The organism is Desulfoluna sp. CYM3A (genome assembly GCF_056829965.1).
This window is the reverse complement of record NZ_CP186556.1, coordinates 4,157,585-4,272,927: the sequence shown is the minus strand read 5'-3', so window position 1 is coordinate 4,272,927 and position 115,343 is coordinate 4,157,585. Positions and strand designations below refer to the sequence as shown.

Genomic DNA, 115,343 nt, shown 5'->3' with positions numbered 1-115,343 from the left:
ATGGCTGAAGAAAACAGCACCGGCGCAGGCGAAGAGGAGACGGCCCCGGCCCTCAACCCTCCGGCCCCCATCGGGGGGGATGACGAAGAGGGGGGCGGCGCCCCTGAATGGATGTGCACCTTCTCCGACCTGGTCACCCTGCTCATGTGTTTTTTTGTGCTGCTGTTTGCCATGAGCACCATTCAGGAAGAGACCTTCAAGGAACTTGTCCAGTCCCTGAAATCCGCCCTTGGCGTGCAGCAGGTCCCCGAGACCGGCACCCGTGAAGGATTGAGGATGGATCCGGGTACCGACACCACCGATCCCCAGGCCCATGCCGTGGACGAGTTGGGCGGGATGGTCCAGAAGGAGATGGAGGAGATCGTCAGCGATGTGCGAGAGCTGATTATGTTCAACAAGCTCGGCGGCCAGGTGCGGGTGGAGGAGACCGAAGACGGCGCGGTGATAACCATCGCGGACATGGTCATCTTCGGGCCAGGTGAGGCCCGCCTCTCCGAGGACGGGCGCATCGTTATGGAGAAGGTGGCCATGGTGTTGGCCCAGTTCCATTACCCGGTCACTGTGTCGGGGCACACCGATGCCCTGCCCATGGCCAGGCGCAACGACGACTCCAACTGGGAGCTCTCCACCCGCCGCGCCACAAGCGTGGTGCGCTTTCTGATCTCCATGGGGATCGACCCTTCCCAGCTTAAGGCCCAGGGCTTTGCTCACTACCGACCGGTGGCCGACAACCGGACCCCTGAAGGCCGTGCCAAGAACCGCCGGGTGGAAATTACCTACGAGCGTACCTACATCGCCCGCGCCCTGAGCGGAGGCCTTTACAGGTAGCCCCTTTTTGCTGGTTTCTGAATGCGTTCACCCTGTCCCTGTCCATGATTGCGGTTGAACTCTCAATTTCTATCGGATAGAATACGAAGTTTTTAAAATATCGCCGGGACGACGGCGCGTCGGGGAAAACGTGTTCCCGGACCGTCGGTCGGCCCTGTTTTTGACGTTTTTTTGTGGTGACGGATATGAAATTGAGATTGGATGAGCTTGCCGAGGCCATGGACCTGCCGCGGGATACCCTGGAACGCTGGATTCGACAGGGGCGCATCCCTGTAAAGAAAAGCGGGGCAGAGTGCTCTTTCAGCTTTGCGACCCTTAAAAGTTGGGCCGGAAAGCACAACACCTCCTTTGTGCTCAAGGAGCCGTCCTCGCCCGCGGGCGATACCCGTGAGGCGGTGATTCTCTCCCAGGCCATAGAGCGGGGTGGGGTGGTTTTCGATCTTGATGGCGACGACGTTCCTTCGGTTCTCAAGAACATGACCGCCTCGGTGCGGGGTTTCGGTGAGGGGGAGCGGGACGCTCTTTTTCATCTCCTTGACGAGCGGGAGCGCCTGGCCTCCACCGGCGTGGGGCGCGGCGTGGCCCTGCCCCACCCGAGAACGCCCATGGACGCCTGCAGGGTTCCGTCCATCACCACCTTTTTTTTGAAGCATCCCGTTGATTTTGATGCCGTGGACGACCTGCCGGTGCGCGTGCTCTTCCTGATCCTGAGTCCCGATGTGGGGACCCATCTGCAGCTGCTGTCCAAAATCTCCTTTTGTGTGCGGGAACCCGCATTTTTGCGATTCCTGGAGAGCGTGCCTTCGGAGGCGGCCCTCCTGGAAAAAGTGGCGGAGTTCGAGACCAGGCTTTAAGAGGGCTTTGGAGGAGCCCGAGGTTCCGGCAAAAAAGGGGGATGGGGTCCCCTTTACAACGGGGGTGGAATCTGTTAGTCCGGCGGTGTCGGTTCGGTACCGACAGTGCTTTAGAATCCAGCCGGGAGAACCCCTGGCCCGGAGACCCTGCGGACGGGTTGGAACCCGATGCCGCAGTGTGTCCGAACCAGGCGTTTTTCAAGGCTTTTTTGCGTCGTGACACCGGGGCGCTTTTCTTGTTTATCGTCGGGAACCCGTTTCCGAACTTTTTTTGGGGATCTTTTAAATGCTGAAAAGGCTGTGTAGACTTCCGTCGAAATTGCCGCGTATTCAGTCGGATGATCGGTTGATTTTGATGGTGGCCGGCGTGATGGTGGGGATTGCAAGCGGGCTGGCGGCCCTGGCCCTGAACCGGAGCCTTGAGGCGATGATGGAGTTTGTGCATCACCTGAAGGACTACCCCTGGGCCTTTGTGCTGCCCGGGATCGGTGCGGCCGTCTCTGCCATTTACCTTGATTACGTGATGAAGGAGGGGGCCGGCCACGGTGTGCCGGAGGTGATTTATGCCGTCTCCCGCTACGGTGGGCTCCTGAGGCTGCGCTCCAGTATCTCCCGCCTGATCTCCAGTTGCCTGACCATCGGCAGCGGCGGCTCTGCAGGTCCTGAGGCCCCGGTGGTGATGAGCGGGGCAGCCATCGGCTCCAATATCGCCAAGCTGTTCAATCTGAACGACCGTCAGCGCGTCACCCTGGTGGGGTGCGGGGCGGCCGGTGCCATCTCTTCCATCTTCAACGCCCCCATCGCCGGCCTGGTGTTTGTGCTGGAGGTGGTGCTGGGCGAGTGGTCCACGGTAAACATCGTGCCCATCGCCATTGCCGCGGTGGCAGGCACCGAGGTGAGTCGCTTTTTTAACGGCAACCAGATTGCCTTCAGCCATACCGGTTTTGATATCGGTGTCGCCGATACGGTGGCGGCAGCCGGGCTGGGCCTGGCCACGGCCCTCTTTTCCATCCTTCTCACCCGGGCTCTGCGGTCCATGCACGGGGTTTCTTCCCACGTCAAGCTCCCCAAATGGGGGCGGGCGGCCGTGGGCGGTTGTCTGGTGGGGCTTCTGGGGCTGGTCTTCCCCGATGTGCAGGGGGAAGGGTACCACGCCATCCGTGAGATGATCGTGGGGGCCTACAACGGCGCCTTTCAGCTGGCGGCCATTGCCATTTTTGCCAAGATCCTGGCTACCTCCCTGACCCTGGGGTGGGGGGGCTCCGGCGGGATTTTTGCTCCCTCCCTTGTGGTGGGCAGTTTTACCGGTCTGGCCTTTTACCGGGGCGTGACCCTGCTCTGGCCCTCCATTCCCCTGGTGGGGGAGGGCTGTTTCGCCCTTTTGGGCATGGCCGGGCTCATCAGTGGGATCCTTCAGGCTCCCCTCACCGGCATTTTTCTTATTGTGCAGATCACCGGGGGGTACGAGGTGATTCTGCCCCTCATCGTGGTCTCTGCTGTTTCCACCACCATCACCCACTACTTTGAGCCCGCCTCCTTTTATATGAAGGATCTGGTGGACAGGGGTCAGCTTCTGCGTCCCGGCACCGATGCCCGGGTGCTCAACGATCTTTCCCTGGGCGAACTCATCGAAAAGGATTGCCTGGCCGTGACGCCTCATATGACCTTAAGGGAGTTTGTGGAGGTGGTCAAACGCTCCACCCGCAACCATTTTCCCGTGGAAGACCCGGGCAGCGGTGATTTCCTGGGCATGGTGGACCTCGACAGGGTGCGGCCCTACCTCTTTGACACCATCATGTACGATGCCGTGGTGGTGGAGCAGATCATGGACCGGAAGGTGGCCACCGTGGCCTACGGGGATGAGCTGACAGAGGTCCTGCACACCATGGACACCCAGGGGCTTTTTACCATTCCCCTGGTGGTAAACCGGCGGTTCGTGGGGATGATCTCCAAGGCCACCCTCCTTGACAAATACCGAAAAGAGCTGATGGTGCAAACCACCGATAACGCGTGATACGGGTAGGAGACCGACATGGACACTCAACTTTTTCACATTTTCCGGAACACGCCCACCGGGCGGGAGACCTTTCTTCAGTCACTCTACTTCTGTCGCCTCATGGGGGCGTCGCCTGTGGTGTATGTGCCCAAGCACACCAAGTTTCTGATGTATTTCGAGCGGGACGTGGTCCAGGTGGATCTGGACAGCTCCTACCTCACCGCCCCGGAGACGGCCGAAAAGCATGCCCGGGAGCTGGCCGAGCAGGAGGGGCTTGAGCCCGGGGTGTTCAAGGCCAAGAACTTTACGGCCTCCACTTTGCCGGACATCCCCGTGGATTTTGATTTCATGTGCTGTCCGCGCAGCATCAGCGACCTGACCAGCAAGATCGGGCTGGGGTTCATCGGCTCGCGGGTGAGGCGCATCATCCGGTCGGCTTTTTTTCCCGTGCTTATCACCAGCCCCTCCTTTCGTAAGTGGAACAGCATCACGGTTTTTTTCGGTGGTTCCAAAAACGCGGTCAATGCTCTTCGCTTGGGGGCCCGCATTGCCCGCAAGACCGGTATGAAGCTCAGGCTCTTTACCCAGGTGGAGGGCGGCAAGACCCGGGACGATTACGAGAAAGTGATAGTGGAGAGCGGTCTGGGGGATGATATGTCCGCCTATGTGGATGACTGGCTCCTGTTTTTTGGCGGCAAGTTCGAAGAAAACCTCTTTGAAGTGCCCCATGACAGTCTCCTGGTCCTGGGGGCCTACGGTCACGGACTGATCCGTGATTTGCTCTTTGGAAGCAAGATGGAGACCATTCAGTCGGTGATGCCCAACAACCTGATGGTGGCGGGTCCCAATTACGTGGACAGGGGCGCGTGATTGGATGATGCGTTATCCCGGGGCGTTGTGGAAGAGCCCCGGATGGGGGGCCGGCAGGCTTGGCAAAGCCTTTTTCGGGGACCCCTGAAAAGTGTGAGAAAACCCCTTGACAAAGGGAGGGGGATGACGTAAATCTTCTCTCGCTTTTGGGGCAGTGTTCAACAACACGCTGCTCGATGAGCGCGGCGCTTCCCACCGGCCTGGTCGGTAAGAGTGAGCGCCAGACATAAGGGTAATATGCGGAGAGGTGACCGAGTGGCTGAAGGTGCACGCCTGGAAAGCGTGTGTGCTGTAACAGGTACCGAGAGTTCGAATCTCTCCCTCTCCGCCACTACCCCTTGTGCCTGAATCAAAGGGCCGCCAACAGTGAACAGGTTTTCACCACTTCCTTGCCAGCAACGGACGTGGGGCGCCTGTTTTTTTCGTTTTGGCCCTTTGCCTTGCCCGCGGCGGCAACGGGATGCACGGGGCGCTTGCAGTGCCCATCGTTTTATGGTTTCATCCCTGGTAGTGACCCCATACGTGTTGTGGGGCTTTTAAGGCGGCACCAGGCCGCGGCTGATTTGATGACACGCCGGCACCTTGCCCGCGTTCCGGTCCGGAACCGGTCTTCGGCCGGCAGGGAGAACCGGTCACCATGTCCTATCTTGTCCTTGCCCGAAAATACAGACCCCAGCTTTTTGACGATGTGGTGGGGCAGTCCCACGTCACCACCACGCTGACCCATGCCATTTCCGCCGAGCGTGATGACGATTTCTCTTTTCCGGCCCCCGGCATGGAAACCTCGGTGGCGCGCATCCTGGCCAAGGCCATGAACTGCTCCGGCAGGCGGGAGACCGGTTCTCCTCACCCCTGCAACTCCTGCCGTTCCTGTCGGGAGATCACCCAGGGAAGCTCCGCCGATGTCTTCGAGATCGACGGTGCCTCCAACAACAGCGTGGAGCAGGTGCGGGAGCTGCGCAGCAACGTCAGCTACATGCCCGTCTACAGCCCCTTCAAGATCTACATCATCGACGAAGTGCACATGCTCAGCACGGCGGCCTTTAACGCCCTGCTCAAGACCCTGGAGGAGCCCCCTCCCCATGTCCTGTTCATGTTCGCCACCACCGAGGTGCACAAGATCCCGGTGACCATCCTGTCACGCTGTCAGCGCCACGACATGCGGCGCGTCTCACACCGTGACCTCAAGGCGCACCTTCAAAAGCTCAGCTCCCTGGAGAACGTTTCCGTTCCCGACGAGAGCCTAGATCTTATCACCGTGGAGGCGGGGGGCTCTGTGAGGGACTCCCTCAGCATCCTCGACCAGGTCATTGGCAGCGCCGTGGACGGCCGCTACCGATGAACTCGTTCCTGACCACCCAGGCCGTGGAAACCAGCGACGTCATGGCCCTGACCGAGGCCCTGATCCGGCGGGACGGCGGGGCCGTTCTCTCGGCCGTGAACCGGTTTTATATCCAGGGCAACGACCTGCGACGCCTCTTTTCCAGCCTCACCCAGACCTTACGGAACCTGTTGGTGCTTGAGGTGGCCGGCCCCGAGGTGCTGGACCTTCCCGACGGAGAGATGGCTGCCATGGGGGCCATGGCCCAGTCTTCAACCCGTGGGTTTCTCACCAAGGCCCTGGAGGTGCTCCTGGCCGAAGAGTCGGCCGTGCGCTATGCCGCCGCCCCCAAGATGGCCCTGGAGCTGGCCCTGATCAAAATTCTTCAGGTGCCCGATGCCCTTTCCATCGATGCCCTGATCCGAAAGATCGACACCCTGCAGAAAAACGGCGGCGGTCCCCCTGCGCCTTCGGGTCCTTCCGGGCCTTCCGGGGGCGGGGTTTCCGAAACACGGGCAGCCTATGCCCCGGCGCCCCCTGCAGCCCCTTCGGCCAAGTCGGCACCCGTCACCCCCGAACCGGTCGCCCCGGTCCGAAATCAGCCGCCTTTGAGTGGCTCGGCTCCGGCAGTGTCCGAGCAGGCGCCCCGGCAAATATCGCCACAGGCATCGCAGCAACAGCCGCAGCAGGCACCACCGCAGGCGCCGCAGCAAGTATCGCCACAGCCCTCGCAGCAAGCGCAGCAGCAGATACCACCGCAGGCATCGCAGCAAGCGCAGCAGCAGGTACCACCGCAGGCATCGCAGCAAGCGCCACAGCAGGCACCTCAACACGCGCCACAGCAGCCGCCCTCGCCGGTGCCTGACCGTGGGGCAGCGCCCGCGTCGTCCGGGGCCCCGGGGCCATCGCCGGCCTGGAACCCCTCGGATTCCCCGGAAAAGGCCTGGGGGGCATTTCTTGATGACTTGCGGAAAAATCGGCCTTCGCTGGCCCCGCTCCTGGCCAAAAGCGCCTTGAAAAAAGTGGCGGGAAAGAGTATTGAGATCGAAATCACCGCCAACCGTTTTGCCGTGGGGCGACTCAAGAACGGCAAGAAAAAAGAGTTGGAAGATGAGATCCGGGCCTGGTTCGGCTCGGAGATGGACGTGACTTTACACACCATCATTGCCGGAGAAGAGACCCATTCCGGGGGGCGCCACGGGAACGACCGTATCGTGACCGAGGCAAAGGAGCACCCCGTGATTCACGAAGCCATTCGGGTCTTCGGGGGCAAGGTGGATGTCAACATCATTAAGGAGGAAGACCATGAAAGGCATGGGTAACATGATGAAGCAGGCCCAGAAGATGCAGGCCAAGATGATGAAGCTTCAAAACGAGATGGATCAGTTCACCGCAGAAGGCACCGCCGGGGGCGGCGTGGTCATGTCGCCAACGGCAAACAGAAAGTGCTCTCCGTCACCATCGACCCCGAAGTGGTGGATCCCGAAGATGTGGAGATCCTTCAGGACATGGTGGCCGCAGCCGTCAACGATGCCCTGACCAAGGTGGGGGCCATCGTCAACGAAAAGATGAGCAAGGTAACTGGCGGGATGAATATTCCCGGCCTGATGTAGTTATTTACCCTGCTTTGTTGTCCCGGGCTGCCGGAGGGATTCCTCCGGCACGCTGATTTCGGGCCGTGCGTTTTGCTTTGCACCCATTCCCAGGTCCAGCATGAATCATTATCCAGCCTCGTTGAAGCAGCTTATCGACAATCTCGCCCGTTTGCCGGGGATCGGCCGTAAAAGTGCCGAACGACTGGCCCTTCATATCCTGAAGGCACCGCACCGCGAAGCAGACCTCCTGGCAGGCAGCATCGCCGAGGTCAAGCGCCGGGTGAGGCTCTGTCGCCGCTGTTTTGCCCTTGCAGAGTCCGATCACTGTCCTGTCTGCGCCAATACGGGTCGGGACCAGTCCCGTATCTGTGTGGTGGAGAAGCCGGCCGACATGGCGGCCATCGAGACCTCCGGCGGGTACGCGGGGACCTATCACATCCTCCAGGGGGCTTTGTCTCCCATGGATGATATCGGTCCGGACGATCTGCGTATCGCAGAGCTCCTCAACCGGGTCAAGGCCGAGGGCACCGTGGAGGTGATCCTGGCCACGGGGACCAATGTGGAAGGGGAGGCCACCGCCGCCTACATTGCGGAGCAGCTGCATCACCTGTCGGTGCGGGTGACGCGCATTGCCTCCGGGGTGCCCATGGGCGGGGATTTGAAATATGTGGATCAGGTGACCCTGAAACGGGCCATGGAGACGCGACATGACACATAGTAGCACCACAAGCGAAGATATTTTCGAGTGCACCCAGTGCGGCGAATGCTGCACAGGCTTCGGGGGCACTTACATGACGGAGGAGGACGTGCAGCGCATCGCCGCCTTCATCGGCGTGTCCCCCGAGGAGTTCGTGGCCACCCGCTGCCAGATCGTGGACGGCATGCCGGTTATCGCCTCAGGCAAAGACGGCAAGTGTGTTTTTTTTAAAGACAACTGCACGATTCATTCAGTCAAGCCCCGCATGTGCAGGGCCTGGCCCTTTATCGACGCCGTGGCCCGGGTTCCCTCCAACTGGGACCTCATGGCCGATGCCTGCCCGGGGATCCGCAAAGGGTTTCCCCACGAGGTGATTCGCCGCATTGTCTGCGGGGAGCAGGAAAAGCTCAACGAGGCCAGGCACGAGGTGGGGTCAATCTCGCCACATCTCAGGGGGCAGAAGGCGTAAAGGGTCTTCGGTCGTTTTGGAAACGGCTATGATGCCGCGGCGTTCAAGCTCTTCAAGGGCCGCATCAAGCCCCGGGCCATCCCCGGCCCAGAGACGCGTCACCTCAGGGCGGGTCAGGGGAAGCTCCTGGTCGGCCAGGCCGGTGAGGAGCAGGTAGCACGAGACGGTCTCCGTGGGGAGGCCGAGGGTAAATATTTTCTGGTCCATGTGCATGGGACCTCCTTGTGGAAAAATGTGTGCATGACCGGAAGCGGGGACTCCTTCGGGGGGCCTCACTTCGCTGACACTGCGGAGTATACCAAACGGTGTCCAATTCACAACCTTTGCAGGGCCATGGCCGACACCGGTGGACCCTTCAGCATGAAACACAGGCGTTTTAACTATTATGATTGGTATTTTTGACTCGGGCATCGGTGGGCTAACCACCTGTCGTGCCCTGAAAGAACTTCTGCCCGGTCACGAGATGATCTACTTTGGCGATACCGCCCGCACCCCTTACGGCAGCAAGAGCCGGGAGACCGTTGTGCGGTACAGCCTTGAAAACACCCGCTTTCTTATTGAAATGGGTGCGGAGATGATCGTGGTGGGCTGCAACACCGCCTCCAGCGTGGCCCCTGCGGCCATCCGGGAAGCCTATGACGTGCCTGTGTTTGAAGTGGTAACTCCGGCTGTGGAGCAGGCCCTTGCCGCCTCGAAAAAGGGGCAGATCGGGGTCATCGGGACCCGCGGAACCATCACCAGCAAGGTGTATGAAACCCGTATCAAGGAGATGCGGCCCGACGCGTCGGTGCACTCCAACCCCTGTCCCCTTCTTGTTCCCCTTGTGGAGGAGGGGTGGTTCGACCGCCCTGAAACCCGAAGGATCGTCAAGAGCTACATCCACCCCTTGCGGGTCCGTCAGATCGACACCCTGATCCTGGGGTGCACCCACTACCCCATGCTGGAGCCCATTATCAAGCAGAAGGCGGGGAAACGGGTCACCATCATCAACTCCGGCGCGGCCGTGGCCCGCCAGGTGAAGGCCTTTGTGGACGCTCACCCGGAGTGGCGGGACAAGGGTGGCAGTCGTCGTGGGTGTGATCGGTTTTATGTCTCCGATTATACCCCCCAGTTCCGCTCCATCGCCGAATCCATCCTCAACCAGAAGGTGGAGCTCCAGCTGGTGCAGCAGTAACCTCCCTTCCCGGTTCCGATTAAAGATTGATCAAAAATCCGATTGATATTATAAATAAATACGGCGTCTTCTTCGGGCGCCGTCTTTGTCCGGGCCGTTGACTTAGGGGGCATGCCCCCTTAAGCCGCCCGAGCCCTTGTCCGGCTGATTCGCCTCTTTTCCCGTACGCTTTTTTCCCCGCCGCGCCTGTCCCCATGCCGGATGTGTTGCCCTTTCTTCTTCCGTGACATCCACGCCAGTGCATCATGCATTTCCCACCCGCAATACCGTGTGAGGAGGACTCCATGACCGTACGCAAGATTTTTATCGCCGGGGCAGGCAATGTCGGCTCCGCCGCCGCAGCTTTTATGGCCACAAAACAACTGGGGAATATCTACCTGTACGATATTTTGGAAGATTTTGCCGTGGGGCAGGCCATGGATATCAACCAGTCCCTTCCCTATTGGAGATCTGACTCCAAGGTGACGGGGTGCCGATCCTTAGGAGAGATGGAAGGGGCGGACGTGGTGGTGATCACCGCCGGTGGCAAGCGGGCCGAAGGCATGACGCGCCTGGACCTTCTGTACCAGAACCTTGATATCATGTACGAGATCGGGGAGGTGGTGATGACCCTGGCGCCGGATGCCTTTGTCCACGTCACCAGCAACCCCGTGGATGTTCTGACCTGGGCCCTGAAAGAGCGGTGGCCCAAGATGAAGGTGACGGGCCTCGGGTGTGCCCTGGATGCCATGCGGTTTCGGTTTTTCCTTGCCGAGCACCTCAACGTCTCCCGTGAGGCCGTGAACTGCACGGTTATCGGGACCCATGACGACAACATGATCCCCCTTGTAAACCGGGCCGATGTGGGAGGCACCCCGGTGAGGGAGCATCTCTCCGCCGACGATGAGGCGCGTCTCATCACCCTGGTGAAACATGGGGGCGGGGACATCGTGAAACGTTTAAAGACCCGCAGCGGGTTTTTTGCCGCAGCCACCAAGGTGACCCAGATCGTGGAGTCCCACCTTCACAACAAGCAGCACATCTTTCCCTTGAGCGTGATTATCGACGGAGAGTACGGCTATTCGGACATGGCCCTCTCCCTTCCTGTCTCCATCGGGGAGCGGGGGGCCCACAAGGTGTTTGAGTTTGACCTGAACGATGAGGAGCGTGCCCAGCTGGATGTCTGCGCCGACTCCATGCGCACGGTGATCGCTGAGATCCGTGCCCGGGCTTAAAATGTGGGTGGCGTGCCGTATACAGAAGCAGGGCGGAACGCCAGATCCATGGCCCGGATGCCCGACAAACCGATCCCTTTACAGGAGGTGACGGTGGTTGATTCAGGCCCTGAGGTTCCCGTCGAACGACGGATGACAGTGGACAGACGAGTGTATTCCTACGACAGGTACTACCCGGAGCGTCGAAAAGGAGGCGACCGGAGGGCTGAAAGCGAGTCCCTGCCCGAAGAGGCGAACTGTTCTTCGGCAGGGGCGGTCCCCCGCCCCTCGATTCCCTGAGCCGAGTCATGCTGCCCGCACGGGTGGCTGGCTTCCTGCCATTTGATGGTGTGTACCGGTTACCCTTTGGTGTCCCGGCAACTACCATTGCGTTTTTTTGTGCACACCCTTTCCCGCCTTTTTGATCCCCCTTTGATTTTTCTTACCCTTGCGCATCCTGCGGCCTGGTGATGTTGAGCTGCCCGATTTTTGTCAGCAGGGTTTTGTAGCTGATTTTAAGGATTTTTGATGCGCGGGTCCTGTTCCAGTTCGTCATGTTTAAAATCTGCGAAATGGCCTCTCTTTCAACGATGTCAACAGCGCTTTGCTTTACTACCTTGAGTGAGAAATCAGCCAAATCATCAGGCGATTTCTCCGTGAGGTCACTGATCTGGCCCAGGAGGTTGCTCACCATGGGCGGCGGCGAGGACCCGTTGATGTGGGGAGACTCCTCGTCAAGAATTTCACTAATAAGTTTCGTCACAGCCGATGAGCAGGACCCGCTTCAGGGTGCTCAAAAGTTGCCTGACATTGCCGGGCCAGGAGAACCGGCAGAATCGGTCGAAGATGTCTCCGCTGAGGGGAGGGATGTGCCGATCCGCGTATGCTTCATCGTAGACCCTGGTGTAGTGGCGGATCAGTTCCGGAATATCCTCGGGGCGTTCACGCAAAGGGGGGATGTGGATACGGACCATGTTCAGGCGGTAGTAGAGGTCGTCTCTGAACTCTTTGGTCTTGATTTTCTGTCGAAGGTCATGGTTGGTGGCGGAAATAACCCAGGTGTCGGATTTCATGCTGCTTTCCGAGCCAAGGCGGCTATACTCCCCGCTCTGGAGGACATGGAGGAGCTTTGCCTGGAGGTGGAAGGTCATGTCTCCGATCTCGTCCAGGAAGAGGACCCCGTCGTCGGCCAGTTCAAACTTGCCTTTCCGTGTTTTGAGGGCGCCGGTGTAGGCGCCCTGCTCGGTACCGAAGAGTTCGCTTTCAAGGAGTGTGTCCGGAATGGCGGCACAGTTGACCTTGACGAACTCGTTTTTATTTCGCGGAGACGCTTCGTGGAGGCATCGTGCGACGACCTCTTTGCCTACGCCGGTTTCGCCTGTGATGACGACGTTGAGGTCGGCGTTGGACGCGATGCGGTTCAGTATCACGAATTTTCCTGATGGCGGGGCTAACCCCGACGAGGATGGTGCTCATGGTGTCACCCCGGGGAATGTAAAGGTTCGGCATCACGTTTTGTGATATGCCAGATTGTAACTGCTTGCTTTGAAAAGATTAAGGTGCGTTGGGGGCGTGACGTGATTACCGACATGTCTCTTCGTCTGTGCGGTCGTTTTGTGACCGCTCCGCACCCGGCTCGAGCCCTGAGACTCAAGGCACCGATGGGGGGGCGATACGAATCGGTGTCTCTGGTCTGTCTAAAGACGTTATTCCCAAGTTTTTGCTGTGTCGTAATAGAACCAGAAATGTAAAATTAAGGAGTTATTAATAGATGAAAAAACACTCTGTGGCAAGAGTAAAAAAGGCTTTTCGTCAAGATCGTGTTGCTGTGATCCTTGACAGGTAATAACATATTGTATTTTTTAAATCTGTTGACGCATGCTGTTCGCATGGGTATATAAGTTAATCTTCATGTACTCGATATTGTCTTCTACTATGACTATGTGTGGGGTTTGATGGGGGAATCGAGTAGTAATATCAATATTGATTTTGAGTTTATCGCAGGAATGGTAGTCAAGTGGTACTGGATCCTGCTGATCCCTCTTACGATGGCCGCCCTGGCGGGGATTTATCTTATTTACAGCTCCCAGAGGTATTATGTGGCCAGTACGGTGATTCTGGTTCAGCCGCAGAGATTGCCATCGGATGTCGTGCGAAATATCATCGCTGAAGACATCAATACACGTGTCAGTACACTGTCTCAACGCATTAAAAGCCGAACAAATCTTGAAAAAGTTATCGACGAATTCAATCTGTTTTCCAGTGATGAGTCAAAAGACATGTATATGGAAGACAAGATCGATACCCTTCGTCGTCGCATCTCATTTAAGGTAACCAACGGGCGAAATCGCAATGCGGATTCCTTTGCCGTTACTTACAAGGGCACCGATCCCGTGCGTGTGACCAAGATTACCCAGTCCCTTGCGTCCTACATCATCGATGAGAACCTGAAGCTCAGGGAAACCCAGGTGCTGGGAACCAACTCCTTTCTGGAGGATGAGCTGGAGGCCATGCGCAAGAAGCTTGTCAAGACCGAGACGGAACTCAAGGAGTACCGTGAACGGTACATGGGGGGATTGCCGGAGCAGCTCAACAGCAACCTGCGCATCCTGGCCTCCTTGAGTGAGCGCCTTCCCCATGCACGTGATGAGGTCAGGGCAACGAAACTCCGGCTGGATGCCGTTCGCCAGAAGATCAGCAATGGCCCCGTGTCGGCCGGGGACCCCGGCGCAGGCCCTCCGGCCAGTGAGCTGGATCGACTCAAAGAGGAATTGCGTGTGGGGCTGGAACGCTACACGGCGCGGCATCCGGATGTCCGTCGGCTCAAAGCGGCCATTGCCGCCTTGGAGCAGCAGCCCACAGAGCCCGAGGAAGCCTCGAAAGGAGACATCCCGCCGGAGGCGGCGGCAAGGCCCCGGGGCCTCTCCATGATTGAGCGCCAGAAACAGGAGATCCTGGCCGAGCTGGCCGCCGAGGAAAAAGAGGTCAAACAGCTAAAGGCCCAGATCGGGGTGTACAAAAAGAGGGTGGAGGACACCCCTCGACGGGAGCAGGAGCTTCTCTCCCTACAGCGGGATTACGAGAACATCCGCAGCGCCTACCACTCTCTTCTGGGGCGTCAGTTGGAGGCCCAGATTGCCGTCAACATGGAGAAGAAGCAGAAGGGCGAGCAGTTTCGCATCATCGACCCGGCGCGGGTGCCGCAAAAACCCGTGGAGCCCGACATGAAGAAAATCGTGCTCTTTGTCCTGGCGGCAGGGTTGGGGCTTGGCTGCGGGGTGGTGGGGCTCCTGGAGTTTCTCTTCCAGACCTTTCGAGGGGTCCGTGCCGTGGAGTCTGCGACGTCGGTGCCGGTGATTGCCACCATCCCGGAAGTAGCCGGCCCGGTGCGGGGTCGAACCCTCTTCTGGAAGCGCATCGTTCCCCTGTCCGGAGGTGCCATGGCGGTTTCTCTTCTGGGGGTGTTTCTCTGTCTGGCATACATCAAGGGGTGAGCCCATGGGCATATTTCGGAAAGCAGTTCCCCGCAAGGGGGCGGGGCAGGGCGGCGGGGGGCCCGGAACGCTGGTGGCCCGGTTCGACCCCTGGGGGTTCGGGGCGGAGCAGTTTCGGGCAGTCAAGACCTCCATCATGTTCCCGGCCGACGGCCGCGAGATACGGACGCTCCTTGTGACAAGCGCGGTTCCGGGGGAGGGCAAGACCTTTGTGGCCGCCAACATCGCGGCCTCCATTGCCGGCAGCATGGACAATCATGTGCTCGTGGTGGACAGCGACATGAGGCACCCCTCCATGGCCGCCTATTTTTCCCTGTCCCCCCAGGCTCCGGGGCTGGATTACTACCTGAATCACCGATGCACCCTGGAAGAGGTGATCTATCATACCGACATTGACAAACTATCCGTCCTTCCGGCGGGGGGAGGTGTGCCTAACCCGTCGGAGCTGATTACCTCCTCCACCATGACCCGCATGATTGGTGAGGTCCGGGGACGTTATGAGGACCGGTACGTGATCATCGATTCTCCGCCGCCCTTGTTTGCGCCGGAAACCATTGCCCTGGCCAAGCATGTGGATGGAATCATCGTGGTGGTGCGAAACGACAAGACGCCCAAAAAGTCCGTGGCGGATTTGTTGGAGCGGTTGGACCGCTCCCGGGTGGTGGGCATTGTCCTGCCCAACTGAGGATCCCCTTTGGCGTGGGGTACGGCTACAGGACCCATTACCCTTATGGAAAAAGCGGCAGCGGAGAAGGGTAAGCCCTTTGCACCGGGAAGTACAAATTCTCTCCTTATGGTTTTGGCCGGGTCGTGTTCCCATGAACTCTCCCGGCAAGGGGCCTGCGGGTTCCCAAGTGACATTCCCCATCCTTAATACCATCGGGGCTGTCTTACGAATCAACGGATCATAGATGGTGGATGTGGATTGACATGATTGAAGTGTTCAGAAGGTATTATACCATTCGCAACCTGTTTTTGATTGCCCTTGAAAGCGTGCTCCTTTACCTGTGTATCCTGCTGGCCTCGTCCCTGTTTGTTGAGGGGCAGGGGGCAGGGGACCTTTCGGGTCTCTCCCTCAAGGCGGGCCTTGTGGTTTCCACCTGTATTTTTTGTCTTTACTGCAACAACATTTACAGCCTGAAAGACACAAAAGGGTACACGGACCTTGCCTTTAAGTTGTTTCAATCCTTTGGCGCGGCCATGATCCTGCTGGCGCTGTTCTATGCGGCGTTCAGCCAGGCCATCATCGGCACGCGCTTCTTTTTTATCTACATTCCGGTGGTGGTGACCATCCTGTCCATCTGGCGGTTTTTCTATGTTTACCTGCTCAAGTCCGGTGTGCTGAGCCAGAGTATCTACATCATCGGGGACGGCGACCTGGCCATCGATATCTGCCGGGAGACAGAGACCGAGATCGACTGCGGGTATTGTGTGAAGGGAATCATTTCGCCGCGTCCTTTGGATGGGATTTCGTCGGTGAAGGCCCCCCAGATCGACACCTGTCGGGGCCTGGCGGTCCGTGCCAGGGAGAACGGTGTTAAGCGCATCGTGGTGGCCCTGAAAGAGAAACGGGGCAACTTTCCCATTGACGAGCTCCTGCTGTGCCGGGTCAGCGGCATCGACGTGGTGGAAGGAAACACCTTTTATGAGATGCTCACGGGAAAATTCCTCGTCTCCTCCATCAATCCCACCTGGCTGATTTTTTCCAACGGCTTCAGAAAAAGCAGGGTCCGAAACATGGTCAAGCGCCTGGAAGACCTGGTGGCCTCTGTGGCGCTCCTGCTCTTTTTTTCTCCCCTGATTTTGGTGACTGCCCTTTTATCAAATGGGATTCCCCGGGCCCGATCTTTTTTTCTCAGGATCGCCTGGGGATTCGGCACAAACCCTACAGACTCTACAAGTTCAGGTCCATGGTGGAGAACGCCGAGGCCCTGAGCGGACCGGTGTGGGCCAGCCGGGAAGACCCCCGGGTGACCCGGGTGGGCAGATTTATCCGAAAATGGCGGATCGATGAGCTTCCCCAGCTCTTCAATGTGCTGAAAGGCGACATGAGCCTTGTGGGCCCCCGTCCCGAGAGGGCGCACTTCGTGGAGCAGCTGGAAGCCCAGGTACCTTATTACGCGGAGCGGTTCATAGTCCGTCCCGGGGTCACCGGGTGGGCCCAGGTGCGCTACGAGTACGGGGATTCCGTGGAAGATGCCATGGAAAAACTCAACTACGATCTCTTTTACATCAAGAACATGAGCATTTTCATGGACGTGGTCATTGTGTTTCGCACCATCCGAACGGTCCTTTTTGGGGTGGGCGCCCGGTAGCGGGCAGCCACGGGGCCGTATCGGAAGAGGAGCAGTCAGGCGGTTGGTTTGAAGATGATGGTGACGCGACAAAACGGGGAAAAAAAGCGGGGCATGTAACCCGAGGGGCGAAGCTATGTCTTGTGGTCGGCTTGTGGCGGTGATGATGATGGTGCTGATGATGGCGTCAACGGCCGGAAAAACGGTTTTTGCGGCCCCGAAAGGCAAGGACGAGGAGAAAAACTATACCCTGGGCTATGGGGATGTTATTGATGTCCTGGTCTGGAAGGAACCGGATTTTACGGTGGAAAACATCGTGGTCCGCCTGGACGGGAAGATCACCCTGCCCCTGGTCAACGACATCCGGGCCCAGGGCCAGACCCCACGCCAGCTCAAGGCCCACCTGGAGATTGTCCTGCGCAAGTACATCGAGTCTCCTGTGGTGACGGTGCTTCTCAAGGAGGCACGGAGCCGTCGGTTCTATATCCTGGGAGAGATTGCCCAGACCGGGGAATACGCTTTGACCAAGGAACTCACCGTGCTCCAGGCCTTTGCCCTGGCCGGAGGCTTCACCGAGTGGGCCAGGAAAAAAGAGATCTTCGTGCTCAGGCGGGGGGAGGGAAAGGATACGGTGATTCCCGTTAATTACCTCGACATCATCTCGGGAAAAGACCTCAAGGGCAACCTCGTCATCCAGGCGGACGACACCATTGTGGTCCCGTGAGATGGTCGGTACTTACCCGTGCTCTCCTGGCTGCCGTGCTCTGGACGGCCGGGGCGTGGATTGGGCCAGTGGCTTGGGCCGAGATTCAGGTGGGGGTCACCTCCCAGGTGGAGTACAACGACAACCTCTTTCTTGAACCCTCCGGCGGGAGCTCTGATGTGTTGTTCAGGCTGCTGCCCTGGATGGATGTAGCCCATGGCGGACACCGGCACTCCGCCACCCTTTCCTACCGGCCGAGTTATACCTGGTACCGGAAAAACCCGGAACTCGATCAGGCGGGCCATGAAGCGGACCTGGAGGTGGCTGCGGACCTCTCCAGGCGTGTGGACCTTTTGTTTAACACCCGTCTGGAGCGCAGCGAAGAGGGGACCTCGGACCAGCAGCCCGTGGAGGGGACCTCACGCCTGCCCGTTACAAACCTCTCGTCAAGCCTTACGGTGCACCGGAAAACAGGGCGGGATGAATTTTTTGATGTGACGTGTACCGGCCGCTCCCTGGACTACGACAGCAGGAGCGTTTCCGAGGACAGCCGTGAGGCCGAAGGAGAGGTCGCCCTTCGGACAATGGCGGGGGACCATCGGGCAGCCATCCTTGAGCGCTATGCTAAAGGGTGGTACGATACGAGCGCATCGTACAGGCAGGGATGGGCCAGCCTGGAGGTAGAGCAGACGGTGAGCGCCACCAAGCGCCTCTTCGGCAAGGTGGATATCTCCACGTATACCAGCGACGGGCGAACGGATTACCTGACCGTCAATCCCTATGCCGGGCTGGCCGGGGAGTGGCCCCATGGGCGCTACGACCTTGGTGCAGGGGTCCTGATCCGGGATGAAGAAGGCGGGGATACCACCTGCGAGTTCTCATTGGTGGGCACCGCCGAGATAGAGAAAACCTGGCCGCGGGGGAGCCTGACGGTCTCCCTTGAAACTGGCCACGATGAGGATTATATAGACTTTGATACACCGGGGTTTACCACCTATGCCACCGGCCTTGTTACCGGGAGCTACCTCCCGGTCAGGGGATGGAGCCTGGACGGGCAGTGCGAGGTGCGGGGGGATGATTACCAGGAGAATCGCCCGGCAAAAGATGACCGACGCGACGTGACCGTCACCCTGACGGGAGGGATCCAGCGTCAGATCAGGAAGTGGGGCGTGGCCCGGCTTGAGGGCAGCCACCGCTTCAGGCGATCGACCCTGAATGACCAGGAGTACGACGAAAACAGCATTACCCTGACCTTTAATGTCTATACACGCTGAGGGCAAGGAACCTTATTCTTGCCTTTCACAATGCCAACAACATAACCGAACTGGGTGAACCGTGATTCCTGAAGAAGAGATGAAGATTGCCGTGATTGGTCTGGGGTATGTGGGCCTTCCCCTGGCCGTGGCCTTTGGCAGCCTGTTTGAGACGGTGGGCTACGACATCAACGACGCGCGTGTCCGAGAGCTGCAAGGTGGAGAGGACTCCACCCTGGAGGTTTCCCCGGAAGAGCTGGCCGGTGCCACATGCCTCTCCTATGCGTCGGACCCGGAGGCCCTGAAGTCCTGCAACGTGTATATCGTCACCGTGCCCACCCCCATCGATGGGAACAAGCGCCCGGACCTGACCCCCCTTGAGGCGGCCAGTGAGCTTGCGGGACGCGTGATTAGCAAAGGGGACGTGGTGGTCTATGAGTCCACGGTGTATCCCGGGGCCACGGAAGAGGTGTGCGTGCCCATCATCGAAAAGGTCTCGGGCCTGCGCCTGAATACCGATTTTTATGCAGGGTACAGCCCTGAGCGCATCAACCCCGGGGACAAGGAGCACCGGGTGACCTCCATCCTCAAGGTCACCTCCGGCTCCACCCCCGAGGCCGCCGAGTTCGTGGACGGCCTCTACGCCAGGGTGATCACCGCAGGGACCCACAAGGCGGGCTCCATCCGCGTGGCCGAAGCGGCCAAGGTCATCGAGAACACCCAGCGGGACCTCAACATCGCCCTCATCAACGAGCTTGCCATCAACGTCTGGACATCGACACCGAAGAGGTGCTCAAGGCCGCAGGCACCAAGTGGAATTTTCTCCCCTTTCGTCCCGGCCTGGTGGGGGGGCACTGCATCGGGGATCTGACCATTTGACCCACAAGGCCCAGGAGATCGGCTACCACCCGGAGATTATCCTGGCGGGCAGGCGCATCAACGACGGCATGGGCGCCTACGTGGTCTCCGAGGTGGTCAAGCAGATGATCAAGCGGCGGATCCAGGTCGAGGGCGCCTCGGTGCTTATCATGGGCCTCACCTTCAAGGAAAACTGCCCGGACCTTCGCAACACCCGGGTGGTGGACATGGTCCAGGAGCTTTCCGAGTACCATGCCGAGGTGTCGGTGTATGATCCGTGGATCGACGCAAAAGAGGCCGAAGAGGAGTACGGGATCACTCCGGTGAAGGAGCCGGTGAAAGGCGGCTACGACGCGGTGATTTTGGCCGTTGCCCACGACGCCTTCCGGGATATGGGCATCGACGCCATCCGGGCCCTGGGCAAAGAGCAGCACCTTCTCTTTGACATCAAGTACCTGTTTCCCACAGACCAGGTGGACGCGAGGCTGTGATCATGACGCCCTTTGAACGCCTTGAACAGGAGCTTGCTGGGACGCCGCGGACCTGGCTGTACTTTCGCCCGGTTCCATTGGATCCAACCTCCTGGAGGCCCTGTTGAAACTGGACCAGCACGTGGTGGGGCTGGACAACTTTTCCACGGGCCATGAAGCAAACCTCCGGGAGGTGCAGTCCCTGGTAACAAAGGCCCAGTGGGCCCGCTTCGACCTGATCCGGGGGGACATCATTGACCCGGAGACCTGTCTTGCCGCCTGCCGGGGTGCGGATTATGTCCTGCACCAGGCCGCCCTGGGTTCGGTGCCCCGTTCCATCGAAGACCCCGTGGCCACCCATGCCAGCAACAACACCGGGTTTCTCAACATGCTGGTGGCGGCCCGGGACAGCCGGGTGAAACGGTTTGTCTACGCCGCCTCCAGCTCCACCTACGGGGACCATCCGGGCCTGCCCAAGGTGGAGGAGACCATCGGCAGACCCCTGTCGCCCTACGCGGTCACCAAGTATGTCAACGAGCTTTACGCCGATGTCTTTGCCCGAACCTACGGTACGGCTTCGGTGGGGCTTCGTTGTCACTTTGAACAGTTCGGCCCCCGCCAGGACCCCGAGGGCGCCTATGCCGCGGTGATTCCCAAATGGATTGCCGCGTGCCTCAACCGGGAGCCCGTCTACATCAACGGGGACGGGGAGACCAGTCGGGATTTCTGCTACGTGAAAAACGCGGTGCAGGCCAACCTTCTGGCCGCCACGGCGAAGTTGGAAGGGGAACTCAGCCAGGTGGTCAACGTGGCCGTGGGGGATCGCACCTCTTTGAACAGCCTTTTCGGATCCATCCGGGAGAGCCTGTCTGTCCGGGTAAAGGGTCTGGTGTTGCCCGAGCCTGTGTATCGGGATTTCCGTGCCGGGGATGTGCGGCACTCCCAGGCCGATATCTCCAAGGCAGAGCGCCTTCTGGGATACCTGCCCACCCATCGCATCGGGCAAGGCCTTGAAGAGGCCATGGACTGGTATGTGGCTGCCTTAAGGCCCGGGAAGGCTCTATGACACAGCCTGCCCGAAGAAAAATCCCCCACGGACGCCTGTGCCTGGCGGCCCTGCTGATGCTTGGCTCGGCCCTTATTGACAGGCCCTGGATGTCACCGAGGCCGTGCCCTTAAAGCAGTCCTTTGAGTCCTTCCCCATGGAGATCGGGACGTGGTCCGGCGAGAAGGGGCGCTTTGACGAGGCCGTCTACAGGACCCTGGGCGTGGACGACTCCATCCTGAGCAACTACAGGACCCCCCGGGGCGATCTGGTCCAGCTCTACATCGGGTACTACCACAGCCAGAAAAAGGGGGACCTCATCCATTCTCCCAAGAACTGCATGCCCGGATCGGGCTGGGCCATCATCGAGTCCTCCCTGGAAGAGGTTCCCGGCCCTGATGAGGCCGACCCTTTTCAGGTGATCCGCCTGGTGGTGGAAAACAGCGGGAAGCGCAACGTGGTGCTTTACTGGTTCCAGTCCCGGGGGCGGATCATCTCCTCGGAGTACATGCAGAAAGTCTATCTTGTGGTGGACTCCATTTTGAAACGGCGCACCGACGGCTCCTTTGTCCGGCTCATTTCCCCGGTGCGGGACGGGGATGTCGAGGCCAGCACCCAAACACTGAAATCCTTTGCCCATGACCTGGCGCCACTTCTTCATGCATACCTTCCTTCATAGACTGACACAAACCAATCCCAAGGCGGTGGGCTTCGCTTACGGGGCGCTTCTCGTGGCCTCCTTGGTTTCTCTGGACTCAAGGACCCTCACCGAACTCACCACGGACTGGAGTACGAACCCCAACTTTTCCCACGGGTACCTCGTGCCCTTGATCTCCGGGTTTCTGGTCTGGCGGGACAAAGAGCGGCTCAGGGCCCTTCCCGTCACCCCATGGAACCTGGGGCTGGCCGTGTTGGGGGGCGGGTTGCTGCTCTTCTGGGTGGGGACCGTGGGGGCAGAGCTCTTTGTGATGCGATGCTCCATGCTCATTACCCTGGCCGGTGTGATCCTCGTGGAGGCAGTGGGCCAAGGCGTTGGCCGTGCCCCTGTGCTACCTGGTGTTCATGATTCCCCTGCCGACCATCATCTGGAACAAGATCGCCTTTCCCCTTCAGCTCATGGCCGCTTCCGGAGCGGCTCAGGCACTGTCCCTGCTGGGTGTGCCCGTGTTTCGGGAAGGCAACGTCCTTCAGCTGGCCACCACCACCCTGGAGGTTGTGGACGCCTGCTCCGGGCTCCGGTCCCTCATGAGCCTTTTGGCCCTGGGCGCTGCTTTTGCCTTTCTTTCCTCCCTGTCTCCCTGGAAAAAATGGGTGTTCGGTTCCCATTGCCGTTCTGGTGAATGTGGTCAGGCTGACGACAACCGGGCTGCTGGCCGTGTACGTCAGCCCTGAGACGGCCAAAGGGACCATGCATGATCTTTCCGGCCTGGTGGCCTTTGGGGGAGCGCTTTTTTTTCTCTATTTTGTAAATCAATGTTTAGACAGGTGAATGGATACGTATCATGGACTGTCCGGTTGCCATAACCCATTTAACCTCCGGCCGGAGGCCCTTACGGCCTCGGGCGTTCCTCTTCACCGTGGATGTTGAAGACTGGTTTCAGGTGGAGAACTTCAAGCCGTGGATAACCTTTGACTCGTGGCCGCACCGGGAACTGCGCGTGGAGAAAAACATCCACCGGCTCCTCGATCTTCTGGACGGGGGGAACAAAGGCGGGAGGCCACTTTTTTTGTGCTGGGCTGGCTTGCCGAGCGGTATCCCCACCTGGTTCGGGAGATTCACGCCGGCGGCCATGAGATCGCCTCCCACGGGTTCAATCATCACCTGCCCGCCATGCAGACCCAAAAGGCCTTGCGGGAAGACCTGGTGCGGAGCCGAAAGCTTCTGGAGGACACCATCGGCGAGACGGTGCAGGGGTACCGGGCCCCGAGTTTTGCCGTGAACAAAGAGGTGCTGGCCCTTATTCAGGAGTGCGGGTACCGCTACGACTCCAGTTATAACTCCTTTGACCGGCACGGCCGGTACGGCAAGCTGGATGTCTCGGGTTATCCCCAAAGGGGCATTGCCATTGAACTTGACGACTCGTTTTATGAGATGCCTGTCAGCAACCTGACGGCAGGGGGCCAGGTTATCCCCTGGGGAGGCGGGGGGTACTTCAGGATGATCCCGGCGCCGGTTTATATGGCGGGGGTGCGCCGCCAGATGGACCGGGACGGGGCTTTTGTCTTTTACACCCACCCCTGGGAGCTGGATCCCGGTCAGCCCAGGGTGAAGGGGGCATCGGCCCAGTATGCCTTCAGGCATTACGTCAATCTGGGGGTAACGGCCCGAAAGCTGACTCATTGTTTCCGAGGGCTGGAAGGGAGCCGGTTCACAGGATGCCGGAGCTATCTGAATGAGGTGACCGGTGAAGGACGCGCTGATGTGCAACGGTGCGCGTGATGGCAGGGGGTGATGTTTGCAGACGGGAAAGGGGAGAACGCGCATGGTAACGGTGAGGGTTTTTCAACCCGAGGATGAAGAGCGGTGGGATCGGTATGTCAACGGTCACGCCGACGGCACCTTTTTTCATCTGGTGTCGTGGAAACATGTGGTGGAGACCACCTTCGGGCATCGGTCCTGGTACCTGATAGCCCAAGACGAAGAGGCCAGGATCGTGGGTGTTTTGCCCCTGTTTGAGATCAAGAGCCTTTTGTTCGGGCACTTTGTGGTTTCCACACCCTTTGCCGAGACCGGGGGGCCCATTGCCGACTCGGAGGAGGTGACGGCAAAACTCCTGGATGAATCGGCCAGGATTGCCAAAAAGACAAAGTGTCACTACGTGGAGTTTCGAAACCGCCACGGCATGCCGGACCTGCCCACCAAGGATCTCTATTACAATTTTAAAAAAGAGATCTCCTCCAGCGACGATGACAACCTGAAGGCCATCCCCAGAAAATCACGGGCCATGGTGCGCAAGGGCATCAAGATGGGGCTCACCTCGGAGTTCGGGGATCATCTCCTCGACGAGTTTTACGATATCCTCTCCAAGAACTACCACAGGCTGGGCACCCCGGTGTTCCAGAAGCGGTTCTTCGCCAATTTTCTCTCCTGCTGCGGGGAAAATGCCCGCATCATGGTGGTGCGGACCCCCGAGGGCAGGGTGGCCTCTGCGGTGCTCACCTTTTACTACAAAAACAATGTGATCCCCTACTATGCGGGCTCGGACTTCCGGCTCAGGCACCTGGCCCCCAATGATTTTATGTACTGGGAGCTCATGCGGGACGCCAGCTGGAAAGGGTGCCACTGCTTTGACTTCGGCCGCAGCAAAAAGGGGACAGGTTCGTTTCATTTCAAAAAGAACTGGGGCTTTGAGCCGGAACCCCTGGCGTACCAGTACCACCTCCTGGACGTGGGCGAGATGCCAGACCTGAGCCCGGCCAACCCCAAGTACCAGAGGCGCATCGAGATGTGGCGGCGCATGCCCCTGCAGGCTACCCGGGTGGCCGGGCCCATGCTGTCCAAGTATCTTGTCTGAGATTCTATTGCCTCCGGCGGGTCGCTTTTTTGAAAAAAAGCTCCGCAAAAAACGTTTCGGTTGTCTTCCCTTCTGGTGCTCAGCCTTTGGGGCTGAGCACCAGAAGGGAAGACTTAAACGTTGCGTTTTGAATTGTCGAGTTATCAAGAGCTAACAAATGAGCCGGAGTTATACGCAAGACCTGTTTGTCAAACCCGCTTTTAATAAATCAGGCAAAAGTTTGGCCCCCGGCAGGGCCGCCGGAGGCAACATGACCCATTCTTTTTTGACCAGGTGGAGCCCATGAGTCGCGTCCTGTACCTTGCCCACAGAATTCCCTACCCCCCCAACAAGGGGGATAAAATAAGGTCCTACAACACCATCCGGCACCTTGCTTTAAACCACGAGGTGGACCTGATCTGCCTTGCCGACGACCGGCGGGACCTCAAGCACCGGAAAGAACTTTCCGTTTTGTGCCGGAAGGTGGTGGTGCTTCCCTTGAACACTCTCAAAACCAAATGCAACGGGGTGTGCAGTTTTTTGAAGGGGGCGACCATCTCCGAACGCTATTTTTACCGTCGCAGGTTTCAGCGGATTTTCAACGCCTGGACCCGGGAGACGCCCTACGATGCGGTGATCTGTTTCTCTTCCCCCATGGCCCAGTATCTGCTGGAGGATGATTTTATGGCCACAAAGGGCGGCTCCATGCGCTTGATCATGGATTTTTGTGATGTGGATTCGGACAAGTGGGTCCAGTATGCCGGAAAGACAAAATTCCCATTGAATGCATTGTATAAAAACGAAGGGTTGCGCCTGTTGCGTTATGAGCAAAGGGTACACCGAATGTTCGATCGCTCCATTTTTGTCTCAGATCACGAGGCGTCTTTGTTTAAGGCCTTGTCAAAGGATGAGGAGCGGATATTCGTGGTTCCCAACGGGGTGGACAGCGACTATTTTTCTGAGCATGAGCGCGATGTTTCCCAACGGAGCGGAAAGCCCACGCTGATGTTTGCCGGGGCCATGGATTACTATGCCAATGTCGACGGGGTCCGGTGGTTTTGCAAGGATATCCTGCCGGAGGTTCGACGGGGGCACCCGGACGTCGTGTTCAATATCGTCGGCAGCAACCCCCCTCCCACCGTCACAGAGCTTTCAGCCATGGACGATGTCCATGTGACAGGCTTTGTCAAAGACATTCGCCCCTATTACCAGGAAGCCGATGTCTGCGTTATTCCCCTTCGCATCGCAAGGGGGGTTCAAAACAAAGTCCTGGAAGCCATGGCCATGGGAAAGACCGTGGTGACGACACCTGCAGCGATTCAGGGGATCCAGGTGACACACGGGAAGCACGTTCTGGTGGCCGACAGCCCCAAAGGGTTTTCAGAGACCATCTTGTCCCTTATGGATGACCCCGAGCGAAGGGTCGCGTTAGGACAGGCCGCAAGGGCCTGTGTCCAGCGCGATTATTCGTGGAACCGGAATGTGTCCAAACTGATGGATATCGCCCTTCATTAAAAACTTTCTGGCCAACGAGTAAAGGCATCACATGAAAATTCTCCATATTCTCGATCACAGCCTGCCCCTGCACAGCGGGTATACCTTTCGAAGCCAGAGTATTTTTGAAGCCCAGAGAAACATGGGCTATGAGCCTGTGGTGTTGACGACTCCCAAGCAGGAGGAAAACTGGAAAGGTGATTCCACGGACAGGGACGTTATCAACGGATTTCATTATTACAGATCGGGCAAGGTGGAAGGCAGGACGTGGCCGGTGCTGTATGAAGCAAAGCACATGGTGAAAACCTATCGCAGGATCATGGATATTCTTAAGCGTGAGGAGATAGGGTTGATTCACGCTCACTCCCCGTCCTTGAACGGTATTCCCGCATTGATCGCCGGAAAAAAGACGAGGACGCCTGTTGTGTATGAAATTCGCGGCCGTGGATCACGGGGCTTACAAAGAGGGCGCCTTCAAATACAGGCTGACAAAGTACATCGAAACAAAGGTGTGCCAGAAAGCGGGCCATGTCGCCATATTGTGCAATGGGCTGAAAAAGGACCTTGAGGAACGGGGCATTGCCGGTGACAAAATCACGCCGGTGTTCAACGGGGTGAACCCCGATGATTTTGCACCATGCACACCCGATGAGGAATACGGGAAAAAATGGGGCGTGGAGGGGAAAAAAGTCATCGGCTTTATCGGCTCGTTCTATCGATACGAAGGGCTGGATCTGCTGGTGAAGGCCTTCGGTAAACTTAGCCGGCACGATGACGGGTGCGTGCTCCTCCTCGTGGGTGGCGGAGAGATGGAGGCTGAGCTGCGCGCCCTGGCCGGGCAGATGGGGATTGAGGACCGGGTTATTATGCCGGGGCGGGTGCCCCACGAGCGGGTCGCGGGGGTCTATGCCATGGTCGATGTTCTTGTCTACCCGCGATACCCCATGCGCTTGACGGAGCTGGTGACCCCGCTCAAGCCCCTTGAGGCCATGGCCATGGGAAAGGCCCTCATTGCAAGCAATGTCGGGGGACACCGTGAGCTCATCAGCGATGGGGAAACAGGGGTGATGTTTCCCGCAGGAGACCTGGATGGCCTGGTGGCCGCACTGGGCAGGGTGCTTTCGGACGAACACCTCGCAGCAACCCTGCAGCAGCAGGGAAAGGCATGGGTGTCCCGGGTCCACACCTGGGCGAAAACCACCTCTGTGTACCGCGATATTTATGACGCCCAGGTTCACGTTGGGTAGTGTCCTTTTTTATGGGCTTGGAGACATAGTGCAATGTGCGGAATAGCAGGGATCATCAACACGGATCGTGCGCCGGTATCGCCCGATATCCTGAAGCAAATGGCCGATGTTCTGAAACACCGCGGGCCGGATGATGAAGGTTTTTTCATGAACCGCCCCGAGGCTGAACCTCGCCCAAAGTGGAAGCACGTCCCGGGGCAGGGGCATGTGGGCCTGGCCCACAGGCGGCTCAGCATCATTGCCCTGGACAGCGGGCATCAGCCCATTCCCAATGAAGACCGGTCTGTGTGGGTGACGTACAACGGGGAAATATACAACTATGCGTCTATCAAAGCCGAGTTGACGGGAAAAGGGCACCATTTTGCCACAGACTCGGATACCGAGGTGATTGTCCATGCCTATGAAGAGTGGGGCGATGCGTGCGTACAAAAGTTCAGGGGGATGTTTGCCTTTGTCCTGTGGGACCAGCGCAGGGACAGGATCTTTGCAGCCCGGGACAGGGTGGGAATCAAGCCCTTATACTACTTTTTTGAGGCTAACCGGTTTGTCTTTGGCTCAGAGATCAAAGCGATTTTAGAGCACCCCGATGTGCCCAGAAAGGTGCGTTTCTACTGGTATCCGATTATTTTCACCTGATGTATGTCCCGGGTCCGGAGAGTATTTTTAAGGGCATACACAAGCTCTTACCCGGGCATACCCTGAGCATCGAAAATGGGGTCATGCGCATTGAAGAGTATTGGGATATCTCCTTTGCCCGGACCCTTGACCTCACGGAGGATGAGTGGTGCCGCAGGGTTCTTCATAAACTTGAAGAAGCCATTGACTTACGCATGCTCAGCGACGTCCCTTTGGGGGCGTTTTTAAGTGGCGGGGTGGACTCCGGTGCTGTTGTTGCCCTTATGGCAGGCTTAAGCGAGGCACCGGTCAAAACAGCCTCCATCGGGTTTGCAGACGAAACATTCAACGAGCTTCCCTATGCCCGAAGGGTCGCCGAGCAATACAACACACACCACCATGAAAAGACCGTGGATGCCGACTCCCTGGCAATCCTGGATAAGCTCGTGTGGCATTTTGACGAGCCTTTTGCCGACTCATCGGCCATCCCGACCTACTATGTGTCCCGGATCGCCAGGGAAAAAGTGACCGTTTCACTTTCCGGCGACGGAGGGGATGAAAACTTTGCAGGCTACAGGCGACACCTCTTTGATTTTGCTGAAAATCGCCTGCGGGGCGTGTTTCCCGAATGGTTCAGGAAAACCGTTATTTCGGGGTTGGCGGATATTTACCCCAAGGCGGATCGCCTGCCCCGATTTTTACGGGCCAAAACCCTGTTGACCAATCTGTCCAGGGAGCCCGTGCAAGGGTATTACAACTCCATGGCGTGGTTCCAGGGGGCGCCTGACCTGTTCACTCCTGAGATGAAAAACGAACTCAACGGGTATTCGCCCGTATGTCACTATGAAAGGTATTTCAGGAAAAGCGATGCCTCATGCCCCCTGTCCCGGATTCAATACACGGACATGAAGACCTATCTGGTGGATGACATCCTCACCAAGGTGGACCGCGCAAGCATGGCGAACTCACTGGAAGTGAGGGTCCCGGTCCTGGACCATGAGTTCATGGAGCTGGTGCGCGCATGCCCTCGAACCCTAGCTGAAACGGGAAGGCAAATACATCTTCAAGAAATCCCTGGCCGGGCACCTGCCCCACGACTGCATGTACCGGGAGAAAAAGGGGTTCTCCATTCCCCTGTCCTCCTGGGTGAAAAACGATCTGAAGTCCGTCTTTGAAGATACCGTCCTGAGCAAGAACAGTTTTTGCGGCGACTACCTCAACGAAAAGGCCGTTGAAAGGCTTTGGGGTCAGCACCAGAAAGGGCAACGGGACTTTGCCTTCGAGATCTGGGCGATTCTCATCTTTGAGCTCTGGGGACGGCGATGGCTTTGGTGATGGCGTCCTTTATGGGCAAAATAAGTTCAAAAAACGTGCCTCCGGCGGCAAGGGGCTGAGCCCCTTGGCCCCAGGTTCGCGAATGCTTTCGGCCTTCGTTCCTCAGGCCGATCACATTCGCTGACGGGTTTCGTCCGTTGTGATGTTGTAACATCGCTCTGTGGCCCTGTTATCATCCATGTTGACCATAGAAGGCATGGTGTTCTGTCAGGGCACATTTGCCGAAAAAGAGAGAATCATGCACCTGCATGGTCTATCCCATCTTTTATCTTCTTGTTGTGGCCGTCGGGTGGGTGGCCGGTCTGTGCCGTGGGCCTTTTTGGGCGGTGTTGACCTATGTCTTTGTCTACTTCAATATCCCTTCCCATCAGTGGTGGGCCGCCAGCGTGCCGAGCCTTCGGTGGAGTTTTCTCTCCGCAGGCATAGTCCTGGTAAGCTGCGTGATCCATAAGGATCAACTCAAGGACGGCATGAACGCTCCCTTGAAGGCGCTCATTTTTCTCCTCGTCCTCATGATCTGCATCATTCCCCTGGCCTACAATGCCGATCGATCCCTGGTGAGGATCTACGATTTTTTTCGGTATGTCCTCTTCTTTTACCTGGTGTGCAGGATTATCAAAACCTTTTCCCAGTATCGCTGGTTTGTCCTGGCCATTTTGTTCCACTGTTTTTTTCTCTCCCTTCTGGCAAGGCACTACTTCAGCGGAATGCGCCTGGACGGCCTGGGCCTGCCGGACGCCGCGGATGCCAACATGCTGGCGGCCCTTGTGGTGCTGGTACTGCCTTTTCTCGTGGTGTTTCTTTTTTTCGGCAGCAGGTTTGAAAAGGTGGCCGCACTTCTGTTTACCCCCTTCATTCTCAATATGTTTGCCATGACACGGAGCCGGGGCGGGTTCATGGGCCTGCTGGTGGCAGCCGGGGTCTTTGCCTGGGGCGCTCGCAGGGACGTGGACATCAAAAAAATGGTCCTGGGATTTGTGGCGGCCGCTGTGGTGGTGCTGGGGGTCATGGACAAAGGGTATGTGACGCGGGTGACCCGTCTGTTCGGCGGGGAAGAGAACATCGAGGACCAAAGCGCCGGGCGCACCGATATCTGGAAGTACGGGCTGCGCATGATCAAGGATTACCCCCTGGGGTGCGGAGGCGGAGGGTTCTCTTTGCTGAGCACCTCTTATCTCCCGGATCATTTGATTGAAAAAAGGGTGGGGAGGCGCGCCTCGCACAACACCTATGTCCTTGTGGTGACCGAGCAGGGGGTACTGGGGCTGGGCATTTATCTGGTGTTTATCCTGCTTCTTTTCAAAGGGACTCGACGGGCTCGCAGCAGCCTTCACGGGATCACGGGCATGGACAAGGGCCTTCGGAATCACATGCTGGCCCATACCTACGCCTTGGAAACGGGGCTTGCCGGTTTTTTTACGGCGTCGATTTTTATCGATCGCCTCTATTTTGAATGCATCTATCTGATTGCGGCGCTTGTGCCAGTGTTGTCCGCTGTTGCGGACGCAGCCCAAGGCCCTGAAGGCGCGGAAGGAGTCCAGCCATGACGGCGGAAAATGTGAATTCCATAGATCCCGCCCTGGTCAATGGATTTGTGGGGGTGGTGGGCAGCCCGTCTTCGCTGCGCGACACCTGTTTGCCCCCGAGGCCCCTGTCGGCCTACGGCCAGCTTAGAGGACAACCCGAATGTTCAGGTGAAACCCAGGGAAGGTCTGTAAATATCCTTTTTTCATGCGTCGCCCTGTTTCGGAACCATCCGGTAACGGGAGGACGTGGACCCAGGTGGCGGGGGTGTGCTTTCCGGAAGCCCCTCTCCAGGTGACAGCGGTCCTGAAGAAGTTGTGGGTCCCTGCAGGGGCAGTTTTTCGGTGTGGCGGTGGACGAGGAGCACTGCAGAGTCACCCTTTTTTCCGACCACGCAGGGGTTCTGAAGGTCTATCATGCTCACCGGGACAGTCTCTCTTTCCACCTCGTCACTGGCACTGGCCGCGGTGCTGGGCCCCCTTCACCAGATCTTCGGGTGCGCCAGTTCTCTTCCATGGGGTACATGCAGGGCGACAGGACCTTTTACAAAGGGATCCATGTCTTCCCCCCGGCCTCTGCCTGGGTGTTTGACGGGAAAAACCAGGCAGCGCTCCGTAAACTTCGGTACTGGCAACCGTTATCGGGCTATGGGGCGGACCAGCCCCACCTCACGACCCAGGTCTGCGTGGAAAAAGCCCTCATGTCCCTGGACAGACACGCAAAGGCGCTGGCCGCAACTTACGATCGTCCGGTGTGTGATCTGACGGCCGGGTTTGACTCCCGGGGGGTTGTCTCCACCCTGCTCAAGGCAGACCTACCTGCCACGGTCTGCAACGGGTTTTGGGGAGCGACGATCTCAGGGTTTCGAATGGCATCGCCCGCAGGCTCGGCTGGCATCGTGGGTGAACGGTCTGGGGAATATCGTGGACCATTATGCCATCGCTGATCGACATGGCGCTTACTACGTTACCGACGGGGAGATTTCCGTATCGGATTACGTGATCACCATGGCCGTCCATCAACACCACAGTGTAACGAGTACGAATTTGGCTTTTAACGGCAGCGGAGGAGAGCTGTTCAGGGGGCGCTGGTGGGAAGGGGCGGCTCTGTTGAAAGGCGGGAAAAGGATCGTCAACAAGGAGCGGCTGGTGAACGGCTCCTGGCCCCCGGCCACGACTGGTCGATCCTGAATCCTGCCGCTGAAAGAGGGGTTTTATAAGGCCGGAACGCATGAGTCTATTCCGAGACCTGTCAAAGAAGAACGCCGCCTTTCCCAACACTTCCAAGATCGATCTGTTGTACTTAAGCAGCCGCATGGGACGCTGGCATGGCAGGTACTATGCGTCGACCTTTCAGCTCATGCCGTGCAGCACCCTGTTTTTGACCGGTGAGCTGCTGGAGCTCATGTTTCGTCTGCCGTGGTACGCCAAATACAAAAATTACATGTACCGGCAGCTGCTCCAGGCGTCCCATCCTGCCCTGGCCCGGGAACCCATGGGCGACAACCTGCCTGCAACTCCGGTCTCCTTTGCCCATGGCGGGGCCCATCTTGCATGCTGGCTGCGGGGCGCAGCAGGGAAGGTCCGGTCCAGGCTCGCCGGAGGGCAGCTTCAACAGGGTGCCCAGGGGATGGATATACACGGACGTGTTCTGGCAATGATCCATGATGCCGCGCCGTTGACGGACGTTTTTTTATCACAGGGGCTGAAGACAGGGGCGCTCTACGACGAAGGCGCCATGGCCGAAGTAGTCCGGCAGTCCTGTGCTTCGGGATTCTGTCTTGCTTCAGCCCAGGTTGATGCGGATGGTCACCCTTGAGCGTGCCTGAAAAGGCGTGCTCCATGGTGTGTCCGTGTCGAACTGAATTCTTCGGGAGTTGTCATGACCAGAAAACGCGTGCTGTGCATCAGCTACCAGTTCCCTCCCTTTGCCGGGACGGGGGTTTTTCGTGTGCTGAATTTCGTGGAGCACCTCCCGGAACGGGGGTGGGACCCGGTGGTGCTCTCCGTGCTCCCCGGCCAGTACGAAAAGGGAACGGCCCTTGATGACGGGCTCTGTGCCAGGGTAAACGGGTCGGCGCGAGTTCACAGGACAAAGTGCTTCCAGGGGATTGACGCCATGCTCAGTCTCAGGGGAAAGTTCAGGCGCCGCGTCGCCCAGGCAGGACGGACGGGAGAAGCAGCAGGGCCCGCCCGGCCGGAAAGGGGCTCTGGCAGGAGGTTAAGGACGCCGTCACCCTGGCATACCGCATTCCGGACAAGCAGGTGGGGTGGCTTCCCTTTGCCTGGCTGAGGGGTTCGGTCTATGCCGCCATGAAAAACCCAAGCTGATCTATAGTAGGGGGGGCCCTGGACCTCGTTTCTCATCGGGCTGGCTTTAAAGGCTCATTTTAGTCCGTCTGAGGTCATCGATTTCAGGGACCCGTGGATGGGCAACCCTTATGACGAGCTGAACGTGGGGTTTCGCAGGCGGGTGAACCGTTTTCTGGAGAGATGGTGCCTTCGCCGTGCCGATGCGGTCATTGCCAACACGGAGCCGCTGGCGCACCTGTGGCCGACACCGGCGGGCTCTCAAAACAAGTGCCATACGATTACCAACGGATACAACGAGACCGAGTACGTCGGGCTGGAGACCAGGGCTTCCGGCACGGCCCCCCTGGTGGTGACCCATGTGGGGACCCTTTACGGAAAACGCATCCCCGACAGCTTTCTTGGCACTGGCCCGACTGATGGACGCCGGGAAGCTGAGTACCCAAGATGTAGAAGTTGAGTTTCATCGGCGATGTGGACGAAGCCCATGATCAACAATCTTATCGGCCCTCATCCATTGCGTTCTGCCGTTACCTGTGTGGGGCTGGTCCCCAAGCAGGAAGCGTTAAGGATGCTGTTTCAATCAGACGTGCAGCATCATCCAGCCGGACACCCATCTGCAGATACCCGCCAAGCTTTTAAAATATATTAGTTCCCAAAAGCCTATTCTTGCGGTGTGCGGGAAAGGGGCCACCCAGGAGCTGATTGAAGCCCACAGTCTCGGGGTGGTAGCGAATGCCGACGACCCAGAGGAAATGGAAGGGGCCATTCTGGATGTGCTTGGCAGGCACAGTCCAGGAATGCGCGCAGTGAAGAAGGATTACCTGACATTTGAAGCCGGGGCCTTGACGACGCAGCTGGCAGGGGTTTTTGACAGAGATTTTCCAGTCATCTCCGAGCGACGCGGTGAAGCATTGCGTTGAATTAGCGAACGAAGGCTGAAGGCAGGGTGCTGCACGTGGTGCTCTCTTTGGGGATAGGCGGGGCCGAGCGCATTGTTGCCTCTGATGGGAGGAGCCCAGGATGTCATGGGGTGTGCTGTCTGGATGAGAAAGGGCGCCTTGCAGAGGCCCTTGAAGACGCAGGCCATGATATTCATCTGGTCAAGAGGAAACCGGGCATTGACCTGTCCCTGCCTTCAAGGTGGCAAGGCTGGCGGTTCGCTACAGGTTATTCACCCTTCACGCCCACGGGGAGACCCCGTGGTTTTATGCTGTGCTTGCGGTGATTCTGACCCAGGGGCTGAGGTTCCGATGTCTGACCACCATCCATGGCTACAGCAGCAGGGACAACTAGGATTGGCCCATCCTAGTCTCTGGCGTTTCCTGATGGTTTTTACCCGTCGTGTCATCGTGGTTTCAGGTGCCCTTGAGCGCGAGATGAAGGCGGTCTATCCGGTGCTGGGGGAAAAACTGAGGCCCGTTGGAACGGGATTTCGTCGAACGAGATGGTGCCAGCCCAGTCGCGGGACGCCTGGGGGCTGCCGAAGGCCGTCACAAGGGTAGTCTACTCGCTTGTCCCGTAAAGAATCATCTGCTGCTGCTCCAAGCCACGGAGCGGCTTGTCTGTCAAGGTCGAGATGACCTTGTGGTGATGATGGTGGGACGGTCCCGAGCGAGAGACCCTTGAATCCTATGCCCAAAGGCCGGGGCTCAATGGGCACGTGATCTTTACCGGTGAGCGTTGTTTCGATGCCATCGGCTTGCCCCTTCTTGACATGTTTGTGCTGCCCTCCTATTCTGAGGGGATTTCCGTGGCCCTGCTGGAAGCCTCGGCCTTTGCATTGCCTCATCGCCTCCGGTGCAGGGGGCAACACGAGTATTCTCCCGTATGGGCACGGGGCTGGTCTTTGAGTCGGAGAACCTGGATGGTGGCTGCTCTACCAGATTGAGGTAGCCTTGAATACCCCGTCACTTGCCGATCGGCTCTCCGCCGGAGCCCGGGCCTGGGTCCGGGAGACCTTTTCGGTGCGCGCCATGGTGGACAGGTACAACCGCCTTTATCTGGGGATGGCCGACTGATGAAGATTCTGGTTTTCTCGACCCTGTTTCCCAACAACACGGCCCCTGCCCACGGGGTGTTCATCAAAAACAGGATGAAGGCGGTCTCGGAGATGGATGGTCATGAGGTCCGTGTGGTGGCCCCTGTCCCCTATTTTCCGCCGATCAAGCGATTCAAGGCGTGGTATCGCTTCTCTCAGGTGGCCGCCCGCGAGATAGTGGACGGCCTGACGGTTTATCACCCCAGGTACCTTGTGACCCCCAAGGTGGGGATGACGACCTACGGGGTGTGCCTTTTCCTTGGGGCTCTGAAAACCGTCAAGACCTTGGAGAAGAGCTTTCCCTTTGACGTTATTGATGCCCACTACATGTACCCGGATGCCTTTGCAGCCGTCCTCCTGGGCAAGGCCCTGAACAAGCCCGTGACGGTTTCGGCACGGGGCAGCGATATCCATCAGTTTTCAAATCTTGCCATGATCCGGCCCCTGCTTCGCTACACCCTGACACAGGCCGATGCCGTCATTTCGGTGTGCACTTCCCTCAAGGCCATGATGGTGACGCTGGGCGTCCCCCCACACAAAGTGAGTGTCATCCCCAACGGCATCGACGGCACCGCCTTTTACCCCGCGGACCGGCAGAGTGCGGCAGCGCCGGGGGATCTCCCCTGATGCCAGGATAATCCTCTCCTGTGGATCCCTGATCCGGCTCAAGGGACACCACCTCCTGGTGGAGGCCTTTGGTCGGATCGTGGCCGAAGAGACGGGCCATACCTGTTTGTACATTGTGGGCGACGGGGTGGAACGAGGCTCCTTGCACCGCCAGATAGAGAATCTGGGACTGGGAAATCGGGCCGTTCTCTGCGGGCAGGTTCCCCACGGAACCCTTGTGGACTATTACAACGCCGCCGATCTCTTTTTTTTGGGGAGCGAGCGGGAAGGCTGGCCCAACGTCATCTCCGAGTCCCTGGCCTGCGGGACCCCGGTGGTGGCCACCCGGGTCAACGGTATTCCCGAGATTGTCCGGTCCGATGATTTAGGGGTTCTGGTGGCGCAGGATGTGTCCTCCTTTGTGGCGGGAATCCGCCGGGCTTTGGACACCCGTTGGGACCGAAGTGCCATCGGTGCCTATGGGCAGTCCCGGTCCTGGGCCATGGTGGCACAAAACGTTGTTTCTGTTTTAAAGAGGGTGTCTATACGCTAATATAACAAATAATCAAACCCTTACATATTATGTAACGCCTTTTACGGCTGGTCCTGGCCCCTTTGCGAATGCCCTGCAAAGTTCATGTTCTATGGGGAATCCATAGCATCACGGTCGACGTTTTTCGCGTGGCGGGAAACGTTGGAACGGTAGTCGGTCTGTTCTTTCCACTTCGTTTGACCATGATAGGTGAACATGATGAAAGAATCCTTGCAGGGTGTCCTGAAGAGGCGCGTATGGTGCGCTGTTGTCGTGATGTTTTGCGTTGGCGGCGTTATGTCGACCCATGGCGAGTGTGCGGTGGATCCTGCCGTGAGGATCGAGGTTCGCGAGTTGCTCCCGGAGGGCGTATCTGGGCTGGACAGGACCCATGAAGCGGCCACCTTCGGGGTACCCTTAAGGGACTGTGACGGGATTCAAACCATCAATCAGTTGGGACTTTCCGGACTATGGGATTATCAGTTCCGGGTGCTGCACAGGTACCCGAGCGGCAACATTCACTGGGTGCTCATCGACACACTGGCCTCGGTTCCGGCGGGGCAGAGCACGGTTATCTGGCTCACCAATGGCTCTGGCAACAGCTCGGGAAACAGTCTGCCCATAGACCTGGCTGCGGATAACGGCAACACCATCACGGTAGACACCGGTGCCGCCCGGTTTGTCATCAGAAAAGCCCGTTACAACGTTTTTGATTCGGTGGTGGCCGGGGGCACCTCTTTTCTTTCGAACACAGGCGGCATCACGGCTGTCAGCGGAACAACCCAGTACTCTTCGGCAAACGACGAGCAGTCCACGGCGGTCATCGAAGAAAATGGCCCCATCAAGGCCGTGATCCGATGCGAAGGTCACCTTAAACCCGCAAGTGGTCCGTGGCTTTTTGGCTACACCATGCGCATGTACTTTTACAAGGGCTCAGGACGTACCCGTCTGGACCTGATCCTCAAAAATGCAGAGATCAGTTCCTACTCCGTGAAAACCTTTGAATCGGTCCGTATTGAGCTTCCCACCACCATGGTCGCCCCTTCCTATCTGTTTTCAACCGGTCCGGGAGTACAGGCCGCAGGGTTCATCGACGGCAGCGCTCACCTGTACCAGGGCTACAGCAGCTACAAATATGTGCAGTACCTGGGTGGTGCGGATTTGCTCAAGGCACGCCTGGTCCCGGATGTAGGGCTTGAGGTTGTCAACGGGGCCTCGGTGATCCACGCCTTAGGCGATGAGAAGAGTTACAGCGAAGGGTTTGCCGCCATGTCCACACAGGGCATGCAGATCAACTGCGGCATCCGGAACCTTTACGGCATGTGGCCCACGGGGTTTACCATGACCGAAGACGGGCATCTTTATATTGATGTGTTCAGTCCCCGAAACACCAAAGATGACATCCGATTCGCCTTTTTTGCCCACGACAAACGGCAGGTGGTTCTGGAGTTCACACCGGAGGCAAAGGATCCCAAACAGACGTTTTATACCCTGCAATACCCCCTGGCCGGGCTGGCTGATTTTGAGCATTACGCGGAGGCAAAAGCCGTTTATGGGGAAGATAGGCTGGCAACCCATGGAGAGACACGGGACTTTCTTGCCGATATCGGATTGGAGAGTTATGAGATCTCCAATGTGGATACCTTGCGCAGGTATTATGTGTGGGGGCAGGGCGGAGGATCCAATCAGTATGACCTGCAGCTGTGCAAGTACCTCCACTACCTTCAAACAGGAAACGGCGGGGCCTTTCTGGCCGCGCAGAACGACGACCACCACAAGATGTTCGGATCGGTCAAGCATTCGGATGATTTTGATGTCTATGTTCAAGGACCGACTCTTTTTAAAAACGTGAACACCACCTCCCCACCCGACCAAAACCTGACATACAACAGCAAATTTTTCGACCGGGAGCACTCCCACGATGTGTCCGTACCCGTGGGATACTTTCTCACCGGGGACGAATCGTTGATGGACGCATGGCGTGATTACGGAGAGTATACCCTCTACGATCAGGGGTCCGGAAAAGGCCCCATCAACAGTTACTACGACGGGACAATCCACGTGGGGTTCCCTCGCATTTTTTCAAGGGCGTTAAGGCGTGCCGGAGCCTATGGGCAGTATGCAAGCACGAGTGTCTGGCGGGAAAAAATCGGTCGAATGGTAGGAAATTTTATGGGGATGCGGGCAACTCCCGCAGATGACGATCAAGACGGCTGGGATTCGGATCGTGGCTTTTTCTATATGAGCAGAGATGGAGAGCAGGCCCGACGGCGTGCGCTCCAATAAAGTGTTTATGGCCTACGATATATTCCCCAACGCCTTTTGGTATTATGTCCCCGGGAACTTTGATGACCCCTTGATGTATGAAGATTATCAAGACTATATTCTCGGGCTTGCCTACCATTCATTGCGTGAGATCATTCCCCTGGAGCACCAGCCTTATGGCTTTAAACTTGATGAAGCCAATGCGACGGACCTTACCGGAGAGTATCCGTTTTCCTTTTTGATGGCTGCCGGGTATGAAATGACGGGGGATGGCTCTTTTTTGGATCAATACACATCCCATTATCGTCAGATGCTGATTATCCAGAGTAAAGAACGGGTTTATTCTCCCTATTCGTCAAAATTCATACACAACCATGAAAATCGCGATATTTTAACGGGCTATGTAGCTCCTTTAGGGGCCGGACGTGTTGACTTGGGAAAAATCTCTGACGACCGGGGTTTGTGTTCCGGTTCTGTGTACACATTGACCTGGCAAGCGCCCATGGACGAGATTATCCGTTATCAGATAAAGTTCTCTGCGGCACCAATGGTCGAGAACCTCAATTTCGATCAGGTGACAAGGGCGTATGAATACGCTCCTTCGGCATATGAAAATTTCTGGGCGGCGTTGAACATCGCCAATGAGCCCACTCCCAAGCAGTCTGAAGGGGATGTGGAGACGGTATCCATAGACGTTGCGCAGGCAATCAACGCTTACAATACCCGGTATGGCCTGACCGCCGGCCAGCCCGCCTATCAAGTCTATGATGACCAGACAGATTACTTTTTTTCTGTAAAGTTTTTTGCTGTGATGCCACCCGATTGTCAGATGAATACACCCCATTATTGCCTTGCCCCCCCTAACATGGGAAGTCATTCGTTTCCCCCCCTTATTTTTGAATGGCCTGGTGACTGCATAAACAAACCGAGACAAAGAATGCGCTTTATCGACGACAGGTATATTGGTTGTGTTGTTGAGACGGTTCGCGATTTCCATTGTGCTGCATGACCGGGAGTTGAGAGCTATAAGGGGGACAGATGTACATGACGATTCGTGGCGTGGGTAGTGGCCTGCGGAAGAGTTCGCTATGGCTGTTTTTGTTAACGTTCTGCTTCTGCTGTGGGGTCACGGTACATGGATACCCTGCCATAGGTCATCCTGTGGAGATCAGGATACACGAACTTCTTCCCGATGGCGTAAAGGGGCTGCACAGGAACCATGAAGTCGCATCCTTCGGGATACCGTTGAGTGAGGCGGCCGGGGTTCAATCCATCGACGAATTGGGTCTTGTGGGGGGAGAGGCATATCAGTTCAGGGTGCTGCACAGGTATCCCGGCGGCCATGTTCAGTGGGTCCTTGTGGATACCCTGGCATCGGTTTCGGCAGGGGAAGAGAGCATTGTCTGGCTGACCAACGGGGCCGGCAACAGCTCGGGGCCTCAGTTGGCCACGGATCTGGGGGAAAAAATATCGGTGGACACCGGTGCTGCCCGGTTCGTGATCACGAAAAAGAACTACAACGTGTTTGATTCCGTTTTAATAAAAGGTGAGCCTTTTGTTACCCCAACTGGGTGTATTGCAGCCGTCGGTGGATCAACCCGGTACTCGTCGGCCAATGACGATGACTCCACGGCAGTGATTGAAGAAAACGGCCCGGTAAAGGCTGTCATCCGATGCGATGGGCATCTGAAGTCATCTCTTGGTGACTGGCTTTTCGGGTATACCATGCGCATGTATTTTTACAAAGATACAGGCCGCATCCGCCTTGACCTCATCATCAAAAATGCGGAAATAAGCTCCTTTAGCATCAAAGAGTTTGAGTCCGTTCGTATCGAACTCCCAACTACCATTGAAAACCCTACCTTCCTTTTTTCAACCGGGCCGGATTCGATATCCTCAGGGCCTGTTGACGGAACAGCGTATCTGTACCAGGCCTATAGCTGCCACAAGTATGATCAGTACATGGGTGATTCCGATCGGCTGAGAAATCGATTGGTACCCGACGTGGGGCTCAAGGTTGTCAATGGTGCATCCGTGATTCATGAACTCGGAAATGAGACAGATCATACTGAAGGATTTGCTTCGTATTTCTCACGTACCAAGCGCATTAATTGCGGAATTCGTAATCTTTACGGCATGTGGCCCGCAGGGTTTACTATGGCGTTATGAGGGGCATTTGCATATTGATATATACAGTACCTACAATTCAAAAGATGATATCTACTTTGCCTTTTTTGCCCATGACAAAAGGCAGGTCGTCCTTGAGTTTACCAAGTCGGTAAGGAACCCGAACGAACGTTTTACGCCGTGCAATATCCTTTGACTGGGCCGGCTGAATTTCAACATTACAAAGATACCCGGGCCATCTATTACCACAACAGACTGGCAACACACGAGGAAACACGCAATTTTTTAAAAGAGATCGGATTGGAGAGCTATGATATTTTGAATATGGACACCATGCGCAGGTTTTATGTCTGGGGACAGACCGGAGGTTCCAACCAGTATGATGTGAATTTATGCCAGTATCTTCACGACCCGCAGACCGGCAATGGAGGGGCGTTTCTGGCAGCACAGAACATGGACCACCACAAAATGTTCGGTTCAACCCATCATTCCGATGACTTTAATGTGTATACCGAAGGGCCTAAATTTTTCCCAAATGTGAATACTGCATGCCCGCCGAATCAAGATAAAGTGTCCTTTAACTATAAATTCTTCGACCGAGAGCATTCCCATGATGTCTCCGTCCCCATCGGGTATCTCTTAACCGGTGATGAGTCGATCATAAACGCCTGGAAAGATCACGGAGAGTATACACTGTATGATCAGGGCTCAGGAAAACATGGGGTGGCAAGTTATTACGACGGAACAACATACTTGGGGTATGTACGAGTTTTTTCAAGGGCATTCCGTCGGGCAGGTGCTTTTGGCCTGTACACCGAAGATCCGGTGTGGGTGGAGAAGGCCGGACGTATGGTAAGGACGCTGCTCAGTTTGAAAGGGGGACGACCCTGAGGATGTGAGCCGGGACGGATGGCAGTTGGACCGGGGCTATGTGTATATGCACGGTCACGGGAACGAAACTTTCGGTGGAAAACGGACCAATACCTTGTTTATGACATGCGGGATTTTTGCTGACTCCCTTTGTTATTATGACTTTTTTGGCTTTGGGGCTCCAATGTACTACGAAGACTATCGCGATTACATGCTCGGTTTGTCGTACTACGTATTTAGTTTAGTTGGTTTCTCTGGAGCGTCAACCCTATGTATACACGTTAGATCAGCCAGCTATTATGGAGGGCCTTGGGTCATACCCTTTATCCGGCCTGATGGCCCATGGATATGAGTATGACGGGAAATGATCTCTTTCTGAGCCTGTATAAGCATCATTATAATTGGATGTTGACATCCCAAAGCAAAAGAGCGTGTTTACTCTCTGTATTCATCGCGTTTTATCCATGACTATTACAACAGAAACGTGTGCACCGGCTATGTGTCACCCATGGGTGCCGGGCGTGTGGATATGGGTAATTCTGAGAGTGTGGGAACATCTCACGGACAGGTTCAATGTATACCTTGACGTGGGGCGTCCCCGAAAAAGGAATCAAGCGTTATCAGATCAAATGCTCATCGCAGCCCATGGTGGAGAATCTCGAGTTTGATCAGAGAAAAAGGACCTATACTTATAACCCGGACCTTTACGACAATTTCTGGGCTGCATTGAACGTGGACATGAATCTGCAACCCAAACAGGTTGAGGGAGCAACAGAATCCGTGGCAGTAAGATATCGACGTTCGACAGGTTATCCGTGAGTACAATCCGCAGGCAAATCCTGAGTGAAGCAGATCCCGCTCATCGGGTCTACAATCCGGAGACAGATTATTGTTTTGCCGTAAAGTACTCTACCGTGCTTCCCCACTCTTTTAGTGGCACGTTTCCTGCCGTGCCATGCCCGAACTGATGGGATCAGAGGGCTAACCTAAAGAGGTTCGTAACTACTCAGCTCAAACAAGCCTCCGGCGGCCCTGCCGGGGGCCCAACGTTTAGCCTGATTTATAAAACCGGGTTTGACAAACAGGTCTTAAGCAAGCCTTTCCAGGCTCCGCCGAAATAATTTCCACTTTTTCACATTAGAAACGTTTTTTGCGGAGCTTTTTTCAAAAAAGCGACCCGCCGGAGGCAAGGTGAATAGTTACAGAGGTTCCTGGGATTTGAGAAGGATTTTTGAATTCCGTGCCTTCAATTTCTTCGTTTTATGAGGAAACTCAGGGGAGCTATCAAACAGAGCGATGAAAAGGTGCATCTAGGTGAATAATATTGTAAAAACGGTTGTACGCGTTTTCGTTATGGCTTTTTTTGCGGTTTTCGTTGGTGGGGCTTCCGGGGTCTGTGCCGTGACTCCACCTGTGAAGATCATGGTTCATGAGCTCCTCCCGAAGGTGTCACAGGGTTGGACAGAGTTGAGGAGGTTTTCTCGTTCGGAGTCCCATTGAAAGATGCAGATGCGGTTCAATCAGCAGGTGAACTGGCGCTTAGGGGGCCTTCGGCATATCAGTTCAGGGTGCTGCACAGGTATCCCGGCGGCCATGTTCAGTGGGTCCTTGTGGATACCCTGGCATCGGTTTCGGCAGGGGAAGAGAGCATTGTCTGGCTGACCAACGGGGCCGGCAACAGCTTCGGGGCCTCAGTTGGCAACGGACCTGGGGGAATGATCAGGTAGAACAGGTCCCGCCCGGTTCGTGATCACGAAAAAGAACTACAACGTGTTTGATTCCGTTTTCGTAGGCGAAACGTCCTTCCTTGAGCCCACCGGAGGGGTTACGGCGGTCAGCGGATCAACCCGGTACTCGTCGGCCAATGACGATGACTCCACGGCAGTGATTGAAGAAAACGGCCCGGTAAAGGCTGTCATCCGATGCGATGGGCATCTGAAGTCATCTCTTGGTGACTGGCTTTTCGGGTATACCATGCGCATGTATTTTTACAAAGATACAGGCCGCATCCGCCTTGACCTCATCATCAAAAATGCGGAAATAAGCTCCTTCACCGTCAAAGAGTTTGAATCCCTTCGCATCGACCTTCCCACCACCATCGCAAATCCCTCCTATCTCTTTTCCACCGGTCCGGGGACCATATCCACAGGGCCTGTTGACGGAACAGCGTATCTGTACCAGGGCTACAGCAGCCACAAGTATGTTCAGTACATGGGGGAGTCCGGTCTGCTAAGGGAGCGCCTGGTGCCCGACGTGGGGCTCAAAGTGGTCAATGGTGCCACTGTGATTCATGAACTGGGAAACGAGGCGGACCATAGCGAAGGGTTTGCATCGTATTTTTCTGGAGCTAAGCGCATCAACTGCGGGATTCGTAACCTTTACGGTATGTGGCCGGCGGGGTTTACCATGGATGACGAGGGCCACCTGTATATTGATATCTACAGCACCCACAACACAAAAGACGATATTCATTTTGCCTTTTACGCCCATGACAAACGGCAGGTCGTGCTGGAGTTTACCACGGAGGCAAAGGCATCCGAACGGACATTTTATGCCGTGCAATACCCTTTGACCGGCCGGGCCAAATTTCAACATTACAAGGATACCCGGGCCATCTATTCTCACGACAGACTGGCAACTCACGGAGAAACACGACAATTCCTGAAAGAGATCGGCCTGGAAAGCTTTGAAATATCAAATGTAGACACCATGCGTAGGTACTATGTCTGGGGGATGGGGGGAGGGCCAAACCAGTACGACATGAATTTGTGCCAGTACCTTCACTATTTGCAAACCGGCAACGGGGGAGCGTTTCTGGCAGCCCAGAACATGGACCATCACAAAATGTTCGGATCCACCCGTCACTCGGATGATTTTGATTTTTATCGTTACGGACCTGAACGGTTTAAAAATATTAATAATATTGATCCGGATAAGCAACCCCTTGCCTTCAACAATCGCTTTTTAGACCGGGAGCATTCCCATGATGTCTCTGTTCCCATAGGCTACCTGCTGGCTGGCGATGAATCCATCATGAATGCCTGGAAGGATCACGGTGAGTACACACTGTATGACCAGGGCTCCGGAAATCACGGTGAGGTTAGCTATTACGATGGTACAACATACCTTGGGTATGTTCGTATTTTTTCAAGGGCATTCCGTCGGGCAGGTGCCTTTGGCCGACCAAAGATCCTGTTGGCACGAGAAGGCCGGGCGTATGGCAAGGACGCTGCTTAGCTTGAGGGACGACCCTGAGGACGTGAACAAGGATGGGTGGCAGTTGGATCGGGGGTATGTATATATGCACCGCCACGGAAACGAAACCTACGGTGGAAAACGAACCAATACCGTGTTTATGACATACGGGATTTTTGCTGATTCCCTTTGCTATTATGATTCAGTTGGTTTTGGAAACCCATTGTACCACGAAGACTACTACGATTACATGCTCGGTCTTTCCTATCATGCATTAAATGAGTTGGTCCCCTTGGGGCGTCAACCCTATACATACACTTTAGACCAATCAGCCATTTTGGATGATGCCGGAGCATACCCCTTGTCCGGGCTGATGGCCCATGGGTATGAGATGACGGGAAATGATCAGTTTTTGAGCAGGTACAAGCCCCATTATAACGGAATGCTGACAGCTCAGAGCAAAGAGCGTGTTTACTCGTTGTATTCATCACGTTTTATCCATGATTATTACAACAGGAACGTGTGCACCGGATATGTGTCACCCATGGGGAACGGGCGTGTGGACATGGGCAATTCCGTAGGCATGAACATTTCGCGAAGCGGATCAGTCTATGCCTTGACGTGGGAGGTCCCCAGAAAAGGTATCAAGCGCTACCAGATAAAGTTCTCACCACAGCCTATGGTGGAGAATCTCGGGTTTGACCAGAGAAAAAGGACTTATACCTATGATCCGGCCTTTTACGACAATTTTTGGGCTGCATTGAACGTGGGCAATGAACCCACACCCAAACAGGTTGAAGGAGAGACGGAATCCGTGACCATCGACGTACGACACAATACAATGCCAGGTACGGCCTTGAACCCGGTGAAGCTGCCTATCTATCCTATGATTAAACGGGGCACTTTCTTTGCTGTGAAATATTATACTGTGATTCCTTTTTTCCATGGAATAACGATACCCGTCGCTTTTTTGTCCTCCTTGATCATGTCATTGAATGATGAGAAATGGCGGTTCGTACTGCATGCCCCCCCCGTGTTATCACTTCCTGTTATGTTATTCCTGTTACTCATAAAATCTTGTTTGTCGAAATAATAGTGCTTGATTTTGTTGGAAAATATAAAAAGGATCTAAGGTCGTGCGTTACTCATATGAAAACCATTGTCTTGCATATGTTAAAGATCGTCGGATTTTTTAAAATAGCGAAGCATTTTTCAAAACGTAACCTGTTGATTCTCGCATACCACGGTGTTGAGATAGAAGATGAATCCGAATTCAGCCCGAAGCTTTCATCAAGCGTACGACACTCAAGGAAAGGATGGCTTGCCTTAAGGAGCACGGTTTTCATGTAGTGCCGCTGAATGAGGCAACGGACATATCGAACTGGGACAGACTCCCGATAACAGTATCGTGATTACCGTTGACGACGGATGGTTCTCAACCCTGTCCGAGGCCCATGATGTTTTTCTCATTATTCATTTCCCTATACATTGTATGTAATAGCTATTACGTCGACAAAGAGTCCCCGGTGTTGAATGTGGTATTGCGCTACATGATCTGGAAAACCAACATCAATTCGGTCGGGTTCGATCAATTGGAAGAAGAGGGCCTGAAGGGGACATATATTCTCTCGCGAGTTTGCATGAAAAAAAGAGGGCGGAGATTGGTCTGGTGAAATACCTGAATGCGTTGCCCACCCATGAAGAAAAGGTGAACTTCATATCGAAACTGGCAAATGTGTTATCTGTTGATTATGGAGCCATAAGAAAGAGTCGTCGTTTAAGCCTTCTGTCTCCAGATGAGATCACTGATATGGCTGAACAGGGTGTAAATATTCAATTGCACACGCATCGCCATACGATGCATCATAATGATGTCGATGGTTTTAAAGATGAAATCATTCAAAATCGGCTGGTCTTGGAACGCGCTGTGAAGAGTAACATGACACATTTTTGCTACCCCTCAGGCGATTATGCTCCTGGTAGCGAAGTCTGGTTGAGGGAGCTCGGCGTTTACTCTGCAACAACGTGTCATGCCGGATTTGTTTCGAAACAAACGAACCCGTATTATTTACCGAGGTTTTTAGATGGTGAAAATATACCTCACATAGTCTTTGAAGCTGAAATTTATGGTGTATTGGAGTTTTTTAGAAAAGTGAAACGCATGATGAAACCATTAAATCATGTCCTACTATAAGCATAATCAGTGAAGAGGACTTTCTTAGCAGCTAAAAAGTTTAAGTGTGAAGGAATAGGCTGTGGACACGATGTGTCGAAAGGGCTTCCAATGGTATGGAATGTATAGATGCATATACGGATACATTGAGTGCTTTAAAAGAAGAATGTGAACCACATCTCATTAAGTATACCGTCTCAAAAAAACCGGAAGAGCAGCTTTATGCAGTCAGGTCGTTTAAACCAGAGTCTCTTGTGGCTTTATTTGAAAGAAAGAAGCATTGGCGTGGAAGCGTTGGAACCGATCGAAAAGTGATGATTCTCCAATCATTGTTGGCAATTGGGACTATTTATTGTCTGAGAAATACCCGAACAGCATCCAGCAACAGTTTATGAAAAGTGCTCGACGTTTTTTAGGTATGTGTCAGAGTCGGAAGAGGGCTGGATGTGCCATAGTGACGACGTGTACTGGAAAGATCTCGCCATCGCGAGGCAGAAGGTGTTTCCCGCCGGTGCTCAAATAGTCGAGGCATATTCGGGGTTCGGTTTGATGCAGGGACTTTCATTGAATCCTTTTCAGGTGCTTAAGCTCTTCCTTAAACTAATTACTCATTGTGGTGGCCGTACGGGATATTATCAAATTCATACACACGTTCCGGATTTGGACCAGTTTAATAATCAAGGTTGGATTGATTGTTTTTTACGTATCGCGGCGATGCTCAGGGCAAAGCATATCAAGGGGCTCTTTGGCGGTAGCTGGTTTTATGATCCTCAGCTGGTTGGAGTCAGCCCCCATCTGACAGACTACAGTCCATACCGATGGATAATGGTGCTTTTCGGTTTTATTTAGGCAACGGGGATCGAACTGGGAAATGCCTTTTCTACGTCTAGAAAAGGGTCGATTTGTACAATGAGGGAAAGTACACACCGAAATCTTATCTGATGGTATGGCCACGAGATGCTTTGATTAAGATGGGCTGCGAATCAGTAAAATACTTGTCGGGTTTGTATGGAATTGATTTGTGATTCTTTTTTGATTAGGTAAACCAGGTACATGTTTGGAGTGGTTGCATGCAAGTCGATTTTTTCCTCTTTCGAAATGTTTATCAAATTTTTTAGGTGTGCATGGTGGTAAATACGTTGGCAGGCTCTTAAATCAGTTAAATGCGCCTTGTGTTACTTTTTCATGGTGTCTCGCATCGGTGGCGTGATCCCTATGCATGGGATGTGCGGTATCGACTGGCAGTTAAGATCTTTGTTCATGAACTCCTTCCCGAGGGAGTGACAGGGGAAGAGGGCCGGTGAGGTCATCTTTGGCATCCCCCTGAAAGCATCTGATGGGATTGGATCCGTCAGTGAACTGGGCCTGGTCGGTTCGTCGGACTATCAGTTCCGAGAACTTCACAGGTATCCCGACGGCACCATTCAGTGGGTGCTTGTGGACACGTTGGTGTCGGTTGATGCAGACGGAAGCAAGACGATCTGGCTCACCAGCGGTTCCGGTAACAGCCCGGGGTCTCACCTCGCAGTGAATGGACCTGAACATATTACGGTGAATACAGGCGCTGCCCGGTTTGTGATCAGGAAGAAGAACTACAATGTGTTTGACTCTGTCGTTGGCGGGCGATACCCCGTTTTTACGTGGTACGGAGGGATCACAGCCGTCAGCGGAACAACCCGCTACTTGTCGGCCCTGGATAACAATTCCTCGGCAGCAATCGAAGAGACGGTCTGGTGAAGGCGGTTGTCCGGCGTGACGGGCATCTCAAGCCCGAAAGCGGACCGTGGCTTTTCGGCTACACCATGCGCATGTATTTTTACAAGAACACCGGCCGAGTCCGGCTTGACCTGATCATCAAAAACGCCGAATGGCATCCAAGTCGGTCAAAATCTTCGAACCCCTTCGCATTGAAGTCGCCATGATGGTCTTGGCCTCTAGTATTTTTCTCACCGGGCCGGGGGCCGAGTCCCACGGTTCCATAGACGGGACCGCCTACCTGTACCAGGGCTACAGCAATCACAAGTATGCGCAAGTTCGGGCGGCACCGCCACGCTCAGGCAGCGTCTGGTCCCCGATGTTGGCCTAAGGTTGCGAACTGGGATTCGGTGATTCTCCCTCCGGGATGAGACCCACTACAGCGAAGGCTTCGGGGCCATGCATTCGGCAGTAAAACAGATCAACTGCGGGATCCGCAATCTTTACTGGCATGTGGCCCGCAGGGTTTACCATGGAGGACGACGGTGACCTGTTCATTGATATTTTCAGCCCGTGGAATTCAAAAGACGATATCGGGTTTGCTTTTTTTGCCCATGACAAACGGCAGGTGGTGCTGGAGTCTTTAAGCTACGCCCGGCGACCGTGGGCAGACCTTTTACACCATACAATACCCCCTCACCGGGAGGGCGGCATTTCAGCATTACAAGGACACCGGGGCCGTCTATTACGAAAAGAGGCTGGCGACCCATGAAGAGACGCGGAGGTTCCTGGCCGAGATCGGACTGGAAAGCTATGAGATCGCTAATGTAGACAACATGCGCAGGTATTATGGGTGGGGGCAGGGCGGAGGCCCCAATCAGTATGATGTGAATTTGTGCCAGTACCTTCACTACCTGCAGACAGGCAACGGCGGTGCATTTTTGGCTGCCCAGAACATGGACCACCACAAGATGTTCGGAGTCAACACGGCATTCGGATGATTTTGATTGACGCTGACGGACCCGGACTTTTTCCCAACGTGAATACAATCAACCTCCGGATCAGGAGAAATTGTCCTTCAATTTTAAATTTTTCGACAGGGAGCACACCCACGATGTGTCTGTTCCCATCGGGTATTTCCTGACCGGTGACGAGTCCTTTTACGAAGCATGGAAAGACCACGGGGAGTATACTCTTTACGATCAGGGTTCCGGCAAAGGCGCCGTCGGGAGTTACTACGACGGGACCACCTATGTGGGGTATCCCCGCATATTTTCTAGAGCCCTCAGGCGTGCCGGGGCCTTTGGTCTCTATGCCAGTACGGATATCTGGCGTGAGAAGATGCGCCTCATGGTCGGGAATTTCATGGGCATGAGGGCGACGCCTCTGGATGACCATCAGGACGGGTGGGATCTGGATCGCGGTTTTTTTTATATGCGGCAATCCGCGAGCTGCCCGGAAGGTGTCAGGTGCAACAAGGTGTTCATGGCATACGATATTTTCCCCAACTCGTTCTGGTGTTATGCTCCCGAGGCTTTTGACGACCCCCTGATGTACGACGATTTTCGGGATTATCTCCTTGGGATGGCCTACCATTGCCTGGCGGAGATCGTACCCTTGGAGTTCCCGACGTATGAAATTTTTTTGGATACAGCCAATGCGTCGGCTAAAAAGGGGGAGTACCCCCTTTCGTTCCTGATGGCCCTGGGGTACGAAATGACGGGCGATGACGCCTTTTTGATCCAATACAAGTCTCATTACAAGGCGATGCTGTCTGACCAAAGCGAAGAGCGGATCTACTCTCCCTATTCGTCAAAATTTATCCATGATTACTACAATCGAGACGTGGTCGCAGGCTATGTGACCCCTGTAGGCAATGGGCGTGTGGATATGGGAAACTCCAGTGCGGCATCTGTTTCGCGCCACGGCTCCGTGTACAGCCTTACATGGAACGCCCCACTGGACGGGATCCATGGGTACCAGCTCAAGGTTGCTCCGGTGCCCATGGTGGAAAATCTTAACTTCGATCAGGTAGCCCGATCCTACCAATATCACCCGGACTTGTATGATAACTACTGGGCAGCACTGAACGTGGACAATGAACCGGTGCCGAAGCAGAAGAGGGGGGATGCCGAGTCTGTCTCTGTGGATGTTGCGCAGGTCATCAGCGCTTACAATACCAGATATGGCCTGTCTGAGGGCGACCCTGCCTACCGGTCGTATGACCCGTCCATCGATTACTATTTTGCCGTAAAGTACAGCAAAGTGGCTCCCGTTGCCCACGAAGTATGGTTTCTGTACCCTGTCCATAAAGGCCAAAACTTAAAAAAAAGGATTATGGGCTTGGAAGGCCCGGTTTCATCGCAAATCACTCCTTTTTGTCTCTCATACCGGAGCATGCTTGCGGCGTTTTGAATCGCATCGCCCGAGGTGACTTGCCTCATTACCTACCCCAAGGATACTTTTCGAAACATGAGTTTGAAAAACAAGGTCCTCCACTCACTGAAATGGCTCACCATCGGCAAATTCATGGGCCAGGTGTTTACCTGGGCCGTCACCATTCTGGTGATCAGGCTCCTGTCGCCCTCGGATTACGGGTTGATGGCATCTGCCGGGATTTTTGTGGGGTTTTTGCAGCTCATCAGTGAGCTTGGGTTCGGGGCCTCCATTGTTCAGGCCAGGGAAATTGAGGATTCAGCCATTCAACAGATTTTCGGGTTTGTTATCTGTGTGGGGGCGGTGCTTTTTGCCATGTTGTTCCTTTCGGCACCGTGTATCGGGCTGTTTTTCGACAGCGACGCCCTGGTGCATGTGGTGCGCGCTCTCTCCTTTCAGTTTCTGGTGATCCCTTTTTTGACCATTCCAAAGGCCCTCATCGAAAAAGAGCTCCTCTTCAAACAGAAGTCCATCATCGATTTTTTGGCAAGTGTGGCCAGCGGGGCCACGACGTTGGTTGCTGCGCTTCTTGGCCATGGGGTCTGGGCTCTGGTGTCGGGAAGTTACGTACTGATCTGTGTTCAGATGGTAGGCTATCTTTTTGTGTCCCCCATCCGGAAACGGCCGGTGTTTCGGTTTCGTGCCATTGGGGCCTATGCCTCGTTCAGCGGGTATGTCACCTTTGAAAAAATCGTGTGGTATACCTACACCCAGTTCGACGTGATCTTGATCGGAAAGCTCTTGGGGCAGGAGTTCCTCGGGTATTACTCCGTTGCCATGCACCTCTCTTCAATTCTCCTCAACAAGATCTCCCCGATCCTTTCCCAAGTCGCCTTTCCCGCCATGGAGACCAGGTCCAGAAGGTGTCCTTCTATTTTTTAAGGACGGTGAAATTTTCAAGCCTGGTTGTGTTTCCTGTTTTCTGGGGCTTGTCGAGCATTGCCCCGGAGGTGATCTCCATTTGTGTGGGGCCCAGGTGGGACGCGGTTGTGGAGCCCTTTAAGCTGCTGTGCCTTGTCATGCCATTCAGGATGCTCTCGGTGCTGCTGCCGCCTTTGTTGAAGGGCATCGGTAATCCCGGGTACTCCCTGAGAAATATCATGATCACCTTTGCGGTGATGATGGTGTCCCTTTATGTGGGGGCCACCCGGGGAGGCGTCCTGGGCGTCTGCTACGCCTGGGTCGTGATGTATCCCACGTGTTGGCTGGGCTGGTCCTCATGCTGTCCCTGCCTCTGATCCAGATCCGGGTTGCTGCGTATCTTCGAGCAATCAGCGTGCCGTTGAGCGGCAGTGTCCTGATGTACGGGGCCGTTGCCTTCTCCGGTTTTGCCCGGGGCGTGCATCCGTATCTGTCGGTTGCCCTGCTCATCGGCATCGGCGCCTTTGTGTACGGGGTGTGGTTGTACCTATTTGATCGAACCTGGTTTTCAGACGTTTTTGCCATGCTGAAAGGTCACGTGATGATATCCCTTCCATAAACGCTCGTTTTATTGAGCCCTCGCATGCTTTTCCATTAATCATTCTTTCCATCGAGACAACCGACGGCAGACACGGCCGCACCGGTTGCTCATCACAGGATCCCTATGTCTTTATTGTTCGGTATGTATCGTTTTGGCCACGGTGACGTTTCTTTTGAGCCGTTCAAAAAAACTGTGTTGTCGGTGCTGTCTGCGAAAAATCGTAACACCACCACGTACGAAATTAAGCGGTTTTGTTTGCTGAAAGTCGATTACGGGCTGTTTTCAGACAGCGGGTACCATGCAGATGTCTCCGGTGACGTGTGTGCAGTGGCAGGCGAGCCCTTTTTCAACCACGGGACATCTTCGGATCGATACGCCCAATTGCGCGCACTGCACCATCGGTTGCAACAGGGGAGCATCCATGACCTTCCTCAACGGGTGCACGGGGACCTATTCATTGTGCGCTTATAACCGTGAGAACCACTCACTGACCCTGGCCACGGACAAAGTTGGTGTGAGGCCTCTCTATTATGTCGCTCACAATGGCACGCTCTACTTTTCAAGCTCCCTTAAGGTGATGGAGGCGCTGGAAGAGATCCCCAAGGTCCGTACTCAGGCAGTGCATTGAAAAGTGTTCGCTGGGGTACACCCTTGGGGCCAACACCATCTATGAAGACATTCGCGTGTTGAGAGACGGTGAGCACCTCAAAGCCGAGGGCGATACATGGTCCACGAACCACTACTTTAAGTGGGGCTGCTCTTTTTTCATCACCCAAAAGGACGCCGGCCAGCTTCGAAAGGAGGTGTACGATGCTTTTTTTGAGGCAGTGAAAAAACGAGCAGTTCACAGGGATGAGGCCCTTGCCTTCTTGAGCGGCGGCCTGGACTCCAGATGCATTGTCGCTGTGCTGAGTGAGCTGAATAAAAAGGTCTATGCCATCAACAGCTATGCCGCACGCGATCAGGACAACGTGTTTGCCGAGATGTACGGAACCGCTGCCCGGGTGCATCGGTATGTCTCTACAAAACGGGGAAGGACGGGTCGACAGCACGGAAAGCTCGGCATCCACCATTGGCGAGGCAGAGGCGAGGGAGCACTGGGTTCAGAGACTTCCGGCAATTTTTTCCGGTGACGGGGGAAGCGTGGGCTAGGGCAATGTGGATATCGACTCCGCGTTGAATGCGCTGATGGAACGCGATGAGTCCGCAGGTATTGAGGCATATCTCCAAGGCAAGCAATTCCCCCTGGCATATTGCGTAAAAAGCATAAAAAAGCCTTTGAGAACTCCTTGTACGAAAGTGTCTCCAGGGAGTTTGGCGAACTCAAACAGGTGGATCCGTCCAGGCGACTCTATGTTTTTCTCATGAGAAATGACCAGCGGTGTCACCTGCACGGCTACTTCGATAATATCGATGTGTACCAGAAAGAGATGCTGCTTCCCTTCTTTGACAGCGACTTTTTGGCCCTCATTGCCCGGGCACCAGTGGATGACTTTCTTTACCACACATTTTCATGAATGGCTCCGGCTGTTTCCGGCCCACTTTACCGCCGTCCCGTGGCAGACATATCCAGGGCATGTGCCCTGCGATGTCCGGTTCGAAAAAGAGCTTTCGGACCAGTGGGAGCAGAAAGCATGGGGCCGTGCCCTGGGGCACTCCCTGTCACTGCTCTCCCACCGCAAGGCCTCCTCCAGGCTGGATGCCTTTGTGCCGAAATACAAGCGATTCAGTGTGCCTCTCCTGCAGGCTGTTGCGTCTCATCGTTACGGGTATTTATCAGATATATTTCGGGATCTGTCGCTCATGTGTGCCAGGGCCACGGAAATCGATTTGTCGTAATATTTATCTTAATACACTAAGAAAGGAACCCATGATGAGTTACGATTTTGTTGTTCGGAATTGTGTTGGAACCGACAAGTATGAAAGCTGTATCGAAATTTCTGGGCCTCAAGGTGTGGAGAGGTTTTGTTTCGGGTATGTTGTAGATAAGTTTTCATGGCCAATGTTTTTCAATAACGACGGCGTGCTTTTTGGTGCAGCGGAAGCAACGTCGGATCCGTTTTTCTTCGCTCTCGTTTATGGCCTGGGAGGGTGGCAGGGGCCGTTTACTGGTGGCAATGGTACGCACTGGGTCAGCAGCAACAAGGCCATGATGAGTTTGGGGTGGACAGAGTATCCGTTTCCTGAGGAGTCAAACGGGTGCGGGCAGTGTAAGCTGACTGCATTGGACCTCGACTCTTCGGGTGTTGCAAGTGCCCTCATTGAATACGAATGGGAGGGGGGCACCAGTCATTCAGTCCATAAGAAGTGGGCCACCAGGGTGTAACGAGATCATGATGATACAGGAATTTTGATTTTCGAGTGGGACGGCCGGGTGGCCAAGTTTTTCCGACCGTCCCATAAGTGGGAATTTATTCCCCTTGTACTTGAGTCTTTTTGGGAGCATCGCTTTGATGTCAAGCCAGCGACTATTTTGGATTGTACCTCTTTTTTTGGCTGTATGCCTCATGCCCCTTACGGGGTATGGCTTATTAGAAAAGCCGATTCCCGTCATGGTCCATGAGTTGCTTCCGGAAGGTGTGTCGGGCCTTGACCGGGCAAACGACGTTGTCTCCTTTGGCATACCGGTTATGGATTCGGATGGGATCAAAGACATCGGGGCCCTTGGCCTGACCGGGGCCTCCCACTATCAGTTTCGTCCCCTGCACAGATACGGAAACGGGAACATCCAATGGGTGTTAAGTGTACAGCCGCCGGAGGATCTGGGGCCAATCACCCAGGCACTGCACAGGGGACGGGAAACAGCAAGGGGCCGAACCTGGCTCGGGATACAGGGGCAACGATCACGGTGGATACGGGAGCCGCTGTCTTTACAGTAAAAAAAGCCCATTTCAATGTCTTTGACTCGGTGCGAAACGGGGACTTTGATTATGTAAAGGGGACTGGGTCCATCACAGCCCGGAGCGGCACCAGGACCTATGCCTCCCATCGCGACCCCATGTCCACGGCCGTAATCGAAGAAAACGGTCCCGTGAAAGCCGTGGTAAGGTGCGATGGCCACCTGAAAGATGAAAGCGGCGACTGGCTGTTCGGGTATACGATGCGAATCTATTTTTATCGGGGGGCCGGGCGTACACGCCTCGATCTGATCCTCAAAAATGCCTCCTATGCATCGTACTCCATGAAAGTTTTTGAGTCGGTGCAGGTAGAGATTCCCACGACGCTCACCTCACCGGACTTTATTTTTTCAACAGGGGCCGATGAAGAGATGGGTGGTTCCGTAGCGGCGCTCCGTGACCTTGTATCAGGGGTTCAGTAATTACAAGTACGTTGAGTATATGGGCGGTGTGGATAAGCTCAAAGGAGCCGGCCGGTCCCCGATAACGGCTTGTCGGTCGTCAATGGGGCTCAGGTCATCAAGACCCTTGGTAATGAAGCGGCAAATGACACCGAAGGTTGGGGAGCGGTATCCAAGGGCAACAGACGCATCAATTTCTGGAATCCGAACCTCTACGGGATGTGGCCTGCCGGGTTTACCTGATCTGCTGATGGGGCCCTTTCTCTCGATGTCTATAGCCCTTATAATTCAAAAAAAGATATTAAATTCGCCTTTTTTGCACACGAAACCACAAATGGTTCTGGATTTTACCACTCCGGAAACCGCTCCAAGGCATTCGTTTTATTCTCTGCAATACCCCCTGTTCGGCAGAGCTGATTTTTCTCAATACGTGAGGACAAAAGCGATTTACGGTGAGGATCGCATGGCCACCGACAAGGAAGTCCGTGATTTTTTTGCCCTGGTCGGTCATGGGGACTACGAAATCTCTCAAATGTCGATACCCTTCGGCGTTATTACACCTGGGGGATGGGGGCGGACCGAACCAGTATGACCACCAGCTCTGCAAGTACATCCACTATTTGAGGTCAGGGAAGGGGGGGGCGTTTCTGGCTGCCTTGACGATTACCATCACAAAATGTTCGGCTCCACCCTCCACTCCGATGATTTTAATTTTTACATTGACGGCCCCACTTACTGGACCAACAACAACGCAACTTATCCTGAAAGTCAGGGGAAAGAGGCCTTCAACTCCAAGTTCTTCGACGATGAGCACAGCCACGACATCTCTGTACCCATCGTGTATTTCCTGACGGGTGACGAAGCCATGATGACGGCCTGGGGTACACCATGTCGAACACACAGCCTACAGGCAGGGCACCAGTATTCCAAACTGGAGCTATTATGAAGGGGTGTTTACAAGGCCCCTGACAAGGGTCATGTCCCGTGCCCTCAGGCGGCTCGGTGCCTTGTCTCAATATCTGGAAGATCCGTCCTATTACAGGTCAAGGGCCAGGCTGATGGTCCGGCAGGTTCACAGGCTACGATCCGACAGGCAGGATGATATGAAAGATGGGTGGGATTTGGACAGAGGGTTTTTCTACCTGTCGAGGGATGCAAGCAGACCAAAGCTTGAAAGATGGAACAAGCTGTTTATGACCAACGACATTTTCCCCAACAGCCTGTGGTGTTATCAGCCTGAGGTCTTTGATGACCCCTTGTACTACGAGGATTATGAAGATTTTATGCTGGGCATCGCATGTCATTCCCTGGATGAGGTGTTGGACCTGGTCCATCAGCCGTATCTCTTTGCCCTTGATAAGGCAAATTTCTATGATGAAGATTACGGCCAATACCCCCTTACCTTTCTGATGTCCCTGGGGTATGAAAAGACAGGGGATGAGACCTTTTTAAATGCGTATCAGCCCCATATCGGGCGTCTTATTACCCATCAGTCCAGGGACAGGGGATACACCCCGTATATGTCCCGCTTTATCGATTTTTACTACCATCGCGACGTGGCGGTTGGCTATGTTGAACCTGCAGGAAACGGGTGCGTGGACATGGGTAATTCAAGATCGCCCCACATTACGCGACAGGGCTCCAGCTATACCTTGAACTGGGTCACCCCAAAAGACGGCATCGCCTCGTACCAGGTGAAGTGCGCTCCGGTCCCCATGGTGGAACGTCTCCACTTTGATCAGATGACCAGAACGTTTGAGTATGATCCGGCAGAGTACGATAACTTCTGGGCCTCACTCAATGTGGCGGGGGAACCGTCGCCGTCGTCCAGGGCCGGGTCGTCCGAGACCTTTACGGTGGATGTGGCGGAGGTCATGGCGCACTACAACCAGCGCTACGAACTGGAAGAAGGGGACGCGTGTTATCAATCCTATGACCCGGACACGGATTACTACTTTGCCGTCAAGTACGCTCTCAAACCCCATTATGTGCAAACGCTGCCGTGCCCGGCCCCGTAGGAACAGCCCATACCCGTTCTGCTGCTCACGGCATGCACTTGGTATGGAACAAGCGAGGCCGGAAATTTGGTCACCAGAGGGCCCAGTGGTCCCAATGGCGGACATACAAGGCCAGGGAGACGTTGGTGACGGCGTGGGCCGATACCAGAGAGATCATGTCTTTTCTCCTGATCCAGACAGCAGACAGGAGGACCCCGTAGACCGAGCTCCGACCACTCAAAGGGGCGGTGGCCCAGGGCAAAGAAAAGGCAAGACAAAAGAACCGCCGAAAGGCTCCAGTCTCCCGGGGCGATGTCGGCCACGTTACAATCATCAAGGGCTTCACTCAAGGGCGAGTGAGAGCCCTTTTTTTTTGCTCTTTGCCACTGCAGGACCAGGCGAAAGAAGTAGCCCCGTACAAGGAACTCTTCAAAGACGGGAACCAGAAGGGTGGCGGCTGCAAGGCGGAGAAAAAAAGTCCGGGGAGTCCAGGGTGCATGGATATCCTGGGGGGCAAAGGGGATGGAGAGGCCCACCCAGAGGGCACATCCAAAAAGGCCTGCCATGGCTCCCCAGAGCATCGAGATACTGACGGACTTGGGGCCTGTTAAGGGAATGTATCGTCTCCAGCATACCGCCAGGGCCAGAGGGACAAGGAACAGCCTCAAAGCATAGATGGCCTCTTGGGATTCTGTCGTAAAGGGGATGAGGACATACAGGGCGTAAGGTGCAAGGTAGTACAGGAGGAGGGTTCGGTTGCTTGTGTGTGGTGCGCAAGGATGGACCGTTGTCTCTTTTTCCATGGGTTCCTCTGTGTTCTGAATCGATAATGCGTTGACCTGTCCTTGTTTGAGGCAATGGGGTTGCGTCGATAACGGATGGCGCTGTAGGTGAATTCTACCATGGCAGTCCGGTAAAAGAACAGCAAAGAGAAAAGGAGAATGGGGGACCCATTCTCCTTATTCTCTTGCTATTTCTCAGGCCGAACGCCCCAGCCTATTTTTTTGTGTACTTGCGCCGTCCAAGCCCGGCAAGGCCGATGAGACCCAGGCCGAGGAGAGCCAGGGATGCAGGCTCAGGCACGGGGTGAATGTCGATGGCCATGATGGCCATGTCGTCCCAGCCTCCGCCGGGACCTGCCCCGATCTGGTCGTCCAGGTAAATGCGGGCCAGGTTGGGGTCTTTGAACTCAATAGCGATGTGATCTACGCCTTTTTCACTGTCGGGGGAGTTGAGCTCCGACTTGGTATAGAATTCGTAGTCCGCAACGGGGTCGGCGTCATCGGTATAGACGCTGAAATAGAACCCGAAGGTCTGGTCGAACTTCACGGCACCGCCCGGCTCGCCAAGGGCATCGAAATCGTTTTCCGTGTTGATGTACCAGTCCATGCCCACTTTTTTGAAGAAGGCCTGGGCTTCGGATCCCACGGCGTCGGATTTGCTGAAGAGCTGGAATTTTTCCGTGATGGTCGGGGTCTCGGCTGAGATGTTATCCACGGCAAAGAGCCCGAAGTCGGCGTGGTATCCAGAGTTCTTGACCGTCATGATAAAGGTGCTCTCGCCGTCTTGGCCTGTGGTGTAATCGGTCAGGGACCAGTAGGGTGCGTCGGTCCATGAGTACCCAGGCGTGTTTTCCATGGGGACGGCGTAAACGCTCCCGGCCACTAAAAACGTGGCCAGGAAGGTGTAGACCCAGGTTTTGAGCTGGTTTTTCATGCTGCTTCTCCTTTTTTTTGTCGTAAGGTTTTGAAGGTGAGTCGTGCATCGTGCGTTGCGTTATCCAAATTCTAAGGCTCAGGGTCGTCCATCAGGTCATTCGGTAAGGGCGCAGGGTTATCGCGCCATCATTGTCGAGGTGAACGTGGCTGTCATAAAATTCGGATGAACGTTGATCGTTCGCGGAGTGCGTCGATCTTTTCGCCGAATAGGTAAGCACTATTGGTGCCAGTGTGCTTCATGACCTTCAGAATTATCTTCAACGGACGGCAAAAGCAGGTTTTTTTGACGGAAATAGCATGAGTCATAAAGATGTCTCTTTTTGTCTTCTTGTGAACCGGACCACATAGATTTCTGTGTAGTTATGTAATGGCTTTCATATTTTGCTTTTTTAAATAAAAAGATTGACACAAAGGGCGCGGGGATCATATCAATTTGGTTTGGTATTACTTGTCGTCACACAGTGAACAATCCCTGATATATAACGTGACCCGGCACCTGTATGACACCGGAGCTGTTAGCAATTCTGAAACCATAAAGTGAAAAGCCGGTATGCATAAGGGCAAGCGGTCTTCATTCCCGGTGAGCTATTTTTCCCGGCGATTTTTGCCAAAGGCATTTCCATCCAGCGGATAGAACCTCTACCGAATGATTATCAACCGACATAATCAACCGATGCCGATGAAGCATTTTCCATACTTATTACGGGGGAAGAATGATGGTATTTAAGCGTGTTGTGATGATGTTGTGTGTGGTCGGACTTTTCGCGACCGCCTGTGCCTCCGACAGCGAAAAGCGGGATGCGTATTATGAAAAGGGGCTTTCATACGTTGAAGAAGGAAAGGCGAGGGAAGCGCTTCTGGCCTTTAAGAACTGTGTCAAAATCGATCCTGGCTATTCCAAGGGATGGTACGAAATCGCGACCATCGCCATTGAGCAGGGGGACCCGAAAAGGGCGTTTCGGGCCTACCTGAAGGTGGTGGAGAAAGAGCCGGGTCACGCCGGTGCACATTTTAACCTGTCCAAGCTCTACCTGCTGGCACGAAAGACGGAGGAGGCTCGCAGGCATATTGACCGAGCCCTTGCCGCAGAACCGCAGCATATCGAGTACCTCATGGTTTCCGCCGCGATTTTTTCGGTGGATGGCCTCGTTGACGAGGCCTTGGAACTGTATGAGCAGGTCCTGACGCTGAACAAAAAGGATCCCCGCCCCCTTCTGGGCATGGCGCGCTTGAAGGCCGGGATCGGGGATTTCTCCTCCGCTGAGGCGTTCCTTCGGCAGGCCATGGCCACCGAGCCGGAGGCCATTCGCCCGCGTCTTGATCTGGTCAGCCTTCTGACACGCAGCGAGCAGTATGACAAGGCTGAAATCGAGATGAAGGCCATTGTGTCTGATCACAGCGACGATCCAGAGCTGCTGATTGCCCTGGGTGATTTTTACGTGGCACGGGAAAAATATCCGGAAGCGGAGCTTGCCTACCGGGATGCCGTTGCCAGGGATCCCAAAGCCTTTCGACCGGTGATGAAACTGGCCAGGTACTATCAGGTGAGGGACGATGCGGAGAAAGCCGAGGCTATGTATCTCAAGGCCCTTGAACTCAAACCCCAGGATGCCGGGGTCAAGGTGACGGTGGCCAGGTTTTACGCAAGTCGCGGAGACTTGGTTAAGGCTGGGGATATGGCTGCAAAGGTTCTGGAAGCCTCGCCGGGGTTTGTCCCCGCCTTGAGCCTGAAGGGGGAGCTTGCGTTGCGCGGCAGGCGCTTTCAGGATGCCTTGGATGCCTTTTCGGCTGTCATAAAAGAGGACGCGACCAACGCCGAGCCTTACTATCTGCGTGGGGTGGCCGGCATGGGGCTGGGAAAAGACGACCTGGCCAGAACAGATGTGCTCAAGGCCCTGGAGCTGAACCCGAACCACCTCAGGGCCCAGGTGGCTTTGGGCGAACTCTATTTTAAAGGGCGTGAGTTCAAGCTTGCAAAGGAGAGCCTGGAAAAGGCCCTTGCCAGGGCCCCGGGCCTGTTCAAGGCACATTTTCTCATGGGACAGGTCCTGGCCTCCATGGGCGAGCATGACAAGGCGCAGCAGGTGTACGCCCGTCTCAAGGAGGAGGCGCCGGACAATCCCGCATTGTTTTATCGGTCCGGGATGCTTTTCATGGCCCGGGGCGAGATGGATCGAGCCCTGAAGGATCTTGCAACGGCCCGTGCCGTGAATCCGGCACTCATGGATGTGTTTGGATCCATGGTGCGCTGCATGATGGCCATGGACCAGGAGGCAGAGGCCATTGCCTTGTGTCGCGAGCAATTGACGGTTGTGGAAGGGACCCCGGCTGCCACGGGCATGGTGCATTGCATGATGGGTGATATCTACGCCGAGAAAGGGGACCTGGCTCGGGCCGAGGAGGCCTACCTGGCCGCCGTCGGTGCCAGTTCAAAGATCATTCGTCCCTATTACGGGCTGGCAGCGGTCTACCACAGGCAGGGGGATACCACCAAGGTGATGGCTCAGCTCAAGGGGCTGAGCGAGAAAAAGCCGAAGGATCCCATGCCCCATGTGCTCATGGGCATTGTCAGCGAGGGCGTAGGGGATGTGGAGACCGCCAAGGCGAGCTACCGTAAGGCCCTTGCCCTGCGCGACGATATTGTGGTGGCCACAAACAACCTGGCTTACATTCTTGCCGATGCCGGTGAAGAGATCGATGAGGCCCTGGAGCTTGCCAGGACAGCCAGGAGCAAAGCCACCGACGACCCCAGCGTCATGGATACCCTGGGTCTGGTCTACTACCGCAAGGGGCTTTACGACAGCGCGATTTCCGAGTTCAGGGACAGCCTTTCCAAATTACCTGAAAATGCCCTGGTGGCCTATCACCTCGGGCTGGCCCTTCATGCCAGCGGAAGAACAGAGAAGGCACGGGTCTCCCTTGAGCGGGCCCTGGCTCTTAACGCCGACTTCAAGGGGGCGGATAAGGCCCGGGAGATCTTGGCCATGGATTGATAATCCGTGTGGTCGAGTCGTGGTCCCCGCCTGTGGCGGGGACCATTTTTTTTAAAGGCCTGCTGGCCGAATCGTTTGTCGGTTTAGCGTGGACTCGTTAACTCTTCCCCGTGGCCTGACGTGGCCTTGAGCTGAGTGAACCCATGAAATACCTTCCGTTTAAGCAAATTGTGTTTTCACTGATGTTGCCCGCCCTGATGTATGTGTGGTTTGTTCCCCTGTGTGAGAAAGGCGCTACAGCGTATCATCGGCCACGCATGACGGAGGTGCTCCTTCACAGCGACCGGTCGCTTCTGGAAGGGGAGGTTGGGGTCAAGGAGGTGGTTCGGGACAACCTCGGGCGGTATGTGGAGACGCATCTGTCCCTGGCGCTTTTTTCAAGCCGCACCATTACGGTGAGGACCGGCGGTGGTGAGCTGGTTTTTCCCGTGTCTGAGATTCAATCCTCACCCCTGGATGATCGGCAGGTTGTTGCCGCTGAGAACTACCGCCTTCTTGAAAGGGGATTGAAACTGGAGATAACCCTGTTTACAGGGCCGGATGCCCCGCTGTCTGTCATGGCCCTTGCGCTGTTCAGCATCTTGGCACTTTTGGCACTGTATCGGGTGTATCGCAAGCAGGTTCGTTACAGCTTCCTGGAGCGGATTGATCGGGAGCAGGCCATAGCCTCTTTGGAGGATGGTCAGAGGGCGGCCCAGGAGGAACTCGACACGTTGAGTGCTCGCCAGGAGTCTCTTCAGGGAGCCCTGGAGCAGGCGCGGACGGCTCTGGTGGAGTCTGCCGAGAGCCAGACGGGCATGGAGGAAGAGATCGAGGTTCTTGAATCCCTCATTGAGGAGAATGAGGAACAGCTCATTGCTCAAAAAGGTGAAATCGATCGCCTGACAAGACACATGGCCGAGCAAAAACAGCCCGTAAAAGAGAAAAAAAACGGGAAACGTGCCCACCGGGAGAAGGAGCGCATCGCAAGGCGCCTTTCAACGCTATATAAGCACCTTAGTGTTCATGATCGGGCGATTCAGGGGTTTCTGGCCCTGGATGAGTCCATGCGCCTGAAGTGTGAAGAGTTGATTCACCAGCTCAACGAAGACCCCGCCGGGGTGCCGGTGAAGCGCAAAGTCTTCGGAGGCAAAGGGCTGGACACCTTTCTGGAGGCGGAGTTTGCGTACAAAGGCAGGCTCTACTTCATGCGTCTTCCCGGGGGAAAGGCGGAGGTGGTGGCCATCGGGACCAAGAACACCCAGGCAACGGAGCTCGGCTACCTGCACCGCATCAGTTCCGGGATGAAATCGGCGTGAGGTGACCCGCACCAAGGGCATCAGGTTACCCAAAAAACAAAATAGCCGTCATTATCCGGCTTGCCTTCCATGGTTATAAAGTGGCCGGCAAAAGAGTGCCTCCGGCGGATCGTTTTTTGGAAAAAGCTACCGCCTTCGCCAGGGGCTACGACGCGACAAGCCGCAAAAAAAACAATGCAGATCATGTCGAAATGATTTCGGCGGCCCCTGGAAAGACTCACTTAAGACCTGTTTTGTCAGATCCAGCGCACAAACCCAGGAAAGGTCTGCCTCCGGCAGGGATGCCGGAGGCATAAACGGAACAGCTGTTTATGGGGGCGCCTTTACTTGCAGCTTTTCACAAAGCATCCCCCTCCGGATGACCCGGCTGCTGCAGGGTCATCATCGTCTTCTCCGGGCTCCTCGAAATCGGCTGTGTAGTTGCCCATGCCCACGGCGATGAGGGGTTCTCCTTCGGAGGCAAAGGCAGCAGGTCGGCTTTCGCCGTTGGCCTTGTTGTAGGGCTCGGAATCCATCTTTCCCCATTGAAGGAGCTCACCGTCTGCCCTTAGCGCCGGGAGCCGTCCCGCCGGAAGGGTGGCGTCACCTTCCACGGGTCCCAGGCCGACTATCAACTCATGGGTTCCGTCATTGTTCATGTCCAGGCATGTGGGGCGGGTTTCACCCGTTATGGTGTTGTACCCTTCCCAGTCAACCTTCAGCCATTTTAGGTGGGTGAGGGTGTCGTCTTCCCATTGGACAACCGCCATGTTCCCATCGCCTCCTTTTCCGAGTCCGAGAATGATTTCGTCTTTTTCGGGCTCACCTACTTCTTCTTCCTCTATCTCACCGCATGTGGGCCACGTCTCACCGTTTTGCGCGTTGTACTCCTCCCAGTCGATTTGGCCCCAGGTGATGGTGTCAAAGGGGGCTGTCAGATCGGCACAGGAGGTCCTTGACAGGACGACATAGCGGCCGTCAGGGGAGACAGGGCTCTGGTCGCTGCTTCCCAGTCCCACGATGATCTCCATGCAGTTGTCGCCGTCCATGTCACCGCATGCAGGGCGGGTTTCTCCCACGGCCTCGTTGTACTCCTCCCAGGGGAGGGTTTGTGTGGTTTCAAAGGTGACATGCTCCCCGTCAAAGGAGAAGATGGCGAGGCGGCCCCTTCCTCCTTTGCCAAGGCCCACCACGATCTCATCTCTGCCGTCGTTGTTGAGGTCGCCACAGGCGGGCCAGGTCTCCCCGTTGAAATCGTTGTACAGGGTGTATTCCCCTTCGGGGAGGCGTCCCCAGGCCAGGTGCTGGTACGTGGGGGAGACAACCTGGAAGAATCCCCCGGGAATGGCTGCGTCGTCTTCCACAGGGCCCAGGCCGATGATGAGCTCGGTGTTGCCGTCTCCGTCCAGGTCTCCTGACGCCACGCGGGCTTCTTTGGTCGCCTTGCGATAATTCTCCCAACCCACGGTGAGCCACATCCGGTGCTCCATATCGCAATCAATGATCTCGACGGACGCATGTGCCGGTGTGGTCTGGGGCTCGATGGGGGTGAGGGTGTCCCGGACAGTGCAAGTAGCTACGCTGGTGTTTCCGTCTGTGTCCGAAACGGTCAGGGTAAAGGTCAGCTCGATATCCTGTGGCAGGGATCGGGGGGCGATAAAATGGGCCATGGCCTGATCCGGGGTGTCCAGGATGACATCGGGGCCTCCGGTCTGGCTCCAGTGCCAGCTCGGGGGGCAACCCTCGGGAAACCGGGAGGCACTTCCGTCCAGAAGCCACCTTTTCCTCACGGACAACCTGATCGCCCCCTGCGTCGGCATGCAGGGGTTTGGTGACGGTGATTACAACGGTATCGCTGTCTGCGAGGCCTTCCGTATCGGTGACCAGGACCTGGAAGACCAGCTGGACGCTGTCGTCTTCACCAAGGGCAGGGGCCGTAAAGGTAGGCTTGATGATTGACGTATCTGACAAGGTCACCGGTGGCCCCTGGATCTGGGTCCACTGGTAAGAGGCAATACCGTCATCCGGGTCGCTGGAGGCCTGGGCCGTGAGGGTGACCGTTTGCTCTTCCAGGACAAACTGGTCGGGCCCTGCATGGGCGCTGGGGGGGCGGTTGTCCAGGGCAAACTGCACCTCGGCGATGGCTGAATCCGTGGCCCCGTCATCGTCCGTGACCGTCAGCTGGAATGTGAGGATGACGGGTGTTTCCGGTTTGTCCGGGTTTTCAGGGTCTTCCGGCTCTACCGGTTTTTCCGGCATGATAAAGGTTGCTGTCTTTGTCTCTTCCCCTTGGAGGGTGACCCCCGGGTCTTCATAGCCGAATACCTGGCGCCAGTGCCAGGCGACGATGCTGCCGTCCGGATCGCTGGAACCTTCTCCGGACAGGGTTATGGTTTGTCCCTCTACGGCAATTTGGGGTGGACTTGTGATGACATCCGGGACCGTGTTTATCGAGCCGAAGGTGGCGGAGATCTCCTGGGAGTAGGCGGCCGCTACGTTTCCTTCGTTGTAGGCCCTTACGGCAAAATAGTAGGTGGTTTCCTCTGCAAGGCCTTCCACTGTATGGCTCATGACAGGCGGGGAACCGGCTGGCTGGGTAATGATGGCGTGGCCGGAATATTCTTCTTCGGTGCTCGTGCGCCATGAGAGGCGATAGTGCCCGGCAGAATCGCATGGGGTCCAGTGGACGGTGACTTCCCCTGCAAGGGCTGCGCTTGGGGCGCAGAAAGTGAACATGCACCACAGCAAAAGGGCGCCGAAAGCACCCCATAGCCCGGGGTGAACCCGGAGCGGACGGGATGTACAATGGTTCAGCCATGCCGAAGCATGGCCCCGGGGATTTTTGGTTAAAAACAGGGGGGGGTGATGCGGGGGGGGCGGTGGGTGCTATCGGGTCGGTTCATCATGGTCTCGCATGTCGGGTCGGAGTGTTTTGGTTGGGGTGAGTTCATCGGGCATGGATCCCAGGACAGGGACGCCCAAGTGCTCGACGATCTGTTTATCTGATTTGTATGAGGGGTCCAGTGCTTCGATGGTTACCTGGATCAGCACAAAAACAAGGAGGCCCCCGGCAAAGCAGATGAGGGCCGGAATGAGCCGTGAGGGCTCCCAGATACGTCGGATGGTTCGGGATGTGTAGGTCATCTCCGGGGCGCTTTCCATGGGGGAAGGCGCGGGAATGCCCAGGCGTTTATATCCTTCCTGGATACGCCGGAACAGGGTGTTTCCGTAGTAGGTCACCAGGCGTTCCCCGGTTTCACGGTTTTTTCCGATGTAGGTGACGGTGGCCTGGCCTTCTTTACTGAGTTCTATGGTCAGGTTATTCCTGGCTTCTGTGTAGAGTGCAGTCCGTTTGGCCTGGGTCACGATGGCCTTGTATCCCAGGGGGTAGTCGAGGATCAGGTGGGGGAAGAAGTTTCCCTTGATGAACCGGGCAGCCTGTTCGGGGGAGGCGGTGATCTCGGAAAGGGTCATGGCCTCCGTGGGGGATTCGGGGGCTGTGACCGGTGCATCGGCCGGAGATGGAAACGAAAGGGAGACGGCAAAGGTATGGGGCTTGTATGCCATGGCCACAAGGTAGAGGAGGGGTAGGGCAATGGCCAGGCTCAGGTACCTGCGGTTTCTATTGATTCGATACAACATCCGTTTGATGTAAAACAGCATGATGTTCCTTTCTGTTGTGTATCGCGGTCTGGGCTACGCGTGATGATACATGGTGTGGCTTTAGCCCGGATGTTTCACGGGTCGAGTGCACTCATTTGCTGATGCTTTTGCTTGTTTTAAAACTCGGCTAACGCAGAATATGGATGCACTACACTCTTCCTAAAGATGAGAAAATCGATCAGTGAACCGTGTGGTGTATTTTGTCTTTGTAACATTACTGAATGTCGTTGCGTTGTTAACCATCATGACTGGCTTATTATTTTTAATATGGTCGTTTGCTCATGAAATACCCGGGTTAACGTTGCCTGATAGTAAAAATACATGGATTGCGTATGCAGGTGAAGCCTGCAAAATCGACTCAAGGGGTCCGGGGGGATACGTCAGTTTCCATATACTTTTTTTGTTTTTGTTCGGACTCTTTTCCTATGGTGCGTTCAGATAACGCATGTCGCGTGTCTATATCGCTGAAACGGCAAGGGGAAACGCGTTCACGTGCATGATAAATACACGGGATGGCGCGCGTGTTGTGCTGTCTGGATGTACTAGCGGAAGGATATGGGAATGTCCATACATTTTCAATGCTTTTTTGTGGCGGGTGAGTATTTTTTTTGCTTTGGTGTCTCTTGCGGGTGGTGTGAGGAATCAACGGTTCTCGTGGCCGTGGCTGGGAAAGAAATAAAGGGCGGACGCGGCGACGCGTGATATTCCTTGCGATGCGGCGAATCGGTGGTGCTCAATAACACGTCGCTGTCGAGGAAAGGAGTCGGAAATCGTTTTTCTTTTTCGGCATTCTCGAACGGGGTTTTGCTTTTTAGGCGGTGTGTGGCGGTTTCCTGAACAGTTTTATGTGATCCCTTGCGGCACTTTTCTGTGGCGGTCCCCAATCAGGGGCTGATATAGGAAGCGTATGAACCCATCACCCCAAAGGGAGACGTTTGCCCCATGAACCCCGGCCTCTATATCCATGTTCCGTTTTGCCTTCGCAAATGCCCGTATTGTGATTTTTATTCCGAGTCCTCCCTGTCACAAAAGAAGGGGTACCTTGAAGGGGTTGTTCGTGAGATGGACCTTGTGGCCAAAGACCTTTGCGTGGAGGCTCCCTTCGATACGGTCTACTTCGGCGGGGGGACCCCCTCCCTTCTCAAACCGTCTGAGGTGGCCCGGCTCCTTGAGGCAGCCCGCACACGGTTCTTTTTTGGTGAGGACGTGGAGGTGACCCTGGAGGTAAACCCCGGGACAGTTACCCCGACAACACTGGCCGGGTTCAAGGAAGCCGGGGTGAACAGGCTTAACATCGGGGTGCAGTCCCTTGATGACGGCACGCTCTCGTTTTTGGGGCGTCTCCACAGCGTCGGGGACGCAACGGCTGCTCTGGAAGCGGCGCGTGAATGCGGGTTTTCCAATATCGGGGCTGATCTCATTTACGGGGTACCGGGTCAGGATTTGGCTGCGGTGCGTGCGGATGTGGCGGCCCTTCTCTCCCACGCCCCGGAGCACCTCTCTTGCTACATGCTGACCCTGGAATCCGGAACCCCCCTTTATGTGCGCCACGGCAACCGTGATTTTTCAATGCCTGGGGACACCGAGCAGGGGGCTTTTTTTGGTGCGGTCTCGGATGCCCTGACGGAAAATGGGTACCTCCACTACGAGGTCTCCAATTTTGCCAGAGGGGCCGGTTTTGTCTCCCGTCACAACACCAAGTACTGGGAGATGGCCACCACTGTTGGGATGGGGCCATCTGCCCACGGATTTTATACCGGAGGGGATGCCCGTGAGCACCCCGTGCGGAGGTGGAACGTTGCCGATCTCGGTACCTGGCTGGAACACCTGGCCAGGGGAGAGCGGCCCGTGGAAGGGGAGGAGGCCCTGGATCGGGGGGCCATGATGACCGAGGCGCTTTATTTGGGTCTGCGGCGCATGGAAGGGGTGGACTTGGGGGCGCTTTCCCGGCGCTTTTCACAGGATCTGGTCCAGGTGCTTGCGCCGGTGGTGAGGGGGTTTGTGGACGAGGGGCTCATGCTGTCCAGCGAAGGGGTAGTCCGCCTGACACGAAGAGGTTTTGCCGTGGCCGACGGCATTGTGCTGCGTCTCCTGCAGGCCCTGTAAGAAGACGTTCTATACTGTTTTCCGGAATCAAAAAAGCCCGTTGCCTCAATAATGAGACAGCGGGCTTTTTGTTTGACAGCAGTATCGAGTCAGCGCAGGCTACCTATCACCTATCACCTATCACCTATCACCTATCACCTATCACCTGTATTAGGTGCTCATGGTCTTGATGACAAACTGGATGTAGGCCCGGGCGTGGCTGATGAAGGCGGCCATGTTGGCTCTGTGGTTGGCAAAGAAGCCGCTGTAGTCGCTCTCCTGAACCACAAGGGGATCAAGTTCGGTGGCGTGCTGGAGCATCAGCACGGCGTGGTGCAGGTCATTGGCTGCACCGCGGGAGTCCAGGACCGGTGCAAAGTCCACCATGACGGCTTCCAGGATGGTGGCCATGGCCCTGGAGACGCCTTGGGCATAGTAGAAGTAGTCGTCGGCCTTGAAGGTGCTCACCGGGGCGCCGCTCTCTTCATGGGTCTTGACCAGGTCGTCGTCACAGTCCCCCAGAAGGTTTTCGTAACTGCTGAGCAGGGGGATGAGGTTGTCGGCCCGGGAGTGGAAGGTGGCCTTGTTTCTGTTCAGGCGCTCCCTGTAAGTTTTCAGCTCGTCGATGGCCTGGGCGTAAGACTTTTCAGGTGCGGGGAGCCAGTATTTTTTCGGGTCGTTGTTGAACTTGGCCCGGGCCAGATTGAGGTTTTTATCGAACTTGATGGTGCTGCCGGTTCGGGCGATGCGTTCCACGAGTTTTTCCGTGGTACGCCGGGTGACCTCCAGAACGCCGAGCTGGTAGTTCTCCACATTGTCGGTGAAGAGGGTGAGGAAATCGTTGGGTCGCCAGCCCAGGGAGCGCTGGGTGAGTTCGTAGTCCAGGGGTTCGATGAGGGCTGTGACAAAGGCGGTGCCCCGCACGGCGTTGGGGAAGAGGTCAGCCACATCCTGCTCCAGGGAGCTGTGGCCGTCTTCGGAGGCTGATCCGTGGGCCTGGGTGTCCACATGAAGGGTGGCTTCGTGGTCCTGGGTCGCAGCGCCTTCGTGGGGGGCTGCCGGGGTTCCGTGGGTGTCGGCGACGGCGTGTGCCCCAGGTTCCGAAGCCGTGTCATGGGATTGCTCGTCAGCAGCGCCCTCTTCCGGATGGCTCGTGTCCAGCATTTTTTTAAGGGCGTGGTCGGCGGATTTCAGGGTTGGGTTGTTGTCCACCACCTGGTGGTAGGGGGACGGGTGCTCGTCGCTGCCGGTGAAGAAGTAAAACAGTTTGGCGCCGCCCCAAAGCACCACGAGGGTTGCTATGACGGCAAGGCCGACCCGTGAAAGGATGTATATCTTGAACTCTTTGCTTAGCTTGTTTTTTCCGGGATCACTCATGGTTTCTCCTTCTCTGCGGGGACATTCGATGACTGCTTGTTGATGACTCGGTTAGCGACAGGCAACAGTATGCACATTTTTGGGGTAGAAGTCAAAAATCTAAGGCGTGGTGAAAGTGAGCTGCGGAGTAAGTAAAACCCCGGTGATCACCGGGGTTTTGTCGGGATGGGCTTTACGGGCTGCCGCGGCAAAAAAAGGCGTCGCCCCGGTCCCTTCCGGGCCGGGGCGTAAAGGTTAGTGGGGCTTTTAACTGCGACCCCTGAGCTGTCTGGCATCTCCCACCCGGATGGTGAGGTTCATGCCATCGTAGTGCTCCAGAAGGGGAATGAGGTACTTGCGGGAGACCCCGCCGGTCATCTCCTTGAAGTCCGCGGTGGACATTTCGGTGTTGGACTCAAAAAAGGCCAGGACCCGGGACTTGAGTCCTTCAAGGGCCGGCTGGTGAAAGTAGAGGTCCTCTTTGACCTTCATCAGGACCCCCTCTTTAATAAGGAGGAGGAGAACGTCTTTGGCCTTGTTCACGGGAACCCCCAGCGACTCGCACAGGGCCTTGAAGTAGGGGGGCGTCAGGGCGGTCTCGGTGTAGGCGCTGACAATGTCTTTTTTCAACTGCTCCTGGTCCACCTGGAGTTCAACGGTGTGGGAAGCGAGCTTGACGGTGTCGGCGGTGAGGACCACGGCGTTTTCACCCACCAGGTGGTTGAGGGTGAGGGTGAAGACCCGGCTTCCCAGCACATCGGGGAACTTGGACTTGAGCTCCTCTTTAGGCATCCCCTCCTTTAGGGGGTTGGCCTTGTGGTACTCGGCCAGGTACTCCTGGGCGATGTCGGTGAGGCGGGTGAAGGTCTCGCCGTGGATCAGCGTCCGGGTCTCTTTGTCCGTCTGGATGACCACGCGCTTGGAGAGGAGTCCGGACAGGGCCCCGGTGAGCTGCTTCTCACTGCAGTTGGTCATGAGCTTCAGGTCGGAAAAGGGCAGGCCCGCGTAACCCGCCTGGACCACATGGAAGGAGATGATCTCCGGGAGTTCGTTTTCCATGAGGCCGGAAAGGCCCGTGATGACATCCTCTCGGAAGCGTTTGTGCTTCGGGGGGATGGGGTTCAGGATGCGTCCTCCGCCGATGGTGCGCACCGGGGAGTAGCTTCGGATGACGTAGCGGTCGTCCTTGATGCAGGCCACGGGCTCTTCCAGGCGAAGCTGGACTGCTGCGGTGTCTCCGGGGTCCAGGGTCTCCCGGTCAAGGAGGATCAGGTAGCCCAGGACTTCGCTGGTGCCGGTGTGCAGGCGGATGCGGGTGCGGTTCTTCAGGGGCTTTTTGGAGCTGGGCAGGTAGAGGAACTCCACGTCCATGAGGTAGCTGGGCTTGATGTCCCCGGGGGTGGAGACCACCTCGCCGCGCTGGATGGCGCTTTTTTCAAGGCCCTGGAAGTTGATGGCAGTGCGCATGCCTGAGGAGGCGGACTCCACGCTGTCGCTGTGGACCTGGATGCCGCGGACTTTGGACTCGGTGCCGGAGGGGTAGATGGTCACGGCATTCCCCACGGAGATCTTTCCTGAAATCACCGTGCCGGTGATGACGGTGCCGAAGCCCTTCATGGTGAAGACGCGGTCCACGGGAAGACGGAACACGGAACTGGTGCGGCGCTGGGGCACCACGGTGGACAGCTCGGTAAGGCTCTTTTTCAGGTCATCCATGCCCTCACCGGTGACGGAGGAGACGGGGATCATGGGGGCCCCTTCTAAAAAGGTGCCTTCGAGGAACCCGGCGATGTCCTCCTGTACAAGCTCCAGCCACTCTTCGTCCACGAGGTCGGTCTTGGTGAGGACCACCACGCCGTGGGAAATTCCCAGGAGTGAGCAGATTTCCATGTGCTCGCGGGTTTGGGGCATGACCCCTTCGTCTGCGGCGATGACCATGGCCACGATGTCGATGCCCGTGGCGCCTGCCACCATGTTTTTCACAAACTTTTCATGGCCGGGGACATCCACGATGCCCACATGCTGGCCGTTGGGCAGGTCCATGGCGGCAAACCCCAGTTCAATGGTGATGCCCCGGGTCTTCTCCTCTTTCAGCCGGTCCGTTTCAATGCCGGTGAGGCTGCGGATGAGGCTGGTCTTTCCGTGGTCTATGTGTCCGGCCGTGCCGAGTATAATCTGTTTCAACGACCCTTTGCTCCTCTTTATATGCACATCTATTTGGTTTTCCGGTGACGCCAGTATGCGGACAAATAGCTCAGGCCCAGCAGAAGCAGGCCCAGAGCTGCGGAATAGACGATCCCCTTGCCCGGGTAAAACAGACGCATCAGCAGCGTCCCGAAAACAAAGGAGAGAACCGCACGTATAATAAAAATGGTCACTCGTTCCATATAAGTGCACCTCAAGGCGATGATTCGCCGTCCGGGTTTCATGTGTCGGGGTGGATAAACGCATGCCGGGCATGCATGAAATCTCTGCCCCTTGGCACGGTTTCATACCTATTATAGTTGGCTGGTGGGGGTCAATAGGCAATGTCCGGAACAGGGCAGGCCCAAAGCTGCGGGCCGATGAGCCACCGGTCTCTTTGGGGTGCCCCGCGGCCCTGAAACGCCCTTCTTCGGGCCTGCTCCGGATTTTTGTTCCAATGCTTGAAATGTGAGCTCAGGCGTATCGGCGCACAAATTCAGGGGCTTGTTGACGGGGCGGGAAAAGGCGGGGAATTTTTTTGCATCCATGCTTGAAAAACCCTTGTCATGCCCAGATTCATCGGGTATAAGTCTCTTGTTTTTGGTGAGCGTAGCTCAGTTGGTAGAGCCCCGGATTGTGGTTCCGGTTGTCGCGGGTTCAAATCCCGTCGTTCACCCCATACACTTTGCGCCTGTAGCTCAGCTGGATAGAGCGCCGGACTTCGAATCCGTAGGTCGCAGGTTCGAATCCTGCCAGGCGCGCCATTTGGAAGACCAAAGCCCCTTCTGCGGAAGGGGCTTTTTTGTTTTGGTCAAGCCCTTCACATTCCACGGGATCTCTGTGGGATTGCATACCAAGGATTGTCTTGGGATCGCCTTTCGTTTTACCTCTCTGTGGTCACCCCACCCCCCGTTTGAAACCCTTTGTGTAATACACTCCAGCCAAAAAAGTGGGGCAGGGGTGGGGCAAATAGTCTCGATTCCCAAAAAAAACTGGGGCCACATTGGGTGGCCCGTAAATTACGCCGTGATGCCCCGGGGAAAGAGATAGGAGAAAACTCTGTGGGTATGGTATATATTTGGCCGTTTTACAGATCAAAGGAAAGGTTCAGGATATTACGATGGATGCACTGCTGATAACCAAATTCCATATGCCTCTTCTTCCGGATGAGGCTGTCCCAAGGCCACGCCTGAGCAACAAGCTGTCATCCACGGCCAGGGTATCCCTTATCTGTGCCTCTGCGGGATTTGGAAAAACGAGTCTGGCCATTGCCTGGCTCAGCCGGCAGGCATGGCCGGTGGCCTGGCTTTCACTGGATGAAAACGACAATGAGGCGCATCGTTTCTTCAGCTATCTGCTCACTGCCCTGAACCGTTGTGTGCCCGGGGTTGCCAATAAATCCCTTGAGCGTTTGTCCTCCCCTGCCTCGCCTGACGTCATGGCTGCCATGACGCAATTGATCAATGACCTGGAGCGGGCAGGCCGTCATGTTGTCCTGGCCCTGGACGACTACCACCTGATTGAAAATCAGGAGATTCATGCTGCGGTCGGTTTTTTGATCAATCACCAGCCGCAGCACCTGCACCTTATTATCATCAGTCGCACAGAGCCCCCGTTGCCCATTGCCAGGCTCCGCTCGAAAAACCAACTGAATGAGATCGGGACCGAGGAGCTGCGCTTCAACACGGAAGAGGCCCGCTGTTTTTTTAATCACTCCATGTCCCTTGGTTTGACAGAGGATCAGATTACCAAACTGGAGAAGCAGTCCGAAGGGTGGATTACGGGATTGCAGCTCGCGGGCCTGTCTTTGAGGGAGCGCCTGGACGCAAATGGATTCATCGACAGCATGTCGGGAAAAGATCGGCATATTGCGGACTACCTCGTCAGTGAAGTTCTTGCTCATCAGGATCGGGAGATACAAGAGTTCCTGACGCAGACATCCATTCTTAAGCGGTTTAACGCAGATATCTGCGACGATTTGCTTGGCATTACCAACAGCCAGCAGATCCTGGAAACACTGGAGAGGGGCAACCTCTTCATTGTCCCCCTGGACAGCAACCGGTGCTGGTACCGATATCATCACTGGTTTGCCCAGATGCTCAGCAATCGCCTTCGCACGTGCGGCAGGGAAGCGGTCACTCGCCTTCACCGGCAGGCAGCAAGCTGGTTCATGGCCCACAGCATGTGGGAAGAGGCCATTGATCATGCGCTGGAGGCAAAGGACTACGACCGGGTGATCACGCACCTGGAAACGCACATCGACCGGATACTGGCCCGTGGGCATTTCAATATCTACCTGCAGTGGTTTAAAAAGGTGCCCGCAGACTACATGCCGTTGACCCTGACTTTGCACCAGTTGTTCTTTTTTTATGAGATGGGGGAGTTTGAAGCCTTTGATCAATGCCTCCAGCGTATCGGGACGCAGCTTGGCCCCCTTTGGTAACAGCAGGCCGACGGCGGGGGTAACATCCGAGCAGCGAGGTATTTTCTTAGCCATCAAAGGTATTCGCAGCGCCTCTTTGTTTGCCGTGGATGAAGCAAGGGGCCATTTTCATGACGCCCTGAATCTGCTTCCTGAAGAGAAACGCTTCTGGCGAACCCTGGCACTTGGTGGCTACGGATTTTGCCAGCGGGTCAGCGGGGACCCTGACACGGCAATACAGATTTTCAGAAAAGCTGTCTCCATGGCTTTTAATGAGAATCTCTCTTTTTGCTTTTTTATGTATTCCATAGCGTTGGCAAAGCTCTATATGGAATATGGCCAACTCCAACAGGCGCTGGAAACCTGCCGAACACTGGTGGGCTACCAGGGGGCCGACCATGGAGATGTCCCTTTTTCAGGCCTTGCCCACGTTGTCATGGGACAGGTGTACTACCACTCAGGCGAACTTCTCCAATCCGAAAAATACCTCAGGCGCGGGCTGAAAAAGATCATAAAAGACGGTGACGTCTTTTCCATGAACAGTTGTGTGCTTGCTCTGTGCCTTCTGGACCAGGGCAAGCCGGATCAAGGCATCGAGGCCATGGATGAGATGAGAGCTTCCATTGGCAACTTGGCACCACCGGATTCCGTCACCCTCATGGCTGCATCGTGCAAAACCCTGATCCACACACTGAGCGGCGAGCCAGTATCGACGGAAAACGGATTTTTGCCCCAAGGGGGCCGCGATCTTGTCGGTAAGGAATATCCCGACTTATCTCCCTTGAACTTTCAGGGCATCTACCGAACCGGTCAACAACCGTTGACATGTTACTCAAATGTCATCCAGCTTTTTGCTGCCAAAATAGCTGTGGAAACCCATCGAGCCGATGAGTCGCTCCCCATACTCAATGAGCTTGCCTCAACATTCGATGATACAACCAGCCTGCTGTTTAGGGCGGACGTGTTGATCCAGGTGGCCCTGGCCCATCGCCGGCTTGGCAATGAGGTCCTGGCGGTGGAGAGCCTGGAACGCGCCGTGCTCCTGGTTGCGCCTGAACACTATTGTCAGATATTCATTCGGGAAGGCCTGCCGATATACGAGCTTCTGAAGCAGGTCGGCAGGCAGCTGGGCCCCGATAACCAGGATGCAATGGGGTTTATCGAGCTCATGATGGAAAAAACAGCCGAGCTCTCCCGGCCCGTCAAATCACGGCATGCTCCCTTTGACCTGACACCGCGTGAGCTGGAGGTGCTGGCCTGTCTGGCCAAAGGCGCGAATTACGCAAAAACAGCTGCGCAGCTCTTTGTCTCTGTGAATACCTTGAAAACACACATCAAAGGGATCTACAGCAAACTGGCTGTGGGCAATCGCACCCAGGCCATCAACAAAGCCAAGGAGTTCAGGCTTCTCCCGCCTTCGTAATGGCCGTGGATAAAGCGGCGCTCTTCTCCCACCACCGCCTCAATACATCATGATGCCCTCACCCTTTTGTGTGACGTCCGGCTATCTGCAAAATCACCCTCTGGGGTGATTTTTTTTCTCCCGTCTCCCTTTACTATGAACAGAGACAACATACACACGCAGGGGAACCCCCTGCAGATTTTTGTTCATGACTGGGAGGTGGAAATATGAGTGGGTCGGGTTCTCGAAAATCAACCTATCACTCGACAGTGGGGCGCCGTGATTTCATGAAGATGCTCGGGATTGGTGCCGGAGCTGTGGGCGCCGGGGCTGTCGGCCTTGGATCAACGGCCACACCGGCTTTTGCCGATCTGGATGAGATGATGACATCGCCTTATGCAGAACGCAACTTGCCCTGGTGGGTCAAGGAGGTGGATGAGCCCACCGTGGAGATTGACTGGGAGCATATGGAGGTTTTCCCCGGGGTCCATAAAACCCTGTTCAATCCCGATGGGTGGGATAACAAGAAAGAGTACATGGCGATTCATGCGCGCAACATCGCCTCCACAACCGAGAAGGTGAAAAAAAACGTAACGGGCTATTCTATTCGCGACCGTGCTCTGGGAGACGCCAACTGCTGGGGGTGGGGAGCACTGAGCTCCATCGCTCCGTCGTGGACCGGTCCTGAGGTGGCGTCCTTCAACGGCTGGGAACATCCGACCATGCTGCGCCAATCGTGGGGATTCCGGTATGAAGGCACGCCGGAGGAAAACTCGCGCATGGTGCGCGTTGCCGGGCGCATTTTCGGTGCTGCCGACATGGGCTTTGTCAAACTGACGAAAAAGACCAAAAAACTCCTTTATGGGAATATCCGCTTTGAGAAGGTTGACAGGGGCTACGATGCCGGAAACGGTACGGTCGTCCTGCCCGATAAGGACTTGTGGGTTATCTGTGCGGTCATCCCTCAGTCGCTGTGGATGGCTCAGTACACAGACCGCATGAGCTGGGCTTCGGCCAACACCGCCGCTTACTCCAGGGCAAATATCTACTCCAACCGCATCAATGTGTTCCTGCGCGGCCTCGGGTACCAGCACTACGGCGGAGATACGGGCGCCATTGGCCGCAGCGTGGGCTTCGGCATCATGTCCGGCATGGGGGAGTACGGTCGTGCCGGTATCCTTGTCAGCCCCCAGTGGGGCACCAACTTCCGGACGGTCATGCTCACCGTAACAGACCTTCCCCTGGCAGAAACCAAGCCCATCGACGCCGGGATCATGAACTTCTGCAGGGTCTGCAAGAAGTGCGCAGAAATGTGCCCGTCCGGCGCCATTCCGAAAACCGATGAACCGTTCTGGGGGGGAGACAAGTCCTGGCAGGCCAGAGGCATCAAGGGGTGGTACCAGGACGCCAAGAAGTGCTTTGCCTACATGCTCGGCGGCGACCCGGACTGCAGCCGCTGTCAGGCGGTCTGCCCCTTTACCAAGTTCGATGAAGCCGTCATGCATGACCTGGTTCGCATGTCCATTGCCAAAGCCCCGGCCCTCAACGCGGCCATCCGGAAGATGGACGACGTCTTTGGCTATGGTCAGGAACCGCCGTTGGAGAAGTCTCCCTGGGATGTCGATCCCATGGATATTCCCCTGTACGGCCTCGACAAATCACGCTCTTAGGAAAAGGAGGATGTCATGCGTATCGTTAGCTGGAACTGGTTCTGGTATGTGCTGCTCGGGTTTATCATGGGAGGGGGGGCTGTTTACCTCTTCACGCTGCTCAAAGAGAAATGCGTGAGGCTGGTCTGGTATGAATGGGTCCTGACCCTTTTGGCGTTTATCACCTTTATGCTTCTGGGGCAGACCTTCATTGGCTCCTTTAACGAAGGCGAACCTCGGGCTGCCTGGTTAAGCGTTGTTTTTATGGGGCTGCCCATCGTCATCATGGCTGTCGTGACGTTGCGGTCGGTTCGTGCCAGGCAGGATGTATAGGCAAGAGATCGGGCCCTTCTGATCGCAAGCTTCTGTTCCGATGGGCGAGCCCATGGAACACCGATGGTCTGCGCACCGGGACCAACAGGCCGAGGGCAGAAAGGGCCCCAGGGTAAAAAAAGATGTCATCTGAATCCACGATAGAAAAGAAAAAGTCGACCTGCAGCCATCACCGCTCCCGAAAAAGGGAGCGTGTTTTTGCCGTTGTGGCCATGCTCCTCATCATTGCTGCCTGGGCTGTGGGGTTTACGTTGGAACATGCAGATACAGAGCCTTATTTGTATCAGGCCATGCCCGGGGCGGACCGTCTCGAACAGAACGTGCGGGAAGCTATGCAGCCTATGGGGCTGACCAGCTGATCGGCTACATAGGCGTCGGGGAAGGAACCGGTTACGGGGGGCCATGAGCGTGGCGGTGGCAACGGATCTTGACGGCAAGATCACAGGGCTTGCTGTGATTCGTCACAGGGAGACGCCCGAGTGGTTTAAACGCGTTGAAGAAAGCGACTATTTTTCCTGCTTTACAGGGAAAAAATTCAGCGATCCCTTTGGGCTTGGCGACGATATCGACGGCATTAGCGGGGCGACATACACCTCCCGGGCAGTGGCGCAGGCGTCCCTTGAGGGCAGCCGGTTTGTCGCTGGGAAAAACCTGGGTTTTCCGGTTTCAGCCAAAAGACCCGTAAATGTTGTCTTTGGCCCGCCGGAAGGGGTGCTGCTTGTGCTGTTTGCCCTTGGCTTCCTCGGTCGCCGTAAATCGTTTCGTTACAAGAAAAAGGTGCGCTGGCTCAGTATGCTAACCGGCATGATCGTCCTGGGATTTATGTATACCAACCCGTTGACCCTGTCCCTTGTCAGCAAAATGCTGTTAGGGTTCTGGCCCGATTGGCATACCCATCTGTATTGGTATGTGCTGCTCGGCGGAATCCTGTTTTGCCTGATATCGTCCGGTAAAAATCCCTACTGTGAGTGGTTTTGCCCCTTCGGCGCTGCCCAGGAGTGCCTCGGCACAATCGGCGGGGCCAAATCCCATGCCGTTCCACGGTATAAGCGTCTGCTTACGTGGATTCAGCGCGGCCTGGCACTGGCGGCCATTCTCATTGCCATGGTGTATCGCAATCCGGGGATATCCAGTTATGAGATATTCGGCACCCTGTTTGACCTGAAGGGAAGCATTCTGCAGTTTTTTCTTTTGGGGCTGGTGGTGTTGGCGTCTCTGTTTGTCCGTCGCCCATGGTGTCGCTATCTTTGTCCGATCAAGCCGATTGAATCACTGATCAGGCTCCTCAGAACGTGGGTGAAAAGCTATGGCTCAGCCAAAACACACGTTTCGTAACGCAAAAGAGAGACTGAGTCCGTATTTTGTCCTTCTTGGGTCCCTTCTGATCATGCTCCATGTTGGAAAAAACCTGACAGATGAACTGCGGGCAACATCGCACATGGAGCCACCATCCTCGTGGTCTGCAGCGCAGTAAGCAAAAACCAGCACAAGCCAGGCACCGATAATCGGTCATCTTCACGGTGTTGTCGCCCAAGGGCCGGGTGTTCTGCTTCGGGGGGAATACATCTTTTTTCATTGCCTCCGGCGGGGCAGCCGGAGGCAATTCAGAGCAGGCGCGTTACATCAAGTCCACATCCTTTGCTTCGGCGATTTTTACCAGGCGCTCTTGCAGACTAGGGCTGAGGTTGTCGATAATGTCTTCCAGGTCGATATCATCAAAGCCATCGGCTTCGAGGAATTCGTCGTCAGAGATACCGCATTCGATGAGGGTTTGGATGGATTCAAAATCCGTGTCACCTCTTAAGTAGGTGTCGAACCGCTCCATCCAGGCCGCCTTGTAACCTATCTGCTGGAGCGCTTCCAGGTCCTCGATAAGTGCCTGCGGGCAACTATCATCCGTGATGAACAGATGATAGGCGGTGATGCGGTCGTCTTTTTTGTGCTCGTTGCACCACAGGCCGAACCGCAGCATCTTTGCATTGCAGAGAAACCTTACGCCCCGGGTGGTTTTTTGAATCACGCACCATTGGTAGTGGGTGTGTTGGTGGTCCTCTAAAATCTCGGCTTTTATCTCCTCGTAGCGATCTTCGGTGATGGCGTCGTCTGAGGGAGGGTATTCGGGCACGAGATAATCCGTCAACTCGTCGCCGGAAACCGATTCTTCGTCGTAGGGGATCTGATGTTGCTTTAACCGTGCTTCGAAATAGTGGGGCAGGCGGGCGATGTTTTTTTCCAAGGAACGACGCACTTTGTCTAAGGCCATCTTATCGAGTTCTGCCGTGAGCCCCTCCTGGCTGCCCAGGACGCGGGTGGCATGGCGATAGATTTTCATCAGGCGTCGCCGCGGCAAGCGGTGCACACCTATCCGGAGTTCCGAACGGATCGCATCAAAGGGGGCATCCAGGTAAGGCGAGCTCTTTTTCATCGCCTGTGCGGGTGCTATCCCTTGGAGGTAAAGAGTCAACAATTGGAGGTAATGCAGTTGCGCAGCGGAGAGGTCACCCGGTCGTTCCGGGTCGATGTCATACACATCCCCATCATCGTATATCCTGTAGAGCTGATAACTCCAATAGGCATCCTCTTCCAGGCCCAGGGGCTTTAAAGACGAGAGAGTGTCCATAAAAAGCTCCATATCGTCTATGTTTTCCAGTGCCGGCAGCATGCCGCTGAGCTGGGAAATCACCTTCATCGGAGCCATCTGAAAGGCGATCTTTAAAAACCTCCGGAAGATCTCCACCCCTTTGAGCGAGGGGATCTGAACAGCCCAGTAGGCCATGACCATGGCAAGGGTTGTCTCGTCCTGTGACCCATCAATCCATCCATAGCGGGGCTGGTGTTTTGCAATCTCATCGTCGTCGATCTCGGCGTACCGGTTGAAGTACGCCACAAAGGCATCCAGGGCCTTCTGGCCCGATTTCTTTTCAAATTTCCCTGTGCGGACATAGTGTTCCACCGGTTTCCAGTGGTGGTAGTTTTTAAGGACCTCTTTTTGGTGATTCTGCCGGTATTCGGTATCGTACACCGCATCTTTTTCGCTTTCGTACTCATCAAAAAGGGTCCATTGGCCCTGGCTCCCCAGGCAGGAGAGGATGAATCGGGGGCCGTAATCTTCAAGATACGCTATGGCTGCCGTGGTAAGGTCACCAAACGCTTTGTCCCGGTTATCCCGAACGGCGAGATAGCTGGCCATGACGGCGGCAGCTGGCGGGGAGGCCGGGCAGGTTTTTTTCCCTTTTTCCTCTGCTTTTGGCTTTTCCAGAGAAAACCATTGTCTCAGGTAGGGGGCCGCCTGTTTTTCGTTTTCCTGCAGGAGTCTGAAGAATTTCGGCAGTGTTCGGTGGAGGTCGCTGAACTGGTACCAGTCCCTGATGTTGGTTGGCAGGACCTCGAATTGTTTTTTAAAGGTGGTGGGGAAACGCTCTTCCAACTCCTCGTCGGTGGCAATGTTCAGCTCGTCCACAAGCCCGCGACGGGTCTCGCAATAGATGGGGGGAGAGGCCATGCATCGGTGTATCACGTCGTAGAACCGGAAAATTTGCTCTTTTCCCAGGCTGGGACCCTGCGTGAGGCACTCTTTTGCATAGGCGCCCATCTCCCTGAAAATCCACTTTTCCATGGGAGCATATTTTGCCTGCAAGGCCAGGTCGGAAGCCATGGCGCACTTGGCTTTTTTGGCCCCTTTTGCCAGGTCGTTTTTTTTGACGGCGTCCAGCACCTCCGGCCCTTCCCCCGTGGCAATGTAGTGCCAGAGGGTCTCTCCGTCCGGCAACACCTTAGTGATCACCTCCTGCCAGGCATCGGCCTCCGGGGTTACCTGCTGTTCCTTTGCCCGGCCTTCCCGTTTTTTTTCTTGTTCTTTTTCGGAAAGGGATAAGACAATGGGGATTCCAGGCGCTGTTCCACATCGGCCTTGAGCTCCTCGGCTTCCTGTTTGGCGTCGGAGGTCACAAAGGGCTGCGAGAGGTAGGCATCGGCGTCGAAATCATCGTCCCAGAAGTCCACGGTTCCCTGGACGTAAAGCATCTCCATGACCAGGGTGCGAAGTGGGGTCTCGTTGTACTCGTCGAGGTCCTTAGAATACTGGAGAAACGGCATCTCCCGGTAACGATCCGCCAGCATCTGCTTGAATGTGTCGTAGGCGTCCGGGTGTTCCCGGAAGTGGGTGATCAGGTCGAAATTGCTTTCGATGGGGGCCCCGCTGTCGTCGTACCCGTCATAGGAGTCATACCCCAGCATGTTTTCCCGAACCGTGGCGTTGTCGGCATAGCAAAACGCCTTCAAGGTATCTTCGGTGATGCCCAGGTTGTTTTTCCAGGCGGCCAGGCGATAGAGGGGTTCGTGCATGTGCTCGTCATCCCAGTACGGCACCAGAAAGCTGGCCAGCAGGTACCCGTATTTAGGGTAGCGGGTGGCGACGATGTGCAGGGGCTCGACCCCAAAGGGGGTCTCCACGGTGATCCACATCTCGGACGAATCGTTTAACCCGCGGGCGTACCGAACCATGGCTTCACAGGTCGTTTTAATATCCTCTTCCAGCTCGGGATGGATCACAGCACACAGGAACAACAGGTCTTCGCCGGTCATGGATGCCTGGAGGTTGTCCATGTCGGAACCTTTGTGGAAGTAGTAGGCGTCTTCCATGAGGTATTTTTGAAGGTCCGGATGATCGTCAAAGGCGGAAAACGGAATATTGTCACCGGTATGGTAAAAATGGGCAACGCAATAGGAGGCGGTAAATGCGTCACCTGTTTGGATTAACTCTGTATATCGTTTTAACGCACGGCGCATGCTGGCAATATCTGCCGGGTGATAATTTATCACGTATCCCGGGGCGTTTTTTCTAATCTCATGTGAACCTTTTTCGTTTGAATGTTATTCATGAACATCACCAAGGATGGTGCTTCATTGCAAACCAAGCCAGACTTATCAAGGAGTTTTATGGTTAAAAAGCCGTTTTCTATTTGGGGATGTTTTAGCAAGGTGTTTGTTCGATATAAACAACATCAGGAAAGACAAAAGAGGACATTTGCAATAAACGGATGTTCTTTGACCGTCCTGCTGTATATGTCGTCCCATGTAACTGAAAACGACCTTCGTAACGAAACATCACACATGAATCTGACCGCCTCGTGATTTGCAACACTGTAACCCAAATGCAGCACAAGTCTGCATTCAGGTTCGACTGCTTCCTTGTGTAAGATAAGCATTTTTTGTATTACGGGGTGGTCAAGGGCGGAGAAGGCTGTATGGGTGGGAAAATAGCATGATCAGGTATGGATCGTTTTTCTCTCTTTTTGCTGCTTTTGGATCTAAAAAGACAGTGTGTGCTGAGTTGGTTTTGTTATTGAATGTATGAGTAAGGATGAAGGTGTTGCAATGGGATTACTTGATAAGTTGAAGGCCGTGAAAAACGCCGTAACCGGCGGTGCGGCAAAGGTTTATGTAGAATGTGACGGATTTTCCTTTACCGAGCCTTTTACGGTGACGGTTGTTGCGCAAACCAAGGATGCTCCGGTGAAAATGAGCCGTGCTTATTTGAAGATTCAGGGCGAAGAAGAGGTTCAGGTGCCCGACGTGGACGTGGCCTTTGATTCCGATGGCGACGTAGAGCAGCGTACGGAGACGGTGCGGGCCTCCCATGTGACCGTAGATATGGAATACACCGTGGTTGATGGCCAGGAGCTTGAAGCAAATAAGACCTATCGCTGGGATGTTGAGGTGGAGCTCCCTGCCGATGCGCCGCTTATTTTTATCAGGGCGCTACTGCGAGCATACCTATAGCGCTTATGCAGGGCTGGACTGCTTCGGTAACGATCCCGATTCCGGCTGGGTAGCCATTGCCTAAAGGAGGCTCTCGTGACCACGGCCGATGGGTGTGGTTGCATGCCGTCTTTCGGTAACGCATAACAGGAAAAGGCCCGGGAAACATCCCGGGCCTTTTTTATTCCCTGTGGCCCGGCACCCCCGCTTTAGTGCGCGGGTCGTTACTTACCCGATGGAATCACACGGCATCGAGAAGCATGTAGGCGTTGGAGAAGCGCCCGCTTTCCGGGATAAAGCAAAGAACCTTGTGGCCTTTTTTCAGGTTGCCGGACTTGAAGAGCTCTTCCAGCATCACGTAGATGGAGGCGGAGCCCGTGTTGCCCTTGGTGCTCAGGTTGGTGAACCACTTCTCGTAGGGGATGTGGAAGCCGATCTCCTGCATCCCTTTGTAGAGGGGCTCTTTGAAGAAGTGGGAAGAGAAGTGGGGGAGGAACCAGTCGATCTCGTCGGCGACGAGTCCCTTTTTCTCAACCACTTTTTTCAGGTGACGGTGAACGGCCATGTTCACGATGTTGTCGCCGAGGAGCCGGGTGTCCTGCTTCAGGGCGAAAAAGTCTTTGTCCACGGCCTCTTCAAGGGAGTTGGTCTGACGGAATCCCACCATTTTCCCTTCTTTGTTTTTCCTTCCCCCGGAGTACATGCACGTATCGTAATCGCTGGCAAAGGAGATGTGGTCGATCCAGTCCACCTTGAGGGAGAGCCCTTCGGGGTTCTGCTCATTGGACATGTAGACGGCACCTGCCGCATCCGAGAGCATCCATCTCAGGAATTCGGCGTCAAAGATGAGTTCCGGGTTCTTGTCGATGTCTTTGGTGCCGTTGGTCTCTTTGTGCCTGAAAAAATTGGAGCGCAGGATGGAAGAGGCGATTTCAGAGCCCGTGGTCACGGCGTTCTTGGAAAAGCCGGACGCCACGTTCATGTAACCGAATTTCAGGGCGCTGATGCCGCTCAGGCAAATGCCTGCCGTTGAGATCACCTCGCAAGGCGTGGATTTGAGCTCGCCGTGGACCATGAGGCCATGGCCCGGTGCCGTCACATCAGGTACGGTGGAGCCGCAACACAGGCACTCGATGTCGCTGGCCGAAAACCCGTTGTAGGGCTTGAGCCCTTTGATGGCCTGGGCCGTGAGTTCCGCGTTGGTGTGGGTCATCTCCCCGGTGTCCTTGTCCACGGCATAGTATCGGGTCTTGATGCCGTTGTGTTTGAGGATTTTGTTGCGGATTTTCGAAGGGGTTTCGTTGATCATACCAAGGACAGATTCCATTTCGTCGTTTCCAACAGGGGCATTGGGCAGTGCAACAGCGATGTCGTTGATGTAGACGTCTTTCATGGTTGGCTCCTTTGTGTTGAAGGTGAAACGTTATGGATTAACAACAATAACATCGGGTACGTATCAGGCAGAGCCAGGCTGCCAAGGGTTTCCGGCTGCCTGGCAGGCTTTTTTTACGCGCCCCTTTTCCGTTGCAAAGGGGTTGTGAAGGGAGGCCAGGTAGGCCCCCACACGGCCCTGGAAAAAGAGTCGGAGCACCAGGCTTCCCACCAGGCACAGGGGCACGATGACCAGAATCGAGAAAAACAGAGAGAGGAAAAACAGGAACTCCATCGATCAAGACCATCAGAGGCGGCCGGAGAGTCTCGCCAGCTTGGCCCAGGGCCAGAAGAGGAGCAGGCCGAATTTTTCCGGCAGCATGTATTTGCCGCTCACCTCCGGCACCTCGTCGCTCAATTTGACCAGGCGGCACTCGTCCAGTTCCTCTTTTTCCAGGGCCACGGCAAGGCGACTGCCAACGCTTTCCAGGGAGTCGATATCCCGGGAGGAAACCCCGGCGGCCGGCAGGGAGCGGATGACCTTTTTTCGCCCGGTGAAGAGCCACAGGGGGGTGGTGAGGAAGGTGGCTGAAGCGGGCCCCTGGTCGATGAGCACCACATGGCCGATGATTCGGCCGCCAAGCCTTCTCACCAGGGTACTGGCCTGGAACCAGGCACGGTGCCACATGTTCCGGCAGGCATTGACCATGACCACGGGCGTTCCTTCAAGAACTTTAGCCCCTTTGGTGTGCAAAAATCCCAGCATGGGAAGGGAGAGTTTCAGGAACCACACATGGTACCCCAGGATGACCAGGTCGTAGTCCCCAGGCTTTAACTCCATTTCGGGTGTTTCCATGGCCGGCGGGACTTCGAGGTAGGCTTCGGGAAACACATCGAAGAAGCGGAAAAAGGTCCATGGGTAGGGATAGGCCTTTTTAGGAGAGAGCACCAGGGTCTCGACCTCCACTCCCTCCAGCGCTTTGAGGGGCCGGGTAAGGGATTCCAGGCACTCCCCCAGCTGGCCGCTTTGGGAAAAATAGATACACAACACGCGTTTCATCATCCGACTCCTTCGTTTAAGGTCAAAATGGGCAAGGCTATACGTTGATGAAAAATGAATGAGGCACGTCTTCACACAGTCCGCGGTTCAACGCGTGGACTATCCCGTCTATGCACAAAGCCCACGGGGTCCATCTGGCTGCTCTTCAGGTTCCGGCCTTTGATGACGGGAAGGCGTTTACTCACCTGTGAGAGGCAATAAAAATGCCTCTTTTCCGGCCTGTGAGGCGTGTCGGCGTGACCCTGGGGCAGTCATCTTCCGGGGCGCCGGCTGGTGAACGCAATTGTCTTCGTCGTCATGGCTGCTGCCTCGCGTTGGTTGCGGGCTGAGCAAAGGGCCTGAACGCAGGGAATAAATGATTTTATTTCAGAATGGAGAATAAGGAAGGATCGCCAACTTGACACACCTCGGGTGTGTCTATATATTGACTGGCAACAGTGAGAATACCTTTCTTATTCTCATGCCTTGGGAGTACAGGGTGTGGCCGCACTCTGTGCTCCTTTTTTTTTATCTGAAGCGTTTTGAATCAAGTTAAAATTAAGAAGGTGCCCCGGCAACGGGTGTCAACGTTATCGTTGTATTACAGGAGGGGCAATCGCGTATGCTGGTGGTGGTACTTGTCTGGTGTTGCGAGGCTCAAACTGGAACATTTATTCGTTGTGTTCAGTTTATAGAGAGACGGTTTTTCTTTGTCAAGATATTTTGAATGACTTTTTTACTCTGCGCTTTTCGTGTGTGCTGAGTGGCGATTTTGTGCCAGTTTAAAAGTAGTTAAAATATGGCGCGGGTGGGGTTTTGCTGTGTGTAACTATCTGTTTGTATATGATATGTACCTGGGTGGTGACGTTTCTTATGTGTGATGTCTAAAATTAATTGTTCCATGAATTAGAAAACGATAAAGGACAAAATTTATCTCTCCTAACGACGTTTTTAATTCGCCTGTTCGCATGGCGGTACCCTTAAGAAAGAGCATTTTGTTTGCTTTTTTATAATCATAAAGGGGCGGCGCCAGAAAAAGGATAGACCCACATAACGTGGGTTTTGGATCGGTTTGTGTTTCTCTTTTATTAAGATATTGTTTTATCTTTTTAAATTGTTAACCCTTGCTAAGTATGTGGGCGTGTCTGGGGGGGGCTGTTCTTTGTTTGTGTGGAGAAGGCTGTTGACAGTGTTTCGCAAAGGTGGCGATATCCGTCGCCGAGGGTGGGGATGTCATCAGTTCTTACGTACTGACGGGGCAAGGGCTTTGGCGTTGGCCTGCCTGAGAAGGCAAAACGGGCGACTCGGATGAGTCGCCCGTTTTTTGGTTTGCCCGGCAAAGCCGGCACCCCGTCTGCTTGAAAGAGAGCAGAGATACCCCGTCCGAGGGGAAATCAATCCGAATCGCAAGGGCGTTTCTGGTAACGGAAGGGTCTGAAGGAAGCGATAGGGAGTGAACGGTACATAGCGCAAGCGAACCTGATACGGCTCGTGCAGTGGGTAAGCCTGCCAAATAAGGCAATGCCCGATACTCGGACAGACTGCAAGAGTGATTGAGGATGGGATCGTTCACAGGGACCGGAAATTAACCGGGGAAGCCCTGCAGAGTTCTAAAAAAAAAGATATCACCCAACAAGAGGAGACTCAAGGAGGGGGAGATGCCAGGGTGGCAGATGAGCCCGTAGTAGTGATGAAATCTCAGCCTGAGAAGCCCGGTAACGGAGTGGAGGAGAAAACAGAGATGATCAGCATCATGGACTGTTGAGGCTGCCGGAAAGCCAAAAGCGCCGACAGTTGCGAAGGGGTGAAGTTTAATCGAAAGCTTTGGAAGCAGAACGTGAAGATGAGCGGAGAACAAGCCGCCTGACGAGGCGGGCAAGTGGTAATGAAGTCCCCCTGGGAACAGGGCTCTTTAAGCAAACTGCTCTCATCGGAGTAAGCGACGCAGATGGCTGTACATTGCCGAATACGGATAGAAAGCAGGCAGGCGTTGCCGAAGACTCGAAACGCATCACCGGAACGATCTGACAGAAGAAGCGAAGCAAGAGGAAGAGATGGGAAAACGAGTCTGGTACAGCCTTTACGATCGGCTTCTTCATCAAGAGGCACTGACACGGGCATTCAAAAAGGTGAAATCGGCGAATGGGTTTCCGGGATAGACGGGCAGTCCTGCAAAGATTTTGCCTTGGAACTGGACACAAATATCCAATCTCTTCTGGCAACAAACAGGAAGAGTTACCTGCCGTCTCCTGTGAAGCGAGTCGAAATCGACAAACCGGATGGCGGCATCAGGAAAATCGGTATCCCTACGGTTCGTAACCAGTGGTCCAACAGGCGTTAAAGACCATACTGGAACCCATCTTCGACCCGGGCTTTCATCCATCGAGCTATGGGTACCGCCCCAGTCGAGGTGCGCAGGATGCCATCGCCAAAGCAACGATGTTCATGCGCGATTACAACCTGAAATGGGTTGTGGATATGGATTTGAGTAAGGCTTGACACGTTAGACCACGACCTGATTGTTCAGGCAGTTCGAGAGAAAGTAGCAGATCGCAGTATCCTGAATTTGATTCGAATGTTCCTGACAGGTGGAGTGTTAACCTCCGGCGAACTGGAACCGACAACCGTCGGTAGTCCGCAGGGTGGCGTCATCAGTCCACTGTTAGCCAATATTTATCTGGATAAGTTTGATCAGTATATGAGGCGACGGGGGCATCGAATCACACGTTATGCAGATGATATTGTCATCTTCAAAGCGAGCAAGGCAGGGGCAGAAAGAGCACGGGAAGTGGCAACGGGCTATCTCGAGGTGAAGCTAAAGCTGACGGTTAACCAGAAGAAGACTCATATAACGAGTCTGTGGAGGGAGTACCGTATCTCGGTGGGTGCTATCGGTTCGAGGTACACCCAGGTGAAACCCGAACGAAAGAAGGCCTTTAAAGAAAAAGTCCGGAAGTGCACTCGACGCAACACCCCAGTGAATCTTGCGAAAGTCATTTATGATCTGAATCCTATTCTTAGGGGCTTTGCCAACTACTTTAAAGTGGCAAACTGCAAGGGATGGTTTAGGGAGAGATGATGGGGTGGATACGAAGACGCCTGCGAGCAATCCAGATGAAGTTATGGAAGAAACCTCGAAAGCTTCACCGCAGACTCAGGCAACTGGGCTACACCGGTGAGTTCGAGAACATCCGGATGAGTTCGTGGCGAATGCGGCATGCCAACTGAGCCACTGGGCTATATCGAATAAGTGGGTTCTGAAAAACTCGGACTGTTCCAGATGGACAAGATAGACGGGAGTGCTTCCCCAGCCAATGCTGGGATAAGGTTGGACAGGAGCCGTGTACGAGGTCCGTACGCACAGTTCTGTGAGAGGGATGAAGCAGAGCTGATCACTCTGCTTCACCCTACTCGATTTTCGGGGGCCTTAGCCCGTATATTTCAAGAGTCGAGTGCACCCATATTCAAGGCTGCACGGTCCCTTACTGGTAGGACACGCTCAGGCTCACCCCGGAGAAGGCGGAGTAGGCGCGGATGCCGATGTAGGTGGCCCCGGCATTGGGAGAGGCACTGGTACAGGTTTCGTTGTTACCCCATTTGTAAGGCCTGCAGTCGTAGTCGGACAGGGTTGGCTTCTCGCCGAAGCGGGTGTAGAGGTCCGCGTCGCCTGAGCCGTTGTCGATGTCAATGGTGAGGTTGGCTGCCCCTGACGGGAGGATGACCTTGTAGTAGAGCCAGTCACCTTTTGCCGCGGCAAGGTCGGTGAGGGTCTCCCCGTTGGCGATGACCGGGACCCCGTCGTCGGCCGTTACCACCACCTGCTGGGTGGCGGTGGCTGTGAGACCGTCGTTGTCGGTGACCGTGAGGGTCACCGTGTACGATCCTGCCGTGCCGTAGGTGTGTTGCGGGTTGGTCTGGGTGCTGGTGGTCCCGTCTCCGAAGGCCCAGGCACGGGAGGTGATGCTGCCGTTGTCGTCGCTGCTTTCGTCGGTGAACTGGACGGCCAGGTCTGTGGCATCAAAGGTGAAGGATGCCGTGGGTGCCCCGGGTTGGGCCACGGTGAGGAAGAGGGCACTTACGGCGCCCCAGTTGTTGGCTGCATCTTTGGCGCGCACGAAGACCATGTGCTCGCCGGCGGTAAGGCCCGAGGTGTTCACGGTGCCGGTGATGCCTTCGGAGGTGGCGTTAAATGAGCCATCGGCGGCATTCAGGGCGTGGGTCACGGCACCGGGGGCCCATGGGGGCGTGTCCACGGTGTATTCGGCAGCGGCGATGGCCTGGGAAGATTCCGTGCCGTTGGCACTGCTGTAGCGGGTGTCCACGGCCGTGGCCGTCAGGGTGCCGTTGGCGCCCAGGGTCAAGGTGATAATGTCCGGCCCTGCCGGGATTTTGTATGGGGCCCGGGCCACTTTGGCCGCGTAGATGAGTGCGGGAAGGTTGCCGGGGAGGATCTGGTTTTCATAGGTTGAGCAGGACTGGAAAAAAGCGGTGCCCAGCTCAAAGCAGTATCCGGCGATGCCCAGTTCGCCGTAGGCGTAGTCGTCGGTGGTGCCGGTGGTGGGGTAGAGGCCCACGGCCTGCTGGGGGGTGTACCCGTTGAAGTAGGCGAACTTCCTGCCCAGGGTCTGGAGCTGGGTGCCGTTGGGGGCGGGGTTGCTTGTGTCGCCCCAGGGCCAGAGCACCAGCTCGCTGTAGCTGTGGATGTCGATGTACAGGCCCGAGGCGTCGTCGGAAACCAGGCCCCCCGGGGTGCCTCCGTTGTGGTCCTCGAAGATGGCCTTCATGTAGTTCTGAACGGCCTGGGTTTCAGGTTCGGACGCCGCGTGAGAGCCCCGGTAGGTCTGGTCGCAGGTGTAGGTGCTGGCCCCGCTGCCGCCCCAGTGAAAGTCAAAATTGCGGTTCAGGTCCGCGCCGGGGGTCTGGTGGGCGCAGTAGTCGGTGTTGTGGTTTTTCCGCCAGGAAGCTCCACCCTCGGCCTGTTTGCGTCCGTCGGGGTTGGCGTGGAGCATGAGATGGACTTCATGGTGGTCCAGGATCCACCTGCTGTCCGCATCGGTCTGGTAGGTGTCCACGAGACGGTGGGCAAAGGCCAGGGCCAGGGGAGAGGTGGTGTACTCCCGTGCGTGGATGGCGCTGGTGATGAAGAGTTTGGGTTTGTCACCGGTGAGGGTCTTGTTGGTGAGCTTCAGGACAAAGAGGTCGTAGCCGCCGCTTGTGTTCTCTTTTTTCCAGGAATCCCCGGCATCGATGATCTCAGCCAGGTTGGGGTTGGCCGTGACCATGGCCTGAGCGTCGCTGAAGGTGGCTTCCACGGTCTTGTAGCAGGGGTAGCCGGGTATGGTGTCTGCTGATTGTGCGGACAGGGCCATGGGGGCTGCGGCATCTTTCCGGTGGAGGATGTACCCTTCGTGGGGCTCGATACGGAACCCCAGGGACGTGAGGTACGCCTCGTCTTTCACGGTGGCGTGAATTACCAGAAACCCCTCATCGTAATTGATCTCCGGCGGGGTGGGTTCAAAGGACTTGATCAAGTAAAGGGCGACCTCTTTGTCCGTGAAATAGGCCTTGACGTACCGCCTTGTCTCCTCGCTCTTTGCCTGGTCGGCAAAGGATGCGGTCCCTAAGGTCATCAGAAGAACACTCGCGAAAAACAGGCATAGACATTTGGATCTCATGCACATCTCCTTTTCGTTGGGTTAAGCGTCCGGTGCGTGGAACAGGACCTTTTTGATGGGCCGGAGACGCCCAAATGCATGGGGGTTCGACCCATCACGACAATCGGGGGGGGAAAATCGTAAGCACATCGCGAGGTGTAACGGTGACCCGAGCGCGATGTGCGTCATGGGTTTTCGCATTACCGGCAGGGCCATGGGGACTGGCGCCCGGTTTTTTTGTCTCTATTCGTTGGTTTTCAACGGCTCTTGGGCCGGAGGCGTGATGCTTTTTTACTGATACCGTGAGTCAATGGCGGGAAGATTATAGCTTGTGTCGTGATGACAACAGGCATTTGATTTCGTTGGGTATTATATCGTCGTTTTTTCGGATGTCAAGGTGGCGGGACTGGGGTGAGGGGGGCAGGTGATGGCGGAGGAGTACGTTTTATGGTGGCGCCCGGAGCATCGCACTTCCGCGCGTTTAATAAAACGCGTGGGCGCGATGACACCGGGCACAACGGGCGAGTCGGGCGGCAGTGGCTTAAGGTTCATACGCTCTCAGGCCATATGCCGGGCCGTGATGGCGTGAACGCCGCCCGACCCCATGTTGCACCTTACTTTTCGGGGTAGAGGAAGGCAAAGGCCTCCTCTTTGAAAGCGGCTCTTTCGTGCATGTCGGCTGTGGCCTTGTCGATGTTGGCTGCAAGGGCGGGCACGGCGTTTTCAAGGATCGCCAGGTAGTGATCGGCGTCCTGGGCGGTAAAGGCCGGGATCTTCCAGGTCTTGACGGTCTGCTCCGAGACCACCATGGAGAGAACCGCGCACATGCCGGGCATGATGCCGCCGCCGCCCACCAGGTTGTGGAGGTCAGAGGACATGAAGGTCACCCCTCCGGCGTCCTGGCTGACGATGGTGGCCAGCTCGCCCACGATGCGGACTTTTTCGCGCGCCGTGTCTGCTTCGGCAAGCGAGTTGCCCAGGGCGGCGATGCGTTCGCCCAGCTCACGGGTGCCCTTTGCCATGTCTCCTTTTCCCCTGGGAAAGGCGGTGTCGGAGTGGGTGCAGGGAAGGCCTGCTGCGTTGATCCCTTTGATGAGGGCTTCAAAGACCGAGGGGTTGTCCACCTCTTTGTTCATGCGTACCCAGAACATCTCTTCCCGGTTGTCCTTGAAGACGGCAGGGGCATAGGCCTTGCTCTCCAGAACAAAGGTGGGCAGGGCGTCCAGGCCCAGCTCTTTCATGACCCGGCCCTTGTCTCCGAGCATGACGTTGCCTTCCAGGTCCTCGTCCGGGCCCAGGCCGCCTTCGCTGGCGTTGATGACGGCCATTACCGAGACGGGAATATCGTCGATGTCCAGGACGGTACCGATGATTTTCCCCACCTTGCCGGGCATGTCCTCAACCCCGGTGACGAACTGTCCCGGGTATTTTTTTTCAAAGGTGTCCACCACGGCCAGGCAGGCGGCGGTCTGAAGGGCCACGGGCAGCTCCAGGACGCCCTGGCCGTAGATCCTCCCGAAGGCGGTGCATGCCACGGTCTGGCTGTAGATGGCGTCCATGCCAATGGCAAGGCGGGCCAGGGTAGCTTCATAGGGGGTGATGCCCCGGCGGGTCCGGGCCGTGCCTGTGCCGCCGTCTTCTGTGGTGACGGTGACGGTGCCGGTCTCGATGTCCGCATCCACCGAGGCGATGGTGGTGCGTGCGGGAAAGGCTTTTCGCAGAAGGGCGGAGACGACGGCAAATCCTGCGGAATCGTCCTGGACAAACCCGAAGTTGGTGTGGACATGACCCGCGCCCACATGGCCGGTGATGCCTAACGTACCGCGGGATACGCTGCTTTTGGAAATCTTCATCATGCTGGCTCTTTTTTTAACTGTTGAGAACAAATATGCCGCCTGCGGTTTCGCAGCCGGCACGGGCGGTACAGAGAAAAACGACAAATCTGCCCCCGACTGGGAGCCGGAGGCAGATGCACGCTGAGTCGTTTCCCAGGTGTATCGGGGAAACGTCCGTAAAGGAGAGGCTTTTCTTTTACAGCCCCGGCAACCAGAGGGCCAGGCCTGGTACAAAGACGATGGCCAGAAGGGCCAGCACCATGGTGAGCAGGAACGGGAGTACCGCCACGCTGAGTTTTTCAATGGACAGGTTACTGATGCTGCAGCCCACGAAGAGGTTGACGCCCACGGGAGGAGTCAAAAAGCCCATGGAGGATGTCACGATCATGACGATGCCGAAGTGGATCGGGTCCATACCCAGGTGCTTGACCACGGGAAGGAGCAGGGGCGTCAGGATCAGGATGTTGGCCAGGGCGTCCATGAAGGTTCCCATGACAAGGAGGAATACCAGGATAATGGGAATCAGGATGTACCTGTTGTCCGAAATGCCCGTGAGGATGTCCACCAGCTGGTTCGGCAGGTTGTAGAACAGGAGGATCTGCCCCAGGGCCGTTGCCGTGGCCACCACAAGGAAGATGGAGGCGGTGGTGAGGGCGGTGCCCTTGAACACGTCGGCGATTTTGCTCCAGCTGAGGGTCCTCAGGAAGATCCCTTCCATGATGAGAAGAGCAGACCACGGCAATCATGCCCGCTTCCGTGGTGGCAAGCCGCCGTAGATGCCGCCCAGAACAATGAGTGGAACCATGAGGGCGGGCAGGGCCGACTTGAGGGAGGAGAGTACTTCGGAGACAGGGGCCCGTTTCCCGGAACCGGTGAATCCGTATTTTTTGGACAGGATGTAGCTGCACAGCATGAGGCAGGCACCCACGAAGAGGCCGGGGATGACACCTGCGATGAAGAGGTCGCCTACGGAGACACCGGCCGTGGTGCCGTAAATGATCAGGGGAACGCTGGGGGGGATGATGACCCCCAGGCAGCCTGCGGCGGTGTTGACCGCGGTGGAAAAGGACTTGCTGTACCCTTCTTCCTCCATGGCAGGCACCATGATGCCGCCGACAGCGGCCACGGTGGCGGGTGCGGAACCGGAAAGGGCCCCGTAAAACATGCTCGTGAGAACGGAGATGTGAGCCATGCCCCCTGTGATATGGCCCACCAGGGACCGGGACACCGCCAGCAGTCTCTGGGCCATGCTGCCCTTCTGCATGATCTCGCCGGCCATGATGAAAAAGGGAACCGCCATGAGGGGGAAGACATCCAGAGACGTAACCATCTTCTGGATGAGAAATTCATACGGAAGCAGGTCGCTGAAGGTCATCCCCACGGTGACGCTCAACCCGATGGCGATGCCGATGGGCACGCTCAACAGGAGAAATGCCGCAAGTGAAACAAACGTTAAAATAATTGCCATATCCATAGGGCAGGGTCTTCCTTAATTGATTTCCATGATTGAAGGGTCGTACTTGCCCGTGATGACCCCCCAGAGTCTCTCCAGGGTACGCAGGGCCATGAGGCCTAAGCCCACCGGAACGCTGAGAAACACCCAGTACATCTGCACTTCAAGGGGCAGGGGTTTTCTTGTCCGGTGGTCTGAAAAATTGGATAAATTTGATGCCCCAGAAAGACGCGCAGACACAGAAGACAACGGTGCAGAGGTGAGCTGCGATGGTGACGGGCTTGGCAAATTTTCCCCCGAACATGTTCCGGATCACCGTGACTTCCAGGTGGCGGTTCATCTGGGTGGCGTAGCTGCATCCCACGTAAACGGCCCAGATAAAGAGATAGCGTGCGACTTCCTCGGACCAGTCGAGGGAGTTCTGGAGCACGTATCGGTTGAAGACCTGGACAACGGTGATGCCTGTCATCAAAACCAGCGCCAACGAGGAGAAGATCTCCTCGGATCGGTTGATGATGGATTTGGCCATTTTTTCATTCGAGGAACTCCGTGGCAAGCAATACCGGGCGAGTCCACCCGTGTGGGGCACTGCTGGGTTTTTGTTAATAAGGAACATTCAGCCTGGAGCTGTGTGCGGCAGGCCCTTTGCGATACAGGGCACAAATGAAGCCTCCGGCAGAGACTGCCGGAGGCTGGTATGGGCTGAACAGTAATCCAAGAAGGTTACTGGGCGATGGTCGCCTTGGCCTGGTCGATCAGCTCTTTGCCGATGCGCTTTTCGAATTTTTTGTAAACGCCTTCGGCTGCTTTAGCCCAGCTCTCACGCTCTTCGGGGGTGAGAACGGTGACGTTGACCCCTTTGTCCTTCAGGTTGGCCAGGATCTCTTTTTCGCCGTCACGGATGAGCTTGCGCTCATAGAGCTTGACCTCTTCGAAAGTGGTCAGGACGAGCTCTTTCTGCTTGGGAGTGAGGCTGTCGAGGAATCGCTTGGAGATCATGACGAGGTGGGGGCTGTAGAAGCTGTTGACGATGGTAACGTTGTTGTTGACTTCAGGGAAGTTGTTGTGCCATGCCAGGTTGAGGTCGATGTCGATGCCGTCCACGGTCTTCTGCTGCAGGGCGGTGTATACCTCGCCCCAGGAGATGGGGGTGGGGTTCATGCCCAGGCTCTTCAGGGTGGCAATGTGTGCCTTGGAGGGGGTGGAGCGGATCTTCAGGCCCTTGGCATCTTCGAGGGTGGCAACGGATTTTTTGTTGTTCCAGAGGTTACGGAAGCCGATCTCGATGTATCCGAGGCCGATGATGCCGCTTTTTTCGAGGGCCTTGCTGGCGTTTTTGCCGATGGGGCCGTCGGTGATTTTATCGGTTGAAGGATAGTCGGGGAAGAGGAAGGGCAGGTCGAAAATCAGGAATTCATCGGAAAAGGGGGAGAGGTTTGCGGTGCCTGCAGACCCCATCTGGAGCATGTTGAACTGGAGGCCTTGAACCACGCTGTCGAAGTTTCCGAATTTTGAGCTGTCGAAGATATCCACGCGGAACTCGCCGTTGCTTCGCTCTTCGATAAGTTCTTTGAACTTTTCAAACGCCTGTCCCATGGGATGCTGGGGGACGTTGGGGTGGGCAAGTTTGATCACGATGGGTCCGGCCACGGCAGTGGTGGCGGTTAGAAACAGGGCGATCATCAGGGTTGCGAAAATGGTCTTTAGTCTGGTCATCCTTAGAACTCCTTAACTCCTTATGTATTAAAATGTCCGAGAGCCTCTCCGGAGCTCCCGGGCTGTACCGTCACGCATCCGGAACCATGTGCTGTGTACCGTTTGATTGTACGGTCCTTCGGATCTCATCCCCGTTGTTCGTGACGTCACGGGCCAGGCGGAGGCGCGGTTCGATACGCATCGAATTTTCGCGTCGGCCTTGGAGTAAACGTTCCTGATCGGGGGACATTTCTTCTTTCTATGAATCTTATTGACTGGTGTCATGATTAATATTGAACACACTGTGTCTTCTTAATGCGTTATGATAGGGCGCTTCGGATCAAAACAAAATATGAATACAAATGCTCAAAAAATACCCATTCAAAATAGGCATTATGATAAGGCTGTCGTCAGTTGAAGGGGAACGTGTTTTAGGCGGAAAATGGCATGATTTCGAAGTGCTGTCTCAACTGTCTATGTATATTACCATTTTGCATGATTGGCGTGAAGGATCGGTGCCTATTTTTTATGGGCATTCGGGGAGGACTTGATGGTTGTTCGGCTCAGTGCTGGTGTGCTATTTAGGTTGACTACAGTGCACCTGTGGGGTGCAAAACGGTGTTGGCTGTGTTTGACAAACAGGTTGTTGAACGACCGGAGCGCCTGGCTACCGTAAAGCGGCAGCAAGGTGACGGGTAGTGACGGCAAGGGCCCAAGCGGCGAGGATCGATCCATGGGGGTAAAAAAAACAGGTTTTATGCCCGGGCTCTGGAAACAGAGCCTCATGGCTCGTCTGGTGGGGTCGTTTCTCTTTCTGTCCCTGACCATCGTGAGCCTGGTGGGGTACATCGGGTACCACCAGGCCACCGAAGCCCTCAAGGCCTCGGTGTTCGATCGTCTGGACACCGTGGCCACCTTTAAAGCAGGGGAGCTGAACCGCTGGGTGGAAGACCGCATGCTGGATGTGGCCTTTTTTGCCAGCCTGTCCGACGTGCGGGGGCCCGCGGAAATTCTCCTGACGCACCCTTCCTCTGATCCGGCTTACGGGAAGGCCCACGCTGACCTGGCCCACGTCATGGACGATATTCTGGTCGGAAGGTCAGATCCCGAGGAGATTTTTATCCTTTCGGCCGTGGGGGGGCAGATCCTTGTCTCCACCGATTCATCCCAGGGAAATGTGCACCGACATCTATTTTACCCGGGGGCTCCAGGCAAACGCCATTCAGGGCGTGTATGCGTCACCCATGACCCTGAAGCCCACCCTGACCCTTGCCACCCCGCTTTTTGACGGGGCGGGGGAGCGGCGGCTGGGCGTGCTTGCCGCCCACATGAACCTGAGGCACATGGATCAGATCGTTCGTAACGCCGCAGGGCTGGGCCAGAGCGGTGAGTCCTATCTTGTGGATTCGCTTAATGTCTTTGTTTCGGCAGACCGGTTCGGGCGGCTGGAGTTTCCCAGGGGTATCCACACCGAGGGCATCGATACTGCGGTGTCGGGCCTCAATGGCTCGGGTATCTACGAAAACTACGCCGGGGTGAAGGTGATCGGTGTGTACCGCTGGCTGGAGGAGCGGCAGCTGGCCCTGCTGGTGGAGATGAGCCTGGAAGGCTCCCTGCCCGAAGGCTGGCCCGGAACATCATCGCTGTGGGGGTGGTCTCGGTCTGGCTCCTGGCCCTGGGGATCTATGCCCTGGCTCGCCAGATCGCGCGGCCCATCCGGACCATTGCCGACACGGCCGTTCAGGTGGCCGGAGGGGATCTGGACTCCACGGTGCCGGTGCCCACCGAAGATGAGGTGGGCCGCCTGGCCCGCTCCTTCAACCGGATGGTCGCAGAGGTGAAAAAACACCGGGATCACCTGGAGTTCCGTGTTGCCGAGCGCACAACCGACCTCAAGGAGGCCAACGCAAGGCTCCAGCATGAGATTGCGGTGCGCAAAGAGGCGGAAGGGGAGGTTCGGGCCTTGAACGAAGGTCTTGAGCAGCGGGTACAGGATCGGACCTCGGAGCTCTCCGTGGCAAACGCCCTGCTTCAGCGGGCCAAAGAGTCTGCCGAGGCCGCGAGCCGGGCCGAGTAGCTGGCGAGGATGGACCACGAGTTGCGGACCCCGTTGAATATCATCCTGGGGTTTTCGCATCTGTTGAACCGGGACGAGCGCACCACCTCGGACCAGCAGGCGTCCCTTAAGACCATCACCCGGAGCGGGGAGCACCTGCTGGCCCTCATCAACGATATCCTGGAGATGTCAAAGATCGAGGCGGGGCGGACCACCCTGAAGCAGCATAGTTTCGACCTGCACCTGGCCCTGGAGGGCATCGAATCGATGATGCGCAGCAGGGCCGAGGACAAGGGCCTTGCCCTGACGGTGGAGACCTCCGTTGACCTGCCCCGCTATATAAGGTGCGACGAGACCAAGCTGCGCCAGGTCCTGGTCAACCTGCTGGGCAATGCCGTGAAGTTCACCGATGAAGGCGGCGTGACCTTGCGGGTCCGGCGCGGCACGGAGGCCCCTGAAGCGTCGCGTCTCTTTTTTGAGGTGGAAGACACCGGCGTGGGCATTGATTCAGGGGAGGCCGGCATCATTTTCGACGCCTTTTCCCAGGCCGGGGATGGTGAGACGGAAAGGGAGGGCACGGGCCTGGGCCTTGCCATCAGCAAACAGTATGTGGACCTCATGGGGGGCCAGATTACCGCCCAGGGCCTGGATGCCAGAAAATCCTTTTCCGGTTCGATGTCCGGTTTGACGCTGCCGATATGGAAGAGGTCAAGGTCAAGAGCCCTTCCCGGCGGGTAACGGGGCTTCAGCCCGACCAGCAGGCCTTTCAGGTCCTCATTGTGGAAAACAACCCCGAGAGCCGCACCCTGCTGACAAAACTGCTTACCTCCGTGGGCTTTGACGTTCGGGGGGCAAGCAACGGACGGGAGGGGGTCGACCTGTTTCACCAATGGCAGCCCCATCTGGTCTGGATGGACCTGAAGATGCCGGAGATGGACGGATACGAAGCCACTCGGCAGATCAAGGCAAGCCCTGAGGGGCAGGCTGCCAAGGTCATCGCTTTGACCGCCAGCTCCTTTGACGAGCAGAGGGGCGATGCCCTGGCAGCGGGTTGCGATGATTTTGTGGGCAAGCCCTTTCGGGAGGACGATATTTTTGGGGCCATGGAGAAGCACCTGGGGGTGCGATACCTGTATGAAACAGGTGCGCAAGGGGCCGATGGGGCAGGTTCCGGGGACGAGGCGCCCCGGCCTGTGGTGGCCGCAGACCTGGGCACCCTGCCCGAGGCGCTGATCACAAGGCTCTCGGATGCGGCAACGGCCTGTGATGTGGGCAGCGTGGCAACGATTATCGAGGAGGTCAGAGAAATCGATACCTCCGTGGCAGAGTCCCTGGCCGAACTGGCCGATGGTTTTCGGTACGATGACATTCTTGCGTTGATCAATGGGTAATGCACGGTGGGGCGGTCTCAGCCGTGTTGAGCCCGCTCAGGCTCCTTCAGTCCCTGTTTGACCAACTTTTCAAACGTTTAGCCCCCGGCAGGATCGCCGGAGGCACGTGCATGCGGAGAGGCCCAAATGGAGATGGACCACATGACGTCGGGGCACTGGAACCACGCCGAAGGAAACATCCTTGTGGTGGACGACAATCCCGAGAACCTGAGGATTCTGGTGAAGCTGCTCACCGAGGCCGGTTACAAGGTGCACGCCGCGGCCAAGGGCTCCCTGGCCCTGGGAGCGGTGGAGCGATCCCTGCCGGACCTGATCCTCCTTGACATCAAGATGTCGGGCATGGACGGGTACGAGGTGTGCCGCCGGTTGAAGGCAGACGGGCGAACCGCGGAGGTTCCCGTGATTTTCATCAGCGCTCTGGATGACGCTGAGGACAAGGTCAAGGGCTTTGGCCTGGGCTGCGCCGACTACATCACCAAGCCGTTTCAACTTGAAGAGGTCCTGGCGCGGGTTCGGACGCACCTGGGGGTGTTCCGTCTGAAACGGCAGCTTAACGATAAGATCAGGCTCCTCCACCACGAGATCGTCGAACGCCAGCGCGTGGAGGCCATGCTCCAGGAAAAACATGATCAGATGGAGCAGGAGGTGGCTCGGCGCACGGCGGAGCTGCAGGAGAAATCCCGGCACCTCGAAGAGGTGAACCAGGCCCTCAAGGCCATGCTGGATCACAGGGATCTTGAAAAACGGGCCATTGAGGACAACATGGCCGCCAACCTGAAAAAATACGTGGCCCCCTACCTTGATCAGATGAGAAGAACCGTCCGGGAGGAGGAGCACAGGACCACGCTGACGATTATCGAGACAAACCTCAATGAGCTGGTGGTCCCGATCCGCAACAGCATCTCCTCGAAATACATGGATCTGACACCCACGGAGATCAAGGTGGCGGACCTGATCCGGCAGGACAAGGGGAGCAAGGAGATTGCCGAACACCTGAATCTGTCCATCAGTACGGTGGCCAATTTTCGGCACAACATCCGCAAGAAGCTGGGGCTTAACAACAAGAAAACCAATCTCAAAACCTATCTCTCCACCCTGGCCCCGTAAGCGGCACCGCCATGGGGGGATTGGGCTCGGCAGGTATCAGGGACTGCACGCTCCTTTTCCGGGCGCGGCAACGGCAATGTTATGAAGGGAAAGACCATGTTGAATGTAAACTATTTTATATCCCTGCTCTGGTCCGCATTGGTGGTGACTCTCGTCTCTGGCGGGTTGTCGGGCTGCTCCTCCCCTTCGCCTCCGCCTGAGATACGCATCGGCGTCATTGCCCCCCTTACCGGGGATTCGGACGCCAGATGGGGAAAATCTTACGTGAACGGGGCCATGCTTGCCGTTGCCCGGCTCAACGATCAGGGCGGCCTCATGATAGACGGGCGAAAGCTTAAGGTCACCCTGACCTTTGCCGACAGTCAGGGCAACCCCCAGCTCGCGCTGAACGTGGCCCGCAAGCTCATTGCCCGGTACAACGTGGACGCCCTGGTGGGGGCCCCCAGAAGCCAGGTGGCCATCCCCGTTGCCGCCCTTGCCGAGAGCCGCCGTATTCCCTTTGTGACCTCCATGGCCACTCACCCTGCGGTGACCCGGGGCAGGCAGTTCAGTTTCCGGACCATCTTCAGCGATACCTTCCAGGCCGAGGTCCTCGCCCGGTTTGCCTTTCATGACCTGGGTGCCAGGCAAGCCGCTGTCCTGTACGAGGTGACCAGCGATGACAACAGCAGCCTGGCCGGTCTGTTCAAGTCCGAGTTCGAGGCCAAGGGGGGGCAGGTGGTGGCCTTTGAGCCCTATGTCTCCGGGGAGTCGGACTGGGCCCGCCAGTTCGAAGCCATCCGCACCAGCGGCGCCCAGATCCTGTTCCTGCCCAACTTCGGTAACGAAGTGCCCCGTCAGGCCCGCCTGGCACGTGAGGCCGGTATCGGCATGCCCCTTCTCGGCGGTGACGACTGGTGGGGCATCGAGACCGGAAAAGACCGCGCCGCCCTGGAAGGGGGCTTTTTCAGCACCGACTACGCCCTGGATCTGGACAGTCCCCAAAATAAGGCGTTTGTGGCAGCCTACCGCGAGCGTTACAAAGATATTGAACGACAACGCCGCCCATATTTACGACGCCCTTGGCCTGATTTTTAAGGTCATCGCAGAGCAGGGCCGCGTGGACTCCGAATCCCTTCGCCATGGTCTGGCAGGCGTCCGAAATTACTCCGGCGTCACCGGGACCATGCAGTTCAAAGGCAGCGGCGACCCCGTCAAAAGCGCCCAGATCATCCAGGTCACCGAGGGAGGGTTTTCCGTGGTGAAGACCATGGAACCGTAGCCACATCAGCGATATGTCTGCCTGAAGATAAATAATCCGGGTATGGTAATGCGTTGTGGGCAAGGGTTCAAAGAGCGTTTTTTCTTTGAACCCTTCACCCCGCTATTCCCTTCATTTTTTCATGCTCTTCCTTGTAAATAGCCACCATGCGATCGATTTTGGCGTACTGCCGCGTCAAAAGATCTTCGGCAATGGTTCGGAGCCCCCACTTTTTAAAATCGACCTGAAGGCCGTTGCCGCTTGGGTTGTCTGTTCCGTGAAGTTCATGGAAAACTGCCTACGAGGTTAGCAGGCGGTGAACATCCTTGATGGCGTCGCACAGTTCCGCAATTTCAGCCCCTGAGAACATTTCAGGGGTGGGTTGGGTATCGGGCAGGGTCATGATGGACTCCTTTTTGGAATGGTGGATGGTGAGCGGTGGATGGTGAGTAGTGAGTAGTGAGTAGTGGCGGTGCTACCGTTATGTAATAATCGCGTCCAGCCACCGGCGCACGGCTCTCACCCCGTAGGGGTGATTCCGCGCACGATTCCCGGGACCGTTGGGCAGTTGAAAATGGCCGCAGCGATCACTGCCCGACACACAGCACATCCCAACGCCGCTTCCCCTCATCTTAAAATCAAACGAGGCATTTTTTTTGCGGCGGCCCATGCTCAAAAAGAGCACAGGTCCGCCTGTGACATCGGGAACGGGAAAACGCGCCTCAGGTGAGATCAGGAAGAGGAAACGGACGCAACACCACAACTGCCGGGGCTGTTCGAGAACGCGCAGAAATCCGAAGGGGCGTTTTCCCGACCGTTAATCAGAAACGCGCGCCTGCCTTGGCCATTGGGCACAGCAATCGTGTCTGTGAAGGGGTTTTCCGGGACCGTGTGATAAGGAAAATACGGCTTGAAATGGGGGTGGGGGTGGTGTAAAAAATCGCTTAGCCATGACGACCTCCGTGTAAGGTTGTTTTGGTCAGGCCTGGCAGGATGTTGCAGCATCCTGTCGGGTCGCACCATTGAGATGGTTGGATCAATCAATAACTAGTTATTACCGCCCACCATAATTTCATCTTTTTAGCCTGTCAATGATTTTTCTCTGGTAAATTCGTGTGTTATTCATTTCGATGGCCGTGGAAACCACGCTTTGCATGGTCGAGGGCAATGGGTGCGCTTTGCTGTTTTCTGCAACCCCCGTTTTTCTCTCGGTAGCCCATTTGGCACGGGAGCAACCGAGCCTGGTGGGAAAGATATCGACCATGATCGGCAGGGGGCCTTGGTCCAAAGGGTAGGCGTAGGCCGTGGGTATCTCATTTCGTTGCGGGATGGTATGTATTTTATTGAGATGCGTGGGGACGACTTCAGTTCATAGCGATCGATTCACATCACAACACCCAACACGTGCCAGTACGGTTTGAATCCTTCCTCCACAACGGCCGCTATGAGTTTTAGAAAAGGCGTGTAATCCTCTTTTGTGTGCGCGGTATCAAGGGTTTTGCAGAATTCAGGCGTCTCTCCACCGGAAGCACCACGGGCGGAAAGCCACTCTTCATCAGCTCCAGGTTCTATTCAACAGCCTTGATGTCCTTCCATTGCCATCCATGAAAAGGCTAATTTTCACAAATTGGGCATGTACCCGCGCGGCCCGCTCCACGGGATGCAACCGGGGCCCCAACCGTATCTACTGATCAACTCGGTCATGGCGCCTTCTACCTGAAGCGCATCGGGTGGCGTATGGTCAGCCCCTGGAAATGATGACGTTATTTTTTCTGTACACCCCTGCATGGGGGTCATCGATCTGCTTTAGAATCAGTTGATCAATGGACTTCATCTGCCACTGAGAAGAGGCTCATTTTTCTGAACCAGCTCTTCCACAAAGAAGATGGCATCCCTGTGGTTGATCGCCTCAAAGTGCTCACGAATGGTTTTTCCACCCACCGTGATCCCTCGAAAGCCACCTTCGTCTCCTTTAAGCTCAAGTGCGTCGCCTTCAATGGCATTGGAGTTGTAAGTCCAGCGAAGGACAAGATCCTCATGCAGATTTTTCATGACCTCATCGGCAGAGGCCTGTAGGCATCAAGGGTCTCTTTCATGAGATCAAGCGTGTTGAATATGTCGTCCATGGGGGTGTCCTTCATTCGTTACGGCAGTATGGGCCTACTTTCTCGCCAGCAACATGCCAAGGTTACCGTTCCCGACCTCTTTCTGGTTGTTGTGATGTCGATGAAGCCTCTTTATCAGTAAAGCGAACACCTTCATTTACATTGGCTATGATCTCTTGAACTTCAGCCTGATGGCGTTGCAAATAAGAAATAGCCGATTCTAAAAACGAAAACAATTCTTATAGAAACATTAACATCAAAGGAGAACCGTGAGCACCTCATTTTGTCAGGCGAAGACCCTCGCCAATGGATACGCCTTCAACTCGTAGGATGGGCAAAGGTGGTGCCGTGCCCATCGGCGTAATCTCTTCCGCGAGCTCCATTTTCCGGGCTGGGTGTATTCCGACAGTTCGCTGAGGGTTTTGGCCAGGCGTACTTCTTTTTTTGATATTTCTGGTTTGAGCTTTTCGTCGTCAAGCAGTGTCATGATTATGATCTGGTATTTCAATTCCCTTGCCTGCTGTAAAAGGATCGCTCCTTCTAACCGAGTCGTCCAGTTTGGGAAACCGATGGTCCGGACCCCCAGTCCGAATATTTGTATTTCTTTTATGTAAATGAAACGATGCGGACTGTGAGGTGTCTTTCAACAAGGGGGCATATCCCTTTTCAAGGGCATCACGTATGCTGCTGATTTCGGCTGCGGGGGCTGAAGTTTCCTAAAGGATGGTCTATGGTGCTTTCATCCATGTCAGATAAAGGTAGTTGCTGCCAGTTGTTGTTCTTTGTGAACGTAATAAGTTCATGTTCGGGATAGAGTTTCCTGCATAAGCTGTAGTGCAAAATTGACCAATAAATAGTGCCATACAAAGAGACGACAGGATCTGAATAGAGATAACCCGCAACGTATTAAGGATAGCCTTTCGTGAACATAATCCTCTCCTTATCATGCTGGATACAGGTGATTAAAGCACTGTAGAATAAGTATGGTTTAATGCGCCATAGACGACGAAAAATCGAATAACTATAGTAACCACGTCCGATGCGAACCCGTATCAACGTGGACAAAGGTAGAGTAAAGGCCAAGGCCACCAATTTTATTGGCTGACCATAACCTTTTACATAGCTTTTTGAGCTTGGGAAGAGTTGAGCACGAAATGTCAGCTGCGTTTCCTTTGACATGTTGAGAGTTTGAAATTCCTCACACTGCTGCGTTATGTGTTTTGCACCTATCCACGCTTGATACAACGTCAGCTTTCCATGGCATATTTATTCTTCGTCTGATGAGACTATTGGCGTATTTTGTCTGGGTTGTAGACGTTTTGCGGATTTTACTGCTTGGTGATGTAGTATGTGAGTAATAGCGCTTCTGGGGAGTATGTTCAAGTTAAACTGAGATGTTATCCTTTGGGGTGCTTCGGTTTCGGGTTTGTGTGAGGGGAGCACTAAGGCAGGGTGGTCTCGTGCTCAACCGGCAACATCGTCAACTTTAGGGGCATGCCACGATTAAATTACACAGGACGGGATCATCATTTTAAGGCATAGCCCTCAATTGGGCTCACTGATGTTGAGCCGGTCGATTTTGGTGAGCAGGGTTTTGTAGCTGATCTTGAGGATCTTGGAGGCGTGGGTCCGGTTCCAGTTGGTGCGGTCCAGGACCTTGGCAATGACCTCTTTTTCCACGAGGTCGGTGGCGTTTTTTCGGATGGCTTTGAGGGAGAAGGTCTCCATGGCCTCGGGGGAGTCGGCGGCCATGGCGCGGAGTTTTTCCACCAGGCCGTTTCCGTTGGCCGGGGTGGCGTCCGGGGTGGTGGGGGCGGGGTGTTCGTGGAGGATCTCCGAGAGGGTCTCGTCGTCGCAGCCGATGAGGAGGATGCGCTGCAATACGCTCACGAGCTGTCGCACGTTGCCGGGCCAGGAGAAGTCGCAGAGCCTGCCGTAGGTGTGGGTGCTCAAGGGGGCGATGACCCGGTCCGGGTACTTGTCCTGATAGTGGCGGGTGTAGTGGGTGATGAGTTCGGGGATGTCTTCGGGCCGCTCCCGCAAGGGGGGGATGTTGATCTGGATCATGTTGAGGCGGTAGTAAAGGTCCTCCCGGAATTTTTTCTCCAGGATCCTCTGCTTGAGGTCGTGGTTGGTGGCGGAGACTACCCAGGTGTTGGAGGTGATGTTGGTCTCCGAGCCCAGGCGGCTGTACTCTCCGCTCTGGAGGACGTGCAGGAGCTTGGCCTGGAGGGGAAAGCTCATGTCCCCGATCTCGTCCAGGAAGAGAACGCCCCCGTCCGCCAACTCGAATTTTCCCTTTCGCTTGCGGTGGGCACCGGTAAAGGCTCCCTGCTCTACTCCGAAGAGCTCGCTTTCCAGGAGGGTGTCCGGGATGGCTGCGCAGTTGACCTTGACGAACTCTTTTTTGCGCCGTGGAGAGAGCTCGTAGAGCACCCGGGCCACCACCTCTTTGCCGACACCGGTCTCTCCTGTGATGACCACGTTCAGCGAGGTGTCCTGGGAGACCAGGCGGATGATTTCCCGGATTTTCTGGATACTGGGGCTGGAGCCCACAAGGGGAGTGTCCATGGCGTTGCCCTCTTTGCTGTGTCCGGGTGCGTTAACGTGGCAGTATCGGGGAAGGGGAGATAAGGCGCGGAGCATCGGGTGAGGGGCCGACGGGCGCGGGCCATGCCTCGGGGTGAACCGGCGGGACATGGAGGCTCGGTGACGTCCGAGCGGGGCGCGGGTCGGGAAAGCGAGCAACACATCGTGAGATCAATGTCCCTAATACCGGCGGTGCCTTGCAGGGCCAGGGAAGGGTGACGGGCTGTCCACCCGTATCCATGGGTCGCGAGGCGATTCCAGGCGGCTTTTTTGTTGTCAACGGATGCATCGGCAAGGCCGCCTATAAGGAATACCGGTCTCCTGCGGCGCGCATCATTTCACAGGCGCCGATGGTAAACGCATGTGCATGAAAAATCATGCCGTGTCGTCATTTTTCAGATCATGAATAGTGTTGAATCTTGATAAATAATAGATTATTATAAATCCCATATCAAGCTCAAATTTCCCTGCCTGGTTTGACCTGAATTCTCCTCCTATCCGGTTGTTTCATCGTTTCCACTTGTCTCTTCCATGAGTCTGCTCCGTGCCGTTCCGCGGCATTGCGGGAAGCTTGCAAAAAAGGTGTCCGGCCTCGCGTCGGCTGCCCAGTGCGCCAGGGCTCACGCAGGACCCACCTGTCCTTTCCCACGCCTGTGGGAGAGTTGTCTACCGATACGTACGGTCTGCTGTCCCCTTATCCATTATTTTTCATCGACAAGACAAACAAACGGACCTCGTCGCTCACCGGAACGGCCCCTGTGATCTGGAGCCGCCCAACGACTGCTGGAGGATATATGAAAGGTATCCGACGCGATAAGAACGACATGGAGTTCTACATCGGAATGGTCTCAAAGTGGTACTGGATCGTGCTGATCACCCTGGCCCTTTCCCTGAGCTTCGGCATTTACCGTGTGTTGACCCTGCAGAATTTCTACGAAGCCCAAACCGTGATCCTTGTCCAGCCCCGGAACCTCTCTCCGGACGTGGTCCGGACCATTGTCTCCGAAGAGACCAACATCCGCATCACCACCCTTGCCCAGCGCATCCAGAGCCGGACCAACCTGGAAAAAATCATCAGGGAGTTCAATCTGTTTTCAGGCGACTCCCAACAGGAGATGTTCATGGAGGACAAGGTGGCCGTGTTGCGGAAGCGCATCTCCGTGGAGCTCACCCGGGGGCGCAACCGCACCGCAGACTCCTTTACGGTCTCCTATCGGGGGACGGATCCGGTGCGGGTGACCCAGATCACCGATGCCCTGGCCGCCAACATCATCGAGGAGAACCTCAAGCTCCGGGAGAGCCTGGTCCTGGGGACCAACTCCTTTCTGGAGACCGAACTCAAGACCATGCGGGTGAAGCTCGTTGAAACGGAGGCCAAGCTCAAGGAGTACCGGGAACGTTACATGGGCGGGCTTCCCGAGCAGCTGGAGAGCAACCTGAGCATTCTGGACTCCCTGAATGAGCGCCTCACCGAAGTACGTGCCGAGGTGAGGATGTCCAAGGACCGTCTGGACATTTTCCTGCAGCGGGCCAACCAGCCCGTGGACCCGACCCTGGATGAGGTGCCGGTGCGCTCCCTGACCAAGGAGCAGGAGCTGGCCCGCCTTCGGGAGGAGTTGAACTTCCGGTTGAAGCGCTACACTGAGTACCACCCGGATGTCCTGCAGGTGAAGTCGGCCATAGAGCAGCTTGAGGCGGAGCCAGACGAGGGGGCCGTGGCCCAAAGGCCGCAGACCAGGCCCTTGACGGCCTTTGAGCAGCAGAGGGCCGCGCTTTTGGCCGAGGTCCGGGCCAATGAAAAGGAACGGAACGATCTGATGGCCCAGATCCGGCTTTACAAAAAGCGCGTGGAGGACACCCCCAAACGGGAGCAGGAGCTGATCTCCCTGCAGCGGGATTACGACAATATCCGCAGCGCCTATCACTCCCTTTTGAACCGCCAGATCGAATCCCAGATCGCCGTGAACATGGAAAAGCAACAGAAAGGGGGCCAGTTCCGCATCATCGATCCGGCCCGGGTGCCGGAAAAACCCATGGTTCCGGACATGAAAAAGCTCATTCTCTTCATTCTGGTGGGGGGCCTGGGCCTGGGCTGCGGCATCGTGGCGTTGCTGGAGGTGACCATGCAGACCTTCCGGGGAACCGGTTCCGTGGAGATGTACACCTCGCTTCCCGTGATCGCCAATATCCCGACCATCCATGAAGGGTCGGGGATCAAGCGGTTTTTCGTGAAACGATTCATTCCCGCAGTGGGCGGCCTGACGACGGTGTGCCTGCTGGGGACCCTTTTGGGACTCATCTTTATCAAGGGGTGACATGATGGGGCATTTTTCCAAAGCACTTGAGAAAAGGGGGCTGGAACGCAGCGATAAACCCGAGGTCTCCACGACCACGACTGAGGCACCCGTGCCGGAGGCCACTGAGGGCCTGGCGACCCCGGATGAGGGGACCCCGGAGGCGCCACCCTTAGGCATCGCCGGGCATCCGCTGGTGGTCCTGTCGGATCCGTGGAGCTACAGCTCGGAGCAGTTCCGCTCCATCAAGACGACGATCATGTTCCCGGAAGACGGCAAGGCGCGTCGCGTGATCCTTGTGACCAGCGCCATGCCCGCCGAGGGGAAGTCCTTTGTGGCCGCCAATGTGGCGGCGGCCATCGCCGGAAGCCTGGACAATCAGGTGATGGTCATCGACAGCGACTTGAGGCAGCCCGTGGTGGCGGATATTTTTTCCTTGCCCGGTGAAGCTCCGGGTCTGGATGCCTTCCTGAACAACCGCTGCGGGCTGGACGAGGTGATCCATCCCACGCACCTCGAAAAGCTCTCGGTTATTCCTGCCGGAAAGACCGTTGAGAACCCCTCGGAGCTAATTTCTTCTGCATCCATGCACCACCTCATCGATGACCTGAAGATGAGGTATGCGGACCACTACGTCATCATCGACTCTCCGCCTCCTTTGTTCGCCCCTGAAACCGTGGCCCTGTCCCGACACGTGGACGGGATCGTGGTGGTGGTTCGAAACGACAAGACCTCCAAAAAGGTGGTAGGGGAGATGCTGGAAAAGGTGGACCGCACCAAGGTGATCGGCATCGTCCTGAACCGACACGACGTCCCCTTCGGGCGGGACCGAGGCTATAGCGAGTACTACGCCTACCGAAAAGGGCGCGGCAACGGGAGCAAGTCTTAACCGAATCAGACGGGGCTCGGGTATTTCCATGATCAATCTATTTGAACGGTATTACACGATTAGAAATATCTTTCTGGTCCTTCTGGAGAGCCTGCTGCTCTATGTGTGCCTGCTGCTTACCTGGTTCATCGTCTCCGGGGGGAGCCCCTGGAGTGACCACTCGGGCCTTCACCTGAAGGCGGTGTGCATCATCCTGGTGTGTGTCTTCTGCCTCTATTGCAACAATGTCTACAGCCTCAGGGATATCAGCGGCTACCTGGACCTGGCCGTCAAGCTGTTTCAAGCCCTGGGCATGGCCCTGATCCTGCTGGCTTTGATCTATATCGGCTTCAGCCGGGCCAGGCTGGCCACGGAGTTCTTTCTCGTCTACGTGCCCGTGGTGGTCATGGTGCTGTCGACCTGGCGGTTTGTCTATGTCTTCATTTTGAAGACGGGCATGTTCAGCCAGAAGATCATGGTGGTGGGGGACGGCGACTTTGCCGTGGATATCTGCCGGGAGATCGAACGCGAGATCGACTGCGGGTACAGCGTGGAGGTTCTGGTCACCGAAAAGCACGTGGACGGACTCGACACCTTGAGTACACCGCACCATCACTCCTACGAGAAGCTGGCGACGACCGCCGAAGAGTTTGAGGTGGAGCGCATCGTGGTGGCGTTAAAAGAGAAGCGGGGCAGCCTGCCCGTGGATGAGCTTCTTTTGTGCCGCATGAACGGCATCGATGTCATGGACGGCAACACCTTCTACGAAATGCTCACCGGGAAATTTCTGGTCTCCTCCATCAACCCGGGGTGGCTCATCTTTTCAGACGGGTTCAGGAAAGGCCGCCTGCGCAGCATGCTCAAGCGTCTGGAGGACATCGTGGTTTCGCTGACCCTGCTGGTCCTCTTCTCTCCCGTGATGCTGGTGGCAGCCGTCTTTATCAAGCTGGACTCAAGGGGGCCGCTCCTGTTTGCCCAGGAACGGCTGGGGCAGGGGCACAAGCCTTACAAGCTCTACAAGCTTCGGTCCATGGTGGAGAACGCAGAAAAGGAGTCCGGCCCGGTGTGGGCCCTGAAAAACGATTCCCGGGTGACTCGGGTGGGGCTTTTTATTCGGAAATGGCGCGTGGATGAGCTTCCCCAGCTGTTCAATGTCCTGAAAGGGGACATGAGCCTGGTGGGGCCGCGGCCGGAGAGGGCCCATTTTGTCGAGCAGCTGGAGGCCGAGATTCCCTACTACGGGGAGCGTTTCACCGTGCGCCCCGGGGTGACCGGGTGGGCCCAGGTTCGCTACGAGTACGGCGATTCCGTGGAGGACGCCATGGAAAAGCTCAACTACGACCTTTTTTACATCAAGAACATGAACCTGTTCATGGATATCGTCATTATTTTTCGCACGATCAGGACGGTGCTTTTCGGTGTGGGGGCGCGTTGACCGGGCCTTCCACCGTTTGGCGATATGGTTGAATCGCCGATATTGAAGGTGGGCTTATCCCCCTTTTAGCAGGCGTTTTGGCTTTCTACTTCGCGGCTTTTTGTCAACAAAAAATCAACGTTTGAAGAGGGTTCTGTAACCCGAGGGGCGGAGCTATGTCTAATCAATCGCGTATGGCGGTCATTATGGCGGTCTGTCTGATGGTGACATGTGGCACGGGTATCGGAGGGGCTCTGGCCGAGACAAAGAAGGCCAAGAGCCCGGAGAGCTACACCCTGGGCTTTGGGGACGTCATCGACGTGCTGGTGTGGAAAGAACCCGATTTCTCCCTTGAAAACACGGTGATTCGCCTGGACGGCAAGATCACCCTGCCCCTGGTGAGCGACGTCACCGCCGCGGGCAGGACCACCCGGCAGCTCAAGGCCAATTTGGAGAGCGCGCTGCGCAGGTATATCGACAACCCGGTGGTCACGGTAATCTTAAGGGAAGCCCGAAGCCAGCGATTTTATATCCTGGGAGAGGTGGTCCAGGCCGGTGAATACCCCCTGGCCAAGGAGCTTACCGTGCTCCAGGCCTTTGCCATTGCAGGCGGGTTCACCGAGTGGGCCAACAAAAAAGATATCTTCGTGCTGAGGCGAAACGATCAGGGGGACACCAGGATCCGCATCAACTACCACGATATTCTCTCGGGAAAGGATTTGAAGGGAAACATCGTACTCCTGGCCGATGACACCATCATGGTGCCCTGATGATGAGGGCGCGCAGGACGGCAACAGACAGCCGCAAATGGGTGGTCCCCGCGCTGGTGTTTCTGGTCGTCGCCCTGGGCGGAGGCGTGGCAACGGATCCCGTACGGGCCGATGTGCGCCTCGGGTTGGAAACCCAGGTGGAATACAACGACAACCTGTTCCTGGACGAAGGGGACGAGACCGACGATATCATCTATCGCGTGGCGCCCTGGATCGAGGCCACAAAACAGTGGCAGCGCCTTTTGACGGAACTGAGATACCAGCCTCGCTTTACCTGGTACGACGAAAACACGGACCTGGATTTCACCGGGCACAATGCGGACCTGGTGCTGTCCGGGAACGTCTCCCGCAACGTCAATCTGGCGCTGGACACCCGGTTTGTCCGAAGCGAAGAGGAGAACCTGTACTGGTCCACTTCAGCGATCCTCCCGTCTGCCTTACACCAACTTCTTTTCGAGTCTCACCGGCACCTGGCTTACCGGCAGGGACGAGAGCCTGGGCTTTGTCGTGAGCGGGGAGGACCTGGACTACGATGAGGAGAGCCTCTCCCAGGACGGCAGGGAGTATGAGGGGCGAATCAATGGTCGGCACCGGATTCAGGACCTGGATTTTGCCACCTTTGATGTGGGCTACGCCACCGGCGAGTACGACGACGACACCACCTATGACGTCTTCAACGGCGTGGTGGGGGCCGAGCGCGGCATCGACCGGCAACGGCGTCTGTTTGCCCGGCTGGGGTTTTCCACCACCTCCGGGGACGCCAGGGCAAACTACAACACCTTGAACCCCCTGGTGGGCATCGCAGGGGAGAAGAAAAATCTTCAGTACGATGTCGGGGCCGGTTTTCTGGTCTACGACCAGGATGATGCCGACACCGAGATCTACCCCTCTCTGGTGGCCAATGTGGTGGCCACCCACGGGTGGCGCCGGGGCGAGGTGGTGCTGACCTTTACCAGCGGGTACGAAGAGGAGTTTCTGGAGTCGGAAAACCCCGGGTTCAATACCTATGCCCTTGCAAGGGCCACGGGCCTCTACAGCCTCACCCAGGACTGGCGGTGCAGCGCACTGGGCGAGTTGCGGGGGGACGCCTACGAGGACAACCGCCCCAATCAGGATGACCGCAAGGATCTTTCCCTGATTGTGGGGGGCGGCATCGAATACCAGCTGATGCGTCGGGCCGTCGTGCGCCTGGATTATACCTTCCGCGCACGGGAGTCCGAGGACAATACCTTTGAGTACAAGGAAAACAGGGTGCTGATGACCTTGAACCTCTTCACGTTGTGATGTGTCGGGGACAAAGGGGCATCGGCGTCCGAGCAGATGATGGCGCGAGGTGACGGACCATGCACAGGGCCGAACCGCTGGCAAGGGCGGATGAGCAGGAACACGGCGGTCTGGCACAGGATGCCGCGGGGCAGGAGCCCCCGGTGTTCCTGCTGACCGTGGACGTGGAAGACTGGTTCCAGGTGGAGAACTTCAAGCCCTGGATCCCCTTTGACTCCTGGGGCAGCCGGGAGCTTCGCGTGGTGGACAACACCCTGCGGCTCATGGACAGCCTGGAGGCCCTGGGGGGTAGCCAGCCCGTGAAGATAACCTTTTTTGTTCTCGGCTGGGTGGCGGCCCGGTGCCCGGAGCTTATCCGAGAGATGGACGCCCGTGGCCACGAAGTGGCATCCCACGGGTACAACCATCAGCTGGTGCCCACCTGTGCCGACGATGAGCTCACCGAAGACCTGGTGGCAAGCCGTCAGTGCCTGGAGGACATCCTGGGAAAACCCGTGGCCGGGTACA

The 115,343-nt window shown here is 56.0% G+C and carries 108 protein-coding genes, 3 tRNA genes and 9 pseudogenes (1 of these 120 cut by a window edge); 94 read left to right on the top strand and 26 right to left on the bottom strand.

Going from position 1 to position 115,343, the window contains the following annotated elements; all coding sequences use genetic code 11:
- From ACOYW1_RS21670 to ACOYW1_RS21620, 11 genes and pseudogenes are all read left to right on the top strand, one after another.
- Nucleotides 1-828, top strand: coding sequence for an OmpA/MotB family protein (locus tag ACOYW1_RS21670; RefSeq protein WP_482419696.1), 828 nt, complete (start codon nt 1-3; stop codon nt 826-828).
- 185 nt (nt 829-1,013) lie between these two features.
- Complete coding sequence (locus ACOYW1_RS21665) at nt 1,014-1,682, top strand: PTS sugar transporter subunit IIA (protein WP_482419695.1); 669 nt, start codon at nt 1,014-1,016, stop codon at nt 1,680-1,682.
- Between the two features lie 370 nt (nt 1,683-2,052).
- Nucleotides 2,053-3,696, top strand: coding sequence for a chloride channel protein (locus ACOYW1_RS21660; protein ID WP_482423791.1), 1,644 nt, complete (start codon nt 2,053-2,055; stop codon nt 3,694-3,696).
- A gap of 18 nt (nt 3,697-3,714) precedes the next feature.
- Complete coding sequence (locus ACOYW1_RS21655) at nt 3,715-4,548, top strand: universal stress protein (RefSeq protein WP_482417748.1); 834 nt, start codon at nt 3,715-3,717, stop codon at nt 4,546-4,548.
- A 241-nt stretch (nt 4,549-4,789) separates the two neighbouring features.
- Nucleotides 4,790-4,879: transfer RNA gene (locus tag ACOYW1_RS21650), tRNA-Ser, on the top strand.
- A 306-nt stretch (nt 4,880-5,185) separates the two neighbouring features.
- Nucleotides 5,186-5,890 carry a DNA polymerase III subunit gamma/tau gene (dnaX, locus tag ACOYW1_RS21645; protein ID WP_482419694.1) on the top strand — a complete coding sequence of 235 codons (705 nt, stop codon included), beginning with the start codon at nt 5,186-5,188 and terminating at the stop codon, nt 5,888-5,890.
- A complete protein-coding gene (locus ACOYW1_RS21640) occupies nt 5,887-7,191 on the top strand; it encodes a hypothetical protein (RefSeq protein ID WP_482419693.1) in 1,305 nt (434 codons plus the stop codon). Before dnaX ends, ACOYW1_RS21640 begins: the two co-directional genes overlap by 4 nt.
- Nucleotides 7,148-7,246 (top strand): annotated as a pseudogene (locus ACOYW1_RS21635) (hypothetical protein); the annotation flags it as partial. The gene ACOYW1_RS21640 and the pseudogene ACOYW1_RS21635, both read left to right, overlap by 44 nt.
- Before the next feature lie 68 nt (nt 7,247-7,314).
- Nucleotides 7,315-7,482: a YbaB/EbfC family nucleoid-associated protein gene (locus tag ACOYW1_RS21630; protein ID WP_482419692.1), complete on the top strand. Its 168-nt coding sequence runs from the start codon at nt 7,315-7,317 to the stop codon at nt 7,480-7,482.
- Nucleotides 7,483-7,582: 100 nt separating this feature from the next.
- A complete protein-coding gene (recR, locus tag ACOYW1_RS21625) occupies nt 7,583-8,182 on the top strand; it encodes a recombination mediator RecR (protein WP_482417746.1) in 600 nt (199 codons plus the stop codon).
- On the top strand, nt 8,172-8,630 hold the full coding sequence (locus ACOYW1_RS21620; RefSeq protein WP_482419691.1) for a YkgJ family cysteine cluster protein: 459 nt from the start codon (nt 8,172-8,174) through the stop codon (nt 8,628-8,630). The genes recR and ACOYW1_RS21620 overlap by 11 nt, the downstream gene beginning before the upstream one ends.
- On the opposite strand, the gene ACOYW1_RS21615 is transcribed toward ACOYW1_RS21620, so the two are convergent.
- A complete protein-coding gene (locus tag ACOYW1_RS21615; RefSeq protein ID WP_482417744.1) occupies nt 8,595-8,837 on the bottom strand; it encodes a hypothetical protein in 243 nt (80 codons plus the stop codon). The genes ACOYW1_RS21620 and ACOYW1_RS21615 overlap by 36 nt on opposite strands.
- 178 nt (nt 8,838-9,015) lie before the next feature.
- On the opposite strand from ACOYW1_RS21615, the gene murI reads away from it, so the two are divergent.
- The 3 genes from murI to ACOYW1_RS21600 all read left to right on the top strand — a co-directional run bounded on the left by murI (nt 9,016) and on the right by ACOYW1_RS21600 (nt 11,297).
- Nucleotides 9,016-9,804: a glutamate racemase gene (gene murI / locus ACOYW1_RS21610; RefSeq protein ID WP_180139590.1), complete on the top strand. Its 789-nt coding sequence runs from the start codon at nt 9,016-9,018 to the stop codon at nt 9,802-9,804.
- A 284-nt stretch (nt 9,805-10,088) separates the two neighbouring features.
- Nucleotides 10,089-11,018, top strand: coding sequence for a malate dehydrogenase (locus ACOYW1_RS21605; protein ID WP_482417743.1), 930 nt, complete (start codon nt 10,089-10,091; stop codon nt 11,016-11,018).
- A gap of 93 nt (nt 11,019-11,111) precedes the next feature.
- Entirely contained in the window at nt 11,112-11,297 is a 186-nt protein-coding gene (locus tag ACOYW1_RS21600; protein ID WP_482419690.1) for a hypothetical protein, read from the top strand.
- 142 nt (nt 11,298-11,439) lie between these two features.
- Here ACOYW1_RS21600 and ACOYW1_RS21595 read toward each other — a convergent pair whose 3' ends face one another.
- On the bottom strand, nt 11,440-11,691 hold the full coding sequence (locus ACOYW1_RS21595; protein WP_482419689.1) for a helix-turn-helix domain-containing protein: 252 nt from the start codon (nt 11,689-11,691) through the stop codon (nt 11,440-11,442).
- A 52-nt stretch (nt 11,692-11,743) separates the two neighbouring features.
- Nucleotides 11,744-12,427 carry a sigma 54-interacting transcriptional regulator gene (locus tag ACOYW1_RS21590; RefSeq protein WP_482419688.1) on the bottom strand — a complete coding sequence of 228 codons (684 nt, stop codon included), beginning with the start codon at nt 12,425-12,427 and terminating at the stop codon, nt 11,744-11,746.
- A gap of 525 nt (nt 12,428-12,952) precedes the next feature.
- On the opposite strand from ACOYW1_RS21590, the pseudogene ACOYW1_RS21585 reads away from it, so the two are divergent.
- The 51 genes and pseudogenes from ACOYW1_RS21585 to ACOYW1_RS21335 form a co-directional block, all read left to right on the top strand.
- Nucleotides 12,953-13,231, top strand: a pseudogene (locus ACOYW1_RS21585) (Wzz/FepE/Etk N-terminal domain-containing protein); the annotation flags it as partial.
- A 51-nt stretch (nt 13,232-13,282) separates the two neighbouring features.
- Entirely contained in the window at nt 13,283-14,491 is a 1,209-nt protein-coding gene (locus ACOYW1_RS21580; protein ID WP_482423790.1) for a GNVR domain-containing protein, read from the top strand.
- A 4-nt stretch (nt 14,492-14,495) separates the two neighbouring features.
- Nucleotides 14,496-15,176 carry a CpsD/CapB family tyrosine-protein kinase gene (locus tag ACOYW1_RS21575; protein WP_482419687.1) on the top strand — a complete coding sequence of 227 codons (681 nt, stop codon included), beginning with the start codon at nt 14,496-14,498 and terminating at the stop codon, nt 15,174-15,176.
- A 245-nt stretch (nt 15,177-15,421) separates the two neighbouring features.
- On the top strand, nt 15,422-16,426 hold the full coding sequence (locus tag ACOYW1_RS21570) for a nucleoside-diphosphate sugar epimerase/dehydratase (protein WP_482419686.1): 1,005 nt from the start codon (nt 15,422-15,424) through the stop codon (nt 16,424-16,426).
- Nucleotides 16,312-16,806 (top strand): sugar transferase, encoded by a 495-nt coding sequence (locus ACOYW1_RS21565; RefSeq protein ID WP_482423789.1) that lies wholly within the window; start codon nt 16,312-16,314, stop codon nt 16,804-16,806. Before ACOYW1_RS21570 ends, ACOYW1_RS21565 begins: the two co-directional genes overlap by 115 nt.
- Before the next feature lie 115 nt (nt 16,807-16,921).
- The gene (locus ACOYW1_RS21560; protein ID WP_482419685.1) at nt 16,922-17,509 is read left to right on the top strand and encodes a polysaccharide biosynthesis/export family protein; all 588 of its coding nucleotides are present in this window, start codon (nt 16,922-16,924) and stop codon (nt 17,507-17,509) included.
- The gene (locus ACOYW1_RS21555) at nt 17,506-18,762 is read left to right on the top strand and encodes an outer membrane beta-barrel protein (RefSeq protein ID WP_482419684.1); all 1,257 of its coding nucleotides are present in this window, start codon (nt 17,506-17,508) and stop codon (nt 18,760-18,762) included. The genes ACOYW1_RS21560 and ACOYW1_RS21555 overlap by 4 nt, the downstream gene beginning before the upstream one ends.
- A 61-nt stretch (nt 18,763-18,823) precedes the next feature.
- Complete coding sequence (locus ACOYW1_RS21550; RefSeq protein WP_482419683.1) at nt 18,824-19,612, top strand: nucleotide sugar dehydrogenase; 789 nt, start codon at nt 18,824-18,826, stop codon at nt 19,610-19,612.
- 4 nt (nt 19,613-19,616) lie between these two features.
- On the top strand, nt 19,617-20,090 hold the full coding sequence (locus ACOYW1_RS21545) for a UDP binding domain-containing protein (RefSeq protein ID WP_482419682.1): 474 nt from the start codon (nt 19,617-19,619) through the stop codon (nt 20,088-20,090).
- 103 nt (nt 20,091-20,193) lie between these two features.
- Nucleotides 20,194-21,135 (top strand): NAD-dependent epimerase/dehydratase family protein, encoded by a 942-nt coding sequence (locus ACOYW1_RS21540; protein ID WP_482419681.1) that lies wholly within the window; start codon nt 20,194-20,196, stop codon nt 21,133-21,135.
- 85 nt (nt 21,136-21,220) lie between these two features.
- Nucleotides 21,221-21,793, top strand: a complete 573-nt coding sequence (locus ACOYW1_RS21535; protein WP_482423788.1) for an exosortase C-terminal domain/associated protein EpsI — start codon at nt 21,221-21,223, stop codon at nt 21,791-21,793.
- Nucleotides 21,753-22,067: pseudogene (locus ACOYW1_RS21530) on the top strand (archaeosortase/exosortase family protein); the annotation flags it as partial. The gene ACOYW1_RS21535 and the pseudogene ACOYW1_RS21530, both read left to right, overlap by 41 nt.
- A 109-nt stretch (nt 22,068-22,176) precedes the next feature.
- Nucleotides 22,177-22,603 (top strand): annotated as a pseudogene (locus ACOYW1_RS21525) (exosortase/archaeosortase family protein).
- A gap of 240 nt (nt 22,604-22,843) precedes the next feature.
- On the top strand, nt 22,844-23,554 hold the full coding sequence (locus ACOYW1_RS21520) for a DUF3473 domain-containing protein (RefSeq protein WP_482419680.1): 711 nt from the start codon (nt 22,844-22,846) through the stop codon (nt 23,552-23,554).
- Between the two features lie 43 nt (nt 23,555-23,597).
- Nucleotides 23,598-24,629 (top strand): FemAB family XrtA/PEP-CTERM system-associated protein, encoded by a 1,032-nt coding sequence (locus ACOYW1_RS21515; RefSeq protein ID WP_482419679.1) that lies wholly within the window; start codon nt 23,598-23,600, stop codon nt 24,627-24,629.
- Between the two features lie 282 nt (nt 24,630-24,911).
- Nucleotides 24,912-26,123, top strand: a complete 1,212-nt coding sequence (locus tag ACOYW1_RS21510; protein WP_482419678.1) for a TIGR03087 family PEP-CTERM/XrtA system glycosyltransferase — start codon at nt 24,912-24,914, stop codon at nt 26,121-26,123.
- Nucleotides 26,124-26,154: 31 nt separating this feature from the next.
- Nucleotides 26,155-26,508: pseudogene (locus ACOYW1_RS21505) on the top strand (hypothetical protein); the annotation flags it as partial.
- Nucleotides 26,509-26,530: 22 nt separating this feature from the next.
- On the top strand, nt 26,531-27,349 hold the full coding sequence (locus ACOYW1_RS21500) for a glycosyltransferase (RefSeq protein ID WP_482419677.1): 819 nt from the start codon (nt 26,531-26,533) through the stop codon (nt 27,347-27,349).
- A 33-nt stretch (nt 27,350-27,382) separates the two neighbouring features.
- The gene (locus ACOYW1_RS21495) at nt 27,383-27,985 is read left to right on the top strand and encodes an asparagine synthetase B family protein (RefSeq protein ID WP_482419676.1); all 603 of its coding nucleotides are present in this window, start codon (nt 27,383-27,385) and stop codon (nt 27,983-27,985) included.
- An 83-nt stretch (nt 27,986-28,068) separates the two neighbouring features.
- A complete protein-coding gene (locus tag ACOYW1_RS21490; protein WP_482419675.1) occupies nt 28,069-29,139 on the top strand; it encodes an asparagine synthase-related protein in 1,071 nt (356 codons plus the stop codon).
- Nucleotides 29,066-29,299 (top strand): asparagine synthase-related protein, encoded by a 234-nt coding sequence (locus tag ACOYW1_RS21485; protein ID WP_482419674.1) that lies wholly within the window; start codon nt 29,066-29,068, stop codon nt 29,297-29,299. Before ACOYW1_RS21490 ends, ACOYW1_RS21485 begins: the two co-directional genes overlap by 74 nt.
- A 248-nt stretch (nt 29,300-29,547) precedes the next feature.
- Complete coding sequence (locus ACOYW1_RS21480) at nt 29,548-30,846, top strand: O-antigen ligase family protein (RefSeq protein WP_482419673.1); 1,299 nt, start codon at nt 29,548-29,550, stop codon at nt 30,844-30,846.
- 323 nt (nt 30,847-31,169) lie between these two features.
- On the top strand, nt 31,170-31,769 hold the full coding sequence (locus tag ACOYW1_RS21475; RefSeq protein ID WP_482419672.1) for a hypothetical protein: 600 nt from the start codon (nt 31,170-31,172) through the stop codon (nt 31,767-31,769).
- Nucleotides 31,747-32,013 (top strand): hypothetical protein, encoded by a 267-nt coding sequence (locus ACOYW1_RS21470; protein ID WP_482419671.1) that lies wholly within the window; start codon nt 31,747-31,749, stop codon nt 32,011-32,013. The genes ACOYW1_RS21475 and ACOYW1_RS21470 overlap by 23 nt, the downstream gene beginning before the upstream one ends.
- A gap of 40 nt (nt 32,014-32,053) precedes the next feature.
- Nucleotides 32,054-32,641 carry a hypothetical protein gene (locus tag ACOYW1_RS21465; protein WP_482419670.1) on the top strand — a complete coding sequence of 196 codons (588 nt, stop codon included), beginning with the start codon at nt 32,054-32,056 and terminating at the stop codon, nt 32,639-32,641.
- 63 nt (nt 32,642-32,704) lie between these two features.
- Complete coding sequence (locus ACOYW1_RS21460; protein WP_482419669.1) at nt 32,705-33,115, top strand: hypothetical protein; 411 nt, start codon at nt 32,705-32,707, stop codon at nt 33,113-33,115.
- A 135-nt stretch (nt 33,116-33,250) separates the two neighbouring features.
- A complete protein-coding gene (locus ACOYW1_RS21455; protein ID WP_482419668.1) occupies nt 33,251-33,592 on the top strand; it encodes a hypothetical protein in 342 nt (113 codons plus the stop codon).
- Between the two features lie 1,155 nt (nt 33,593-34,747).
- A pseudogene (locus ACOYW1_RS21450) lies at nt 34,748-35,023 on the top strand (glycosyltransferase); the annotation flags it as partial.
- Between the two features lie 7 nt (nt 35,024-35,030).
- Nucleotides 35,031-35,153, top strand: a complete 123-nt coding sequence (locus ACOYW1_RS21445) for a hypothetical protein (RefSeq protein ID WP_482419667.1) — start codon at nt 35,031-35,033, stop codon at nt 35,151-35,153.
- Nucleotides 35,153-35,800, top strand: a complete 648-nt coding sequence (locus tag ACOYW1_RS21440) for a glycosyltransferase (protein ID WP_482419666.1) — start codon at nt 35,153-35,155, stop codon at nt 35,798-35,800. The genes ACOYW1_RS21445 and ACOYW1_RS21440 overlap by 1 nt, the downstream gene beginning before the upstream one ends.
- A complete protein-coding gene (locus tag ACOYW1_RS21435) occupies nt 35,772-36,332 on the top strand; it encodes a glycosyltransferase (RefSeq protein WP_482419665.1) in 561 nt (186 codons plus the stop codon). The genes ACOYW1_RS21440 and ACOYW1_RS21435 overlap by 29 nt, the downstream gene beginning before the upstream one ends.
- 276 nt (nt 36,333-36,608) lie before the next feature.
- Entirely contained in the window at nt 36,609-38,597 is a 1,989-nt protein-coding gene (locus ACOYW1_RS21430; protein ID WP_482419664.1) for an exo-rhamnogalacturonan lyase family protein, read from the top strand.
- Complete coding sequence (locus ACOYW1_RS21425; protein ID WP_482419663.1) at nt 38,563-39,585, top strand: hypothetical protein; 1,023 nt, start codon at nt 38,563-38,565, stop codon at nt 39,583-39,585. The genes ACOYW1_RS21430 and ACOYW1_RS21425 overlap by 35 nt, the downstream gene beginning before the upstream one ends.
- A 29-nt stretch (nt 39,586-39,614) precedes the next feature.
- Nucleotides 39,615-40,745 (top strand): exo-rhamnogalacturonan lyase family protein, encoded by a 1,131-nt coding sequence (locus tag ACOYW1_RS21420; protein ID WP_482419662.1) that lies wholly within the window; start codon nt 39,615-39,617, stop codon nt 40,743-40,745.
- Nucleotides 40,746-41,003: 258 nt separating this feature from the next.
- Nucleotides 41,004-41,594 carry a hypothetical protein gene (locus tag ACOYW1_RS21415; protein ID WP_482419661.1) on the top strand — a complete coding sequence of 197 codons (591 nt, stop codon included), beginning with the start codon at nt 41,004-41,006 and terminating at the stop codon, nt 41,592-41,594.
- 1,475 nt (nt 41,595-43,069) lie between these two features.
- The gene (locus ACOYW1_RS21410) at nt 43,070-43,300 is read left to right on the top strand and encodes a hypothetical protein (RefSeq protein ID WP_482419660.1); all 231 of its coding nucleotides are present in this window, start codon (nt 43,070-43,072) and stop codon (nt 43,298-43,300) included.
- A gap of 19 nt (nt 43,301-43,319) precedes the next feature.
- Nucleotides 43,320-44,810, top strand: coding sequence for an exo-rhamnogalacturonan lyase family protein (locus ACOYW1_RS21405; protein ID WP_482419659.1), 1,491 nt, complete (start codon nt 43,320-43,322; stop codon nt 44,808-44,810).
- A complete protein-coding gene (locus ACOYW1_RS21400) occupies nt 44,791-45,861 on the top strand; it encodes a hypothetical protein (protein ID WP_482419658.1) in 1,071 nt (356 codons plus the stop codon). The genes ACOYW1_RS21405 and ACOYW1_RS21400 overlap by 20 nt, the downstream gene beginning before the upstream one ends.
- Before the next feature lie 576 nt (nt 45,862-46,437).
- A complete protein-coding gene (locus tag ACOYW1_RS21395) occupies nt 46,438-46,962 on the top strand; it encodes a polysaccharide deacetylase family protein (RefSeq protein WP_482419657.1) in 525 nt (174 codons plus the stop codon).
- A 441-nt stretch (nt 46,963-47,403) separates the two neighbouring features.
- Complete coding sequence (locus ACOYW1_RS21390) at nt 47,404-47,790, top strand: hypothetical protein (protein WP_482419656.1); 387 nt, start codon at nt 47,404-47,406, stop codon at nt 47,788-47,790.
- A gap of 1,378 nt (nt 47,791-49,168) precedes the next feature.
- Entirely contained in the window at nt 49,169-49,408 is a 240-nt protein-coding gene (locus ACOYW1_RS21385; protein WP_482419655.1) for a hypothetical protein, read from the top strand.
- Between the two features lie 299 nt (nt 49,409-49,707).
- Nucleotides 49,708-51,051 carry a hypothetical protein gene (locus tag ACOYW1_RS21380; RefSeq protein WP_482419654.1) on the top strand — a complete coding sequence of 448 codons (1,344 nt, stop codon included), beginning with the start codon at nt 49,708-49,710 and terminating at the stop codon, nt 51,049-51,051.
- A gap of 57 nt (nt 51,052-51,108) precedes the next feature.
- A pseudogene (locus ACOYW1_RS21375) lies at nt 51,109-52,310 on the top strand (lipopolysaccharide biosynthesis protein).
- Entirely contained in the window at nt 52,292-52,552 is a 261-nt protein-coding gene (locus ACOYW1_RS21370; protein WP_482419653.1) for a hypothetical protein, read from the top strand. The pseudogene ACOYW1_RS21375 and the gene ACOYW1_RS21370 overlap by 19 nt, the downstream one beginning before the upstream one ends.
- A gap of 280 nt (nt 52,553-52,832) precedes the next feature.
- Entirely contained in the window at nt 52,833-53,162 is a 330-nt protein-coding gene (locus ACOYW1_RS21365) for a hypothetical protein (protein ID WP_482419652.1), read from the top strand.
- Between the two features lie 55 nt (nt 53,163-53,217).
- Nucleotides 53,218-53,667 carry an asparagine synthase-related protein gene (locus ACOYW1_RS21360; protein ID WP_482419651.1) on the top strand — a complete coding sequence of 150 codons (450 nt, stop codon included), beginning with the start codon at nt 53,218-53,220 and terminating at the stop codon, nt 53,665-53,667.
- A gap of 156 nt (nt 53,668-53,823) precedes the next feature.
- A complete protein-coding gene (locus tag ACOYW1_RS21355; RefSeq protein ID WP_482419650.1) occupies nt 53,824-54,051 on the top strand; it encodes a hypothetical protein in 228 nt (75 codons plus the stop codon).
- 61 nt (nt 54,052-54,112) lie between these two features.
- A complete protein-coding gene (locus ACOYW1_RS21350; RefSeq protein ID WP_482419649.1) occupies nt 54,113-54,373 on the top strand; it encodes a hypothetical protein in 261 nt (86 codons plus the stop codon).
- A 31-nt stretch (nt 54,374-54,404) separates the two neighbouring features.
- Complete coding sequence (locus ACOYW1_RS21345; RefSeq protein ID WP_482419648.1) at nt 54,405-54,860, top strand: hypothetical protein; 456 nt, start codon at nt 54,405-54,407, stop codon at nt 54,858-54,860.
- Nucleotides 54,861-55,265: 405 nt separating this feature from the next.
- Complete coding sequence (locus ACOYW1_RS21340; RefSeq protein ID WP_482419647.1) at nt 55,266-55,853, top strand: exo-rhamnogalacturonan lyase family protein; 588 nt, start codon at nt 55,266-55,268, stop codon at nt 55,851-55,853.
- 124 nt (nt 55,854-55,977) lie between these two features.
- Complete coding sequence (locus ACOYW1_RS21335; protein WP_482419646.1) at nt 55,978-56,424, top strand: hypothetical protein; 447 nt, start codon at nt 55,978-55,980, stop codon at nt 56,422-56,424.
- A 24-nt stretch (nt 56,425-56,448) separates the two neighbouring features.
- Here ACOYW1_RS21335 and ACOYW1_RS21330 read toward each other — a convergent pair whose 3' ends face one another.
- Nucleotides 56,449-56,652 carry a hypothetical protein gene (locus tag ACOYW1_RS21330; protein WP_482419645.1) on the bottom strand — a complete coding sequence of 68 codons (204 nt, stop codon included), beginning with the start codon at nt 56,650-56,652 and terminating at the stop codon, nt 56,449-56,451.
- Between the two features lie 373 nt (nt 56,653-57,025).
- Between ACOYW1_RS21330 and ACOYW1_RS21325 the strand changes: the two genes are divergently transcribed.
- Nucleotides 57,026-57,850: a hypothetical protein gene (locus ACOYW1_RS21325; protein WP_482419644.1), complete on the top strand. Its 825-nt coding sequence runs from the start codon at nt 57,026-57,028 to the stop codon at nt 57,848-57,850.
- On the opposite strand, the gene ACOYW1_RS21320 is transcribed toward ACOYW1_RS21325, so the two are convergent.
- Together ACOYW1_RS21320 and ACOYW1_RS21315 are read right to left on the bottom strand one after the other, a co-directional pair.
- Complete coding sequence (locus tag ACOYW1_RS21320) at nt 57,817-58,395, bottom strand: CPBP family intramembrane glutamic endopeptidase (protein WP_482423787.1); 579 nt, start codon at nt 58,393-58,395, stop codon at nt 57,817-57,819. The genes ACOYW1_RS21325 and ACOYW1_RS21320 overlap by 34 nt on opposite strands.
- A 430-nt stretch (nt 58,396-58,825) precedes the next feature.
- The gene (locus tag ACOYW1_RS21315) at nt 58,826-59,545 is read right to left on the bottom strand and encodes a PEP-CTERM sorting domain-containing protein (protein WP_482419643.1); all 720 of its coding nucleotides are present in this window, start codon (nt 59,543-59,545) and stop codon (nt 58,826-58,828) included.
- 751 nt (nt 59,546-60,296) lie between these two features.
- Between ACOYW1_RS21315 and ACOYW1_RS21310 the strand changes: the two genes are divergently transcribed.
- Nucleotides 60,297-62,540, top strand: a complete 2,244-nt coding sequence (locus ACOYW1_RS21310; RefSeq protein ID WP_482419642.1) for a tetratricopeptide repeat protein — start codon at nt 60,297-60,299, stop codon at nt 62,538-62,540.
- Nucleotides 62,541-62,797: 257 nt separating this feature from the next.
- Nucleotides 62,798-63,838, top strand: a complete 1,041-nt coding sequence (locus ACOYW1_RS21305; RefSeq protein WP_482419641.1) for a hypothetical protein — start codon at nt 62,798-62,800, stop codon at nt 63,836-63,838.
- Nucleotides 63,839-64,161: 323 nt separating this feature from the next.
- Here ACOYW1_RS21305 and ACOYW1_RS21300 read toward each other — a convergent pair whose 3' ends face one another.
- The 3 genes and pseudogenes from ACOYW1_RS21300 to ACOYW1_RS21290 all read right to left on the bottom strand — a co-directional run bounded on the left by ACOYW1_RS21300 (nt 64,162) and on the right by ACOYW1_RS21290 (nt 67,480).
- Complete coding sequence (locus tag ACOYW1_RS21300; protein WP_482419640.1) at nt 64,162-65,637, bottom strand: FG-GAP-like repeat-containing protein; 1,476 nt, start codon at nt 65,635-65,637, stop codon at nt 64,162-64,164.
- A gap of 25 nt (nt 65,638-65,662) precedes the next feature.
- Nucleotides 65,663-66,553 (bottom strand): annotated as a pseudogene (locus tag ACOYW1_RS21295) (PKD domain-containing protein); the annotation flags it as partial.
- 150 nt (nt 66,554-66,703) lie between these two features.
- Nucleotides 66,704-67,480 carry a hypothetical protein gene (locus ACOYW1_RS21290; RefSeq protein ID WP_482419639.1) on the bottom strand — a complete coding sequence of 259 codons (777 nt, stop codon included), beginning with the start codon at nt 67,478-67,480 and terminating at the stop codon, nt 66,704-66,706.
- Between the two features lie 942 nt (nt 67,481-68,422).
- On the opposite strand from ACOYW1_RS21290, the gene hemW reads away from it, so the two are divergent.
- Complete coding sequence (hemW, locus tag ACOYW1_RS21285) at nt 68,423-69,586, top strand: radical SAM family heme chaperone HemW (RefSeq protein ID WP_482419638.1); 1,164 nt, start codon at nt 68,423-68,425, stop codon at nt 69,584-69,586.
- A 150-nt stretch (nt 69,587-69,736) separates the two neighbouring features.
- Here the strand turns inward: hemW and ACOYW1_RS21280 are convergent, their stop codons facing one another.
- The 3 genes from ACOYW1_RS21280 to ACOYW1_RS21270 all read right to left on the bottom strand — a co-directional run bounded on the left by ACOYW1_RS21280 (nt 69,737) and on the right by ACOYW1_RS21270 (nt 73,308).
- Nucleotides 69,737-70,942 carry a DUF2333 family protein gene (locus tag ACOYW1_RS21280; protein ID WP_482419637.1) on the bottom strand — a complete coding sequence of 402 codons (1,206 nt, stop codon included), beginning with the start codon at nt 70,940-70,942 and terminating at the stop codon, nt 69,737-69,739.
- Nucleotides 70,943-71,188: 246 nt separating this feature from the next.
- Nucleotides 71,189-73,105, bottom strand: coding sequence for a selenocysteine-specific translation elongation factor (gene selB / locus ACOYW1_RS21275; RefSeq protein ID WP_482419636.1), 1,917 nt, complete (start codon nt 73,103-73,105; stop codon nt 71,189-71,191).
- A 29-nt stretch (nt 73,106-73,134) separates the two neighbouring features.
- A complete protein-coding gene (locus ACOYW1_RS21270; protein ID WP_180139707.1) occupies nt 73,135-73,308 on the bottom strand; it encodes a hypothetical protein in 174 nt (57 codons plus the stop codon).
- Between the two features lie 400 nt (nt 73,309-73,708).
- On the opposite strand from ACOYW1_RS21270, the gene ACOYW1_RS21265 reads away from it, so the two are divergent.
- From ACOYW1_RS21265 to ACOYW1_RS21235, 7 genes are all read left to right on the top strand, one after another.
- Nucleotides 73,709-73,784: transfer RNA gene (locus ACOYW1_RS21265), tRNA-His, on the top strand.
- Between the two features lie 8 nt (nt 73,785-73,792).
- Nucleotides 73,793-73,869: transfer RNA gene (locus ACOYW1_RS21260), tRNA-Arg, on the top strand.
- Nucleotides 73,870-74,225: 356 nt separating this feature from the next.
- Entirely contained in the window at nt 74,226-75,548 is a 1,323-nt protein-coding gene (locus tag ACOYW1_RS21255; RefSeq protein WP_482419635.1) for a winged helix-turn-helix domain-containing protein, read from the top strand.
- Nucleotides 75,490-76,950 carry a LuxR C-terminal-related transcriptional regulator gene (locus ACOYW1_RS21250; RefSeq protein WP_482419634.1) on the top strand — a complete coding sequence of 487 codons (1,461 nt, stop codon included), beginning with the start codon at nt 75,490-75,492 and terminating at the stop codon, nt 76,948-76,950. Before ACOYW1_RS21255 ends, ACOYW1_RS21250 begins: the two co-directional genes overlap by 59 nt.
- Nucleotides 76,951-77,156: 206 nt before the next feature.
- A complete protein-coding gene (locus ACOYW1_RS21245; protein WP_482419633.1) occupies nt 77,157-78,599 on the top strand; it encodes a reductive dehalogenase in 1,443 nt (480 codons plus the stop codon).
- A gap of 15 nt (nt 78,600-78,614) precedes the next feature.
- Entirely contained in the window at nt 78,615-78,911 is a 297-nt protein-coding gene (locus tag ACOYW1_RS21240; protein ID WP_482417699.1) for a hypothetical protein, read from the top strand.
- Between the two features lie 402 nt (nt 78,912-79,313).
- Nucleotides 79,314-80,246, top strand: a complete 933-nt coding sequence (locus ACOYW1_RS21235; protein WP_482419632.1) for an FMN-binding protein — start codon at nt 79,314-79,316, stop codon at nt 80,244-80,246.
- A 283-nt stretch (nt 80,247-80,529) separates the two neighbouring features.
- On the opposite strand, the gene ACOYW1_RS21230 is transcribed toward ACOYW1_RS21235, so the two are convergent.
- Entirely contained in the window at nt 80,530-82,683 is a 2,154-nt protein-coding gene (locus tag ACOYW1_RS21230) for a hypothetical protein (protein ID WP_482419631.1), read from the bottom strand.
- A gap of 38 nt (nt 82,684-82,721) precedes the next feature.
- Nucleotides 82,722-83,699, bottom strand: a complete 978-nt coding sequence (locus tag ACOYW1_RS21225) for a hypothetical protein (protein WP_482419630.1) — start codon at nt 83,697-83,699, stop codon at nt 82,722-82,724.
- 564 nt (nt 83,700-84,263) lie between these two features.
- Between ACOYW1_RS21225 and ACOYW1_RS21220 the strand changes: the two genes are divergently transcribed.
- Nucleotides 84,264-84,692 carry a hypothetical protein gene (locus tag ACOYW1_RS21220; protein ID WP_482419629.1) on the top strand — a complete coding sequence of 143 codons (429 nt, stop codon included), beginning with the start codon at nt 84,264-84,266 and terminating at the stop codon, nt 84,690-84,692.
- A 220-nt stretch (nt 84,693-84,912) separates the two neighbouring features.
- Here ACOYW1_RS21220 and ACOYW1_RS21215 read toward each other — a convergent pair whose 3' ends face one another.
- The 3 genes from ACOYW1_RS21215 to ACOYW1_RS21205 form a co-directional block, all read right to left on the bottom strand.
- A complete protein-coding gene (locus ACOYW1_RS21215) occupies nt 84,913-86,064 on the bottom strand; it encodes a beta-ketoacyl-ACP synthase III (protein ID WP_482417695.1) in 1,152 nt (383 codons plus the stop codon).
- 63 nt (nt 86,065-86,127) lie between these two features.
- Nucleotides 86,128-86,337, bottom strand: coding sequence for a hypothetical protein (locus tag ACOYW1_RS21210; protein ID WP_482419628.1), 210 nt, complete (start codon nt 86,335-86,337; stop codon nt 86,128-86,130).
- 12 nt (nt 86,338-86,349) lie between these two features.
- Nucleotides 86,350-87,105: a hypothetical protein gene (locus ACOYW1_RS21205; RefSeq protein ID WP_482419627.1), complete on the bottom strand. Its 756-nt coding sequence runs from the start codon at nt 87,103-87,105 to the stop codon at nt 86,350-86,352.
- Between the two features lie 1,525 nt (nt 87,106-88,630).
- Between ACOYW1_RS21205 and ACOYW1_RS21200 the strand changes: the two genes are divergently transcribed.
- Together ACOYW1_RS21200 and ACOYW1_RS21195 are read left to right on the top strand one after the other, a co-directional pair.
- Nucleotides 88,631-88,846, top strand: coding sequence for a hypothetical protein (locus tag ACOYW1_RS21200; protein ID WP_482419626.1), 216 nt, complete (start codon nt 88,631-88,633; stop codon nt 88,844-88,846).
- A gap of 801 nt (nt 88,847-89,647) precedes the next feature.
- Nucleotides 89,648-90,160 carry a reverse transcriptase domain-containing protein gene (locus tag ACOYW1_RS21195; protein ID WP_482419625.1) on the top strand — a complete coding sequence of 171 codons (513 nt, stop codon included), beginning with the start codon at nt 89,648-89,650 and terminating at the stop codon, nt 90,158-90,160.
- A gap of 403 nt (nt 90,161-90,563) precedes the next feature.
- On the opposite strand, the gene ACOYW1_RS21190 is transcribed toward ACOYW1_RS21195, so the two are convergent.
- Both ACOYW1_RS21190 and ACOYW1_RS21185 read right to left on the bottom strand, forming a co-directional pair.
- Nucleotides 90,564-92,756, bottom strand: a complete 2,193-nt coding sequence (locus tag ACOYW1_RS21190) for a M14 family zinc carboxypeptidase (protein ID WP_482419624.1) — start codon at nt 92,754-92,756, stop codon at nt 90,564-90,566.
- 593 nt (nt 92,757-93,349) lie between these two features.
- On the bottom strand, nt 93,350-94,591 hold the full coding sequence (locus ACOYW1_RS21185) for a hypothetical protein (RefSeq protein WP_482419623.1): 1,242 nt from the start codon (nt 94,589-94,591) through the stop codon (nt 93,350-93,352).
- On the opposite strand from ACOYW1_RS21185, the gene ACOYW1_RS21180 reads away from it, so the two are divergent.
- Nucleotides 94,575-94,715 (top strand): hypothetical protein, encoded by a 141-nt coding sequence (locus ACOYW1_RS21180; protein WP_482419622.1) that lies wholly within the window; start codon nt 94,575-94,577, stop codon nt 94,713-94,715. The genes ACOYW1_RS21185 and ACOYW1_RS21180 overlap by 17 nt on opposite strands.
- Nucleotides 94,716-94,766: 51 nt before the next feature.
- On the opposite strand, the pseudogene ACOYW1_RS21175 reads toward ACOYW1_RS21180, so the two are convergent.
- The 3 genes and pseudogenes from ACOYW1_RS21175 to ACOYW1_RS21165 all read right to left on the bottom strand — a co-directional run bounded on the left by ACOYW1_RS21175 (nt 94,767) and on the right by ACOYW1_RS21165 (nt 97,739).
- Nucleotides 94,767-96,038: pseudogene (locus ACOYW1_RS21175) on the bottom strand (TRAP transporter large permease).
- Between the two features lie 148 nt (nt 96,039-96,186).
- Complete coding sequence (locus ACOYW1_RS21170; RefSeq protein ID WP_482419621.1) at nt 96,187-96,552, bottom strand: TRAP transporter small permease; 366 nt, start codon at nt 96,550-96,552, stop codon at nt 96,187-96,189.
- 194 nt (nt 96,553-96,746) lie between these two features.
- Nucleotides 96,747-97,739 carry a TRAP transporter substrate-binding protein gene (locus tag ACOYW1_RS21165; RefSeq protein ID WP_482419620.1) on the bottom strand — a complete coding sequence of 331 codons (993 nt, stop codon included), beginning with the start codon at nt 97,737-97,739 and terminating at the stop codon, nt 96,747-96,749.
- Nucleotides 97,740-98,451: 712 nt separating this feature from the next.
- On the opposite strand from ACOYW1_RS21165, the gene ACOYW1_RS21160 reads away from it, so the two are divergent.
- The 7 genes from ACOYW1_RS21160 to ACOYW1_RS21130 all read left to right on the top strand — a co-directional run bounded on the left by ACOYW1_RS21160 (nt 98,452) and on the right by ACOYW1_RS21130 (nt 103,533).
- Entirely contained in the window at nt 98,452-99,006 is a 555-nt protein-coding gene (locus ACOYW1_RS21160) for a hypothetical protein (RefSeq protein ID WP_482419619.1), read from the top strand.
- A 357-nt stretch (nt 99,007-99,363) separates the two neighbouring features.
- Nucleotides 99,364-99,795, top strand: a complete 432-nt coding sequence (locus ACOYW1_RS21155) for a HAMP domain-containing protein (RefSeq protein ID WP_482419618.1) — start codon at nt 99,364-99,366, stop codon at nt 99,793-99,795.
- 9 nt (nt 99,796-99,804) lie between these two features.
- A complete protein-coding gene (locus ACOYW1_RS21150; protein ID WP_482419617.1) occupies nt 99,805-100,512 on the top strand; it encodes a sensor histidine kinase in 708 nt (235 codons plus the stop codon).
- Nucleotides 100,473-101,165 carry a response regulator gene (locus tag ACOYW1_RS21145; protein WP_482419616.1) on the top strand — a complete coding sequence of 231 codons (693 nt, stop codon included), beginning with the start codon at nt 100,473-100,475 and terminating at the stop codon, nt 101,163-101,165. The genes ACOYW1_RS21150 and ACOYW1_RS21145 overlap by 40 nt, the downstream gene beginning before the upstream one ends.
- Nucleotides 101,166-101,291: 126 nt before the next feature.
- On the top strand, nt 101,292-102,272 hold the full coding sequence (locus tag ACOYW1_RS21140; protein ID WP_482417688.1) for a response regulator: 981 nt from the start codon (nt 101,292-101,294) through the stop codon (nt 102,270-102,272).
- 96 nt (nt 102,273-102,368) lie between these two features.
- Nucleotides 102,369-103,349, top strand: coding sequence for an ABC transporter substrate-binding protein (locus tag ACOYW1_RS21135; protein ID WP_482419615.1), 981 nt, complete (start codon nt 102,369-102,371; stop codon nt 103,347-103,349).
- Nucleotides 103,300-103,533, top strand: coding sequence for a hypothetical protein (locus tag ACOYW1_RS21130; protein WP_482423881.1), 234 nt, complete (start codon nt 103,300-103,302; stop codon nt 103,531-103,533). The genes ACOYW1_RS21135 and ACOYW1_RS21130 overlap by 50 nt, the downstream gene beginning before the upstream one ends.
- A gap of 1,534 nt (nt 103,534-105,067) precedes the next feature.
- Here the strand turns inward: ACOYW1_RS21130 and ACOYW1_RS21125 are convergent.
- The 4 genes from ACOYW1_RS21125 to ACOYW1_RS21110 all read right to left on the bottom strand — a co-directional run bounded on the left by ACOYW1_RS21125 (nt 105,068) and on the right by ACOYW1_RS21110 (nt 108,188).
- The gene (locus ACOYW1_RS21125; protein ID WP_482419614.1) at nt 105,068-105,169 is read right to left on the bottom strand and encodes a Fic family protein; all 102 of its coding nucleotides are present in this window, start codon (nt 105,167-105,169) and stop codon (nt 105,068-105,070) included.
- A gap of 173 nt (nt 105,170-105,342) precedes the next feature.
- Nucleotides 105,343-105,564, bottom strand: coding sequence for a hypothetical protein (locus tag ACOYW1_RS21120; RefSeq protein ID WP_482419613.1), 222 nt, complete (start codon nt 105,562-105,564; stop codon nt 105,343-105,345).
- Nucleotides 105,565-106,638: 1,074 nt separating this feature from the next.
- Complete coding sequence (locus ACOYW1_RS21115; RefSeq protein WP_482423786.1) at nt 106,639-106,812, bottom strand: peptidoglycan L,D-endopeptidase MepK; 174 nt, start codon at nt 106,810-106,812, stop codon at nt 106,639-106,641.
- Nucleotides 106,813-107,162: 350 nt separating this feature from the next.
- Nucleotides 107,163-108,188 carry a sigma-54 interaction domain-containing protein gene (locus tag ACOYW1_RS21110; protein ID WP_180139892.1) on the bottom strand — a complete coding sequence of 342 codons (1,026 nt, stop codon included), beginning with the start codon at nt 108,186-108,188 and terminating at the stop codon, nt 107,163-107,165.
- An 812-nt stretch (nt 108,189-109,000) separates the two neighbouring features.
- On the opposite strand from ACOYW1_RS21110, the gene ACOYW1_RS21105 reads away from it, so the two are divergent.
- From ACOYW1_RS21105 to ACOYW1_RS21075, 7 genes are all read left to right on the top strand, one after another.
- Nucleotides 109,001-110,521, top strand: a complete 1,521-nt coding sequence (locus ACOYW1_RS21105) for a GumC family protein (protein WP_482419612.1) — start codon at nt 109,001-109,003, stop codon at nt 110,519-110,521.
- 1 nt (nt 110,522) lies between these two features.
- Nucleotides 110,523-111,389 carry a polysaccharide biosynthesis tyrosine autokinase gene (locus ACOYW1_RS21100; RefSeq protein WP_482417683.1) on the top strand — a complete coding sequence of 289 codons (867 nt, stop codon included), beginning with the start codon at nt 110,523-110,525 and terminating at the stop codon, nt 111,387-111,389.
- 28 nt (nt 111,390-111,417) lie between these two features.
- The gene (locus ACOYW1_RS21095) at nt 111,418-112,803 is read left to right on the top strand and encodes a TIGR03013 family XrtA/PEP-CTERM system glycosyltransferase (RefSeq protein WP_482417682.1); all 1,386 of its coding nucleotides are present in this window, start codon (nt 111,418-111,420) and stop codon (nt 112,801-112,803) included.
- Nucleotides 112,804-113,003: 200 nt separating this feature from the next.
- Nucleotides 113,004-113,552: a polysaccharide biosynthesis/export family protein gene (locus ACOYW1_RS21090; RefSeq protein ID WP_482419611.1), complete on the top strand. Its 549-nt coding sequence runs from the start codon at nt 113,004-113,006 to the stop codon at nt 113,550-113,552.
- Nucleotides 113,552-114,088: an outer membrane beta-barrel protein gene (locus ACOYW1_RS21085; RefSeq protein WP_482419610.1), complete on the top strand. Its 537-nt coding sequence runs from the start codon at nt 113,552-113,554 to the stop codon at nt 114,086-114,088. The genes ACOYW1_RS21090 and ACOYW1_RS21085 overlap by 1 nt, the downstream gene beginning before the upstream one ends.
- On the top strand, nt 114,060-114,836 hold the full coding sequence (locus ACOYW1_RS21080; RefSeq protein WP_482419609.1) for a hypothetical protein: 777 nt from the start codon (nt 114,060-114,062) through the stop codon (nt 114,834-114,836). The genes ACOYW1_RS21085 and ACOYW1_RS21080 overlap by 29 nt, the downstream gene beginning before the upstream one ends.
- 59 nt (nt 114,837-114,895) lie before the next feature.
- Nucleotides 114,896-115,343: the start of a DUF3473 domain-containing protein gene (locus tag ACOYW1_RS21075; RefSeq protein WP_482419608.1), read on the top strand. Its footprint extends 503 nt past the window's final position; only the first 448 of its 951 coding nucleotides appear in the window; the start codon lies at nt 114,896-114,898; its stop codon lies off the right edge, out of view.

Bases quoted from the DNA above. Each gene is read 5' to 3' on its own strand.
- ACOYW1_RS21670 (WP_482419696.1), top strand. From the start codon at position 1: ATGGCTGAAGAAAACAGCACCGGCGCAGGCGAAGAGGAGACGGCCCCG.
- ACOYW1_RS21665 (WP_482419695.1), top strand. From the start codon at position 1,014: ATGAAATTGAGATTGGATGAGCTTGCCGAGGCCATGGACCTGCCGCGG.
- ACOYW1_RS21660 (WP_482423791.1), top strand. From the start codon at position 2,053: ATGGTGGGGATTGCAAGCGGGCTGGCGGCCCTGGCCCTGAACCGGAGC.
- ACOYW1_RS21655 (WP_482417748.1), top strand. From the start codon at position 3,715: ATGGACACTCAACTTTTTCACATTTTCCGGAACACGCCCACCGGGCGG.
- dnaX (WP_482419694.1), top strand. From the start codon at position 5,186: ATGTCCTATCTTGTCCTTGCCCGAAAATACAGACCCCAGCTTTTTGAC.
- ACOYW1_RS21640 (WP_482419693.1), top strand. From the start codon at position 5,887: ATGAACTCGTTCCTGACCACCCAGGCCGTGGAAACCAGCGACGTCATG.
- recR (WP_482417746.1), top strand. From the start codon at position 7,583: ATGAATCATTATCCAGCCTCGTTGAAGCAGCTTATCGACAATCTCGCC.
- ACOYW1_RS21620 (WP_482419691.1), top strand. From the start codon at position 8,172: ATGACACATAGTAGCACCACAAGCGAAGATATTTTCGAGTGCACCCAG.
- ACOYW1_RS21615 (WP_482417744.1), bottom strand. From the start codon at position 8,837: ATGGACCAGAAAATATTTACCCTCGGCCTCCCCACGGAGACCGTCTCG.
- murI (WP_180139590.1), top strand. From the start codon at position 9,016: ATGATTGGTATTTTTGACTCGGGCATCGGTGGGCTAACCACCTGTCGT.
- ACOYW1_RS21605 (WP_482417743.1), top strand. From the start codon at position 10,089: ATGACCGTACGCAAGATTTTTATCGCCGGGGCAGGCAATGTCGGCTCC.
- ACOYW1_RS21595 (WP_482419689.1), bottom strand. From the start codon at position 11,691: ATGGTGAGCAACCTCCTGGGCCAGATCAGTGACCTCACGGAGAAATCG.
- ACOYW1_RS21580 (WP_482423790.1), top strand. From the start codon at position 13,283: ATGGAAGACAAGATCGATACCCTTCGTCGTCGCATCTCATTTAAGGTA.
- ACOYW1_RS21575 (WP_482419687.1), top strand. From the start codon at position 14,496: ATGGGCATATTTCGGAAAGCAGTTCCCCGCAAGGGGGCGGGGCAGGGC.
- ACOYW1_RS21570 (WP_482419686.1), top strand. From the start codon at position 15,422: ATGATTGAAGTGTTCAGAAGGTATTATACCATTCGCAACCTGTTTTTG.
- ACOYW1_RS21560 (WP_482419685.1), top strand. From the start codon at position 16,922: ATGTCTTGTGGTCGGCTTGTGGCGGTGATGATGATGGTGCTGATGATG.
- ACOYW1_RS21515 (WP_482419679.1), top strand. From the start codon at position 23,598: ATGGTAACGGTGAGGGTTTTTCAACCCGAGGATGAAGAGCGGTGGGAT.
- ACOYW1_RS21510 (WP_482419678.1), top strand. From the start codon at position 24,912: ATGAGTCGCGTCCTGTACCTTGCCCACAGAATTCCCTACCCCCCCAAC.
- ACOYW1_RS21500 (WP_482419677.1), top strand. From the start codon at position 26,531: ATGAAATTCGCGGCCGTGGATCACGGGGCTTACAAAGAGGGCGCCTTC.
- ACOYW1_RS21495 (WP_482419676.1), top strand. From the start codon at position 27,383: ATGTGCGGAATAGCAGGGATCATCAACACGGATCGTGCGCCGGTATCG.
- ACOYW1_RS21490 (WP_482419675.1), top strand. From the start codon at position 28,069: ATGCGCATTGAAGAGTATTGGGATATCTCCTTTGCCCGGACCCTTGAC.
- ACOYW1_RS21485 (WP_482419674.1), top strand. From the start codon at position 29,066: ATGTACCGGGAGAAAAAGGGGTTCTCCATTCCCCTGTCCTCCTGGGTG.
- ACOYW1_RS21480 (WP_482419673.1), top strand. From the start codon at position 29,548: ATGGTCTATCCCATCTTTTATCTTCTTGTTGTGGCCGTCGGGTGGGTG.
- ACOYW1_RS21465 (WP_482419670.1), top strand. From the start codon at position 32,054: ATGAGTCTATTCCGAGACCTGTCAAAGAAGAACGCCGCCTTTCCCAAC.
- ACOYW1_RS21460 (WP_482419669.1), top strand. From the start codon at position 32,705: ATGACCAGAAAACGCGTGCTGTGCATCAGCTACCAGTTCCCTCCCTTT.
- ACOYW1_RS21455 (WP_482419668.1), top strand. From the start codon at position 33,251: ATGGGCAACCCTTATGACGAGCTGAACGTGGGGTTTCGCAGGCGGGTG.
- ACOYW1_RS21440 (WP_482419666.1), top strand. From the start codon at position 35,153: ATGAAGATTCTGGTTTTCTCGACCCTGTTTCCCAACAACACGGCCCCT.
- ACOYW1_RS21430 (WP_482419664.1), top strand. From the start codon at position 36,609: ATGTCGACCCATGGCGAGTGTGCGGTGGATCCTGCCGTGAGGATCGAG.
- ACOYW1_RS21425 (WP_482419663.1), top strand. From the start codon at position 38,563: ATGGAGAGCAGGCCCGACGGCGTGCGCTCCAATAAAGTGTTTATGGCC.
- ACOYW1_RS21420 (WP_482419662.1), top strand. From the start codon at position 39,615: ATGTACATGACGATTCGTGGCGTGGGTAGTGGCCTGCGGAAGAGTTCG.
- ACOYW1_RS21400 (WP_482419658.1), top strand. From the start codon at position 44,791: ATGGCAAGGACGCTGCTTAGCTTGAGGGACGACCCTGAGGACGTGAAC.
- ACOYW1_RS21385 (WP_482419655.1), top strand. From the start codon at position 49,169: ATGGAGGACGACGGTGACCTGTTCATTGATATTTTCAGCCCGTGGAAT.
- ACOYW1_RS21370 (WP_482419653.1), top strand. From the start codon at position 52,292: ATGCTGTCCCTGCCTCTGATCCAGATCCGGGTTGCTGCGTATCTTCGA.
- ACOYW1_RS21365 (WP_482419652.1), top strand. From the start codon at position 52,833: ATGCAGATGTCTCCGGTGACGTGTGTGCAGTGGCAGGCGAGCCCTTTT.
- ACOYW1_RS21345 (WP_482419648.1), top strand. From the start codon at position 54,405: ATGATGAGTTACGATTTTGTTGTTCGGAATTGTGTTGGAACCGACAAG.
- ACOYW1_RS21340 (WP_482419647.1), top strand. From the start codon at position 55,266: ATGGGTGTTAAGTGTACAGCCGCCGGAGGATCTGGGGCCAATCACCCA.
- ACOYW1_RS21335 (WP_482419646.1), top strand. From the start codon at position 55,978: ATGACACCGAAGGTTGGGGAGCGGTATCCAAGGGCAACAGACGCATCA.
- ACOYW1_RS21325 (WP_482419644.1), top strand. From the start codon at position 57,026: ATGACCAACGACATTTTCCCCAACAGCCTGTGGTGTTATCAGCCTGAG.
- ACOYW1_RS21320 (WP_482423787.1), bottom strand. From the start codon at position 58,395: ATGGCAGGCCTTTTTGGATGTGCCCTCTGGGTGGGCCTCTCCATCCCC.
- ACOYW1_RS21315 (WP_482419643.1), bottom strand. From the start codon at position 59,545: ATGAAAAACCAGCTCAAAACCTGGGTCTACACCTTCCTGGCCACGTTT.
- ACOYW1_RS21305 (WP_482419641.1), top strand. From the start codon at position 62,798: ATGACGGAGGTGCTCCTTCACAGCGACCGGTCGCTTCTGGAAGGGGAG.
- ACOYW1_RS21300 (WP_482419640.1), bottom strand. From the start codon at position 65,637: ATGCCGACGCAGGGGGCGATCAGGTTGTCCGTGAGGAAAAGGTGGCTT.
- ACOYW1_RS21290 (WP_482419639.1), bottom strand. From the start codon at position 67,480: ATGCTGTTTTACATCAAACGGATGTTGTATCGAATCAATAGAAACCGC.
- hemW (WP_482419638.1), top strand. From the start codon at position 68,423: ATGAACCCCGGCCTCTATATCCATGTTCCGTTTTGCCTTCGCAAATGC.
- ACOYW1_RS21280 (WP_482419637.1), bottom strand. From the start codon at position 70,942: ATGAGTGATCCCGGAAAAAACAAGCTAAGCAAAGAGTTCAAGATATAC.
- ACOYW1_RS21270 (WP_180139707.1), bottom strand. From the start codon at position 73,308: ATGGAACGAGTGACCATTTTTATTATACGTGCGGTTCTCTCCTTTGTT.
- ACOYW1_RS21255 (WP_482419635.1), top strand. From the start codon at position 74,226: ATGGATGCACTGCTGATAACCAAATTCCATATGCCTCTTCTTCCGGAT.
- ACOYW1_RS21245 (WP_482419633.1), top strand. From the start codon at position 77,157: ATGAGTGGGTCGGGTTCTCGAAAATCAACCTATCACTCGACAGTGGGG.
- ACOYW1_RS21240 (WP_482417699.1), top strand. From the start codon at position 78,615: ATGCGTATCGTTAGCTGGAACTGGTTCTGGTATGTGCTGCTCGGGTTT.
- ACOYW1_RS21235 (WP_482419632.1), top strand. From the start codon at position 79,314: ATGAGCGTGGCGGTGGCAACGGATCTTGACGGCAAGATCACAGGGCTT.
- ACOYW1_RS21225 (WP_482419630.1), bottom strand. From the start codon at position 83,699: ATGCGCCGTGCGTTAAAACGATATACAGAGTTAATCCAAACAGGTGAC.
- ACOYW1_RS21220 (WP_482419629.1), top strand. From the start codon at position 84,264: ATGAGTAAGGATGAAGGTGTTGCAATGGGATTACTTGATAAGTTGAAG.
- ACOYW1_RS21215 (WP_482417695.1), bottom strand. From the start codon at position 86,064: ATGAAAGACGTCTACATCAACGACATCGCTGTTGCACTGCCCAATGCC.
- ACOYW1_RS21210 (WP_482419628.1), bottom strand. From the start codon at position 86,337: ATGGAGTTCCTGTTTTTCCTCTCTCTGTTTTTCTCGATTCTGGTCATC.
- ACOYW1_RS21205 (WP_482419627.1), bottom strand. From the start codon at position 87,105: ATGATGAAACGCGTGTTGTGTATCTATTTTTCCCAAAGCGGCCAGCTG.
- ACOYW1_RS21190 (WP_482419624.1), bottom strand. From the start codon at position 92,756: ATGAGATCCAAATGTCTATGCCTGTTTTTCGCGAGTGTTCTTCTGATG.
- ACOYW1_RS21185 (WP_482419623.1), bottom strand. From the start codon at position 94,591: ATGATGAAGATTTCCAAAAGCAGCGTATCCCGCGGTACGTTAGGCATC.
- ACOYW1_RS21170 (WP_482419621.1), bottom strand. From the start codon at position 96,552: ATGGCCAAATCCATCATCAACCGATCCGAGGAGATCTTCTCCTCGTTG.
- ACOYW1_RS21165 (WP_482419620.1), bottom strand. From the start codon at position 97,739: ATGACCAGACTAAAGACCATTTTCGCAACCCTGATGATCGCCCTGTTT.
- ACOYW1_RS21160 (WP_482419619.1), top strand. From the start codon at position 98,452: ATGGGGGTAAAAAAAACAGGTTTTATGCCCGGGCTCTGGAAACAGAGC.
- ACOYW1_RS21150 (WP_482419617.1), top strand. From the start codon at position 99,805: ATGGACCACGAGTTGCGGACCCCGTTGAATATCATCCTGGGGTTTTCG.
- ACOYW1_RS21145 (WP_482419616.1), top strand. From the start codon at position 100,473: ATGGAAGAGGTCAAGGTCAAGAGCCCTTCCCGGCGGGTAACGGGGCTT.
- ACOYW1_RS21140 (WP_482417688.1), top strand. From the start codon at position 101,292: ATGGAGATGGACCACATGACGTCGGGGCACTGGAACCACGCCGAAGGA.
- ACOYW1_RS21135 (WP_482419615.1), top strand. From the start codon at position 102,369: ATGTTGAATGTAAACTATTTTATATCCCTGCTCTGGTCCGCATTGGTG.
- ACOYW1_RS21120 (WP_482419613.1), bottom strand. From the start codon at position 105,564: ATGAAAAATCTGCATGAGGATCTTGTCCTTCGCTGGACTTACAACTCC.
- ACOYW1_RS21110 (WP_180139892.1), bottom strand. From the start codon at position 108,188: ATGGACACTCCCCTTGTGGGCTCCAGCCCCAGTATCCAGAAAATCCGG.
- ACOYW1_RS21105 (WP_482419612.1), top strand. From the start codon at position 109,001: ATGAAAGGTATCCGACGCGATAAGAACGACATGGAGTTCTACATCGGA.
- ACOYW1_RS21100 (WP_482417683.1), top strand. From the start codon at position 110,523: ATGATGGGGCATTTTTCCAAAGCACTTGAGAAAAGGGGGCTGGAACGC.
- ACOYW1_RS21095 (WP_482417682.1), top strand. From the start codon at position 111,418: ATGATCAATCTATTTGAACGGTATTACACGATTAGAAATATCTTTCTG.
- ACOYW1_RS21090 (WP_482419611.1), top strand. From the start codon at position 113,004: ATGGTGACATGTGGCACGGGTATCGGAGGGGCTCTGGCCGAGACAAAG.
- ACOYW1_RS21085 (WP_482419610.1), top strand. From the start codon at position 113,552: ATGATGAGGGCGCGCAGGACGGCAACAGACAGCCGCAAATGGGTGGTC.